81 protein-coding genes, 1 tRNA gene, 2 pseudogenes and 1 riboswitch are annotated in these 103,816 nt (G+C 66.0%); of the genes and pseudogenes, 49 read left to right on the top strand and 35 right to left on the bottom strand.

The annotated features are described in order from the left end of the window. Nucleotides 1–157 precede the first annotated feature (157 nt). The 11 genes from ABXH26_RS17045 (at nucleotide 158) to ABXH26_RS16995 (ending at nucleotide 13,438) form a co-directional block, all read left to right on the top strand. Nucleotides 158–1,294, top strand: coding sequence for an ABC transporter ATP-binding protein (locus tag ABXH26_RS17045; protein WP_353568302.1), 1,137 nt, complete (start codon nucleotides 158–160; stop codon nucleotides 1,292–1,294). Continuing rightward, nucleotides 1,294–2,124, top strand: a complete 831-nt coding sequence (locus ABXH26_RS17040; RefSeq protein ID WP_353568301.1) for an ABC transporter permease — start codon at nucleotides 1,294–1,296, stop codon at nucleotides 2,122–2,124. The genes ABXH26_RS17045 and ABXH26_RS17040 overlap by 1 nt, the downstream gene beginning before the upstream one ends. Continuing rightward, nucleotides 2,121–2,891, top strand: a complete 771-nt coding sequence (locus ABXH26_RS17035) for an ABC transporter permease (protein WP_353568300.1) — start codon at nucleotides 2,121–2,123, stop codon at nucleotides 2,889–2,891. The genes ABXH26_RS17040 and ABXH26_RS17035 overlap by 4 nt, the downstream gene beginning before the upstream one ends. A gap of 38 nt (nucleotides 2,892–2,929) precedes the next feature. After that, nucleotides 2,930–3,982, top strand: a complete 1,053-nt coding sequence (locus tag ABXH26_RS17030) for an ABC transporter substrate-binding protein (RefSeq protein ID WP_353568299.1) — start codon at nucleotides 2,930–2,932, stop codon at nucleotides 3,980–3,982. A 38-nt stretch (nucleotides 3,983–4,020) separates the two neighbouring features. Further along, nucleotides 4,021–4,602 (top strand): REP-associated tyrosine transposase, encoded by a 582-nt coding sequence (locus ABXH26_RS17025; protein ID WP_353568298.1) that lies wholly within the window; start codon nucleotides 4,021–4,023, stop codon nucleotides 4,600–4,602. 115 nt (nucleotides 4,603–4,717) lie between these two features. Then, on the top strand, nucleotides 4,718–7,027 hold the full coding sequence (locus tag ABXH26_RS17020) for a Tex family protein (protein ID WP_353568297.1): 2,310 nt from the start codon (nucleotides 4,718–4,720) through the stop codon (nucleotides 7,025–7,027). 48 nt (nucleotides 7,028–7,075) lie between these two features. Then, nucleotides 7,076–7,957, top strand: a complete 882-nt coding sequence (locus ABXH26_RS17015) for a hypothetical protein (RefSeq protein WP_353568296.1) — start codon at nucleotides 7,076–7,078, stop codon at nucleotides 7,955–7,957. Nucleotides 7,958–8,051: 94 nt separating this feature from the next. Beyond that, nucleotides 8,052–9,242 carry a glycosyltransferase family 4 protein gene (locus tag ABXH26_RS17010; protein ID WP_353568295.1) on the top strand — a complete coding sequence of 397 codons (1,191 nt, stop codon included), beginning with the start codon at nucleotides 8,052–8,054 and terminating at the stop codon, nucleotides 9,240–9,242. Next, nucleotides 9,239–10,402, top strand: a complete 1,164-nt coding sequence (locus ABXH26_RS17005) for a glycosyltransferase family protein (protein ID WP_353568294.1) — start codon at nucleotides 9,239–9,241, stop codon at nucleotides 10,400–10,402. Before ABXH26_RS17010 ends, ABXH26_RS17005 begins: the two co-directional genes overlap by 4 nt. 15 nt (nucleotides 10,403–10,417) lie before the next feature. After that, nucleotides 10,418–11,731: a glycosyltransferase family protein gene (locus ABXH26_RS17000; protein ID WP_353568293.1), complete on the top strand. Its 1,314-nt coding sequence runs from the start codon at nucleotides 10,418–10,420 to the stop codon at nucleotides 11,729–11,731. 45 nt (nucleotides 11,732–11,776) lie between these two features. Further along, nucleotides 11,777–13,438 carry a GH39 family glycosyl hydrolase gene (locus ABXH26_RS16995; RefSeq protein ID WP_353568292.1) on the top strand — a complete coding sequence of 554 codons (1,662 nt, stop codon included), beginning with the start codon at nucleotides 11,777–11,779 and terminating at the stop codon, nucleotides 13,436–13,438. A gap of 67 nt (nucleotides 13,439–13,505) precedes the next feature. Here the strand turns inward: ABXH26_RS16995 and ABXH26_RS16990 are convergent, their stop codons facing one another. The 3 genes from ABXH26_RS16990 to ABXH26_RS16980 all read right to left on the bottom strand — a co-directional run bounded on the left by ABXH26_RS16990 (nucleotide 13,506) and on the right by ABXH26_RS16980 (nucleotide 23,033). Next, nucleotides 13,506–14,261, bottom strand: a complete 756-nt coding sequence (locus tag ABXH26_RS16990) for a hypothetical protein (protein WP_353568291.1) — start codon at nucleotides 14,259–14,261, stop codon at nucleotides 13,506–13,508. Between the two features lie 14 nt (nucleotides 14,262–14,275). Continuing rightward, complete coding sequence (locus tag ABXH26_RS16985; RefSeq protein WP_353568290.1) at nucleotides 14,276–17,851, bottom strand: hypothetical protein; 3,576 nt, start codon at nucleotides 17,849–17,851, stop codon at nucleotides 14,276–14,278. 343 nt (nucleotides 17,852–18,194) lie between these two features. Further along, a complete protein-coding gene (locus ABXH26_RS16980; RefSeq protein ID WP_353568289.1) occupies nucleotides 18,195–23,033 on the bottom strand; it encodes a beta strand repeat-containing protein in 4,839 nt (1,612 codons plus the stop codon). Between the two features lie 352 nt (nucleotides 23,034–23,385). Between ABXH26_RS16980 and ABXH26_RS16975 the strand changes: the two genes are divergently transcribed. Then, nucleotides 23,386–24,618, top strand: coding sequence for an LL-diaminopimelate aminotransferase (locus tag ABXH26_RS16975; protein WP_353568288.1), 1,233 nt, complete (start codon nucleotides 23,386–23,388; stop codon nucleotides 24,616–24,618). Nucleotides 24,619–24,627: 9 nt separating this feature from the next. Here ABXH26_RS16975 and ABXH26_RS16970 read toward each other — a convergent pair whose 3' ends face one another. From ABXH26_RS16970 to recJ, 3 genes are all read right to left on the bottom strand, one after another. Beyond that, nucleotides 24,628–26,175 carry a trypsin-like serine peptidase gene (locus tag ABXH26_RS16970; protein WP_353568287.1) on the bottom strand — a complete coding sequence of 516 codons (1,548 nt, stop codon included), beginning with the start codon at nucleotides 26,173–26,175 and terminating at the stop codon, nucleotides 24,628–24,630. 11 nt (nucleotides 26,176–26,186) lie between these two features. Beyond that, a complete protein-coding gene (locus ABXH26_RS16965; RefSeq protein WP_353568286.1) occupies nucleotides 26,187–27,668 on the bottom strand; it encodes a hypothetical protein in 1,482 nt (493 codons plus the stop codon). Between the two features lie 151 nt (nucleotides 27,669–27,819). After that, on the bottom strand, nucleotides 27,820–29,514 hold the full coding sequence (recJ, locus tag ABXH26_RS16960) for a single-stranded-DNA-specific exonuclease RecJ (RefSeq protein WP_353568285.1): 1,695 nt from the start codon (nucleotides 29,512–29,514) through the stop codon (nucleotides 27,820–27,822). Between the two features lie 123 nt (nucleotides 29,515–29,637). Here recJ and ABXH26_RS16955 point away from each other — a divergent pair, with 123 nt between their 5' ends. The 4 genes from ABXH26_RS16955 to ABXH26_RS16940 all read left to right on the top strand — a co-directional run bounded on the left by ABXH26_RS16955 (nucleotide 29,638) and on the right by ABXH26_RS16940 (nucleotide 33,155). Then, nucleotides 29,638–30,093: a bifunctional nuclease family protein gene (locus ABXH26_RS16955; protein WP_353568284.1), complete on the top strand. Its 456-nt coding sequence runs from the start codon at nucleotides 29,638–29,640 to the stop codon at nucleotides 30,091–30,093. Between the two features lie 164 nt (nucleotides 30,094–30,257). Beyond that, nucleotides 30,258–31,622, top strand: a complete 1,365-nt coding sequence (locus ABXH26_RS16950; RefSeq protein WP_353568283.1) for a purine-cytosine permease family protein — start codon at nucleotides 30,258–30,260, stop codon at nucleotides 31,620–31,622. A 3-nt stretch (nucleotides 31,623–31,625) separates the two neighbouring features. Next, a complete protein-coding gene (locus ABXH26_RS16945; protein ID WP_353568282.1) occupies nucleotides 31,626–31,823 on the top strand; it encodes a hypothetical protein in 198 nt (65 codons plus the stop codon). A gap of 102 nt (nucleotides 31,824–31,925) precedes the next feature. Beyond that, the gene (locus ABXH26_RS16940; protein WP_353568281.1) at nucleotides 31,926–33,155 is read left to right on the top strand and encodes an L-rhamnose isomerase; all 1,230 of its coding nucleotides are present in this window, start codon (nucleotides 31,926–31,928) and stop codon (nucleotides 33,153–33,155) included. 406 nt (nucleotides 33,156–33,561) lie between these two features. Here ABXH26_RS16940 and ABXH26_RS16935 read toward each other — a convergent pair whose 3' ends face one another. From ABXH26_RS16935 to ABXH26_RS16905, 7 genes are all read right to left on the bottom strand, one after another. Beyond that, complete coding sequence (locus tag ABXH26_RS16935) at nucleotides 33,562–36,042, bottom strand: DEAD/DEAH box helicase (protein WP_353568280.1); 2,481 nt, start codon at nucleotides 36,040–36,042, stop codon at nucleotides 33,562–33,564. Beyond that, complete coding sequence (locus ABXH26_RS16930; protein ID WP_353568279.1) at nucleotides 36,039–37,664, bottom strand: site-specific DNA-methyltransferase; 1,626 nt, start codon at nucleotides 37,662–37,664, stop codon at nucleotides 36,039–36,041. The genes ABXH26_RS16935 and ABXH26_RS16930 overlap by 4 nt, the downstream gene beginning before the upstream one ends. Nucleotides 37,665–37,747: 83 nt before the next feature. Then, nucleotides 37,748–37,945 carry a hypothetical protein gene (locus ABXH26_RS16925; RefSeq protein WP_353568278.1) on the bottom strand — a complete coding sequence of 66 codons (198 nt, stop codon included), beginning with the start codon at nucleotides 37,943–37,945 and terminating at the stop codon, nucleotides 37,748–37,750. A gap of 45 nt (nucleotides 37,946–37,990) precedes the next feature. Then, complete coding sequence (locus ABXH26_RS16920; protein WP_353568277.1) at nucleotides 37,991–38,845, bottom strand: prephenate dehydratase domain-containing protein; 855 nt, start codon at nucleotides 38,843–38,845, stop codon at nucleotides 37,991–37,993. A 140-nt stretch (nucleotides 38,846–38,985) separates the two neighbouring features. Next, nucleotides 38,986–39,252 carry a hypothetical protein gene (locus ABXH26_RS16915; protein ID WP_353568276.1) on the bottom strand — a complete coding sequence of 89 codons (267 nt, stop codon included), beginning with the start codon at nucleotides 39,250–39,252 and terminating at the stop codon, nucleotides 38,986–38,988. A gap of 214 nt (nucleotides 39,253–39,466) precedes the next feature. After that, nucleotides 39,467–39,907, bottom strand: a complete 441-nt coding sequence (locus ABXH26_RS20605) for a hypothetical protein (protein WP_434783435.1) — start codon at nucleotides 39,905–39,907, stop codon at nucleotides 39,467–39,469. A 27-nt stretch (nucleotides 39,908–39,934) separates the two neighbouring features. Beyond that, nucleotides 39,935–42,835: a beta strand repeat-containing protein gene (locus ABXH26_RS16905; protein ID WP_353568275.1), complete on the bottom strand. Its 2,901-nt coding sequence runs from the start codon at nucleotides 42,833–42,835 to the stop codon at nucleotides 39,935–39,937. Between the two features lie 209 nt (nucleotides 42,836–43,044). Here ABXH26_RS16905 and ABXH26_RS16900 point away from each other — a divergent pair, with 209 nt between their 5' ends. From ABXH26_RS16900 to ABXH26_RS16890, 3 genes are read left to right on the top strand one after another with little or no spacing between them, the layout of a single operon-like run. Next, entirely contained in the window at nucleotides 43,045–44,115 is a 1,071-nt protein-coding gene (locus ABXH26_RS16900; protein ID WP_353568274.1) for an HD domain-containing protein, read from the top strand. 13 nt (nucleotides 44,116–44,128) lie between these two features. Continuing rightward, entirely contained in the window at nucleotides 44,129–44,701 is a 573-nt protein-coding gene (gene recO, locus ABXH26_RS16895) for a DNA repair protein RecO (protein ID WP_353568273.1), read from the top strand. 25 nt (nucleotides 44,702–44,726) lie between these two features. Continuing rightward, nucleotides 44,727–45,614, top strand: coding sequence for a tetratricopeptide repeat protein (locus tag ABXH26_RS16890; RefSeq protein ID WP_353568272.1), 888 nt, complete (start codon nucleotides 44,727–44,729; stop codon nucleotides 45,612–45,614). Nucleotides 45,615–45,622: 8 nt separating this feature from the next. On the opposite strand, the gene ABXH26_RS16885 is transcribed toward ABXH26_RS16890, so the two are convergent. Both ABXH26_RS16885 and hisF read right to left on the bottom strand, forming a co-directional pair. Then, nucleotides 45,623–46,396, bottom strand: coding sequence for a hypothetical protein (locus tag ABXH26_RS16885; RefSeq protein WP_353568271.1), 774 nt, complete (start codon nucleotides 46,394–46,396; stop codon nucleotides 45,623–45,625). A gap of 4 nt (nucleotides 46,397–46,400) precedes the next feature. Next, nucleotides 46,401–47,168, bottom strand: coding sequence for an imidazole glycerol phosphate synthase subunit HisF (hisF, locus tag ABXH26_RS16880; protein ID WP_353568304.1), 768 nt, complete (start codon nucleotides 47,166–47,168; stop codon nucleotides 46,401–46,403). Between the two features lie 96 nt (nucleotides 47,169–47,264). Here hisF and ABXH26_RS16875 point away from each other — a divergent pair, with 96 nt between their 5' ends. Continuing rightward, complete coding sequence (locus ABXH26_RS16875) at nucleotides 47,265–47,801, top strand: DUF3313 family protein (RefSeq protein ID WP_353568270.1); 537 nt, start codon at nucleotides 47,265–47,267, stop codon at nucleotides 47,799–47,801. Nucleotides 47,802–48,004: 203 nt separating this feature from the next. Here ABXH26_RS16875 and ABXH26_RS16870 read toward each other — a convergent pair whose 3' ends face one another. The 3 genes from ABXH26_RS16870 to ABXH26_RS16860 form a co-directional block, all read right to left on the bottom strand. After that, nucleotides 48,005–48,361: a hypothetical protein gene (locus tag ABXH26_RS16870; protein ID WP_353568269.1), complete on the bottom strand. Its 357-nt coding sequence runs from the start codon at nucleotides 48,359–48,361 to the stop codon at nucleotides 48,005–48,007. Beyond that, a complete protein-coding gene (locus tag ABXH26_RS16865) occupies nucleotides 48,358–48,750 on the bottom strand; it encodes a hypothetical protein (RefSeq protein WP_353568268.1) in 393 nt (130 codons plus the stop codon). Before ABXH26_RS16865 ends, ABXH26_RS16870 begins: the two co-directional genes overlap by 4 nt. A 259-nt stretch (nucleotides 48,751–49,009) precedes the next feature. Continuing rightward, nucleotides 49,010–50,827 (bottom strand): TonB-dependent receptor plug domain-containing protein, encoded by a 1,818-nt coding sequence (locus ABXH26_RS16860; protein ID WP_353568267.1) that lies wholly within the window; start codon nucleotides 50,825–50,827, stop codon nucleotides 49,010–49,012. A gap of 37 nt (nucleotides 50,828–50,864) precedes the next feature. Further along, a riboswitch (cobalamin riboswitch) is annotated at nucleotides 50,865–51,005 on the bottom strand. 59 nt (nucleotides 51,006–51,064) lie between these two features. Here ABXH26_RS16860 and ABXH26_RS16855 point away from each other — a divergent pair. From ABXH26_RS16855 to rimO, 4 genes are all read left to right on the top strand, one after another. Then, nucleotides 51,065–51,844, top strand: a complete 780-nt coding sequence (locus ABXH26_RS16855) for a spermidine synthase (protein ID WP_353568266.1) — start codon at nucleotides 51,065–51,067, stop codon at nucleotides 51,842–51,844. 47 nt (nucleotides 51,845–51,891) lie between these two features. After that, nucleotides 51,892–53,205: a hypothetical protein gene (locus ABXH26_RS16850; RefSeq protein ID WP_353568265.1), complete on the top strand. Its 1,314-nt coding sequence runs from the start codon at nucleotides 51,892–51,894 to the stop codon at nucleotides 53,203–53,205. Nucleotides 53,206–53,280: 75 nt separating this feature from the next. Continuing rightward, nucleotides 53,281–53,955, top strand: a complete 675-nt coding sequence (locus ABXH26_RS16845) for a hypothetical protein (protein ID WP_353568264.1) — start codon at nucleotides 53,281–53,283, stop codon at nucleotides 53,953–53,955. Nucleotides 53,956–53,963: 8 nt separating this feature from the next. Continuing rightward, the gene (rimO, locus tag ABXH26_RS16840) at nucleotides 53,964–55,358 is read left to right on the top strand and encodes a 30S ribosomal protein S12 methylthiotransferase RimO (RefSeq protein ID WP_353568263.1); all 1,395 of its coding nucleotides are present in this window, start codon (nucleotides 53,964–53,966) and stop codon (nucleotides 55,356–55,358) included. A gap of 74 nt (nucleotides 55,359–55,432) precedes the next feature. Here rimO and secA read toward each other — a convergent pair whose 3' ends face one another. Next, on the bottom strand, nucleotides 55,433–57,949 hold the full coding sequence (gene secA / locus ABXH26_RS16835; RefSeq protein WP_353568262.1) for a preprotein translocase subunit SecA: 2,517 nt from the start codon (nucleotides 57,947–57,949) through the stop codon (nucleotides 55,433–55,435). Between the two features lie 224 nt (nucleotides 57,950–58,173). Then, the gene (locus ABXH26_RS16830) at nucleotides 58,174–58,473 is read right to left on the bottom strand and encodes a hypothetical protein (RefSeq protein ID WP_353568261.1); all 300 of its coding nucleotides are present in this window, start codon (nucleotides 58,471–58,473) and stop codon (nucleotides 58,174–58,176) included. Between the two features lie 192 nt (nucleotides 58,474–58,665). Between ABXH26_RS16830 and ABXH26_RS16825 the strand changes: the two genes are divergently transcribed. The 4 genes from ABXH26_RS16825 to ABXH26_RS16810 all read left to right on the top strand — a co-directional run bounded on the left by ABXH26_RS16825 (nucleotide 58,666) and on the right by ABXH26_RS16810 (nucleotide 63,459). Then, complete coding sequence (locus ABXH26_RS16825) at nucleotides 58,666–59,433, top strand: SDR family NAD(P)-dependent oxidoreductase (RefSeq protein ID WP_353568260.1); 768 nt, start codon at nucleotides 58,666–58,668, stop codon at nucleotides 59,431–59,433. A gap of 74 nt (nucleotides 59,434–59,507) precedes the next feature. Then, entirely contained in the window at nucleotides 59,508–60,206 is a 699-nt protein-coding gene (locus tag ABXH26_RS16820; RefSeq protein ID WP_353568259.1) for a phosphatase PAP2 family protein, read from the top strand. Nucleotides 60,207–60,281: 75 nt separating this feature from the next. Next, nucleotides 60,282–61,508 carry a putative DNA modification/repair radical SAM protein gene (locus ABXH26_RS16815; protein WP_353568258.1) on the top strand — a complete coding sequence of 409 codons (1,227 nt, stop codon included), beginning with the start codon at nucleotides 60,282–60,284 and terminating at the stop codon, nucleotides 61,506–61,508. A 511-nt stretch (nucleotides 61,509–62,019) separates the two neighbouring features. Next, nucleotides 62,020–63,459 (top strand): UdgX family uracil-DNA binding protein, encoded by a 1,440-nt coding sequence (locus tag ABXH26_RS16810; RefSeq protein WP_353568257.1) that lies wholly within the window; start codon nucleotides 62,020–62,022, stop codon nucleotides 63,457–63,459. Between the two features lie 324 nt (nucleotides 63,460–63,783). Here ABXH26_RS16810 and ABXH26_RS16805 read toward each other — a convergent pair. Beyond that, nucleotides 63,784–64,407: pseudogene (locus ABXH26_RS16805) on the bottom strand (sulfotransferase domain-containing protein); the annotation flags it as partial. A gap of 246 nt (nucleotides 64,408–64,653) precedes the next feature. Here ABXH26_RS16805 and ABXH26_RS16800 point away from each other — a divergent pair. The 3 genes from ABXH26_RS16800 to ABXH26_RS16790 are packed head-to-tail and all read left to right on the top strand — an operon-like array spanning nucleotide 64,654 to nucleotide 68,001. After that, a complete protein-coding gene (locus ABXH26_RS16800; RefSeq protein ID WP_353568256.1) occupies nucleotides 64,654–65,886 on the top strand; it encodes a hypothetical protein in 1,233 nt (410 codons plus the stop codon). A 53-nt stretch (nucleotides 65,887–65,939) separates the two neighbouring features. After that, complete coding sequence (locus ABXH26_RS16795) at nucleotides 65,940–67,166, top strand: aspartate kinase (RefSeq protein WP_353568255.1); 1,227 nt, start codon at nucleotides 65,940–65,942, stop codon at nucleotides 67,164–67,166. Nucleotides 67,167–67,212: 46 nt separating this feature from the next. Continuing rightward, nucleotides 67,213–68,001: a DUF4328 domain-containing protein gene (locus ABXH26_RS16790; protein ID WP_353568303.1), complete on the top strand. Its 789-nt coding sequence runs from the start codon at nucleotides 67,213–67,215 to the stop codon at nucleotides 67,999–68,001. Nucleotides 68,002–68,079: 78 nt separating this feature from the next. Here the strand turns inward: ABXH26_RS16790 and ABXH26_RS16785 are convergent. Continuing rightward, a pseudogene (locus tag ABXH26_RS16785) lies at nucleotides 68,080–70,464 on the bottom strand (DUF2339 domain-containing protein); the annotation flags it as partial. A 385-nt stretch (nucleotides 70,465–70,849) separates the two neighbouring features. On the opposite strand from ABXH26_RS16785, the gene rnhA reads away from it, so the two are divergent. Continuing rightward, nucleotides 70,850–71,314: a ribonuclease HI gene (gene rnhA / locus ABXH26_RS16780; protein WP_353568254.1), complete on the top strand. Its 465-nt coding sequence runs from the start codon at nucleotides 70,850–70,852 to the stop codon at nucleotides 71,312–71,314. 6 nt (nucleotides 71,315–71,320) lie between these two features. Here rnhA and ABXH26_RS16775 read toward each other — a convergent pair whose 3' ends face one another. Then, a complete protein-coding gene (locus tag ABXH26_RS16775) occupies nucleotides 71,321–72,142 on the bottom strand; it encodes a hypothetical protein (RefSeq protein WP_353568253.1) in 822 nt (273 codons plus the stop codon). A gap of 119 nt (nucleotides 72,143–72,261) precedes the next feature. On the opposite strand from ABXH26_RS16775, the gene ABXH26_RS16770 reads away from it, so the two are divergent. The 3 genes from ABXH26_RS16770 to ABXH26_RS16760 are packed head-to-tail and all read left to right on the top strand — an operon-like array spanning nucleotide 72,262 to nucleotide 74,117. Then, entirely contained in the window at nucleotides 72,262–72,792 is a 531-nt protein-coding gene (locus ABXH26_RS16770; protein ID WP_353568252.1) for a gamma carbonic anhydrase family protein, read from the top strand. 45 nt (nucleotides 72,793–72,837) lie between these two features. Next, nucleotides 72,838–73,677 (top strand): alpha/beta hydrolase, encoded by an 840-nt coding sequence (locus ABXH26_RS16765; RefSeq protein ID WP_353568251.1) that lies wholly within the window; start codon nucleotides 72,838–72,840, stop codon nucleotides 73,675–73,677. 23 nt (nucleotides 73,678–73,700) lie between these two features. Next, entirely contained in the window at nucleotides 73,701–74,117 is a 417-nt protein-coding gene (locus ABXH26_RS16760; RefSeq protein WP_353568250.1) for an HIT family protein, read from the top strand. Here the strand turns inward: ABXH26_RS16760 and ABXH26_RS16755 are convergent, their stop codons facing one another. Both ABXH26_RS16755 and ABXH26_RS16750 read right to left on the bottom strand, forming a co-directional pair. Continuing rightward, nucleotides 74,118–74,471 carry a cupin domain-containing protein gene (locus ABXH26_RS16755; protein ID WP_353568249.1) on the bottom strand — a complete coding sequence of 118 codons (354 nt, stop codon included), beginning with the start codon at nucleotides 74,469–74,471 and terminating at the stop codon, nucleotides 74,118–74,120. A 25-nt stretch (nucleotides 74,472–74,496) separates the two neighbouring features. Beyond that, the gene (locus tag ABXH26_RS16750; RefSeq protein ID WP_353568248.1) at nucleotides 74,497–75,171 is read right to left on the bottom strand and encodes a hypothetical protein; all 675 of its coding nucleotides are present in this window, start codon (nucleotides 75,169–75,171) and stop codon (nucleotides 74,497–74,499) included. A 210-nt stretch (nucleotides 75,172–75,381) separates the two neighbouring features. On the opposite strand from ABXH26_RS16750, the gene ABXH26_RS16745 reads away from it, so the two are divergent. Continuing rightward, nucleotides 75,382–75,819 (top strand): septal ring lytic transglycosylase RlpA family protein, encoded by a 438-nt coding sequence (locus tag ABXH26_RS16745; protein ID WP_353568247.1) that lies wholly within the window; start codon nucleotides 75,382–75,384, stop codon nucleotides 75,817–75,819. A gap of 139 nt (nucleotides 75,820–75,958) precedes the next feature. Then, nucleotides 75,959–76,393 (top strand): hypothetical protein, encoded by a 435-nt coding sequence (locus ABXH26_RS16740; RefSeq protein WP_353568246.1) that lies wholly within the window; start codon nucleotides 75,959–75,961, stop codon nucleotides 76,391–76,393. On the opposite strand, the gene ABXH26_RS16735 is transcribed toward ABXH26_RS16740, so the two are convergent. The 3 genes from ABXH26_RS16735 to ABXH26_RS16725 all read right to left on the bottom strand — a co-directional run bounded on the left by ABXH26_RS16735 (nucleotide 76,381) and on the right by ABXH26_RS16725 (nucleotide 81,368). After that, entirely contained in the window at nucleotides 76,381–77,784 is a 1,404-nt protein-coding gene (locus tag ABXH26_RS16735; RefSeq protein WP_353568245.1) for a TonB-dependent receptor, read from the bottom strand. The two genes, ABXH26_RS16740 and ABXH26_RS16735, sit on opposite strands and share 13 nt — an antisense overlap. Further along, nucleotides 77,781–78,869 carry a hypothetical protein gene (locus ABXH26_RS16730; protein WP_353568244.1) on the bottom strand — a complete coding sequence of 363 codons (1,089 nt, stop codon included), beginning with the start codon at nucleotides 78,867–78,869 and terminating at the stop codon, nucleotides 77,781–77,783. Before ABXH26_RS16730 ends, ABXH26_RS16735 begins: the two co-directional genes overlap by 4 nt. A 90-nt stretch (nucleotides 78,870–78,959) precedes the next feature. Beyond that, nucleotides 78,960–81,368 (bottom strand): transglycosylase domain-containing protein, encoded by a 2,409-nt coding sequence (locus ABXH26_RS16725; protein ID WP_353568243.1) that lies wholly within the window; start codon nucleotides 81,366–81,368, stop codon nucleotides 78,960–78,962. A gap of 145 nt (nucleotides 81,369–81,513) precedes the next feature. On the opposite strand from ABXH26_RS16725, the gene ABXH26_RS16720 reads away from it, so the two are divergent. Together ABXH26_RS16720 and ABXH26_RS16715 are read left to right on the top strand one after the other, a co-directional pair. Beyond that, the gene (locus tag ABXH26_RS16720; protein ID WP_353568242.1) at nucleotides 81,514–82,497 is read left to right on the top strand and encodes a class I SAM-dependent methyltransferase; all 984 of its coding nucleotides are present in this window, start codon (nucleotides 81,514–81,516) and stop codon (nucleotides 82,495–82,497) included. Nucleotides 82,498–82,553: 56 nt separating this feature from the next. Beyond that, the gene (locus ABXH26_RS16715; protein ID WP_353568241.1) at nucleotides 82,554–83,474 is read left to right on the top strand and encodes a DUF2167 domain-containing protein; all 921 of its coding nucleotides are present in this window, start codon (nucleotides 82,554–82,556) and stop codon (nucleotides 83,472–83,474) included. Between the two features lie 9 nt (nucleotides 83,475–83,483). Here ABXH26_RS16715 and ABXH26_RS16710 read toward each other — a convergent pair whose 3' ends face one another. Next, nucleotides 83,484–84,908 carry an L-serine ammonia-lyase gene (locus tag ABXH26_RS16710; RefSeq protein ID WP_353568240.1) on the bottom strand — a complete coding sequence of 475 codons (1,425 nt, stop codon included), beginning with the start codon at nucleotides 84,906–84,908 and terminating at the stop codon, nucleotides 83,484–83,486. A 79-nt stretch (nucleotides 84,909–84,987) separates the two neighbouring features. Then, nucleotides 84,988–85,692 (bottom strand): glycosyltransferase family protein, encoded by a 705-nt coding sequence (locus tag ABXH26_RS16705; RefSeq protein WP_353568239.1) that lies wholly within the window; start codon nucleotides 85,690–85,692, stop codon nucleotides 84,988–84,990. Between the two features lie 92 nt (nucleotides 85,693–85,784). Here ABXH26_RS16705 and ABXH26_RS16700 point away from each other — a divergent pair, with 92 nt between their 5' ends. The 3 genes from ABXH26_RS16700 (at nucleotide 85,785) to ABXH26_RS16690 (ending at nucleotide 89,559) form a co-directional block, all read left to right on the top strand. Beyond that, complete coding sequence (locus ABXH26_RS16700) at nucleotides 85,785–87,263, top strand: flippase activity-associated protein Agl23 (protein ID WP_353568238.1); 1,479 nt, start codon at nucleotides 85,785–85,787, stop codon at nucleotides 87,261–87,263. Between the two features lies 1 nt (nucleotide 87,264). Beyond that, nucleotides 87,265–88,089: an FAD:protein FMN transferase gene (locus tag ABXH26_RS16695; RefSeq protein WP_353568237.1), complete on the top strand. Its 825-nt coding sequence runs from the start codon at nucleotides 87,265–87,267 to the stop codon at nucleotides 88,087–88,089. Nucleotides 88,090–88,206: 117 nt separating this feature from the next. Further along, nucleotides 88,207–89,559 (top strand): Gfo/Idh/MocA family protein, encoded by a 1,353-nt coding sequence (locus tag ABXH26_RS16690; protein WP_353568236.1) that lies wholly within the window; start codon nucleotides 88,207–88,209, stop codon nucleotides 89,557–89,559. A gap of 30 nt (nucleotides 89,560–89,589) precedes the next feature. Here ABXH26_RS16690 and ABXH26_RS16685 read toward each other — a convergent pair. Continuing rightward, nucleotides 89,590–89,664: transfer RNA gene (locus ABXH26_RS16685), tRNA-Cys, on the bottom strand. 309 nt (nucleotides 89,665–89,973) lie between these two features. Between ABXH26_RS16685 and ABXH26_RS16680 the strand changes: the two genes are divergently transcribed. The 4 genes from ABXH26_RS16680 to recA all read left to right on the top strand — a co-directional run bounded on the left by ABXH26_RS16680 (nucleotide 89,974) and on the right by recA (nucleotide 95,093). Then, on the top strand, nucleotides 89,974–91,401 hold the full coding sequence (locus ABXH26_RS16680; RefSeq protein WP_353568235.1) for a methyltransferase domain-containing protein: 1,428 nt from the start codon (nucleotides 89,974–89,976) through the stop codon (nucleotides 91,399–91,401). 66 nt (nucleotides 91,402–91,467) lie between these two features. Beyond that, nucleotides 91,468–92,445 carry a thioredoxin family protein gene (locus tag ABXH26_RS16675; protein WP_353568234.1) on the top strand — a complete coding sequence of 326 codons (978 nt, stop codon included), beginning with the start codon at nucleotides 91,468–91,470 and terminating at the stop codon, nucleotides 92,443–92,445. Between the two features lie 153 nt (nucleotides 92,446–92,598). Beyond that, complete coding sequence (locus tag ABXH26_RS16670; RefSeq protein ID WP_353568233.1) at nucleotides 92,599–93,864, top strand: Gfo/Idh/MocA family protein; 1,266 nt, start codon at nucleotides 92,599–92,601, stop codon at nucleotides 93,862–93,864. Nucleotides 93,865–94,064: 200 nt separating this feature from the next. Beyond that, entirely contained in the window at nucleotides 94,065–95,093 is a 1,029-nt protein-coding gene (gene recA / locus ABXH26_RS16665) for a recombinase RecA (protein ID WP_353568232.1), read from the top strand. A 1,067-nt stretch (nucleotides 95,094–96,160) separates the two neighbouring features. Here the strand turns inward: recA and ABXH26_RS16660 are convergent. Beyond that, nucleotides 96,161–96,778, bottom strand: a complete 618-nt coding sequence (locus ABXH26_RS16660; protein ID WP_353568231.1) for a 50S ribosomal protein L25 — start codon at nucleotides 96,776–96,778, stop codon at nucleotides 96,161–96,163. Between the two features lie 1,589 nt (nucleotides 96,779–98,367). On the opposite strand from ABXH26_RS16660, the gene ABXH26_RS16655 reads away from it, so the two are divergent. Genes ABXH26_RS16655 through ABXH26_RS16645 form a run of 3 tightly spaced genes read left to right on the top strand, consistent with a single transcriptional unit; the run spans nucleotide 98,368 to nucleotide 101,726 of the window. Continuing rightward, nucleotides 98,368–99,309 (top strand): exosortase/archaeosortase family protein, encoded by a 942-nt coding sequence (locus ABXH26_RS16655; protein WP_353568230.1) that lies wholly within the window; start codon nucleotides 98,368–98,370, stop codon nucleotides 99,307–99,309. Continuing rightward, nucleotides 99,306–99,998: a hypothetical protein gene (locus tag ABXH26_RS16650; protein ID WP_353568229.1), complete on the top strand. Its 693-nt coding sequence runs from the start codon at nucleotides 99,306–99,308 to the stop codon at nucleotides 99,996–99,998. The genes ABXH26_RS16655 and ABXH26_RS16650 overlap by 4 nt, the downstream gene beginning before the upstream one ends. A gap of 3 nt (nucleotides 99,999–100,001) precedes the next feature. Then, the gene (locus ABXH26_RS16645; RefSeq protein WP_353568228.1) at nucleotides 100,002–101,726 is read left to right on the top strand and encodes a tetratricopeptide repeat protein; all 1,725 of its coding nucleotides are present in this window, start codon (nucleotides 100,002–100,004) and stop codon (nucleotides 101,724–101,726) included. A gap of 1,057 nt (nucleotides 101,727–102,783) precedes the next feature. On the opposite strand, the gene ABXH26_RS16640 is transcribed toward ABXH26_RS16645, so the two are convergent. From ABXH26_RS16640 to ABXH26_RS16630, 3 genes are all read right to left on the bottom strand, one after another. Continuing rightward, nucleotides 102,784–102,906, bottom strand: coding sequence for a hypothetical protein (locus ABXH26_RS16640; protein WP_353568227.1), 123 nt, complete (start codon nucleotides 102,904–102,906; stop codon nucleotides 102,784–102,786). A gap of 105 nt (nucleotides 102,907–103,011) precedes the next feature. After that, complete coding sequence (locus ABXH26_RS16635) at nucleotides 103,012–103,263, bottom strand: transposase (RefSeq protein WP_353568226.1); 252 nt, start codon at nucleotides 103,261–103,263, stop codon at nucleotides 103,012–103,014. A gap of 28 nt (nucleotides 103,264–103,291) precedes the next feature. Continuing rightward, nucleotides 103,292–103,483: a hypothetical protein gene (locus ABXH26_RS16630; protein ID WP_353568225.1), complete on the bottom strand. Its 192-nt coding sequence runs from the start codon at nucleotides 103,481–103,483 to the stop codon at nucleotides 103,292–103,294. Nucleotides 103,484–103,816: the final 333 nt, after the last annotated feature.

The following is a 103,816-nucleotide window of genomic DNA, read 5'->3' as shown; positions in this document are numbered from 1 at the left end:
CCCCCCCCCCCCCCCCACCTCCCCCCCCCCCCCGCCGCCCGCCGCCCCCCCCCCCCCCCCCCCCCCCCCCCCCCCCCCCCCCCCCCCCCCCCCCTCCGATCCCACTCCCGCATCGACAAAGCCCTCCCCGCATGGCTTTTGCTCCCCTAGCCAAACCATGCCGCCGCTCCTGCGATTCGAAAACGTCACCCGCCGCTTCGGCTCCTTCACCGCCATCCGCGACGTGACCCTCGACATCGAGAAAGGCGAAACCTTCTCCCTGCTCGGCCCGTCGGGCTGCGGAAAAACCACGCTCCTCCGCATGGCCGCCGGCTTCGACCGGCCCGACGAAGGCCGCATCCTGCTCGACGGCCGCGACATCACCCACCTCCCGCCCGACCAGCGCCCGGTCAACACGGTCTTCCAGTCCTACGCCCTCTTCCCCCACCTGAGCATCCGCGACAACATCGCCTTCGGCCCGAAACTCAAGGGCTGGTCCGCCGCCGAGGTCGCCCGCGAGACCGACCGCATGCTCGATCTCGTCGACCTCACCGCCCACGCCGCGAAAAAGCCCGCCCAGCTCTCCGGCGGACAAAAACAGCGCGTCGCCATCGCCCGCGCGCTCGTCAACAAGCCGCAGGTCCTGCTCCTCGACGAACCGCTCGCCGCGCTCGACCTCAAGCTCCGCCAGCGGCTTCTCGTCGAGCTCGACGCCATCCACGACGAGGTCGGCATCACCTTCCTCTACGTCACCCACGACCAGGGCGAGGCGATGTCCATCAGCGACCGCATCGCCGTCATGAACCACGGCGTCATCGAGCAGACCGGCAAGCCCGCCGAGATCTACGAGGCTCCCCGTAGTTCCTTCGTGGCCGCCTTCATCGGCGACACCAATTTCCTCGACGGCACCGTCACCACCGCCGGCGATCGCTTTTCCCGCTGCGCGCTCGAAGACCTCGGCGAGATCGTCATCGACAACGACCGCCCGCTCCGCGAGGGCGAGCAGGTCCACGTTTCCCTGCGGCCGGAGAAGATCGTCGTCGTCCGCGAAAAACCCGCGCTCTCCGGCGAAGAGAACGCCATTTCCGGCAAGGTCGAGGACGTCATCTACTTCGGCTCGCACACCCGCTACTGGGTCCGCTGCGGCGAGTGGCGGATCTGCGCCGAGATGCAGCACCGCCACTACCAGCTCGATGCCTCGCCACCGCAGTGGGGCGACGAAGTCTGGCTCCGCTGGCACGCCAACGACGGCTACCTCCTCGACCGCTACCGCGAAGAAGACAAAGCCCTCCTCACCCTGCCCGACGAAGCGTGATGAAACGATCCGAATGGGCCCCCACGCTCCCCAGCCTCGCCTGGCTGGCGGTGTTCGTGCTGGTCCCCCTGCTGATCATTTTCGTCATCGCCTTCCGCCCCACGCTGCCCGCCGGCGGCGTCGGCGAGGGCTGGTCGCTCGATGCCGTCCGCTCGCTCGCCGACCCCGCCTACCCGAAACTTCTGTGGCGCACGCTGTGGATCAGCGCCGCCACCACCGCCGCCTGCATCGGCATCGGCCTGCCGGTCGCCTTCTGCCTCGCGAAACTCCCGCCCGTCTGGCGCGGCCGGCTGCTGTTGCTCATCGTCGTGCCCTTCTGGACGAACTTCGTCATCCGCGTCTTCGCTTGGCAGCAGCTCCTCCACGCCGAAGGCCCGGTCGCCCGCACGCTCCGTGCGCTCCATTTCCTCGGGGAAAACGACCGCCTGCTCGGCAATGCCACCGCGGTCGTCGTGGTCAGCGTCTATACCTTCCTGCCCTTCGCCATCCTGCCGCTCTTCGCCGCGGCGGAGAAGTTCGACTTCGGCCTGCTCGACGCCGCCCGCGACCTCGGCGCCAGGCCCTTCCGCGCCTTCCGCTCGGTCTTTCTCCCCGGCATCCGCCAGGGCATCGTCACCGCCTTCCTCGTCGTCTTCGTCCCCATGCTCGGTGCCTACGTCGTGCCCGACATGGTCGGCGGCACCGACAGCCAGATGATCGGCAACCGCATCGCCCAGCGGAACTTCAACGACCGCAACCTGCCCGCCGCCGCCGCCCTCTCCGGCGCGCTCACCCTGATGGTGCTCGGCCCGATGCTGATCCGCCGTCGCGGAAAGGAGGCCCAGCCGTGAAACCGAGCCGCCTCCCGCTGATTACGACGATCCTCGTACTGGTCTTCTTCTACCTGCCGATCGCCGCCTTGGTCGTCCGTTCCTTCAACTCGTCCCGCTACACCCCGGAGTGGAAAGGCTTCACCTGGAAATGGTACGAGCGGCTCTTCGAGCGCGACGACCTCCTCGCCGCCCTCGGCAACTCGCTCAAGATCGCCACCGCCGCCTCGTTGCTGTCGATGGTCCTCGGCACCTCCGCCGCCTTCGCGCTGCACCGCCACCGGTCGCGCCTCCAGGATTTCCACAGCCTCATGGTCCGCGTGCCGCTCGTCCTGCCCGACATCCTCATGGGCATGAGCCTGCTGCTGCTCTTCGTCTCCATCGGCATGCCGCTGAGCCTCGTCACCATCACCCTCGCCCACGTCACCTTCTGCCTCAGCTACGTCGCGCTGGTCGTGCTCGCCCGGCTCGAGGACTTCGATTTCAACGTCGTCGAAGCCGCCCGCGACCTCGGTGCGAGCCGCTTGCAGGCTTTCCGCAAAGTCACCCTGCCCATGCTCCTCCCCGGCATCCTCGCCGGTGGGCTGCTGGCCTTCACGCTCTCGATCGACGACTACGTGATCACCTTCTTCGTCAAGGGCCCCGGCTCCGACACGCTGCCGACGCTCGTTTACTCGATGATTAAAAAGAGCCGCGAGCTGCCTGTCATCAACGCCCTTTCCACGCTCATGCTGGCCGTCACCTTCGTCGTCGTCTTCGCCGCCCAGCGGCTGACACGGAAGGCTTGATCTCCGGAGCGCGGAATGATTTCTGCTAGGGCAGAAAAATGAAACGCCGCCATTTCCTCGCCGCCTCCGGAGCCGCCGCCACCTTCCCCTTCCTGCCCTCCTGCTCGAAGTCGGGCGGAGCGTCCGGCGGGAAAACCCTGACCGTGTTCACCTGGGCCGACTACCTGAGCGATGACGCCGCCGCATCCTTCGAGGAAAAACACGACTGCAAGCTGGTCATCGACACCTTCGACTCGAACGAGGCGATGATCGCCAAGCTCGAAGCCGGCGCGACCGGCTACGACGTGCTCGTTCCGTCCTCCTACGCCGTCCGCCAGCTTCAGGAAAAGGACCTGCTTCAACCACTCGACAAGTCGCTGATCCCGAACACCGCCAACATCGACAAGGACTATCTTTCCCGCTCCCTCGATGGAGATATGAACGTCTCCGTCCCCTACATGATGGCTCCGACCGTCTTGGCCTATCTCAAGTCCAAGGTCGGCGACGCCGAGCCCAGCTGGCGCCTCATCGAGCGCCCCGACCTCAAGGGCCGCATCACGCTCCTCGATGACATGCGCGAAGTCCTCGGCGCCGCGCTCAAGACGCTCGGGCATTCGTTCAACTCCACCGAAGAAGCCCAGGTCAACGCCGCCGCCGACCTGGCGATCGAGTGGAAGAAGAACATCGCCAAGTTCGAGAACGAACAGTGGAAGACCGGCATCGCGTCCGGCGAATTCTTCCTGGTCCACGGCTATGCGGGTGAGTTGATCCTCGCGCAGGACGAGAACGAAGACATCGAAGTCATCGTCCCGCAGGAAGGCGCCGCCTTTTCCTGCGACGACCTCTGCATCCCGAAATCCGCCAAGGAAGTCGAGTTGGCGCACGCCTTCATCAACCACCTCAGCGACGCCGCCGTGGCCGCCGAGAACATGGAATGGATCGGCTACCGCGCGCCCAACACGGCGGCGTATGCGAACCTCAGCGAAGACTTCCGCGGCAGCCCGATCCTCTTCCCGCCCGACGAGCTTTTCGCCAAGTGCGAGCCCATCGCCTACCTCGGCGACCAGCTCCCCATCTACACCGCAGCGTGGGATCGGGTGAAGAATGCGTAAAGGATCGGAGCGCTGGCTTTAGCCGGCGCGTTTCCCCCATGACCCATCGCGGCACCTACGATCGCGGCTTCCTCCCCCACCGCGATTACTTCAACTCCCTCCTCGCCCTCACCTTCCGCCTGGACGACTCCCTCCCGCGCCAAGTCATCCAAAAATGGCAGATCGAGCTCGCCTCCGACCCCGAGCGCGCCGACGACGACCTTCATCGCCGCATCGCGCAGTACGAAGACGCCGGCCATGGCAGCTGCCTGCTGGGTGAACCCGAGCATGCCGCCATCGTCCAGGCCACCCTCATCGCCGGCCACCCCGACCGCTACCGCTTGCTCGATTGGTGCATCATGCCGAACCATGTCCACGCGATGATCCGGCTGACCAGCGGGTTCTCGCTGGCCCAGATCCTCCAGCTCTGGAAAGGCGGCTCCGCCCTGCAAATCAACCGCCTCACCGGTCGGACGGGAAGGCTGTGGGGCCGGGAATACTTCGATCGTCTCATCCGGGATGAGCAGCACTACTTCCGCGCCAAACGTTACATCCGCCGGAACCCGGTAAAAGCGGGGCTCTGCCGTGAGCCCGAAGACTGGCCGTTCTCATCCGCGGGCATCGCCTGGGATCCGGACTGAATTTTCGGAGCGCTGGCTTTAGCCGGCGCGTCTGGAAAGGAAACGCGCCGGCTAAAGCCAGCGCTCCCATCCTTGCCACCGCCCGCCGGATCGCTCACCTTCCGCGTCCACACCCATGTCCGACGTCCCGCCCCAAGCCGCCGCCGCCCACATCGCCACGATCGCCGCCGAAACCGGCATCCACGTCAACTCGGTCGCCGCCACCGCCAAGCTCCTCGCGGAAGGTGCCACCGTCCCCTTCATTTCCCGCTACCGCAAGGAAGCCACCGGCGAACTCGACGAGGTCAAGATCCAGACGATCCGCGACCGCATGGTCCAGCTCGCCGAGCTCGACGGCCGCCGCGTTTCCATCCTCAAGTCACTCGAAGAACGCAGCCTGCTCACCGACGAGCTGAAGAAAAAACTCAGCCACGCCGACACCATGGCCAAGCTCGAGGACATCTTCGCCCCCTTCCGCCCGAAGCGCCAAACCCGCGCCACCAAGGCCAAGGAAAAGGGCCTCGAACCCCTCGCCGACTGGCTGCTCGAAAACCAAGCCGCCGACCCCGCCGAGGAAGCCGCGAAGTTCGTCAGTGAGGAGAAGGAGGTCGCCACCGCCGACGAAGCCCTCGCCGGCGCGCGCGACATCATCGCCGAGCGCGTGGCCGACGATGCCGACCTGCGGGGCCGCGTTCGCCGCATTTACGAAAACGACGCCACCGTTTCCTCGCGCGTGATGTATGGAAAGGACGAGGACAAGGACGCCGCGAAATACCGCGACTACTTCGACTGGAGTGAGCCGTTCAAGTCCATCCCGTCCCACCGCATGCTCGCCATCCGCCGTGGCGAAAAGGAGGCCTTTCTCATCATGCGGATCGACGTCCCGCTCGACCGCGTCGCCAGCGAGGCGATCCCCGACTGGGTCAAAACCACCGGCCCCGCCGGCGAGCAGGTCCGCCTCGCGGTGGAAGACGGCTGCAAGCGCCTGCTGATGCCCTCGATGGAAACCGAGATGCGCCTCGCCGCAAAGAAGGCCGCCGATGAAACCGCGATCCGCGTGTTCGCCGACAACCTTCGCGAGCTGCTCCTCGCTTCGCCGCTCGGCCGCAAGCGCACGCTCGCCATCGACCCCGGCTTCCGCACCGGCTGCAAGACCGTCGTGCTCGACGCCCAAGGCGCGCTGCTCCACCACACCGTCCTTCACGCCACCGCCGGCTCGAACAACCAGCTCTACGAGGCCGCCGTCGAGCTCGCCGGCCTCGTTTCCAAATATAAGATCGAAGCCATCGCCATCGGCAACGGCACTGCCAGCCGGGAAACCGAGGCTTTCGTGAAAAAGCTGAAACTCCCCTCGTCGATCCCCGTCATTTCCGTCAACGAATCCGGCGCCTCGATCTACTCCGCTTCGGAAGTCGCCCGCGAGGAGTTCCCGAACGAGGACGTCACCGTTCGCGGCGCGGTCTCGATCGGCCGCCGCCTGATGGACCCGCTCGCCGAGCTGGTGAAGATCGATCCCAAGTCAATCGGCGTCGGCCAGTACCAGCACGATGTCGACCAGCGGGCGCTGAAAACGAGCCTCGACGACACGGTCGAAAGCGCCGTGAACGCCGTCGGCGTCGAGATCAACACCGCGTCCAAACAGCTCCTCGCCTACGTTTCCGGGCTCAATGCCAGCCTCGCCGAAAACATCGTCGCCTACCGTACCGAAAAGGGCGGCATCCGGTCCCGCGCCGAGCTGAAGAACGTCCCGCGCCTCGGCGAAAAGGCCTTCGAGCAGGCTGCCGGCTTCCTGCGCATCCGCGATGGCGAGCATCCGCTCGACGCCTCCGCCGTCCACCCGGAACGCTACGCGCTGGTCGAGAAAATGGCTGCCGACCTCGGCTGCGAAGTCGCCGACCTGCTGACCAGCGATTCGCTGCGGAAGAAGATCGACCTGAAGAAATACGTCGATGCCGAAGTCGGCCTGCCCACCCTCCAGGACATCCTCGCCGAGCTGTCGAAGCCAGGCCGCGACCCGCGCAAGCAGTTCGAGCTGTTCTCGTTTGCCGAAGGCGTCGAGAAGCCGTCCGACCTCTCGCCCGGCATGAAGCTCCCCGGCATCGTCACCAACGTCGCCGCCTTCGGGGCCTTCGTCGACATCGGCGTCCACCAGGACGGCCTGGTCCACGTCAGCCAGCTTTCCGACCAATTCGTCCGCGACCCCGCCGAGGTCGTGAAGGTCGGGCAAAAGGTGAACGTCACCGTGCTGGAGGTCGATATCCCACGAAACCGGATCTCGCTTTCCATGAAATCCGCGCCGGACATGGAGCCCCGCCGCGGCGGTGGCAGCCGCGACTCCAACCGCGGTCCGCGCCCGCAACCGCGCCGCGAGTCCGGCGGCCGATCTCAGCCCGCCGGCGGCAACGATTGGTTCAGCCAGGCGATGAACCAGGCCAAGAAGCGCTGAGGAGGCGGCTTGCTGTCGGGTCGGCTTTGTCCCAAGCTCGCCGCGTTCATGAAGCCCGCCACCACCCTCTCGCTCGTTGTGATCGCCGTGCTGGCGACGGTCGTGATCGAAGAATCGCGCCTGAAGCACTACCGCAGCGAGCTTGCGGACCTGCAGGCGCTCCGCGCGACGCAGCCGGCTCCGGAAAGGGTCGAGGAGGAGCCGGAGGCGGTGGTGGAAAGCTCCGCCGCGTCGGTGGGGCACGAGCTGCCGGCGAACTTCCCGGTGCCGAATTCCGAGGAGATCAAGACGCTGGCCGCCAGCCCGCGGGCCGGTCTTTACCTGGAGCTCGGGCTGACGGTGACCGAGCAGGCCTATGTGGAAAACCTGATCACCGGGCTGCGCAAACAGCAGCAGGAGCTGGCCGCGGCCTGGATCGCCGCCGCGCCCGACCAGCGGGCGGACCTCGAGGCCAAGCTGCGCGAGGCGGAGGTGACCACGGATGAGGCGCTGCGCGGGTTCTTCCGGGAGGAGAAGGAGTTCAAGGTGGTGCAGGACGCGCTGGCCTTGCAGCCGGACGTCGAGCTCTACCGCCAGCTCGAGCCCTATCTCTCGGTCCAGGGCGTGGGCTTCAACAAGACCAAGGAGGACCGCTTCATCGAGGCCCTGCACCAGATCCGCATGACGGTGGGCGGGATCGACTGGAATTCGCCCGACGCGCTGCCGTTCCACGCCACCGGGACCGCGGCCGATCGTTTCCGGCAGGAGTGGAAGCGGATCAATGAGGGGCTGGAGAAGGTGCTGCCGGTGTTTCTCGACCGGCGCGAGCTGGAGGCCGTGGAGGCGGCGCGCAAGGAGCTGTACGAATCCCTGAAGGAGACCATTTCCCCGGCGGACGAGGCGGGGCCGGAGGAGGAAGCGCCCGCTGCCGAGGAGCCGGCGGACCAGTGACCCTACGCGATCCCGTTACGGCGGGGGCGTTGCTTTCGATTCGGGGATCCCTAGCATTTGGATTTTCCCCCCACCCTTCATTGTTTCCCCCGAAATGAGAATCGTAGTCCACGACTACGCGGGTCACCCCTTTGCCCCGTCCCTGAGCCGTGAGCTATCGCGCCGCGGCCACGAAGTCATCCATACCTTCGCCAGCTCGCTGCAAACGCCGCGGGGGGCGCTGCGTCGGCGTAGCGACGATCCCGCCACGGTCGATTTCCGCGAGATCCCGATGGATCCCGACTACCCGCGCTACAAGTATTCCTTCATCCGCCGCCGGCGCATGGAGGTGGAGTATGGCAAGCGCGTCGCCGCCTTTATCCGCGAGTGGAAGCCCGAGGCGGTGCTCTCCGGCAACACGCCGACGGAGACCCAGGGCCCGATCGTCAACGCCACGGTCCGCTGCGGCGGCCGGTTCTGCTACTGGGTGCAGGATTTCTACTCGCTGGCCGTCGAGCGGCTGCTGAAAAAGAAGCTGCCGGTCGTCGGCGGACTGCTCGGGCAATTCTACCGCCACCTCGATCTCAAGCAGTTCCGCGAAAGCCACCGCATCGTCACCATCACCGAGGATTTCAACTCGATCCTCGACCGCGAGTTCGGCGTGGATCCCGAACGCATCGATGTGGTCCCGAACTGGGCCGTCATCGAGGAGCTGCCCGTCACCGGGAAACGCAACGCTTGGTCAGAGCGCCACGGCCTGCATGACAAGTTCGTATTCCTCTACACCGGGACGATCGGCATGAAACACAATCCCGCCATGCTGCTGGAGCTGGCGCGGCGGCACCGCAACGACCCCTCGGTGCGCGTCGTGGTGGTGTCCGAAGGCCTCGGCGCCGAGTGGTTGCAACGCGAGGGCGCCGGTCTGGAGAACCTGCTGATCCTGCCGTACCAGCCCTTCGAGGACCTGCCGCAGGTGCTGGCGAGCGGCGACGTGCTGATGGCGCTGCTGGAAGAAGAGGCCGGCGTCTTTTCCGTGCCCTCGAAAATCCTGGCCTACCACTGTGCCGGGCGGCCACTGCTGATGGCGGTGCCCGCCGCCAACCTCGCCGCGCGGATCACGAAGGAGCACGGCACCGGCCTGACCGTCGCGCCCGGCGACATGGCAAGCTTCCTCGCCACCGCCGATCGCTTGCGGGGTTCGCAGGAACTCCGGGAGGAGCTGGGAAAAAAGGCCCGCGACTACGCCGAGGCGACCTTCAGCATCGGGCCCATCACCGACCACTTCGAACGCATCCTCGCCGAATGACGCGCTGCCTCTGGATCACCCGACAAGAGCCGCGGGCGGCCAATGCCGGCGACATCATCTACTCGCTCGGCCTCCTGCGCGCCTTGGCGGCGACCGGCCGGGTCGAGCTGACGGTGCTGACCCACCGCGACCGCGTCGAGGTCTCGGAAATCGAGTACATCGACTTCGAGCTGCCCTGCTTCATGCCGCCGAAATCCGCGTCCTGCATGATTTCCCCGCTGCCGGCCGATGCCCACCGCATGGGCAATCCGGAGATGCGCCGGCGGCTGCGCGAGCTGATCGCGGCAAAGAACTTCCAGCGGGTGGTCATCGACCAGGCCGCCTGCAGCTGGGCGCTGGACCTGATCCCCGGGGAAATCCCGGTCCTTTACATCGCCCACAACCATGAGACGGCGCTGCGGGCGGAGATCGCCGCCGGCGGCCGTGGCCCGACCGCGCCGCTGTATCGCTACGATGCCTGGAAATACGGTCGCATGGAAACCAAGCTGTGCCGGCGGGCGAAGTGGATCTCCGCCATCACGCCGCGCGATGAAGCCGCCTTCCGGCAAAAGTTTCCGGGCAAGGACTACCTCCAGCTCACGCCGGGATTCGAGGGGCCGGTGCCCGAGGGAGATGCCGCGGAGATCACCGCGGAGACCCCGCGCAAGGTGGTGCTCGGCGGCACCTTCGAATGGCTGGCGAAGCGCCGGAATCTGGAGGCTTTCCTCGGCGATGCCGCCCGGCATTTCCCGGCGGCGGGCATTGATTTCCAGATCGTGGGAAAGGCCGATCCCGACCATTTCGCCGAGCTCGCCAAGCGCTACCCGTGGGCGAAGTTCGACGCCAACGTGCCCTCGATGGACCCCTACCTGCGCGGCGCCCGCATCGGGCTGATCCCGGAGGCGCTCGGAGGCGGATTCAAACTCAAGGCGCTCGATTATATCTTTCGCGGCCTGCCGCTTGCTTCCATCGAAAGCGCGCTCTCCGGGCTGCCGGTCAGCGCGGGCGATGGCGCCATCGCCGCCCACACCACCGCTGGCCTGGCGGAGAAGGTGGCGGCGGTGATCGACGACCTCGACCAGCTCAACCGCCACGCCCGCGTGGCGCTTGACCGATGCCGCGGAGCCTTTCACTGGAGCGACCGCGGCGACGCCCTCGCCGACTGCCTCTGCCCCGCCTGAAACTTTTCTCCTCCGATGATCCGCAAACCCGGTCCCAAAGCCCTCTCCCGCCGCCAAGGCACGGGCGAACGGCCCGGCGTGCGCCGCGGGGACCCCGAACGGGCGCCGCACATCGCGCTGATCGATCCCATCTGGGCGGGCCACCACCCGATGTATTTCGGCCAGTTCGCGGCGGCCTTTCTCGATCTCGGCGCGCGGGTCAGCGGCTTCTGTCCGCAGCCGAAAGCGGGAGCGCGGGAAATCGAGCTCGCCTGGGGCCCGGCGATCGATCGCTGGAGCACGCATCCCATCCCGCCGGCCAAGCGCTCGCTTTTCAACGGCCGCTTCGAGGGCGATCCCTACCACACGCTCGACCGCTGGCAGCAGGCCGCCAAGGCGATCGCCGACGCGGCGGAGGAGTCCGGCCAGCCGATCGACGCCGCCTATTTCCCGTACCTCGACACCTACCTGCGCTTCCTGCCGCTGCCGGAGGTGCCGGCCTCGACCATCGGCATCCCGTGGGGCGGCCTCTACCTGCGCAACCACCACTATCGCGACGACACCAACCCGATGCTCCGCGCCGCCCGCCTGCTGGCCAAGGGCGACGCGCTGATGCGCTCGTCGCTGTGCCGCGGCGTCGGCGTCCTCGACGAGCGCTTCGCCGGAGCGCTGGAGTCGCACATCGGGAATCCGGTCACGCCGTTTCCGGACGTGACCCTGGCCGGGCTGCCGGAGCAGGAGCCCGAGCTGGTACGCTTCATCCGAGAAAAAGCCAAGGGTCGCCCGATCGTCGGACTCATCGGGCTGGAGAAGCGCAAGGGCATGCTGACCATGCTCGATGCCGCGCTGCAGGCGCAGGATGGCGGGCTGCCGACCTACTTCGTGTTCGCCGGGGTCTTCGACCGCAGCGAGTTCGAGGCCGGCGAGCAGAGCCGGATCCAGGAAATCGTCGGCCGCATCCGGTCGGGCGAGATCGATCACATCCACTTCGACCCCGAGGCTCCGCGCATCGCGACCGAGCCGGATTTCAACGCGCTGTTCCGCTCGTTCAGCGTGGCGTGGGCGGCCTACCTCGGTTTCCCCGGCAGCAGCGGCACGCTGGGCAAGGCGGCCGCCTTTGAAATCCCGGTCATCGCCAGCCGCGGCGAGTGCATCGGCCAGCGCGTCGAGCAGTTCCGGCTGGGGGCAACCATCGACGAGGGAAATGCCAGCCAGGCGACCGCCGCGATCCGGGAGCTGTTGGAAACACCGGCGGAGCGGGATTTCGAAGGCTACCGTCGCCTGCACAGCCCGGAGCGGCTGCGGGTGGTGCTCGGCGAGTGGCTGGAGGCCGCCGTGCCGCGCCGCTGACGGAAGTGGTTGTCCCGGCGAGCCCGATGCTCTTGATTGGGCTTCATGAACCGTTTCCTCGCCCTGCTCTCACTGCTGCCGGCGGCCGCCTTCGCGGCGGATCCGTTTCCCGTCTCGGTCCAGATCGACCTGTCGGGAAACGAAGGCCCGATGGAGCCGATCTGGCGGTTTTTCGGCGCGGACGAGCCGAACTACGCGACCATGAAGGACGGCCGCAAGTTGCTCGGGGAACTCGGCGAACTGCGGCCGGACGAGGTGTTTTTCCGGGCCCATAGCCTGATGGTCAGCGGCGATGGCACGCCGGCTCTGAAGTGGGGTTCGACCGGCATGTATGGCGAGGACGGCCGCGGCCGGCCGATCTATGACTGGGAGATCGTCGATGGCATCTTCGATGCCTACCGCGAGAACCACGTGCGGCCCTACGTGCAGATCGGCTTCATGCCGGAGGCGCTGTCGGTGAAGCCCGTGCCCTACCGGCACCACTGGACGCCGGAGGCGGATTACGACGAGATCTACACCGGCTGGGCCTACCCGCCGAAGGATTGGCGGAGGTGGGAGGAGCTGGTGTTCCAATGGGCCAAGCACTGCAAGGAGCGCTACGGCGAGGAGGAGGTCCTGCACTGGTTCTGGGAGACCTGGAACGAGCCGAACATCGGCTATTGGCGGGGCACGAGGGAGGAGTTCTTCCGGCTCCATGACCACGCGGTGAACGCCGTGCGGCGGGCCATCCCGGGAGCCCGCGTCGGAGGTCCGGACGTCGCCGGCGGGCCGGGCGGGGATTTCCTGGAAAGCTTCCTCCGCCACTGCCTCGAAGGCCGGAATGCCGCCACCGGCGAAACGGGAACCCCGCTCGATTTCGTTTCCTTCCACGCCAAGGGCCGGCCGGAAACGGTGGACGGACACGTGCGCATGGGCATCGCCAACCAACTGCGGGACATCGACCGAGCCTTCGAGGTGATCGCGAAGTTTCCTGAAACCCAGCCGCTGCCGATCGTGATCGGCGAGTCCGATCCCGAGGGCTGCGCGGCCTGTCAGGGGGAGAACCTCGCCTACCGCAACGGCACCCTGTATTCCAGCTACACGGCGGCTTCGTTTCCCCGGAAACTCGATCTCGCGCGCAAGCACGGCGTGAATCTCGTGGGCGCACTGACCTGGGCCTTCGAGTTCGAGGACCAGCGTTACTTCGCGGGCTTCCGTTCGTTGGCCACGCGCGGGATCGACAAGCCGGTGCTGAACGTGTTCCGGATGTTCGCGAAGATGCGCGGCCACCAGCTGCCGGCGCACAGCGACCACGAGCGGGAACTCGGGGAAATGGTGGCGCACGGCGTGCGGGGCGCGCCGGATGTCGGGGTCCGCGCGGCCCGCGATGGCCGCACCGCCACGGTGCTGGCCTGGCACTATCACGATGACGACCTCCCCGGTCCCGCCGCGGAAATCCGCATCGAGCTGGCCGGCTGGCCGGGGTCGGCCAAGCCGGTCATCCGGCAGTTCCGGATCGACGAAACCCACTCCAATGCCTTCACGATGTGGCGGGCGATGGGGTCGCCCCAGAAGCCGACCGGGGCTGAAATCCGCGAGTTGATGGAGGCCGGCGGCCTGGCTGAAATGTCGGCACCGGAAGTCCGGACCGACTCCGCGGGCAAAGCGCAGCTGGCTTTTTCCCTGCCGCGCCAGGGGGTGTCCCTGCTGGAAATCGAGGGCCTGTGAGGCGGGCGCGAAAGAGCCTCCGCGGGAGCGATCCCGGGGAGGCTCGAAACGACGCGGGGATGGGACCTCAGCGGACCACCTTGGCCACGTCGGTGAAACCGCGGAGCTGGATCTCCTGAGACACCGGATCGAGGAACAGCACCTGGAACACCCGCTTTTTGCCGGGCGGAGCCCAGCGGGCGGCGGCAATGCGCTTCCAGTCTTTGGCCGCATTGCCAGGTCCGATGCGGCAGAATGCGCGCATGTCGATCAGGTTGTCGGGGCCCGCATCGAGCTCCTTCACCAGATTGGTGGTGCCTTTCTTGAAGCGAAGATCCTTCTCGTCGAGCTGGAACCGCACTTCGGTCGGGCTCATGTTGAGCACCATCAGCGAGCCTTCGGGGAAGGCCTTGCGGGTGTCGTCCACGACGAAGATCCGGTAGGGCAGATCGCCCGCCTTGCCGGTGCCGGGCACGAACAGCAGGATCACCGATCTGGCCCCGTCGGGCAGGGTGGCCTTGGCCACCAGCTTCTCCTGGATCAGGGTGCTGGATGGGTCCGGATCGGTGGTCAGGAGCAGGTTCTGGGTGCCGTCGGGCAGAGTCTCCGCCTGATGGTTGAGAAAGGTTTTCACCTCGAGCTTCACGCTACCGGCATCCTTTTTGGCGGGATTGAAGGCATAGACTTCCGGTGGCGGCTGGGCACCGATCACGAAAGCCAGGCAGCGGACCCGGATTCCGGCTTCCTCCCGTGCTTGCTGGGCGACGGCCGGCAGACCGATCAGGCTGGTCAGAAGGCCGAGAAGCAGGGTTCGGCGGGTTTTGGCGAAGGCGGGTTTTATCATGGATGCAGCATACATTAGATCTCGTCGGGCGAAAGCCAGCGGAACCCGGTCAGGATGAAGCGACGGCCGAACTTCTGGTTCACCTCGCTGGTCAGCTCGTCCGGAAGGATCTCCGCCTGGTCAACCGGATCCACATAATCGGGAACGCGCTGCACCGTGGCCTCGCAGTAAGCCTGCGCGGTGATCCTGTCCGCCGGGTCGCGGGACTCGCCGTAGGCACGGATGCGGAAGGTATCACCCCGCACGGTGGCGACCGGAGCCAAGGCCATCATCAGGTCACCTTGGCTGACGATCGAGGGCGCGCCCTCCGCTGAGAAGCCGAGGCGGGCGGAGGTGTTCTGCTCGCCCTTGGTGGCGTTCGGCAGGAGCTGGGACGAGCCGTTGATCGTATTGGAGTCGAGCCGGTGGAATTCGTCATTGATGGAGGACTCCTCGATCGCCGTCTGGAGCAGACCTTTGACGGTATGGAGCCCGGATGAGCCGCCGATCCGGCGGTTCACGAACTCACCCAGCGTGCAGAACGGCGCCTCATCGGTGCTGCCACGGGCCTGGATCTGCTCGACGATGGACTCGGCGAGGTTTTCGAGCTGGTCATCGGTCAAGGCTCGGAAGCCGGCCCACCGCTTGGCGCCTTCGACATCCACGGAGGTGCCCGATTCCTGATCGTCCGGATCTCCGGCAAGCGGGAACGAGGCCCGCGGGTAGGCGGTCTTGCCATCGGCGGTCAGGTCCGCATCCCCCCATCCGACCACGGCGCGGTCGCGGAGGGAGGTCAGCATCGCCCACCAGGCGTCCTTGGAGTCGGAATTGACGTTGAAGGCACCGGGAACTCCCATGACCGTCGCCATTTTCCTCGCCCGCTCGGCGGGCGGGAGGTTGGCGATTTCCTGGGCCGTCGATTCGGTGTTCGAGGAGGAATTGACGATCGGGACCAGCCGGCGGTTGAGCTGGCGCGGGTTTTCCTCAAGGAAATCGGTCAGCAAGCCCTTGGTCGATTGGTTACCGGTCACATCGTTCTGGATTTCACCGATGGTCGAGAAATAGAAGCGGTCCCATAGCGCATCGTTCAGGAGATAGGAGTGGTCGAGCATGTTCCCGAAGCGGACACCGGACGTCGTGCTGGTGACCGGGTTGCGGACGCTGACGCGGTCGGTGGGAATCAGCGGATGGCTGTAGGAGTTTCCGAACGGGTGGGTGAAGCGTGGCAGGGCGCCGGACGCCACCAGATTGGCGGGAATCAGGTCGCCGAGGCTCGCGGACGGAAGCACCGGCACGTGGAACATCGGCACGTTCGAAACCCCGCCGTTGGCGCGGCTGGTGCCGCCGAGATACCCGCGGTTCTGGGAGTCGATCTCGATCATCGGGAAATCGTAGAAGCTGCTGACCTCCCGCAGGGAGACGTCGTAGGCATCCATCGCATTGCCGATCTCGCGGGTGTCCTGTTCGCCGCCCTCGTTGACGGGGTGCGCGTGCATCCACGGCTTGGTGAAGTCGAAGACGTCCTTGGTGGTCTTCGCGGAGACACTGAAGAGGGCGAAGGGGGTCTTGCCGCCCGGCGTGGAGTCATCCGGGGTCTGCAGCAGATCGCCGACCTGATAAGTGCGGGTGATTTCATTGTTGTTCAACAGTCCGCCCACCTCGCTCTCGACGTTATTGAAACGGAACTTGTAGCTGCGGATGATATCCCGCTCGGGCTGCTCCCTCACGCCCGCCAGAAGATCCATTTGGAAATCCGGAAACTTCGCGTTGGAACCTGTCGCCGGGAATGCGCGCCCCGCCTTGCAGAAGACCGAAACCTCGTGGTCGGTCCGAATCGCAACCCAGCCGTCTCTGAGGTCGCCAGTCTGGTAGATGGTAGCCGGCGGGCGGGCATCGGAATACGAGAGGTGGTCCGTCTGGAGCCCAGCACGCGGGTCCCAACCCGGGATGGTCTCCACTCCATACTTGTTTTTCGTGCGGTTATCGACATTACCAAATTCCGAGTCAGCTCTCCAGTCGAAGAATGAGCGCGGGTCCCCAGCAGCAATTTCATACCCCCAGGTCCATCGTCCCTCTACCCAAGGTGAGAAGACTTTCACCTCGCCCGGCTGCATGACGATTGTCCCGCCGGGCTGCGGATTCGCTCCGCCCCGGCTTTCAGTAAGAAGAAATGTGAACCAACGACGGGCCGAAGGCTCGTGCTCGTTCTTGATTTGGAAGCGGGCTAGACCTTGATAATTGCCGCTTGCAAATTCGTCCCGTAGCCAGTTCTGATTTTTCTTAAATCCAAACAAAACCGGTGGATCCCATAGGCGAATCCGAAGTTGCTCCAAGCGAATGGCAACATCATACGGATTCCATAGAGTGATCACAGGATCATAGACCAAATGAGGAACTCCGTATCGGGTGTTTCCTCTCGGAGATGCTTGAGTATTGTAAAACTGTACCCGATCGGGAAGGTGAGAGTAGTGGGTGACCAAGGAGAACACAATTTGCATTTTCGCCACCACCGGCAACAGGGTTTCGCTGGTGGGTGCCACGTCCAGCCCGATGGACTTGGGGCGAAGTTCAGATCTCAGAAGTGTGACAGAAGGGACACCCCCAGCCGACCCCGAGATCCGCTCCTGCAAAGCGTAGTGGCTCTGTAGGTAGTCCCATGTCGGAGCCCCATCGGCTTCGCTGAAATAAAGGGTTTCACGGCCTAATTCCCTCGCAGGATCGCCCTCGAACAAGGAGGTGAGATCCCATTTCACGCCGCCATCAGCGACGTTGGTGAGGAGGCCGATCGACTGGGTCGTGATCGCCTCCTGGCGGCCGAGGATCTGCGTCTTGTCCGTCCCCGTGCCCAGAGCGAGGGAGGCGGTATCGAGGGTCACCAGCTTCGGATACTCGGATTCCGCAAGCTGTTGCATGCCCGGCAGGAACACCTCGGGCGCGGCGCGCTGGGGAGCCACCCGTTGCGCGATTCGCTCGGAAACCTGGAGGTCCTCATCGTCCTCGCCCTTCAGGGCGATCGCGACCTTTTGGGATTCGTCCATCACGCCCCAAGCGAGGCCGCCCACGGTCTGATCGGTGGTCTGCACCCGCTGCCGGTTCGCCCTCAGCGAATTGGTGGCATCCGGGTCGGTGGAGGTCTGGCCCACGGTTTCGGGGTTGATCAGCCACACCGGGTCGTCGAACTGCTGCGTCGGCGCCTTGATGTCGCGGGCCAGATCTTCGTCAGCGGTCGAGGCCAGCCAACGCACGAAGCCGCCGCGCTTGTCGGTGTAGTCCGGCGAATTGGCGGATTCCGGGTTCCAATGCCAGCTGTCCCACGCCCCGAGCAGGTTCGCCTCGCCGCCCGGGCCGTTGACCGCCGAGGAATTGGCGGACACCCGCTGGTCGGGGCCCATCGCCTTCTGAAGGTTGCCGATCGCGACCGTCAGCGCCATCCGGGCATTCGCCCGCGCCACGGCCATGGCATCACCCCCGCGGCTGGACCGCAGGGTGACCGACGACAGTCCAAGCAGGCCCACGGCCAGCAGGGACAGCAACACCATCAGCGCAATGACGATGATCAGGGCAAATCCGCGGTCGGACCTGCGAGCGGTGGGTTGGGAAAGGGATTTCATGGGTTGAGGAACTTGTAACTACAAATTAAATACAAGTCAAAGGATGATTGGCATTGTAAAGACATGCACGACGTCCCAGTGAAAGCAGCATTTCCCGGGAACCGCGGGTGTTACACAAAAACCGTGTCATTTGTAGGAATCGTTTCCTTAAACGGCAATCGAATTTTTTGGAGGGACCACCTCCGGGCGATCGCCTGGCGTCAGAAAAAGAGGATCCGGGCGCAGCTTAGGGAGCAGAGGATCCTTCCGCTTCCCGGATGGCCGCTCAAAGCGAAGGGTCTGGACGAAATAACCCCGGCTGCCTGAGGCAGCCGGGGTTGGAAGCCGGAAGAATCCGGCGCAATCATTCCCCGGCCACCATCACCCGCAGGAAGCCGCGGGAGGGCAGGCCGTTCGAGCCGCTCAGGCTGAAGGTGCGGTATTCGTAGCCGGCTGGCACGGTCGGGAGCCCGGCGGTGACCGCGCTGGCGGGCACCACGGTCTCCCCGAAGGTGGCGAGATCCTGCGAACCTTGCACCGTGTAAACGACGCCGTCCTGGGTGGCAGTCGGCGAGGGCGACCCCGCAAACGCCGGAGTGCCCGAGCGCACGGCGATCGTCATCAGCAACTCGGCGGTGGCATCCCCATCGGCATCGCTGTCAGCCTTGATCGAGTAGACCTTGGCATTGTCGCTGCCGTCGTTCGGCACGCCCCCGAGGGCGAACTCGACGAGGTTCGACTGGCCGTCGCCATCCGGATCCGCGGTGGATCCGACGATGGCCGGGTCCGTTTCGCTGCCGAAGTAACCGGCGATCCAGTCGCCGAACGGGCTGCCGCCATTCGGATTGACCAGGGTGATCTGCGAATTGGATCCCGTGCCGTAGTCGATCGACCAACCGTTGGGCAGGCCATTGACCGTGAAGGTGCCACTCAGGGCACCCGAGTACTGGGCCACCACGTAACTCCCGGCGGTGCCGGCAGTCAGTTGCGTGATGTCCAGGGTCGCGCCGGACAGAGTGAGGTCACCATTCACCACCAGCGTGTCACCGATCGCGCCGTCGATTTCATAGGCGTAGCTGCCCGCGATGGTCGTGTTGCCCGCGGTCAGTGTGCCGGCCGAGGCTCCCGGAGCCAGGGTTCCGGTGGCTTCCACCATCAGCGGTCCCGCCACCGAGCCAGTGCCACCGAGCGAGCCGGCGGAGACGGTGGTGGTGCCGGTGTAGGTGTTGGCACCGTTCAGCTGGAGGAAACCGCTGCCCACTTTGGTGAGGCCGCCTCCGCCATTGCCTTCTAGCATCGCCACATTGACCGCGACGGTCTGCCCGTTGGAGTCCAAGGTGAGACCGCCGGAATTGACAGTGGTGGTGTCGATGCCGCTGACGAAATCAACATTCGCCCCAGCATTGGCAACGAGCGTTCCACCGCCGAAATTCAGCGCGCTGGTGCCGGCATCGGTTTCAATGATCCGGTTGGTGCGCAGAGTGCCGCCGGCATTGAGATTGAGCGTCCCGGTGCCGCCGCCCGTGGCTACGTTCACCTGCTGGCCGTTGGATTCCACGACACCGCTGCCCGAGATCGTGAGGGTTCCGGTGCCGGCCTCCGCCAGGATGAACCCTGGATAGCCGCCGGGTGTCGGTGGATTCTGGATCAAGGTCCCCCCAGTGACGTTCCACTCCGCCACCGATGGGGCGAGGCGCCCGATCACCAGGTAGCCGTTACAGGTGGTGCTGCCTCCGCTCTGGTTCCAAGTTGCCTTGCCATTTTGGCCGAACCAAACGCGATCGTTGCCACCCATCACTGCCGAGCCGCCCGTTTGGGTGACGAGAGCGGTCGCGTTCTCCGCATTAGCGAAGGTAGCGAGGCCCGCGTTGAGATTGCCTCCGGACAAGTTGAGGAATCCATCGCTCGTGCCACCCTTGCCGACGTAAAAGGTGCCGGTGCTCGTTACCACCCCATTATCCTGGATGTTGAGAGTTCCGGTGGAGTCGTTGACGTCACTGATGTTGAAATCATTGGCGCCCGCCGTGAACGAAGCATTGTCCTTCACCGTCAGGGTAGCGGTGCCGTTCACACCCACGGAAATGTAGTCGGCGGTCTTGGTCACGACGCTGGTGCCACCAACGGTCACTACCGAAGTCGATCCAAGATTCTCGGCCATGAGTATTTTGCCATTCGACGTCCAGTTCGAATCCGTGAGAGTGACCACCTGCGTGCTAGCATTGTCGGCCAGTCCGTTGGCGTAGCCCGAGCTGAAAGCTCCCGTCACGAGAGTGGAATCCACCGCCGTCAGGGTGCTTGTCACGCCCGAGCCATTGCCGCGTCCAATCGCCAAGAAGTCGGTGAGGGACAGCGACGTATCGATGAGCGAGAGATTACCCGCCAATCCCGGCTGAGAGCCGATCCAGACCCCGTTGGTGACCGTGTTTGTCTGGGTTCCGCCGGTTCCATCGAAAATCAGGGAGCCGTTCCGGATGTTAATGCCCGTGCCGGCACCCCCGAAGGTGTTGGCCCCATCGTAGGTGGCCGTCAGCGCGCCGGGTCCGCTTTTAACGAAATTACCGCCGTTCGAAACCAGTTGATTTGTCAGCGTCAGATCGTTGTCGATCCGAAGTCCGCCACCTGCCACGGTCCCTTCGGTCGAAATACCGCGGTCGATAGAGGTCGTGGGCCCCGTGTAATAGAGCGTTCCTCCAGCGAGCACGAGGTTCTCTGGATCCGCGGAGGCGGCACCGATCGGGCTCGCGACGCCGCCGGATGTCAGGACATCCACCGTGGTCGTGCCACCCTGCAGTCGAGTGGGACCCGTATAGGTGTTGGAGATGCCCGAGATCTCAAGAGCCGCAGTGCCCGATTTGGTAATTCCCACTGAACCAGCGATCGCGCCGCCCCCGGAACTGGTGAGCGAATAAGAACGCGTCGAGTTGTTGAACAGAACCTCGGAGGGGGAGACGACAGCCACCAGATCGACATCCGTGGTCCCGACCGCCTTGTCGTCGAACAATGCCGGGCTGGGATCCGTGTAAACCGTCGGCTCACCGGTGGACTGCTCCACCCAGTTTTCCGTGACGAAGTCCCATACGCCATCGTTGGAGCCGGCCGGGACAAAACTGAGTTCCGCAAACGCCAGATCCATGGTCGCGGCATTGCTCAAGGTTACCGTTGTGCCGCTCACCGCGGTGACGGTGGTGCCCTCGGGCAACGAAGCCTCTTCCCCAACCACCGTCTGCCCGACCGCGATGCCCGCGGCGCTATCGACCACCACGGTATTGGAACCGTTGGTCAGGTCGCCGTAGCTGATGATCGGATCAGCATCGTTTCCATTCCATCGGGGCTGGGAAACGCTGGTGATATTGAGGTAGACGGCCGTGAGTCCGCTACCATCATAGTTATCTTTCACTACCAGATCGCCCGCCACACCATTGGGCACGCTGTTGATAACGAAGCTTCCGGTCCCCGAGCGGTTCGCCGGATCATACTGAATCAATAACAGCCGACCTGTCTTGAAATTTTGGCCGCTGATGTTGATGTTTACGTCTCCATTGACTGCCAGATTACCGGTCACGTCGATCATCGGCACGTCCGGGAGCACGTCAGTTGCCCCGAACACGCCGAAGTTGAGATTGAGCGTGGTCGGGCCCGCGGTCGTTCCAAAGGTGGCATTATCCGGAGCCAGTTGATCGCCGAGATACAGGGTGGTCAGGCCCAGTGTGGTGTTATCGGCGAGGGTGAGGTCGCCCGTCCTTTCCAGAAGAAAGGGATTATCTGCCGGTATTGAAAGCGAACCCTCGTTGATCGTGGTAGGCCCCGCGTAAGTGATCAGATTGTTGACGTTGACCAGATTGAGCGAGCCGGCACCGTTCTTCGTCAGACCACCCGTTCCACCGAGTTCGATGTTGGCCGTGCCCAGAGCGAAGCCGTTCGAGTCAAGGATCAGCCCGCCTGCATTAATGGTACCCGAATCGAAGTCGTTGAGGAAATCGGTCCGCTCCCCGTTGGCGACAACGGTGCCACCGTCGAAGATGACGTTGGCCTCACCATCACCCCCATCAATCGCGTTCGCGTAAAGGGTTCCTCCGGAAAGGGTGAGATTGCCGGTTCCGCTTCCTGCATAGCCGACATCCATGTCCCCCGTCCGGATGTACATCGTGCCGCCGCTGATGGTGCAGTTGCCTGTGCCTCCCCCGTTTTCACTGAGGAAAAGCGAGCCGGTGGTCAGGTCGATGGTGCCACCCGACAGATTGATGGTTCCGACGCCGTCGGTGGTGGTCCCGATGGTGGCGTTGCCGTTGCCTGTCTTGGTGAATGTTCCTCCCTCAACATTGAGCGTGCCGGTCGCGCCGTTGCGCCCGATGGCCAGCCAGTTGCCGACATTCAAGGTCCCGGCCTGAAGCGTGTAGGTCCCTTCGCCATTGGCAGCGTTGCCGATCCACATTTCCCGCGAGTTGGTCGTCACGGCACCCCCGCTTTGCGTGAAGACACCGACACCCGCGGATTCGCCGAGGACGAATTCACCATCCATGATGCTGATATTGCCGCCGGTCATGGTGCCAAACCCTTGCGAGTCAGCGTCGCGCGCGATGAAAAGGCTGCCGTAGGAAGTCAGCGATCCACCCGACATGTTGAGCGTGCCATTACCGCCAAGGCGCCCGAAAGCGGTCCAGACACCGTTGTTCGCTGCACCGGCCGAGACGGCACCGTTGTCGAGATTCAGCACGCCGGTTCCGCCATTGATTCCGACAAACAAATCGTTGGTGGATGCCAGATTCCCGCTGGTGTTGACGTTGACCGTGCCGTTGCCGGTGTCGCCCACCAGCAGATTGCCCGCCGCATCGGGACCCTGCACGGCCACTGACAGGCTGCCGCTCCCTTGCGCCAGCCCGGTGAATGTGCCGCCCGAGCCCGAGGTATCCGCCAGATTCAGTGTCCCGTTCGCACCCGCTCCAAGACCGACGAGCATGTTCTGTCCGGTGTTGCTGCCGAGACTTCCCGCCGTAATGTCGAGGCGTCCGGTGGTGCCGGCGACGCCTACCCGAATCTCGTTCGGCTTGGCCGTGATGATCGAGGAAACGGTGGCAATGTTCGGAGACGTGGTGGCGATTTCGGCGAAATCGGCGTTGGGCACGGCTCCGGTGCTCCAGTTGGAGCCAAGATCCCAGTTCGAGCTGGTGTTTCCGGTCCATACCGCCGCCTGAAGGCTCAGCACGGAAGCTCCGGTAATGACGCCTACAGCGTAGCGCGTGGACAAGGCGGAGTGCAGGAGGGACGTACGCGTCACCCCCGATAATGGGTTGATCATGGATTGTCTGGGTTGGTTCTCGGGTTGATAGGGTCTGTCGCCGAAAGACCGGGCACCCGTATTCAAGACGGGGGCGACACGGGTTTTCCGGGTCAGGGCTGAGACCCTAGCACGGTCAGCTACGAAGCAAGTGGAATTAGTCTGTCTTAAAGAGTGAAATTTTATTCAAATGGGCACCTCCGGCGATTCACGCATGCGTCGTCGGTCGGAAACTCCGAGGCTTGCCCGCCGCCGCCGGCTGGCATAGACCGCGGGCCTCATGGCCTCGATCAACGCGAACTTCCTCAAGCTCAAAGCCGGCTACCTTTTCCCCGAAATCGCCCGCCGGGTGAACGCCTTCTCCGAGGCCCATCCGGACAAGGCCGCCAGGATCATCCGCTGCGGCATCGGCGACGTCACCGAGCCGCTGCCCGAGGCCGTCCGCCAGGCCATGCACGATGCCGTGGACGAGCAGGGCGACCGCGCCACCTTCAAGGGCTACGGCCCGGAGCAAGGCTACGCGTTTCTCCGCGAGGCCATCGTCGAGAACCAGTTCGCCGGGCTCGGCATCGCCGCCGACGAGGTCTTCATTTCCGATGGCTCGAAGTGCGACACCGGCAACATCCTCGATATCTTCGGCAGCGGCAACCGCATCGCCATCACCGACCCCGTTTATCCGGTCTACGTCGATACCAACGTGATGGCCGGAAACACCGGCGAGGCCGGCGAGTCCGGTGCCTTCGAGGGCCTCGTCTACCTCCCTTGCACCGCGGAAAACGGCTTCGTGGCCGACCTGCCCGCCGAAAAGGTCGACCTCATCTACCTCTGCTTCCCGAACAACCCCACCGGCACCGTGGCCACCCGCGAGCAGCTCCAGGGCTGGGTCGATTACGCCAAGGCCCACGACGCGATCATCCTCTTCGACGCCGCCTACGAGGCCTTCATCCAGGACCCGCTGATCCCCCACTCCATCTTCGAGATCGAGGGCGCCAGGGACTGCTGCATCGAGTTCCGATCGTTTTCGAAAAACGGCGGCTTCACTGGCGTGCGCTGCGCCTACGTGGTGATCCCGAAGACCGTGACCGGCAGCGCGCCGGACGGCACCCGCGTGCCGCTCCACCAGCTCTGGAGCCGCCGTCACTCCACCAAGTTCAACGGCGCCTCCTACCCGGTCCAGAAGGGCGCCGCGGCCGTCTTTTCCCCGCAGGGAAAGCAACAGGTCGCCGAGCTGATCGAGCACTACATGGGCAATGCCGCGCTGCTCCGCGAGGCCTGCCGGACCGCCGGCCTGACCGTCTTCGGCGGCGAAAACGCGCCCTACGTCTGGGTTGCCTGCCCGGCCGGCGTTTCCTCGTGGGAAATGTTCGACAAGATGCTCGGCGACGCGCAGGTCGTGATCACCCCCGGGGCCGGCTTCGGCGCGGCCGGCGAGGGTTACTTCCGCATCTCCGCCTTCAATTCCCGCGCCAACGTCGAGGAGGTCTGCCGGCGCATCGCCACCATCTTCGGCTGAAACGGCAGCTCACCCGCTGAACGCCACCTGCAGCCGCAGGAAGCCCGCGCCCCCCGCGGGCGGCACGGCCACGCGGACCTTTTCGAAGCCGTCCCGCGGCGGGTCGCAGGGTCCCGTCGTCACCTCCGTGCCCTCGGGCAGCTCCGGGCCCCAGATCAACGCTTCCGAGGCGAACTGCACCTCATACGACAGCCCGCGCTCCAGCCGGTCGAGGCGGCGGGGAAACTCGATCACCAGCCGGCCATCCTCGGTGCCGGTGGAGGTGAAGGCCCGCGATTGGGCCACGGCCGGATCGCCGCCGACCGCGTATTCCAGGAGGTTCCGCAGGTGATCGCCGTCCGGATCCGCATCGAAGGCCGGGTCCGCGAGTCCCGCCGACCACTCCGCGTAGGCCGCGGCAGCGGGCGACATCACCGGCCACGACACCGGCACGCTCTCCGGTTCATGACCGTCGGCTGAAACCCCCACCGTTCCGGCAAGCACCGGCCCGGCCGGCAACGCGCTCCAGCTCGCCTCCAGCGTCACGGTTTCGCCGTCCCCGAGTCCTCCGCGACGGCCCCGCCAGCTGCCAGGCGTCAGGCTTTCCTGCACCCAGCCCGCGGCGGTCAGGCCGGTAAATCCCGCGGCGGTGAACTTCAGCTTCACATTGTGGGCATCGGCCCCGGTTCCGCTCAGCCGCACCTGCACGGTGCCCGGCTGGCCGGCCACCAGCGGCTCCGCCGTATCCGCCGCCACCGTCAGCGCCACCGTTTCCGGGTGGCGACGGATCAGGTGGTAGCCCTCCGGCTCCATCAGGGCGTCGATTTCCCCGTAGTAGGTGGGGAGGAAAGCATCGTAGCTGCGCGAGGCGACCGGCGCCGCCGCCGGAACCTCCTCCAAGCCGCTGTGCACCCCCACCACGCACCACTCGCCGTCCTGCAGGATCAGCGTGGGCGAGCCGGAATCGCCTCCTTGGAAACGCAGGTCGCCCGGCCCGCCCGGCTCGTAGGGGAAATCGAAGTAAATGTAGTCCGTGGTATCGAAGCCCGGGCTGTTGACCAGCATCTCAAAGCCCTCGTAGCGCCCGGGCGCCGCCCATCCGGCCTTGCCCACCACCACCAGGTCGCGCTGGAGAAAGTCCGCGCGGGTGGGAAACACGGCCACCGGATAGGGCTTCACGCCGGTCGAGGGATCCAGCGGCTCGGCGAGGGTCCCGACCGTGATGTCCGTGGCCACGCCGCCGGGCGCCACCACTTCCTGCCCGACCAGCGGGTAGCCCCGCACCACGCCGTCCGAGCCGAGGAATTTCAGCTCCCGGGTCTCATCGAAAGGATAGTGGGCCACCCCGATGAAGTGCACCGGCGAGACCATCGCCAGGTTCCGGTGCCACTCCTGCGGCCCGTCCGGCCAGCCGGTGCCCTGCCGGATGATGTTCGGGTCGGGCTCGAACAAGGGGTTGAGCGTCGCATTCGCATACATCTCCCACAGCCACACGAAATGCCCCGAGGAGGTGTCGCGGATCTCCAGCGCGCACGCCGCGCCGGTCATGCCGAGGGCGGACAGCACCGCCGTTTTCATGGGGGAAACCATCATCCTGCCAGGTTGACTTTTACCCTCGCGTAGCCGCGCTGCTGCCGCGGCACACGGATCTGAACCTGCTCGAAGCCGGGCCAGCTCGAGCCGAACGAATGCACCGAGATCGAGGCGCCCGCCGGCACCATGGCGCTCCAGTTCACGAGGTCGGTCGAATACTCCACCGCGTAGCTCAGCCCGCGCGCGGCGGCATCCGAGCGGCGCGGGAAATCCAGCTGCAGCATGCCGCCGATCATCGCCCCCACCGGCTGCGGATCGCCGCCCGCTGCGGCCGGGTTTCCGCCAAAGGCGTACTCCAGCAGGTTCGACAGCCCGTCGTGGTCCGGATCGGCGTCGAGACCCGGCTCCGGCAGCCATTTCGCCCAAGTCTGGTAGGGGTCGGGGGTCGCCGTGCTCACCTGGACCGCGGCCGTGGCCTGCGCTCCGCCGTCCGCCACCGCCGTCGCGCCGACCGACACCGCCTCAGCCGGCAAAGCCAGCCAGTAGGCGCTCAGCGCAGCCGCTGTGCCCGCTGCCAAGCCTGCCCGACGGCAGCTCCAGGTATCGCCCGGCCCGTGCTCGCAGAGCCAGCCCGGCCCGCCGACCCATGACGCCCCCGTGGCATGGATCTCGACCGAAAGATTGTGCGCCATGCCCGCGCCCGCGACCGTCAGCGTCACGCCGACCTCTCCCGGCGAACCGCTCGCCATGGGGGTCACCGCCTCGACCGACACCTGCAGCGTCACCGCCTCGGCGTAGCGGCGTTTCACGTGGTAGCCCAGCGGCTCCATCAGGGCGTCCATGTCCGTCAGATAGTCCGGCAGAAAGACATCGTCGCTGAAAACCACCCAGCCCTGCGGCTTCCACCACTTCCAGATCGAGCTGTGGACGCCCGTCAGGCACAGCCGGCCACCTTCCATCATCAGCGTGGGCGATCCCGAATCGCCGCCCTCGAAGTGGAGGTCCGTCGCCGCGCCGGCCGCCACGACGTAGTCGAAGTAGATATTCTCGGTATTGCTGAAGGGCAGCGCCTGGCCGGCGAGGGTTTCGAAGCCGGAATATCGGCTGGTGGCGCCCTTCCCCGCCTTGCCGATCACCAGCACGTCGCGGTTCAGGTAGTCCGCCCGCGCGGCGAGATTGGCCACGGGAAAGGGCAGCACGCCGGTCGAGGGATCCACCGGCGTCGCCAGCGTCCCCACCACCAGATCGGTCGGCTGGCCGTGGCGCATCACCGACTCCGTCGCGGCGATCGGATAGGCCCGCACCACGCCGTCCGCTCCGCGGAAACGGATCGCATCCGAACTGACGAAGGGATAGTGGCTCACGCTCAGAAAGTGGAGCGGCGAGACCAGCACGATGTTGCGATGCCATTCGTCACCGCCGTTCGGCCATCCGATCGCCCGCAGCAGCTCCGGTGAGGTCGGAAACGCGGTCACCGGCGTCGGATTCGCCGGCAGCCCCGTCATCCACTCGTGCTGCCCGCCCGACTCACTGCGCACGGCAAGCCCGGGACTCGCGCACGGCCACCAACCGCACGCCAAGGCCACAATCCACGCGGATCTCGAGTGACGGGGGGAAATCACTGGTGCGGTCCCCTAGAGAAAGATCCCCCGCTCGGCGAGGTTTTTTCTCAGGCCCAGCAATTCCGTTTCAAACGCCTCCCGAGGCCCGGATATCCTGGATGATCACCTGCAGCGAGGTCCGGCCGCGGAAATGGTTGCGATCGATCGTGAACGCCACGTCCCACGGCGGGTCGGGCAGGATGCGCTCGCCGCCGCCGAAAAAGATCGCCTCCTGTTCGTGCAGGCCCTGACGCAGCGAAAGCCGCAGGTGGTGGTTCTTCATCCGCACCGGGGCCCCGCTCAGCAGCACCCCGGAGGCCATGAACACGGGCTGCGGGTTGCTGTTTCCGAAGGGCTGCAGCAGTTCGTAATCCCGCAGGAAATCCAGCGACAGCGCGCTCAGCGGAATCTCCGCGTCCAGGTAGAGCCGCGGCAGGCGGTCCTCGTCCTTGGTGCGGGTCAGCACATACTCGGCGAAGGCCGCGCGGAAGGCATCCAACTGGTCCTCGTGGACGGAAATGCCCGCCGCCATGTCGTGGCCGCCCCCGGCCTCCAGCAGCGACCGGCACGCATGGATCGCCTGCACCAGGGACACGCCCTCGATGCTGCGACCGCTGCCTTTGCCCACCCCGTCCTCGCCGATCGCCACCACGAAGGTCGGCTTGTGAAACTGCCGCATCAGCCGCGAGGCGACGATCCCCACCACGCCCGGGTGCCAATCGCGCGAGCCGAGCACGATCACCGGCTCGCTGCGATCGCGCTCCGCCAGCATGGCCAGCGCCTGCGTGCGGATCTGGTTTTCGTAGCTTTGGCGGGAGCGGTTGTAGCCCTCCAGCTTGGCGGCGAACTCGTCGGCGCGCCGCCGGCAATCGGTGAGCAGGATGCCCAGCGCGTCCTCCGGCACGTCCATGCGGCCCGCCGCATTGAGCCGCGGGCCGAGCCGGAAGCCCACGTCCATCGAGGTCGCCCGGCCGTTCATGCCGGAGATTTTCTGCAGCGCCTGGAGGCCCGGATTCAGCGTCCGCGGCAGCAGCCGCAGCCCGTGGCGGACCATCAGCCGGTTCTCGCCGACCATCGGCACGATGTCCGCCACCGTCGCCAGCGTCACCAGCTCGAGCAGCGGCTTGAGGTCGAATTCCGGCAGCCTCCGGGTCTTCATCAGCGCGTGGACCAGCTTGAAGCACACCCCCGCCGCGCACAGGTAGGTCGGCCCGCCGCCGAATTTCGGGTTCACCAGCGCCGCCACGTCCGGACGGCCCCGCGGACCCGGCTCGTGGTGGTCCACCACGATCACGTCCACACCTTTTCCGCGCAGCGCCGCGATCTCGTCCACCGAGACCGTCCCGCAGTCCACCGCGATCAGCAGGTCCGGCTTTTCCCCCTCCGCCATGCAGCGCTCCAGCGCCTGCGCGCTCAGGCCGTAGCCCTCCGAGCTGCGCCGCGGGATGAAATGGCGCGGCTTCAAGCCATAGGCCAGCAGCGCCCGCCGCATCACGGCCACCGAGCTCACGCCATCGACGTCGTAATCGCCGTAAATGAGCACTTTTTCCTGCCCGTCCACCGCCGCCAGGATGCGCTCCACGGCCTGCCTCATCTCGCCGATCTCGAAGGGATCCGCCAGGTTCTGGAGCTTCGGCCGCAGGAAATCCTCCAGCGCGTCGCCGGCCGGCAGCCCGCGTTGTTCGATCAGATGCCGCAGGATCGCCGGAAACGCGCCGCCCGAGCCGTTTCCATTCATCAGGAAAGGCTGGCCGCGGAGGATCCATTGGCGGGTTGTCGGCATCGTGTCGGGCCAACCTGAGCGAGCCGCCCGCAAGACACAAGACACATCCCCCGGCGAGCCCGCCGCCTTTTCCGCGGGAACTCTCGCCTTGAGCCGCCGCCCGCCCGGCGCAAGATGCGGGCGATGGCAGAACTCGTCCGCGTCGAACCGATCGCCCTCATCCCCACGCCCGCCGGCTGCGCGGTGTTTTTGGGCGATGGGCACAAGGCCATCGTGTTCTACATCGACAACGCCATCGGTGCCTCCATCAACACCGCCATGGCCGGCCAGACGCCGCCGCGGCCGCTCACCCACGACCTTTTCCTCACCACCCTCCAAGGCTTCGGCGCGCGCGTCAGCCGCGCCGTCATCGTCGCCATTGAGGAGGACATCTACTACGCCCGCCTCATCCTCGAGGCCGAGAACGAGATCATGGAAAAGAAGATCGTCGAGCTCGATGCCCGCCCGTCGGACTGCATCGCGCTCTGCGTCCGCACCGCCTCGCCGATCTACGTGGTGGCCGAGGTGTGGGCCGAGCTCGAGGACATGAGCCCGGTGCTCGAGGAGCTGCGGCGGAAGAAGGAAGAAGGCGGAGAATGACAGGATTTCCGCCTCGGGCGGGCGGCGATACGTTTCGGTATCATTACCCGAAATAGGGAGTGGAAGTTGCTTCCGCTGCCCCTGCGAATCCGGTTTTCTGGTGGGGTCTAGCAGGATTCGGCCGTGCATTTCCGCGGCCGTCCCGCTCCCAAACCCACCAACCCATGTCCGATCAGGAACACGCCGTCACCGACGAGTTCGAGCGCCAGCCCGTGCCCGAATCCGCCCTCAAGGGCCCCGGAAAATTCTGGGGCATGTATGCCGGGGAACACACCGCCGGCACCGAGTTCATGATCGGTCCGCTGTTCCTTGCGGCCGGTGCCAGCATCCAGGACCTCATCCTCGGCCTGCTGCTCGGCAACCTCCTCGCCACCCTCACCTGGCGCTTCCTCGTCACGCCGATCGCGATGCGCAAGCGCCTCACCCTCTACTACCAGCTCGAGCGCATCGCCGGCGGCGGCGCGGTCAAGCTCTACAACTTCGTCAACGGCGTCCTCTTCTGCTTCCTCGCCGGCGCCATGGTCACCGTCTCGGCCTCCGCCGTCGGCGTGCCTTTCGGCGTCACCTTCGATGTCCCGGAAAATTGGTACCAGCTCGGTTCGCCCGCCTTCACCGCCATCGTCCTCGTCGTCGGCGCGGTCATCGCCGCCATCGCCTGCCGCGGTTATGAAATGGTGGCCCGGGTGGCGAACATCGCCGCCCCCTGGATGATCATCGTCTTCGCCGCTTGCGGCCTCGTTTCCTACGCGCAGATGAAGTCCGGCGCGCCGTTCACTTGGGACGATGCCGTCAGCTTCGTCCAGGCCAAGAAAGGCGTCCAGCAGTTCGGCTTTTGGAAAATCGTCATCTTCGGCTGGCTCTGCAATGGCGCCATGCACTTCGGCATGGCCGACCTTTCGATCTTCCGCTTCGCCCGCGACAAATCCTCCGGCTGGGCCCCCGCCATCGGCATGTTCCTCGGCCACTACGTCGCCTGGATCTGCGCCGCCCTGCTGCTCGCCGCCCAGATCAAGCTCCACCAGGACACCACCGCCAACCCCGGCATGCTCGCCTGGCGCGCCATCGGCTGGACCGGCATCGTCTGCGTGATCATCGCCGGCTGGACCACCGCCAACCCCACCATCTACCGCGCCGGCCTCGCCTTCCAAGGCATGTTCCCGAACTCGAAGCGCGTCACCATGACGCTGCTCGCCGGCGCCATCGCCACCGTCGCCGGCGCCTTCCCCACCCTCTCCGGCAAGCTCCTCGACTTCGTCGGCACCTACGGCACCGTCCTCGGCCCGATGGGTGCCGTGATCTTCGTCGATTTCTGGCTGATGAAAAAATTCCACCTGCGCAGCGAGTACGCCCACGCCACCGGCTCCCGCTTTCACCCCGCGGCCCTCATCGCCTGGCTGCTGCCCGTCATCGCCGGCCTCTACCTCATCTACGCCCAAGGCGTCTTCGCCGCCTACCTCGTGATCCCCTGCTGGCTCGTCTGCGGCCTCCTCTACCTCGGCCTCAGCCTGGCCACCCAAAAGAAAGCCTGACCCATGAAAGCCTTCAAAATCGGCGCCCTCGTCGGCCTCATCCTCACCGCCATCGGTCCGGTCCTCGTCTTCACCGGCACCCTTGATGTCGAAAAGAACAAGACCATCATGCTCATCGGCATGCTCCTCTGGTTCCTCGGCGCCACCCCCTGGCTCGGCTCCAACAAGCTCCAACCCGCCGACAAGGAAGTCGAAATCTAGCCGCGCTGCGCGGCAGATCGTAGATCGAAGATAGTAGATCGCAGATCCCCCGCTGCCCCGGTCCCTTCCATCTGCCATCTACGATCTTCCATCTACGATCTCATGTACACCCTCGCCCGCGAACAATACGCCTCTCTCGGCATCGACACCGAAGCCGCCCTTCAACGTCTGGCAAACATCCCCGTTTCCATCCACTGCTGGCAGGGCGACGACGTCGGTGGCTTCGAGAATCCCGACGGCCAGCTCGGCTCCGGCCTCGCCGTCACCGGCAATTATCCGGGCAAGGCCCGCACCCCCGATGAACTCCGCGCCGACCTCGAGAAAGCCCTTTCCCTGATCCCCGGAAACCACCGCCTCAACCTCCACGCGATCTACCTCGAGACCGACACCAAGGTCGAACGCGACAACATCGAAACGAAGCACTTCCAGGGCTGGATCGACTGGTGCAAGTCGCAGAACCTCGGCCTCGACTTCAACCCCTCCTGCTTCGCCCACCCCAAGGCCGACAGCGGACTCACCCTCTCCTCGCCCGACGCCGGCATCCGCCAGTTCTGGATCGACCACTGCAAGGCCTGCCGCGTCATCGCCAACGACATGGGCGCGCAGCTCGGCGACAAGACCGTCACCAACATTTGGGTCCCCGACGGCTACAAGGACACCCCCGCCGACCGCATGACCCCGCGCCAGCGGCTCAAGGACTCGCTCGACGAGATCCTCGCCTTCGACACCCCGCACAATCTCGACGCCGTCGAATCGAAGCTCTTCGGCATCGGCTCGGAAGCCTTCGTCACCGGCTCCCACGAATTCTACCTCGGCTACGCCCAGCAAAAGCAGATCCTCCTCTGCCTCGACGCTGGCCATTTCCACCCCACCGAGATGATCTCGGAAAAGATCAGCTCCTGCCTCTTGTTCGTCCCCGAGCTGCTGCTCCACGTCTCCCGCGGCGTCCGCTGGGATTCCGATCACGTCGTCACCCTCTCCGACGAACTCTACGCCATCGCCCGCGAAATCGTCGCCAACCAGGTCGAGGATCGCGTCCACATCGGCCTCGACTTCTTCGATGCCTCGATCAACCGCGTCGCCGCCTGGACCATCGGCGTCCGCAACACCCTCCGCGCCCTCCTCGCCGGCCTCCTCGAGCCCACCGACAAGCTCCGCCAGGCCGAACTCGAAGGCGACTACACCACCCGCCTCGCCCTGCAGGAGGAAATGAAGACCTTCCCGATCGGCGCCGTCTGGGACGAGTACTGCAAACGCAGTAACACCCCCGCCGGCCCCGCCTGGCTCGACGAAGTCCGCGCCTACGAAAAGGCCGTCCTTTCCCAACGCTAAGGAGAGCGAGTTTTCAACTCGCCGGGCTCTCCATCCAATCGGACCGCGGGCTTCAGCTCGCCTGTCTTATGCTGAAGCTCGCAGTTCGCTCCCGTTCGCCGGCTCCTGAATCGACTACCATCCGCCGTCGATCCGGACTTGGGGTTAAATCTCATACGTCGGCGCAAAAGCATCACTGATTAGCACCGGAGCATCACTGATTAGCACCGGAGCATCACTGATTAGCACCGGAGCATCACTGATTAGCGCCGGGGCATCATTGATTAGCGCCGGGGCATCATTGATTAGCGCCGGTCCTTCACTGATTAGCGCCGGTCCTTCACTGATTAGCGCCGGACCTTCACTGATTAGAACCGGAGCTTCACTGATTAGCCTCCGACCTTCATGGATTTGCCCTTGCGTCGCCTCAATACGTCGGCATCGACTCGCAGCGGAATACCGCGTCCAGCTCGTTCTTATCCTTCCGCGGATTGTAGCGAACCGTCATGGCCATCCGTTTCTTCGGCTCTATCCAGTCCTTCCAGTGGATCATCAGGGCAGCGCCGTAGTCCTTATGCTCGACCACGGCCTTGATCTGCGAATCCACACTGCCGATCGCATGCTTCGTTTCGACCAAAAGGATTCCGTCCTTCGAAAGGCTGCGCCCTCTCACGCCTACGACGAAATCAGGAAAAAACCTTCCACCATCGGGCCGCACGATCGCCACCGAGTATTTCTTCCGCGGTGGATTCCGGTGCCACCACAGCACCGTGCCCGTGGGGTCGTTGTCCAACAGCTTGGCAAACTCCACCTCCCATGGGTTCAAGTCGCCCGGGAATACCCCGTAGATGTTGCGGTGCGACGCGTTGAGAGCGGTCGCAGACTCGATGAAGCCCGGTAGCGGCTCAGCTTCACGCGTGGTGGAAAAACGGGCGGCACACTCCTTTTCCACGTCGGAGAGCAGGTTCGGATGCCTGACGAGAATCAGTGCCAGCGCTGCCTCCAGCCGGTCCTCGTCGTCAGCCACTTCGCCGAAGCCGTGGTTCACGAACTCCTTGGCCAATCGCTTCAGCAGGTGATCCAGCAGTTCCTTCGCGCTGAGGTACTGCTGGCGTAAGAGCATCGCCTGCGCCTGCCGCTCCGCCTTCTCGATGTCGATCCGCGCCTTGATGATCGACCGCTCTTCCTCGGCAACGACGCCCCGGAAATGTCCACGCTCGACCCGGATGATCTGCACATCGCTCGCCAGCCCCTGAAGCAGCTTCGCGTCGTCGAACTTCACCTGCTGCTGGATGCACTCGAGCAGATCATCGATCTCCAACGGCAGCTCCTGCGTCCGAAAGCGCATCGGAGCCTCCTTCTTTCGCTCATAGCGATGAATTCCCTCCGCAGGATGTTCCTCCCGCCTGGCCCGGTCCTCCTCGCGTGCTGCCTCCGTGACTTGATCCAGCAGATCCAGCATCTCCTGCGAGGTTTCAACCGCCTTGCCCGCGGGAATCCTCTCCGCACCTGCTGGCTTCGGCAGTTGGCCGACAGCCTCCTCGTCCGGCTCGTCGAGCCGCAGATCGGGCTGGTTGTTCGTCACCACCTGCACCTGCGTGCCGCCGGCCACCCGCGTGATCATCGTGAACGGGCTCGTCTGCGTGAGCTGGCTCTTCAGCTTGTTGATCTTCTCCGCTGCGGCCGTGATCCCTGCCTGGCTGTCCGAGTCGGCGAGGAAAAGATAGCCCTCGCGCAGCAACGGCGGCAGCTCCCGGCCTTGCAAACGCCGGTGGACCCGCATGATCCGGCCGACGAGTTGGGTGCCGAAATCCGTGTCCTTGATCGCCCGCATCGACGCCATCACGAAGGCTCGCGGCGCGTCGAAACCGAGCGCTGCCGCCATCTTGAAAATCAGCACCTCGACCTCCTCGTTGTGAGCGATCGAGAGAAAGTTCTCGTCCGGCTCCTTCGCGGTATGCACCGCGATGCTCTCCTCCGCGAAACCGAGCCCCTTCAGCGCCACCTTGGCCTCGTCGACCGCGCCGGCCCCGCTGCCCACCTGCACCAGCATCAGCGGCACGAGGTTCACGCCCATCGACGCCAGCTCCTGCTTGATCCGTGCATGCGTCGTGCAGGCGTCCTGCAAGGCCGCCGCCTCGAAGTCCGCCAGCGCCGCCTGGTCCGGCGGGGAAATGTAGGCAATCGACTTCACCCCCGGCTTGATCAGGCCGGCCACGCCGGGGCCGTTGCACTCCACCGCCTCGATTCGCGCCACCGTCACCCGGTGCAGCTCCATGATCCCCGCCGCCTTGGTGAACTTCTCGGCGTCCGAATCGTCGGGCGTCGCCGTGATCATCAGCGAGTAGTCCGGAGCCAGGAGGTCGCGATAGAGCTCCATCGACTGCGAGGTCGAGCTGATCCCGTGGTGCGCCTCGTCGATCACCACGCCGATGCGGAAACCGTCGGCCCGCAGTTCTTCGAGCATTTCGTCGAAGGACGGGAAGCGCTCGCCGTCCTGGCGCACCTTGCGCGCGTCCGCCGCGCGGGAAACCACGCTCGCCCAGGTCAGGATGAAGGTATCGCCGCTGCGCGTGCCGTTCGTCTGCCGGTCGGAGGCGAGATCGCGGACCCTCAGGCCGGGATGGTGGTCGCGCAAGGACATGCCCGCCTGCCCGACCAGCCCCTTGAACGGCGCGAACCAGAACCACACCACCTTTTCCTCGGTGGCGAACTTCTCGGCCACCGTGCCGGCCATGATCGTCTTGCCCGCGCCGGTCGGCGCCTTCAGCAGCACCGCGCCATTGTAGGAAAACGCGCGCCGCTGGTCGGCCGGACCGATCGCCTCGTCGTAGTAGCCCTTCGCCGCGCGGAACAGATCGAGGATGTTCGCGATGTAAGGCTGCTGGAATGGCTTCGGCGCGATCATTTCTTCAGACCGAAGCGGTCGATGAGGGTTTGCGGGATCGGAAGGATGGTCACGCCCGGGCGGTCGAAATGCGCCGCCACGGCTTCCGGCTGCCAGGTGTAGAGTGTCGCGTCGGAGCGACCGTCGAGTTCCTTGGCCGTCCGTTTCAGCACCGCGTCGGAGAGCGTTGTCAGGTAGGCGACCATCGAGGTTTCCGTCGAGCGCACGAACAGGCGGCCCGAAGCCACAGGCTCGGCCTCCGACCAGCTCGCGAAGTGCATCAGCTGGAGTTGCAGCCAGACCTGGACGTGATCGATGCGGCGGACCACGCGGTTCATCGGGATGCGCTTCGTGCGCAGGTAGGCGAAATTCCCGCCGGTGCCAGGCGTGTCGCCATAGCCGGAAACCACGTTCGCCACCCGCTGGCGGCACACGTCCCGGCAAAGGTTCTTCTCCGCCTCGTCCTCCGTCGCCTCGGTGTTCGAGACGAGGATGAACCGGCGCGGCGTTTCATCCGGGGTCTCGGCGTTGAGCTTCAGCACCGCATGCGCCGTCGTCCCCGAACCGGCGAAAAAATCAACCACCAGGTCGCCGGGATTCGTGGCGATGCGCAAGATGCGATCGATGAGGCGGACGGGTTTGGGGGTGGAGAAGGCGGTTTGGGTGCCGAGTAGAGCGCGGATCTCCTTCGCCGCTTCACCGGTGTGCCCGACTTCATCATGTGGCCACCATGTCCACGGAACGAGCCCGTCAACTTCGCTGAGAAACTGTTTCACCCGGGGCACGCCGTTCCCGTCTTTGCCCCACCAAAACCGTTTGTTTTCCTTCAGCTTGAGATACTCTGGCTCCGTTTTCGCCCAGCAACGCCCGTCAGGCGGCACGTGGACTTTTCCATTTGGAGCAGTGATCTCATACATCTGATTGGGGCGGAATCCCTGGGCGGTAAATGAAATCGATGTCCAACGTCCACGATCGTCGTCGTCAGGGTTTTTGTAGACCTTTGACTGCTTCTCGCCCAACGGAATCAAACCCCGGCGCTTCTTCAGCCCGTCGACGTCCAGCGAATAGACGAACAGGTATTCGTGCGCATCGCCGATGCACTCCCGATTCTCCCGCGAGTAGCGCTTTTGCCAGATGCAGCTGGCGACGAACGCTTCCTCTCCGAACACCTCGTTCATGAGCAGGCCGAGGTGGAAGACCTCGTTGTCGTCGATGGAGACGAAGATGGCGCCGTCGGGGGCGAGGAGGTCCTTGGCGAGGGTGAGGCGCTGGAACATGAACTCCAGCCACATCGAGTGCCGCCAGGCGTGGTCCTTGTCGACGAAGCGGTCGTTGTAGACGAAGTCTCGGTTGCCGGTGTTGTAGGGCGGATCGATGTAGATGCACTTCACCTGCCCGGCGTAGGCGGTGCGCAGCGCGCGCAGGGCGTCGAAGTTGTCGCCCTCGATGATCAGGTTTCCAAACGGCCCCTCGCCGGCATGCAGCTCCGCCACCGGCTCCAGCACCACGAAGTCCTCATTGAGCGCCCGGTCGTGTTCGATCGCATCCCGTTCCCAAACCAGCCCGAACTTCTTCCGGTCCCGCGCCTCCAGCAGCTCGACAAGCTGCTCACGGGTCAGGTCACGGTAGTTTCGTTTCGGCATGCGCTGCCAAGGATCTAGCAGGGCGGCCAAGGGCTGGCAACCATGAGGCAATTCAACAGCCTAGCGCTCGTCGGAACCCTGGCCTACTGACAGCTTTCGCACGCCTCCAGCGAGGCGGGCGATGAGGCCCCAACGGTGTGGGTCTTGAGTGCCTCCAGCACCCCTTGAATGGCATCGGCCTCGGTCGCTCCGATGGCGGAAATGCCAAAAAGGGAGATGGAAGCAATCCACACCTTGCCCATCTGGGCGACTTCGAAGGTGGATTGGCGGCGGTTGCTCATAATCTGAAAATTTCCGTGGCGCGTGTAGCGACCCCACGGAGGTCGTCAATAATTATCATCGAAGAACCCGGCCACGCAAGACGCCAGTGAGTCGTGCTCGGAAAAGGTCCCAATCAAAGTCCGGTGGGCGCTTCCGACGAGCTTTGCGACGTCGTCGGCTCTCCCCTCGACGTGAAATTGGAGAAAACAGGGAAGGTTGGCTGTGAACTCCCCCTTCAAACTTGTGAATTTCAGCGGCATTCCAGCGAGAGCGAAATCGTTCACCGCACTCTGGTAACATTCCTCAGTGGGACAGGTGAGGCAGACCAGCGCCTCGCTCTCGACAGCGACGGGCTCCTGGCGGCTGACCACGAGAAAGAGAGTCACGTTCCCAGGATTCTGAATGCCCGCCCATTTGATTTCTCCACCGTAAAGACTCACGGCCAACTCGTTGCAGATGGCTCCGGTGTGCTGCCGTTCCTCCTTCGCCGCAACGAGAAGGTCTTTGAGCGCTGCCGACGTGCTGGAAGCCGGGACTTTCTCAATGTCTCCCCACTGACCCAGCCAAGTGGTGCATTGAGGGAAAACCTGCTCTTTGGAGACCACCCGCTTGAGGGAGCTGAAGCCTTCAGCCACCACCACGTTGTGAACCACTTGATGGGGATGGCAGCCGTTCACGCAGATCCAGTCTCGTGCATTCGCAATCGCAGCTTGCGCGGGGCGAACATCGACTCCGTTGGAATTGAGAAATGGCAACACCGCCGCATCCGCCTCACCACTCTTCACCATCCCTACAACTTCTTCGAAGCTGTCCGGGGCAGGTATGGGTGTGGCGACCGGAAACCGCGCCATAGCAAATTCATGGCTGAAACTGCCTTCGGGGCCAAGGCAGGCGACCTTGGAAGGTGTGAGAGCGCTCATTTGAACAAAATCGAAAGTTACGACCCCTGCCCGATAATCAAGTCCCAATCTTCAACTCAAATATTGAAGAAGCCCTTATCGCGCGTGACACCAAATCACAGCGGGCACCCAGCCGGGTGCCCGCCGTGGGGTGGCCGGGATCAGGGGGTGGGCTCGACGGCCTGATGGGGTTCGGGAGCGGCCGCCTGGCCGAGGTCGCGGACGAGGCGAGCGGCTTTCCAGGAGTCGGCGAAGCGGGTGCCGGCTTCGGTTTTGCGGAAGCGGAGGACGAGGCGGTCCATTGTGGGGAGCAGCTGGCTGAGTTCCTCGAAGCGCGGGCGCAGGAACTCGGTCAGGGCGCGGCGGCGGGAAATGGCGGGGCGGGTGAGCGATGATGATCTCAAAGCCCACGGATGGCTGGCTTTCATGGGCTCAGGGGGAGAGCGGGCTTCTTGGAAATTCGTCCGGGCCGTTGCCGGTATCGACCCGGCGGGTTAGAAGTTCGAGTCTGCCGTTTTAGGCTTGGATTCTGCCGTTTTGGGCGCTGACTGGTCTTTTAGAGGCATCATTTCAGCCATTGCAGGCATCGAATGCGCGTCGAGAGGCAGCAACTAGGCCTTTACGGGCTTTAACCGATTCGTTTTAGGCATCGCACAGTCTGTTTTGGGCATCGACTAGTCCGTTACGGGCATCGACTAGTCCGTTACGGGCATCGACCAGTCCGTTACGAGCATCGACCAGTCCGTTACGGGCATCGACCAGTCCGTTGCCGGCATCGACTAGTCCGTTACGGGCATCGACCAGTCGGTTGCGGGCATCGATCAGTCCGTTGCGGGCATCGACCAGTCCGTTGCGGGCATCGACCAGTCCGTTGCGGGCTTCGACCGGTCCGTTGCGGGCTTCGACCGGTCCGTTGCGGGCTTCAACCCGCGCGTTGCGGGGTTCGACCGTGTGGGTGCGGGGTCTTCCATCTTCATGACCGAGGGGGTCTTTTTTCGGGGAGGTGGGCCCTGCGCCGCGGAGAGAGGCGCGGGTTATCGCAGGCGGGACGCCTGGGCTCCTTTTCCCAGGGCGCTCCTCCACCTTCCGCCTTCTCAAGGTTCAGCCTTCTTACGGTGCGGCCTCCGAGCCGCCGAAGCGATAGAAGTTCCGAGGGACGGTTTCGATGACCTCGACGCGGAGTTCGACATATCCTCCGACAGGCTCGGAGAGCGTGGCGGGGGCCTGCCACCCGCCGCCGGCCGGTCTTTCGACGACCGGCTCCCAGCTTCCCGTCAGCAGGGACGAACTGGATTCGATGAGTTGCGACACCCCGGCGGCCACCGTTTCCGGGACGGTGATGGACACGGTGGTGGTGGTGCCGCTGCGCGAAAGGCTCATACGGGGGGCGGAGGTCGGATCGTCGGGAAGACTTCCGAGCAGGTACTCGATGAAGTTCTCAAGGCCGTCGCCATCGTCATCGCCCGAAGGCCCTTCCGCCAAAGTATAGGCGGCGGCGAACTCCGCGTAGTTCGCAAATCCGCCGCCGCCGTCGCTGACCGAGAGGATGCCGCTGGCGGCCAGCTGGCTGGTGTCCCAGCTGAGGTCTCCGGAAAGGGCGGGCAGGCTGACCGAGGTGAAGGCGCCCGTCGTCGAGCCCGCGGTCCACAGGATGAAACTCTCGCCGCCGGCCGGCAGGTAGCCGCCGATGAAGCTCACCTGCAACTCGCCTGCGAGCGTGAGTCCGCCGGTGACATCGAAGGCATCATGGCCGCTGCCGCGCGCGGTGCCTCCGATCTCCATTTGCAGCTTCGAGGAGGCGCCGAGAGCGAGGTCGCCGGTGAAGTCGATCAGGCCCGCCGAGGCGCCCGGGGCGAGCGTTCCCGACATCGCGGTGTCGCCGGAAATCGTGCCGCTCCCGCCCAGGCTGCCGCCCTGGATGGCGAGCGGCGTGGTGGAGGAAACGGTCCCGCCTCCCAGGGTCAGGGCGCCGCTGGTCTGGGTGTAGCCGGCCCCGAACGACAAGGTGCCGCCGTTGACGCGGACGACATTCCGATTGGTGAAGGCGACGCCGATGGCGGTGGTGGTGCCGGCTCCGCTCTTGGTGAAAAGACCGGCCGTGTCGTTGGTGATCCCGCCGTTGCTGCCGCCGTGGGAGACGCCGACCACGCCGGAGCCGTCGGTGATTTCGAAGGTGCCGCGGTTGATGAAACTCGAGCCCGGATTGGCGCTGGAGCTGCCCGCGATCGACAGGTTGCCGCCGCCGCTCATCGTTCCGTTTCCGGTATGGATGAGCATCGCTCCGCTGCCACCGCCGCCGGTGCCGAGGGTCTTGAGCCCGCCACCGGTCAGGGAAAGATCGTTGGCATAAGTGGTGGCACCCGAGGCCAGCGTGCCGCCCGACCAGGTCATGGACCGGTTCGCGACCAGCGACGAGCTTCCGCTCCGCGTCCCGCCCGACATCACCAGGTGGTCCGTTTCCGCCGGGGCCTGCGTGTTGAAGGTCACAGTGCCGCCGGTGAGGTTCGTCGTTCCGAAGTGATCGATCAGAAAGCTGCTCTCAGGATCGAAGGTGACGTTCGCTCCGGAAAAGGTCACCTCGCCATCGCCATCGATGCTCGCAAACAGGTCGAGCAAGCGCGTGCCGCCCTCGAACTCCAACTCGCCAGCATCGGTGACGTGATAGTCCCCCGACAGATCGGTGCCGCCCTCGCGGATCTCGAGGGTGCCGCGGGAAATGTTCACCTCGTCGCTGTTATCGAAAAAACACTCGATCCTCGAGGTACCGTTGTCGGCCTTGTTGAAGGTTCCTTCATTGAGGAAACGCCCGTCGACTCCTCCGCCGGTGCCATCCGTGATATCCGATGAGCTCTCGATGACATAAGTGCCTCGGTTGATGAATTGGGAGCCCCGGTTGTTGATCGCCAGGTCACCTCGGCTGTGATCGACGGTTCCTTCACTGGTGAGGATGGTGGTCGTGTTATCTCCGAGGTTGCGGGTCAGGTTGCCGCCCTGCGAGAGGTCGAGGGAGCCGCTCACCGTGAAATCCCCCTCGGTTTCGATCGCGCCGTACTCCCAGATCAGGTCGACCACGTCGACATCGCCATCGCCGAGGATCTGGCCCGAACTGGCATCGAGGTGGAGGGTGGCAAGATTGACGTTGGTTTTGAACTCGACCTCGCGGGTGACCAGCGTGGTGCCGGTCACGTTGTAGTTGGCGCCATCGATCACGGCGTCGAGCCCGGCGAACTCGATCGTGCCATTGCCCGAGATGCTGTCGCCCGAGCCGAACTCCCGTGCGCCATTGAAGGCCAGCGTGCCGCTTCCGGATGCGCTGTAGCTGCCGCCGTCGCTCTCGCCCTGAGAAACCAGCAGCCGTCCGCCCGAGACGTTCACCGCCCCGTGGTTGTCGAAGGTCACGTTCAGCTGGGCGTTCGCCGAGCCGGTCTTGTTGACCGTGCCGTGGTTGGTGAAAGTGCCCGCCCGGTTGCCGGAGGTCGATGAGAAGACCCCGGCGCTGCTGGTGAAATTCCAGGTCCCGTTGTTGATCAGCTCCGAGCCCGGCAGGGACGATCCGAACTCGCCGGCGACCGAAAGGTTTCCGCCGCTCAGGTTGGCCACGTCGTTGTTGATCAGGGTCGCCGCGCCGCCGTTGAATTCGCCCAGCACCTTGGTCCCGCTGCCGCTGAGCGTGATGCCGTCCTCGGCGATCACCGTGATGACGCCGCCGAAGCGGCCGGTTCCCGTCCAGGTCAGCGGTCCGTTGAGGCGCAGCGTGGTGGCGGCCGTGGCGGTGATCAGCGCGTCGTCGAGGTCGAGTTCGTCGATCGTCCGCGAGGAGTTGAGCGTGAGGCTGCCGGAATCGACCACCACATCCGCGCTGCTGCCGCTGGGATCCCCGGTGGGCGACCACTTGCTGTTATCGGTCCAGTTCCCCACGGACCCATCCCAGGTAAAGGTGGCTCCATGGGTCGCATGAATGAGAACGAGATAGGATCCAGCCAGCGCGATGAGAGATCGGGGAGATGACATGAGATTCGGGGGAAAATGACACCTTACCCTTGTCAACCGCATCCGTCGGTCAAGGCTTTCCCTCCCCTCGCCGGCGCCCCATTGCGCGAAATTTCCCGCCTCCTTCCCGAGTCCTTCGAACGCCGGCGTCGGGGGGATGCCCCCCACCGCGCCATGGCGCTGACCATCCGAGGCTCGACTCGCCACCGCGCGCGTGGATGCTCGCGGGCATGGATTTCCCGAATGTCGCGGAGCTGAAGCAACAGGCCGGCGAGTCGCCGCAGCGCTTCACGGTGGATGTCGAGCTCCAGTCGCGCAGCGAGCGGCAGACGAAAACCGGCAAGCCCTACCTGGTGATCACTTTCGCCGATTCCACGGGCAGCTTCGCGCTCAACGCGTGGTCGGACGCGCCGCTGTTCGAGGCCGCGGCGGGCTTCAAGGACGGCACCGCGCTGCGGCTCGACGCCGAGTGGATCCAAAACCAGTACGGCCTGAACGCCGCCAACCTCCACTGGGAGCGCCTCCAGGGCAGCGACCTCGAAAGCTTCTACACCGGCGATCCCGCCACCCGCGCGCGGCAGCAGCTGGCCTGGGAAACGATCACCTCCTTGGTTTCCTCGATCCGGGACCCGCGGCTCAGCGCGCTGTGCGATCACTTCATCGCCGAGTTCGGCGCGCGGTTCCGCCGCACCGCCGCGGCGCGGAAAAACCACCACGCCCGCCGCGGCGGCTTGGTCGAGCACGTGGCTCAGATGATGCGCGCGGCGGACGCGGTCTGCGGCGTGTATGCCGAACTGAACCGCGACCTGATGCTGGCCGGCGTGCTTTTCCACGACAGCGGCAAGCTGTGGGAAAATCCCTACCCGGAAACCGGATTCACCCAGGGCCAGACGATCTACGGCGAGATGCTCGGCCACATCCCGCTGGGCATCGAGCTGGTCAACAAGCTCTGGCACGACGTCCTCGAAAGCCCGGCCGCCAGGGGATGGCTGACCGAGGAGCCGCCGAGCGATACCGTGCGCCTGCACCTGCTCCACCTCGTGGCCGCCCACCACGGCGCCTACGAGTTCGGCTCGCCGACGCTGCCACGCACGCCGGAGGCGATCGCGCTGCACCACATCGACAACCTCGACGCCAAGCTGGAGATGATGAAGGACGCCTACGCGGAGAGCGGGCAGATCGTGCCCGGGATCTATGAAAAGCGCTTCCCGCTGCCGGCCAACCTGGTCGAGCCACTGCCCGCCTACGAATCCGCCCCGACCCCGCCTGCGGCGGAAAAGCCGGCCGGCCAACTGCTCTAGTTTCCCCACCGCGATGGAGCAGTCGGAAGGCATCATCACGCGGCTGACGAAGCTCACCGACACCAGCCTGATCGTCCACTGGTTCACGGCGGAGGACGGGCTGATCAAGACCGTGGCCAAGGGCGCGCGGCGGCCGAAGAGCCCGTTCGCCGGGAGGCTGGACCTGTTTTTCGATGCCCAGCTGCAGTGGGCGCGCTCGCGCGGCGAGCTGCACACGCTGCGCGAGGTCACGCCCGGCCGGCTGCGGGCGGCGATCCGCGGAAATTACCCGTCGACCCTGCTGGCCGCCTATTTCTGCCGGCTGCTCGAGCACGCGGTGGAGCGCGACCATCCGGAGCCGGAGCTGCACGACCTGCTGCGGCGGGCGCTGGACCATGTGGACGAGGCCGGCGCGTCGCAGCGGGCCCTGGATCATTTCGAAAAGGAGCTGGCCCGGCTGCTCGGCCTGTCCTCGCCGCGGCAGGCCGCGGAAACGGTGCTGCGGGAGGCTCTGGGCGGGCTTCCCCCGCAGCGGGAGACCTTTCTAGCGACTTTCGCCCCGGGACGGAGTTTCCCCTTTCCAGACGGGGATTCCCGCCGTAGCTAGTCCCAAGCTCTCTCCTTGTCAGTGCATGGACTCCGCCACCCAAAGCCTTCACAATCTCCTTCGCGAACGGGTCGATCAACTCGTGGCCGACCACAACTACGACGAAGCCATCCACGCCGCCTCCGCCGCGGTCGAGAAGGCCCAACATTCGCTGACCAGCGACCCGGACAGCATCGATGCCTTCGTCGGCGCGCTGGAGCTGCGCGCGGAGCTGTTCCGCTCGCTGCAGCGGATGGACGAGGCGCGCGATGACTACAAGCAGGCGATCGACCAGCTCGACAACCGCGACGACCGCTCCCTGCAGATGGCCCGCCTGCACGCGACCTACGGGGCGCTGCAGGATGAAATGGGCCACCCGGAGCGCGCGGCGGAGCTGTGGAAGAAGGCGCTCGAGCTGTTCGAGGCGGCCGAGCCGCCGGCCCCCCTCGACGTGATCCTGATGGCGAACAACATCGCCTACGTGACCAAGGCGGACGGCAACTTCGACGATGCCGAGACCTATTTCCTGAAGGCCCTCGAGCTCTCGCACCAGACGCTGGGCTCCGACCACGAGGAAACGGCCACCGTTTCCAACAACCTCGGCGCGCTCTACCTTTCCTCGGGCTACTTCGAGCAAGCCCGCGAGATGCACATGATGGCGCTCGAGGCGCGCCGCAAGTCGCTGGGCGACGCCCATCCGGACACGGCGCAGTCCCACAACAATCTGGCCCTGGCCCTGTTGGAGACCGGCGATCGGTCATGGGCCCGCCGGCACTTCGAGAAGGCGATGGCCATCTACGAGGATCTCGGCCGCGCCTACCTGCCGGACCTGGAGGCGGTGTCCAGCAACTACTGCGCGTTCCTGCGTGAGGAGGGCGAGGAAAGCTCGGCCGAGCGGGTGGAAAGCCTGGTTCGGGACATCGCCACCCGCTGAGGAGCCGCTCAACTCCGCGGCAGATCGAATTTTTCCCCGACGATCCACCGGCGCGCCACCTCCGGATCGGAGGTCAGGCAGCCGTAGACGCGGTAGTTCGATTTCCGCAGCACGTTGGCGCGGGTCTCGGTCTCATCGACCACGCACCACGGCTCCGAGCCGGAGGAGTGGACGAAATGAAAGCCGTCCGGCCGGGTGACGAGAAAGCCGACGTGGGTGTCGAGTCCCACGATCCACACGCCGGCGGGCAGCGAGCGGATTTCCTTGGCGAAGTCCTCGTATTTCATGCCGACCCGCAGCGTCATCGCCGGCCGGCGGACGAAGGTGCGGAGGATCGATTGCGAGGGCTGGCGGGCGAGCTGGTAGCGATCGACTTGAAAGCCGGCGTCGCGCAGCACGGTGGCGACGAAGTAGCCGCAGGCGATGGGTGCCTCGCCGGGGCCCTCGGCGGTGCCGTTGAAGTCCCAGGGCGTGCCCAGCCAGCAGGTCATCAGGTCGGGCAGGATGCTGTCGAGAAACACCGAGGCCTCCTTCACGACCTCCCGGCGTGAGGCCTCGTCGCCCGCCGCGCGATAGCGCTTGGCCAGGTCCTTGCGCCAGCGCTCGGCCTCGGCCTTGGCGATCTCGTTGGCGCGGGGGTCGGGTCGATTCCGGCGATTGCCGATCTCGATCGCCGCCAGTCCGCGGCCGAACAGGGCTGAGATTTCCCCGCGAAACCTCCAGCCCGCCAGCGCCGCGCCGGCCAGCAGCGCGATCGACAGGATCCGGAAGGCGCGTTTCATGGGCTCAGTCGACGTGCGGGCGCACCGGGATGCCGCGGGCGGCGAAGTGCTCCTTGGCCTCGCCCACGGTGTGCGTGCCGAAGTGGAAAATGCTCGCCGCCAGCACCGCGTCGGCCTTGCCGCGCTCCAGCACCTCGACCATGTGATCGAGGTTGCCCGCGCCACCGCTGGCGATCACCGGGATGCCGACCGCCTCGGAAACGGCGGCCGTCAGCTCGCAATCGTAGCCGGCCTTGGTGCCGTCGCAGTCCATGCTGGTCAGCAGGATCTCGCCCGCGCCGCGGCGCCAGACTTCCTTCGCCCACTCGACCGCATCCCGCCCCACCGGCGTCCGTCCGCCATGGGTGTAGACGCCCCATTTTCCGGGGCCCTCGCGCTTGGCATCGATCGCCACCACCACGCACTGGCTGCCGAAAGCCTTGGCGCCGGCATCGACCAGCTCGGGCGTTTTCACCGCCGAGGTGTTGATGCCCACCTTGTCCGCGCCGGCCAGCAGCATCTCGCGCATGTTCTCCACCGTGCGGATGCCGCCGCCGACGGTCAACGGGATGAAACAATGCTCGGCCGTGCGGCGGACCACATCGACCATCGTCGCGCGATCGTCCGAGGAGGCCGTGATGTCCAGAAACACCAGCTCGTCGGCCTGCTGCTCATTGTAGGCCATGGCGCACTCGACCGGGTCACCGGCGTCGATCAGGTCCACGAAATTGACGCCCTTGACCACGCGGCCGTCGGTCACGTCCAGGCAGGGAATGATGCGTTTGGCGAGCACCCCGGCAGGGAAACCGCCACCCGCCCGCTTGTCCATCCCGCGAATCGCGCTAGAGGTGAAACGAACTCCCGCTTCCACAGCGCTCCCACTGTTAGCATGAAACGTCGCCTCGTCCTCTCCGCGCTCGCGCTCGCCGCGGGCGGTCTTTTTCCCTCCTGCGCCCCCACCTCCGCCGGCCCCGTAGCCGGCGGGCCGGTCAGCTACGACACGATGATCATCGAGCCGATCGAGGTCATCCTCTCGCCCGCGGCCGATCCCTTGGTCGCCGAGCAACTGGCGGCCGACTACCAGAACGCGCTGCGCACCGTCTTCGCCAAGCGCTACCGCCTCACCGGCACACCCGGCCCGACCACCGTCCACCTGCGGGCCCGGCTGAGCGACGGTTCCGGCGCCGTCCCCCGCACCTTCACCTCGCCGCGGGCCCAGCTTCAGGGGTCGCTCGGACCCGCCACCAGCGCGGTGTCCGCCGTGACCTTCCAAGGAGAAATCCTCTCGCCCCAGGGCCGCCCGCTCGCCCGCTTGGCGGGCTCATCGCTCGGCTCCTCCGGGAAAATCGAGCCCTCAACTCATTGGATGGTGCCCCGCAGCCTGGCCGAGGCCGACGCCTACGAACTCAACTCGAAGCTCGACTGAGCCCGGAACCCGGCGCTCCGAAACAAATTGGGCGCGGCCCGCTGCCGGACCGCGCCGCTGGGGGGGCTTGGGGGAGTCGGGGGAAACTTTTTTTCCACGCCATCAGGCCCGTTGCGCAGCTCTGTTAGGTAAATCGGGCCCCGGATGGCAAATAAAAACTACGAGGTATTACGTGCGAAACGTTTCGCAATTGCACGAAAATTCTACGCGGTGGCCTCGACAAATTTCGCATCGACATCGCGCTCGTGCAGCCAAAGGCCGGCGACAATCAGGCCGACGCCGAGCGTCAGCAGCCCGACCGGCACGTTGACCAGGCTCCAGAATGCCCACTTGGGGATGGTATAGACCGCTTGGGTGCCGGCGATCTGGCTGAAAGCCAGAATGCCGATCCGCCCGAGAATCAGGGCCACCGCGCCCCAGATCATGAGCGGCGCATTGATCGAGTGGTAGCGCTCCGCCAGGCGGATCGCGCCCATCGCCACCAGGCCGAGGCCGACCAAGCCCGCGGCATCAAGGAGAAAGGTCTGGTTCAGAAGGATGTCGAAAATGGCGGCGATCATGGACGGACGATGGTGAGTTGGACCGGCCGGCGGGCCGGCAGGGGGGACTTGGAAACCAGAAACAGTCCGAGGCCGAACAGCAGCCAGCCGAAGTTCATCGAAATCGTCTTCGTCACCTCCCAGGCCATCGTCGCCACCGGGTCGGCCCCCGGCATGTAGGGAAGCATGGCCGGCCGGATCAGCACGCCGGCCTCATACAGCGGCAGCAGCACGGAATAACCGAGAGCAAGCAACATCGCTCCAGCCATCAGGATGCGGGGGGGCCATCCAGTGACTTTTTTCGTCAAACGCCAGGAGATCAGCACGATCGAGATTCCCATCAACATGAGAAACACGGGACGCGCCGCCTCGAGCGAAGCCAGGGGGGAAAACTCCGACACAAAGGGCATGAAACACCCATGCCGTGCTCTAACTGCTTGAGCAACAATGTTTTAGCAAACGATGCCTGACTAACGCGATCGCGGTATATTCAGGCTTACTTAAGCACTGGAGGGTCGGATGCGACGGTTAAGGGAATTGCCTACGCGATCACGGGGGGAAGCCGGGCCATCAAGTCATCCGGACTACGAAAATACGCGAACATCTTTTTCCCGGAAAACGGAAGCGCGGACGGGCCTCCAGGACCGCCCGCGCTGGAAAATCCGGACCTCAGAAGGTGGCGGTGAGGCCGGTGAAGACGCCGAAGCCGGCGCCCTCGATGCGGGTACCGGAGAAGTTGCTCAACTCGTAGCGGCGATCGGCCAGGTTCTCGATCCGGCCGTGCAGCTCCAGCCAGTCGTTGACCTGGAAGCGGGTGAAGCAGCGCAACAGCAGGTACTGCTTCAACGGCAGCCCGCCGTAGGACCGCTCGCCGACGTAGGTGGCACCCACGCCGAGCTGCCAGCGATCGGTCGCCTGCCAGGAAAGCGAGGCGTTGGCGTGGTTCCGCGGCTGATCCTGGAGCGATTCATCAAGCCACGTCCAAGCGAGGCGGTAGGCCCAGCGACCGTCGCACCAATCCCCGGCGACGGCGGTTTCCAACCCGCGGGCCGGCGTGCTGCCCGGCAGGTTCACCGGCGGCGTCGGGAAGGACTGGATGCGGTCCTCGATCGAGTTCTCGAACCAGGTGAGCTCCACCCGGTGGCTGCCGGCGATCTGCTGCTCGACGCCGACATCCCAGCCGATGCCGGTCTGCGGCTTGAGATTGGGGTTTCCCGCACCCCAGGTGGTGCCGTAGAGGTCGAGCAGCGTCGGTGCGCGGTAGGAACGGCCGATGCCGCCGCGCAGCCGGGTGGTGTCGGTGATTTCCCAGGACCCGCCGGTCCGCCAGGTCCACTCGCTGCCGAAGGACTGGTCGTCCTCCAGCCGCACGACGGCGTCGAGCGAGACGGCATCGAGCGGCCGCCACAGCCAGCCGAGATAGCCGCCGGTGCGGTCGTTGGTGACATCGGTGCCCAGCGAGTTGCTGAAGTCCGTGCGCTCGTAGGAAACGCCGGCGAGCAGCCGGTGACCGGCCGCGATGTCGAGGGCGTGGTCGGTTTTCACCACCGTGCGGTCGAGGTCGGTGGCGTAGTTGCCGAAACTACTATCGTTGTCGTAGTTCTCGCGGTAGTGACCGGCCACGATGCTGGCTTCCCAGCCATCGACCGGCCGCAGGTCGGCGCGGAGGGTGCCCAGCTCGGAGTCGAGGTGGTCGATGTTGGTGCCGAAGTTCGGATACTCGAAGCGCGAGTCGACGCCGCGGAAGGTCACGCCGATGGTGGCCCGGTCGCTGAGCGTCCAGCTGGCGCGCAGGCTGGCGCGGGATTGGTCGAAGTCCTGCCCGATGGCGTCGTTGTGCGTCATCTCGTGGGCCAGGCTCGCGAACCAGGAGAAGCCATCCTTTTCCCCGCCGTGCGAAAGCGAGGACGCGAGATGGTCGAACGACCCTCCCTCGAGGAAAAACCGGCCGCGGGGACCGCCCTCGCCGCGCTCGGTTTCCAGCCAGATCACGCCGCCGACGGCCTCGCCGCCGTGGATGGCCGATTGCGCCCCGCGCAGGACCTCGATGCGCCCGAGATCATCGAGCCGTGCGGCCGAGAAGAAATTGCCGAGCGGCGCGGTGGCGTCGCTGAGGCGGATGCCATCGACGATCAACTGCGAGTCGGCCGTGGTGGTCCCGCGGATGAAGACCGAGCCGACCGCGCCGGTCTGGCCGGAAGTGGAGGTGGCGATCACGCCGGGCACCTCGTTGAGGGCGTCTCGGAGATCGAGGATGCCGCGCTGCTCCAGTTCCTGGGGATCGAGCACGGTGACGGCGGAGGAAACCTCCGAGGCTTCCGATTCCGTCCGCAGGGCGGAAACGACCAGCGGGTCGAGCGCGTCGGACGTCTCGTCCTCGGCGGCGTGAAGGGGAAGCGAGACAAGGCAGGCGAAGGCTCCGAAGCGGAGCCCGCCCCGACGGGCGAGGGCGCTCGCGTAGCGCGGCGCCGATGGGATGTGGGTCATTCTGTGGTAGTCCTGGGGCCCGTATTCCGCGGGCCGGTTGGGAAACGACCTTCAGGCTGGCGATCTGACTCCCCCGCCCGGAGGCGGAGTCACAGTGGCGGTACCGTTCCGGATTCGCACCGGATTCCCCATCGATTTCCTGCCCGTACCACGGGCTTCCCGAAGGTTGCCGCCGGCATTTCGCCGAAGGCAGCCGCAGCCTGCCTAACATGATCGCCCACGCAAAGGCAGAAAGACGTGCGCATCGCCACTCATCGTGTCAGCCTCGTCACCATGGGCTATAAACGCATCGCGACGACCACCACCGGCCATCAGTCGCTCGAGATCTGGAGCACCTGCGCGTCGTGCGAATTCCGCGTGGCCGGGGCGGTCCACGCCTGGTGGCACCGCGATCGTTTCCTCACCGGTCTGGCGTGGGACAACCTGGCCGCCGCCGCCCTGCTGCGGCCGGACGGGCCGCCGCGCTCCGTGCTGATGCTCGGCCTGGCCGGCGGCACCACCCCGCGCATCCTCCGCCAGCTGGTGCCGGAGGTGGAAATCACGGCCGTCGACCTCGATCCGGCCATCATCGAGCTCGCCCGCGAGCACATGCGGCTCGACGACACCGGGATGACGATCCACATCGCCGATGCCTACGAGTGGGCCGCCGGTTGCGGCCGGACCTTCGACGTGGTCATCGACGACTGCTACCTGGCCGGCGAGGACGACGTTTTCCGTCCCGAACGCCAGCCCGAGCGACTGATCGAGACCCTGCGGCCGCTCCTCGCGCCCGGCGGGCTGCTGCTGGCCAACCTGGTCACCGGCCCCGGCCACCGCCGCCTGCAGACTCGCATGCGCGCCGCCTTCCGCCGGGCTTTTCCCGAAGTCCGCTCGGTCACCACGCCCGACAGCCTCAATGAAACCTTGGCCGGCGGCGGGAAAGTGGCGACCGGCGCGGTGCTCGATCGCTGGACCGCGGATTTTCCGATGAAAAAAGACCGCGACTTCTGGCGTCGTATCGGAGTTCGACTTCTCTGAGCCCATTGGCACGGCCGGGCTCGACCCGATCCCGCCTGACCGATCCCATGACTCCCAAGCCAATCTTCATTCATCTCGGATGGGCCGTCGCCGCCGGCGCCGCCTTCTTCATCGGCTCGAAAGCCGGCTCGCCCTCGGCCGAGGAAATCGCCGCGGCCCAGGCCGCCGCCGGGGGCAAAGCGACCACCCGCGGCAGTGCCTCCTTCGAGGCCGGCGCGCGCGCTGCCAAGTCCGGCGAGCGCGGCGACGACGCCAGCCGGGAAGGCACGCTCGGTCGGCTGTTCGGCGGCTACACGCTGGATGCGGCCGGCATTTCGGCCGTGGCCGACCAAGCGCTGCGCAGCCCGAACCCGATCACCCGCCGGCTGGCCTTTGCCCACCTGCTGGAAAACATGACCGCCGACAATGCAATGGAGGTCCGCGAGGCACTTGTGACCCTCGGAGCCGGAGGCGACGAGTGGCGGGACTTCAACTACGCCTTCGGGGCGCTGGCCGGGAAGGATGCCTTCGATTTCGCCACGACCAGTCCGGAGACCGATCTCGGAGCCGCGTTTTCCGGCTGGGCCTCGGCCCACCCGAACGACGCCATCGCCATGCTCGACAACCTGCCGCCGGAACTCGCCAACCAACGCGGCCAACTCGAACGCGATCTCATTTCCGGCCTGGCCGACCACGACCTGCAGCTCGCCACCGACACCGCCCTGCGACTCGCCGGCGACGACCCGCGGCAGGCCGGCCGGCTGATGTGGGAGGTGGCCAACGAGGCGATCCGCTCGGGCGGCCCGGAAACGGCTTCGCGCTGGGTCGACTCGCTGCCCGACGGCCCGCAGAAGGGCGCCGCCATGCGCCGCGTGACGGACAGCTACGTGCGCGAGGATCCCACCGCCGCCGCGGCCTGGGTGGAGCAGTTCGCCGGGCAGGATTTCGCCGTTTCGGCCATCGCCGAGGTCGGCGACGAGTGGGCCGAGCGCGCTCCCGCCGAGGCCGTGGACTGGATCGAGAGCCTGCCCGCCGGCAACGCCAAGAACGCCGGCTACGCCGAGGCTTTCGGCAACTGGGAGGACCGCAACCCCGAGGCCGCCACCCAGCACCTCGCCGGCATGAGCCCGGGCCCCGAGCGCGATGCGGCCATCGCCGGGTTTTCCCGCGGCTACGCCTGGAACGACCCGCAGACCGCGATCGCCTGGGCCGCCGACATTTCCGATCCCGGCATGCGCGAGCGCTCGCTGGTCCGCGCCGGCCAGGCCTACCTCCGCCGCGATCCCCAGGAAGCGATCAACTGGCTGCAGGACAGCGGCCTCTCCGCCAACGCCCAGCTGGAGGTCATGCGCGGCGCCGGTGGCGGCCGGTGGCGCCGCTGAGCGCGGAAACGGCCGCCTTTTCCGGCATTTCGGGGCGCGTTGACATCGGCCGGCGCCCTGACCACTCTCCGCCCCATGGACACGCTCAAGATTCTCCTCGGCGCCACGCTCGCGCTCATCCTCGGCGCGCTGATCGCCTGGGTCGGCAAGATGAACACGGGCATGAACGAAGCGTCGAAGGACGACGTCGCCCGCATGCGGCAGACGATCGCCGAGATGGAAAAGGAAATCCAGCGCCTGCACGACGAAAAGGAACTCCGCTCGCTCAAGCAGGCCGCCGAGGAGCCGTCCGGCACCGACCTGGTGACCCGCGAGGAGGCCGAGCAGAGCACCGAGGAACTCGAAGCCCGGCTCAAGCTGCTGGAAGAGGAAAAGGCCGAAGCCGAGCTGAACGCCAAGCGCGCCGATGACGAGGCCCAGTTCCTGACCGGCCGCGAGGCCGAGAGCCGCGACAAGTCCGCCCGCCGCGCCCGCGTGATCAATGACGCCATGCTCATCGCCCGCGTCGCCCAGTGGCAGGAGGATCCGAACTTCGGCGACTTCGCCGTGCTGCAGGTCGTTTCCCCGGAAAACGTCCAGACCGGCTCCGTGCTGGCCATCCGGCGAAATGGCGGCGTGCTCGGCAAGCTCCGCGTCGGCGAGATCACCATCGACGGCGCCATCGCCAACCCCGTCACCCAATTTGGCGAAATCAAGCCCGAGCCCGGCGACGAACTCATTCTTGACGAGGTCGTCCAGCTCGCCAATTGACCCGCGCCATGTCCACCACCGTCGGTCTCATCTCGCTCGGCTGCGCCAAGAACCTCATCGACTCCGAAGTCATGATGGGCCACCTGGCGGAAGCCGGCATGGCCCTCACGCCGGACGCCGAACTGGCCGACGTGCTCATCGTCAACACCTGCTCGTTCATCGACATGGCGAAGCAGGAGTCGATCGATGCCATCTTCGGCGCCGCCAACGCCCGCACCGAGGACCCGGACCGCGCCAAGCAGAAGATCATCGTCGCCGGCTGCCTGTCCCAACGCTTCGCGAAAGAACTGCCCGGCATCATGCCCGAGGTGGACGCCTTCATCGGCCTCGACCAGATCACCAAGGTCGCCCCCATCATCGAAGGCCTCGTTGGGAAAAAGCCCGCTCCGCCGAAGGACGCGGGCGTCGCCACCGACGACGAGCGCGATTTCGTCACGCTCAAGCCGAAGTACGTCCCCGACTACAACACCCCGCGCTGGCGCCTCACGCCCGACCACTCCGCCTACGTCAAGATCGCCGAAGGCTGCAACCACACCTGCACCTTCTGCATCATCCCGAAAATCCGCGGCATGCACCGCTCGCGGACCCAGGAAAGCGTCGTCCGCGAAGTGAAGGACCTCGTCGCCGCCGGCGTGAAGGAAATCAACCTCATCTCCCAGGACACCACCTACTTCGGCATGGACAAGTGGGAGGGCCAGCGGCCGAACCCGAACTCGCCCGTCGATTCGACCCGCGGCGAGTCGCTCGCCACGCTGCTGCGCGAGCTGAATGAAATCGAAGGCGATTTCTGGATCCGCCTGCTCTACACCCACCCCGCCCACTGGTCCGACGAACTCATCCAGACCATCGCCGAGTGCGACAAGGTCGCCAAATACGTCGACATCCCGCTCCAGCACATCTCCGACCGCATGCTCACGGTCATGAAGCGGAAGACCAACGGCGATTACATCCGCGACCTGCTCCGCCGCATGCGCGCCGGCATCCCCGGCCTCGGCATTCGTACGACTTTCATCGTAGGTTTCCCCGGAGAAACCGAAGAAGACTTCGAGGAGCTGCTTGAGTTCATCCGCGAGTTCCGCTTCGAGCGCGCCGGGGTTTTCCAATACTCCAAGGAAGAAGGCACGCCGGCCTACAAGATGACCGGCCAGATCCATCACATGACCCGCAAAAGCCGCTGGTCCCGCGCCATGGCCGAGCTTCAGAAGATCGCCGCCGAACTCAACCAGGAACAAGTCGGCAAGTCCGTCCGCGTCCTCGTCGAGCAACCCGGCGTCGGCCGCACCCAGTGGGACGCCCCGGAAATCGACGGCTCCGTCCACGTCGACGAGTCCGTCCCCGTCGGCGAATTCGCCGAAGTGACCATCCACGACTGGCGCGGCTACGACCTGGTCGCGGCGAGGTGAACGGCTCAAACCACCCGGCTCGCGGGAGAACCGCGGGCCTTCAGGCCCGCCGGGTGGCTTGACCGGGAATCCCATCAGCCCGCCACGCGCACCCTCTCCGCCAACCGCTCGAGGTTTTTCACCGCGGTCACCCGCACGGCTTCCATCAGTCCGGAAAACAGGGCGTAGGCCTCGTTCTTGAACTCCACCAGCGGATCCTTCTGGCCCTGCGCGCGCAGGAAAACGCCCTCGCGCAGGTCGTCCATGTCATCGAGGTGGTTCTGCCAATGCCAGTCGATCGCCCGCAGCACGGCCTCGCGTTCCAGCGGGGCCAGCATTTCCGGCGGCACGCCGGCGACTCGATCCTCATGCTGCGTTTCCCGTAGCTCGTCGCGGATCACCTGCCGGATGTCCTCTGCGTGCAGCACTTCGTTTCGCTGGTCGTAAACGATGCCGCGCTGGAGGTTCATCACGTCGTCGAAATCGAGGACCCGCTTGCGGATCTTGTAGCCGTGCTGCTCGACACGCTGCTGCGCCTCCTCGATCAGCTTGCCGAGCCAGCCGCCGCGCAGCGTGCTGGCCCGCGCGGCGGACTGCTCGATCATCGCCGCCATCTGGTCGGGCGCGGCGTGATGGCGCATCAGGTCGTCCTCGAGCGAGAGGAAAAAACGCGCCCGCCCCGGGTCGCCCTGCCGCGAGCAACGACCGCGCAGCTGGCGGTCGATGCGGCGCGAGGTCGCGCGCTCGGTGCCGATCACGAACAGCCCGCCCAGCTCGGCCACGCCGGGGCCGAGTTTGATGTCGGTGCCGCGGCCGGCCATGTTGGTGGAGACGGTCACCGCGCCGCGCTCGCCGGCCCTCGCGACGATCGCCGCCTCCTCCTCGTGGTTCTTCGCGTTGAGCACCGTGTGCGGAATCTTCGCCCGTTTCAGCAGCCGTGCGAGCGTCTCGGACGACTCGACGGAGGCCGTCCCGACCAGCACCGGCTGGCCGGTTTCCCGCGCGCGGCGGATGCGCTCGACCACCGCCCGGAATTTCTCGTCGCGGGTCCGGTAAACGCTGTCGTTTTCATCGACCCGGAGGTTCGGCCGGTGGGTCGGGATGGGCAGCACGTCGAGCTGATAGATGTCGTGAAACTCCGCGGCCTCCGTTTCGGCGGTGCCGGTCATCCCGGCCAGCTTGTCGTAGAGGCGGAAGTAGTTCTGGATCGTGATCGACGCGCAGGTGCGGTTCTCGCTTTCGATCTTCACGCCCTCCTTCGCCTCGACCGCCTGGTGCAGGCCGTCCGACCACCGCCGGCCCGGCATTTCGCGGCCGGTGCTCTCGTCGATGATCGTCACCTTGCCGTCGCGGACCACGTAATGAACGTCGCGCTCGTGCAGGCACCAGGCCTTCAAAAGCTGCGAAATCGCATGCACCTCGCGCGCCCGCTCGCCGAAGCTCCGTCGCGCGTCCTCGCCGGCCTCCAAGTCCAGCTCCGGCAGCGTGAAGGCGTCGGGGTCCTTGGGCGAGAGGAACACGCGGCCCATTTCCGAGAGGTCGGCGTCGCGGTCCTTTTCGTTGATGGAAAAATACAGCTCCTCCTTGAGGTGGACGAGCGTCTTGCCGAAGCGCCCGCGCTGGTAGGTCGTCTCGACCTTGTCGACCAGCCGTCGCAGCTCCGGCTGCTCCATCATCCGCAGGAACTGGCGGTGACGCGGTTGGCCGAGCTTCAACTTCAGCAACGCGAGCCCGGCCGCCGCCGTGTCGCCGGCCTCGAGCTGCCGTTTCGCCTCGGCGGCGAAGCCGTTGCACAGCTCGGTCTGCTTGCGGACCAGTCGCGCGACCGCGGGCTTGTTGCGGACGAAGGGATCGGACTCGTCGTTTCCCGGCATGGTGATGATCAGCGGCGTGCGCGCCTCGTCGATCAGGATCGAGTCGATCTCGTCGATGATCGCGAAGTAGTGCCCGCGCTGGACCTGCTGTTCGGCGGTGCGGGCGATGCCGTTGTCGCGCAGGTAGTCGAAGCCGAACTCCGAGTTCGTGCCGTAGGTGATGTCGCACTGGTACTGCGCACGGCGTACTTCCGGCGGCTGGTCGTGCTGCAGGCAGCCGACGCTCAGTCCGAGGAAACGGAACAACTCGCCCATCCACTCCGAGTCGCGGCGGGCGAGGTAGTCGTTCACCGTCACCACGTGGACGCCGAGCCCGGTCAGCGCGTTGAGAAAAACGGGCAGCGTGGCGACCAGCGTCTTGCCCTCGCCGGTCTGCATTTCCGCGATCAGACCGCGGTGGATGGCGATCCCGCCGATGAGCTGGACGTCGAAATGCACCATCTCCCAGGTCATCGATTGTCCGCCGACGTCGATCTGGCGCCCCGACATCCGGCGGGCTGCGTTTTTCACCACCGCGTAGGCCTCGGGCAGGATCTGCTCGAGATAGCGCGCGCGGGTGGCGTCATCGGTGATGCCGGACAGGTGCTCGCGCCAGCCGGCGGTCAGCTCGTGAAGCTTCGACTCGGGCGCGGTCTGGAGCTTTTCCTCGCAACGGTTGATTTTCGAAACGACAGGCCGGATCCGAGCCAGCTCGCGCTCGTTTTTTCCGGCGAAGACGGGAAGGAGTTTCGCGATCATGGCTGCCGAAAGGTGAGAGTTTGAGGAGAAGTCCGGCCACGGAGTGGTGGCACGGAGGTGGAATCAATAGGAGAAATCATGATAAGTCGGAATGATGGTGGACCTCCGGCATCACAAGCAGCCGGAGAAAGATGAATGGGAAACCCGACGGCGAAGCTGCCGGGGAAACGCTCTTCAGGAGGCGACGCAAGGCTTCCGAAAACGGGCGGAAGCCGGTTCCCACTTCATTCCAGGGGTGGCGCGCGGCTCCCCAGTTCGCTGGTCCGCACGCGGATTGCCGGGATCTCCGACTGATCGATCCAGGCGAGCCGGACCCATGACAGCTCAACCCGGTGATACCCGGTGGTGGGCAGATCGCGAACGACCAAGGGCCGCGTCGGAAGATGGCCTTGGACGCCGCCGCCGTCCCCGGACTGGGTCAACCCGGCTTCGTTCGGGCACCCGGAGGTGCCGGTTTCCGGCCGACCCTGGGCGATCGCCGTCCAGCCCACGCACACCAGCAGCACCACGATCCAGGGGACCATGGCAACGCGTGCCTGCGGGGATTCGGAAGGCCTCATCGGAAGGAGTCGGGCGACCGGCTGGAAATTAACCCTCCGGGATCGACGCTAGGGTCGTGGCAAAGGGGCGATTGTCAAACCCAGCCGTGACCCTCATTTTCCACGCGAAACTCCCGTCCTTGGCGTCGCCCAGCACAGGAGCTACCGATGGCCTTCATGGAACTGACGCATCCCTTCCGCCTCGACGGCCAGGTCGCCTGGGTCACCGGCTCCAGCCGCGGCCTCGGAAAAACCATCGCCCGCCACCTCGCCGCGGCCGGTGCCCGCACGGTGGTGAACAGCTTCAGCTCCCGCGAACGGGGGCAGGCGGTCGTCGATAGCATCCAGGCCGCCGGTGCCGAGGCGATGCTGGTCCATGGCGACGCCTGCGACGAGCAGGCGATCGACCGCATGGCCGGGGAAATCGAGGACTGCTTCGGTCCGGTCGGGATCCTGGTGGTCAACGCCACGCCCTTCCAGCCGATGAAGGCGCTGGAGGACTACGAGTGGTCCGAGCACCAGTCCATGCTCGAGGCCTTCGTGAAGAGCCCCTTTCTCCTCGCCAAACGACTGCTGCCCGCCATGAAGGCGCGCCGCGAGGGACGGATCATCAACCTCACCAGCGAGGTCTTCCACCAGGGCATGCCGGGGTTTTCCGCCTACGTCGCGGCCAAGGGCGGCCAGATCGGCTGGAGCCGCGCGATGGCCAGCGAGCTCGCCCCGCACGGAATTACGGTAAACACCGTAGCTCCGAGCTGGATCCCGGTCGAGCGGCACGAGGACGTTCCGCCGGAAGTCCGCGAGCCCTACCTCCGCTCGATCCCGCTCGGCCGCTGGGGCACGCCGGAGGACATTGCCCACGCCGTCACGTTTTTCGCCTCGCGCGGGGCCTCGTTCCTCACCGGGCAGACCTTGGTCGTGAACGGTGGTCGCACGCTGTGGTGAACCCGCGGAGGGGCGGCTCGCTGAAAGGCCGGCCGTTGGGGCGACGTTTCCTTTCCGTCTACGCTCCGCCACCCATGACCTTCCTGCGCCTGTCCGCCCTGCTGCTGTTCTCCGCCTTTTCCCTGTGCGCCCACGCCGACCCGCTGGTGGTGGATTTCCTGAAAGTCCTGCCCCCGCCGCCGGCCGATGACTCGCCCGCCGGCATGGCCGACCTCGACACGGTCCTCGGCGTCCAGCTCGGCCGCACCGAAGCGCAGGTCAAGGAGGCCCACCGCGTCGAGCGCCAGTCGCCGACCTCCTTCGCCCGCCCGGTTTTCGGCGAGTGGTTTCATTCGCGGGACTTTCCGAAGACGCTGGAGGCCATCCACCGCATCGAGCGCCGCGCCGGCCCGGTCTGTGATGCCGCCAAGGCTCACTGGGACCGCGCCCGGCCTTACGAGCGGGATGCCGGCGTCGAGCCCGTGGTCAGCCATCCCGGCAACGCCTCCTATCCCAGCGGTCACTCTTTCGGTGCCGCCATGTGGGGCTTCATCTTCAGCAAGGCGTTTCCCGACAAAGCCGAGGCCTTCCAGCGCGAGGTCCACAAGGCCATGTGGGGCCGGGTGCTCGGCGGCGCGCACTATCCCTCCGACACCGAAGCCGGCCTGCTGCTCGCCCAGGCCGTCGGCCGGGAGCTCGCCAAGGACTCCGAGTTCGACCAGGCGATCCGGCAGATCCGCCGCGAGGTGGGGCCTCATTTGAAAAAGCAGGCACGCAAGCCCGCGCATCCCTGAGCCTCAACAGAGGATTCACGCGCAGCAAATCGGCTGGAGTTTCGCCGCCCGCTCCGTAGTGTTCAAGCGGACACCATGGAGCTTCAGGAAAAACTCGCCATCCTTGCCGACGCGGCCAAATACGACGCCTCCTGCGCCAGCTCCGGGGCGCAGCGGCGCGACTCGTCGAAGGGCAAGGGCGTCGGCTCCGCCGGAGGGGCCGGCATTTGCCACAGCTACGCGCCCGACGGACGCTGCATCTCGCTGCTCAAGCTGCTGCTGACCAACCGCTGCCTCTACGACTGCCACTACTGCATCAATCGTAGGTCGAGCAACGTCCGCCGCGCCGCCTTCACCGCCGACGAGGTCGTCCGCCTCACGCTCGACTTCTACAAGCGCAACTACATCGAGGGCCTGTTTCTCAGCTCCGGCATCACCCGCAGCGCCGACCACACCATGGAGCAGCTCGTCGAGGTCGCCCGCACGCTGCGCGAAATCCACGACTTCCGGGGTTACATCCACCTCAAGACCATCCCCGAGGCCTCGCCCGAATTGGTCGAAAAGGCCGCCCGTTACGCCGACCGCATCAGCATCAACCTCGAGCTCCCCGTCCAGACCTCGCTCGACCGCCTTGCACCGGAGAAAAACCTCGCCCGCACCAAGCAGGCGATGGGTCGCATCCGCCTCAGGCTCGACGATGCCGCCGACCGGCGGAAAAACGGCGACCGCAAGCTCCGCCACGCCACCGGCCAGAGCACCCAGGTCATCGTCGGCGCCGACGCCTCGACCGATGCCGATTTCCTCGCCCGTTCAGAGGAGCTTTATCAATCCTACCGCCTGCGCCGCGTTTACTACTCCGCCTTCAGTCCCATCCCCGAGCCCTCCGCGATCCTCCCCGCCAAGCCCGCGCCGCTGGTTCGCGAGCACCGGCTCTACCAAGCCGACTGGCTGATGCGTCACTACGGCTTCCATCGTAGCGAGATCCTTGCGCCGGAAACGCCCAACCTCGACCTCGCCATCGACCCCAAGCTCGCCTGGGCCCTGCGCAACCGCGCGCTTTTCCCGCTCGACCTCCGCACCGCCACCCGCGAGCAGCTCCTGCGTGTCCCCGGCCTCGGCCCGCGCAATGTCGATCGCATCCTCGCCCTGCGCCGTCACGCCCCCATCCGGCTCGCCGACCTCGCCCGGCTCCGCGTTTCCCTGGCGAAAGTCCGGCCTTTCCTCATCACCACCGACCACCGCCCGCCCTCGGTCGAGCTCGACAGCGACCGCCTCCTCGCCCGCTTCGCGCCAAAACCCGAGCAGCTCGAACTGTTTTGCTAACGAGACGGCAGACAGGAAGACGACAGACCACAGAGCCCCAGCAAGGAGCGCCGATTATGAAATCGGCACGCCTCACCCCGCGACGCGGCTCTCCTTCGATAGAAAGCCTCAAAACTTCGAACCCCTCCACCACCCCTCCGGGGCGGAATATCATTGGCCGTCTTTTCCGGTGGCTCGCGCCACCGGCTAATCTCCGGTGCCCCTCCGGGGCTGAACGCCTTTTCCGACTCCTCACCCGCCCCCTACTCCTCACCCTCCCCCTACTCCTCACCCTCCCCCCTACTCCGCACCCTCCCTACTCCGCACCCTCCCTACTCCGCACCCTCCCCTACTCCACACCCTCCCCCTACTCCACACCCTCACCCTACTCCACACCCTCACCCTTCTCCGCACCCTTCTCCTCACCCTCACCCTTCTCCTCACCCTCACCCTTCTCCTCACCCTCACCCTTCTCCTCACCCGCCCACCGGCTCCGCACCCACTTTTTCCTTTCTCCTTCTACCTCACGCAGATGCGCTCCATCGACCCCGGCAACTCCTTCACCACTTGGCGCGACGCCGCCCGCGCCTTGCTGGCCGAGGGCATCCCGCCGGGCGAGATCCTCTGGGAAAAGGACGCCAACCTTTTCGCCCTCCACGAACCGGAACCCATCTACGCCACCCGCCGTAGTTCCGAGCTGAAAGTCCCCGCCGACTTCATCGACTTGGCGAAACTGACCGCCTGCCACGCCGACCCCACCCGCTGGGCACTGCTTTACCGCATTCTCTGGCGCATCACCCACGGCGAGCCGAAACTGATCGCCGTCACCACCGATCCCGACATCGCCCGCGCCCAGGCGATGGCCGAGAACGTCCGCCGCGAAATCCACAAGATGCACGCCTTCGTCCGCTTCCGGAAAGTCGGCGAAAACGAAAGCGGCCGCGAGCGCTTCGCCGCCTGGTTCGAGCCCGACCACTACATCGTCGAGGCCGGCACCCCCTTCTTCCGCAAGCGTTTTGCGACCATGGACTGGGCGATCTTCACGCCGAAAGGCTGCGCCCACTGGAACGGCGACAAGCTCCTCTTCACCGAGGGCGTTGATCGCGATCCTTTCGAAAACACCGACCAGCTCGAAGACGCCTGGCGCACTTACTACAGCTGCATTTTCAACCCCGCCCGCCTCAAGACCAAGGCGATGCAGGCCGAGATGCCGAAGCGCTACTGGAAAAACCTGCCCGAGGCCGGCTTGATCGACTCGCTCATCCGCGACAGCCGCCATCGGCTCGACCGCATGGTCGAGACCGCCCCGCAGCCGGTCCGCCAAATCAAGGGCATCCGCTACCTCGACGAGCTACGGCAGGCATCGGAGATGCCCGCCGCGCCCGCCACCACGACGGAGGAGGTCGCCCGCCACCTCGCCGCCTGCCGCCAGTGCCCGCTGTGGGAGCGCGCCACCTGCGCCGTGCCCGGCGAGGGTCCGGCGGACGCGCGGATCATGATCGTCGGCGAGCAGCCCGGCGACCGCGAGGACCTCGAAGGCCGTCCCTTCGTCGGCCCCGCCGGCCAACTGCTCGACCGCGCCATGGCGGAGGCCGGCATCGACCGCGCCCAAGCCTACCTGACCAACGCGGTGAAGCATTTCAAGTGGACCCCTCGGGGAAAAACGCGGCTCCACCAGAAACCCGACTCCGCCGAGGTCGAGGCCTGCAAGCCGTGGCTGCTGGCCGAGCTGTCGTCCGTTTCCCCGGAAATCCTGATCCTGCTCGGTGCCACCGCCGCCCGCTCACTGCTCGGGCCGGGCATCAAGATCACCCGCGACCGCGGCCTGCTCGACGCCCCGCAGCTCGCCCGCCGCGTGGTCCTCACCGTCCACCCCTCCTACCTCCTGCGGCTGCCGGAGGCCGATGTCGGCGCCGAGCGCCAGCGCTTCATCGCTGACCTGCGGCTGGCGGGCACCCCCTCGCCAAGCTGAGTGCCACCTGGGCGCTTGCCGCCATGCGTCGGATCCTTCACCGGCGAGCTGGCGCAGCCGCGCCTCCTCGTCGGCAAATTCCTCCTTCAGCCGGCTGGCCAGCGGTTCGGGGATCGTGCGGTCGGAGAGCGGATGAAAGAAGCTGGAAACGAATTCCTTGTAGGCGTGACCGACCTCCTTGCGGAATACGCGGGCGACCTTTTCGCCGCCCGGCAGGCGGGCCATCATGCGGCCGAACCAGAGGTCGATCAGGTGCGTTCCCGGAAGAATCGAAGAGTCGTTCCTCCGTCCGGCGGCGGGGATCTCGGCGGGGTCGAGCCCGAGGAAGTCCAGCAGCCGCGAGACGAAGACCTCCGGATCCTGCTGGAAGTCGGGCTGCCAGCCGATGAACACGCGCTCGCGACCGAAGACCTCCAGCCAGTGCTCGATGTAGTTGGAAAAACGGGCCAGCTTGCGGTAGTTCATGCACCCGGCAAAGGCCGCACGGCGGGGCAGCGAGCGGCCGACATCGCGCCGCTCACCGAGCGACAGGGCTTTTTCGAAATCGCTGCAGTTCTCGTAGCCATAGCGCAGCAGGTCGTGGTGCCAGGAGCGCATCCACTCGGCCGGCGGGCGGACCATGATGATGATCCTGGCCTCTCCGCCGGTGAAGTTCCGGATCCGCAGCGGGGCCTCATGGGAAAAAAGGTAGGTGGCCGTGGCCTCGCCGCAGCGCTGGTCCCCGGCGGCGTCGGCGAACAAGGACAGGTAGTCGCTTTCCCCCACGATCCGCAACCACTCGACCATCCGCAGGTCGCCAGCGAAGTGGCCGGGCTCCTTGCACAGCCAATAGCGGGCGGGATCCTCGGAGAGCGGAAAATACAGGCCCGGATGCTGGCGGAGGCAGTGATAGAGCGCGGTCGTGCCACACTTCGGCGCACCCACGATGAAAATCGACGGACGAGGCATGGAAGGCGGAGGAGGTTGGGGGGGCCCGCGGGGAGATTCCCAAATCGGATCGTGCCGGCTTGGGTCGGGGCCTGGGGAGGGCCCGCCGAGGGAGAAACCCTGATGGACCCGGCAGGTTTCGGCAAGAATGGGGAGCTTCCGCGAAAAGGGGGGGCGGTTCGGGCGGCGGGGCATTCGTGGGCCAGCCACGGATTGCCAGAAGGGATTGCGCTTGGCAGCGCCGCGGTGGGACGGAACGTGGAGGCCGTGATCCGATGGCCTGCCTCCCTCCCCCTCCGCTGGCTCTCGCTGGCGGGGCTGGTCGTCCTCACCCTCGCTCTTTACCACCTGCGCTTCGTGCCGATCGCGCACCGGGTGAATGGAGATGGTGGGTTCTCCCGGCAACTCGACGGCTGGGAGGTGCTGGGGCCGCCGCCTGACCGGTCCGGCTCCGGCAAGAACCGGGTGATCCGATATTTCCGCACCGGACCCCGGCGCCCCAACTCGGCCGTGGTCTGCTGGCTTGGCCCGGTGAATGATCTGCGCTTCCTCCGCGTCCGCAGCGAGGTGCGGTGGGCGGAGGTCGTGCCCGGCGGCGCCTACTGGGCGAAGCCCCGGCTTGCCCTGGTCACCCGCTCAGCCGATGGAAAGCTCGGCTACCCACGGGACCACGCCTCCTTCCTCGCCACGGGGACGAAGCCATGGCACGTCGAGGAATCGGTGTATGAACTCGTGCCGGAACTGCCGGAGGTCGGGCTGGCCTTCCAGATGCTGGCCCGGCGAGGATCTTTCGAAATTCGCTCGATCGAAATCACCGCCCTCCGCCAGCGCTCATGGGTGCCGGCGGCGACCGCCCTGTTACTCGCCGGTTGGTTTACCTGGGTGCTGACCTGGCTGCACGGCGCGAGGCATCCCGCGAGCCTCGCCCGCCGCTCGGCGACCGCCGTGCTGCTCGTCGCCGCCGCCTGGTACCTGATCCTTCCCGGGGCACGGATGCAGTTCAGGCCCCTCATCGGCACCTTCGTCACCGGTGCCACGCCCGCCCTGCCAGACCCTCCCCCCGTCGCGGCGCAGCCCGCCTCCCGCGGAAAACCGACCCCGCCGTCTCGACCCACCGATCAACCTTCGGCGACCCCGCCTCCCGCCCTTGAGCCCGGACCGGCCGCGAGCCCGCCAGCCGAGATCCGCCGGGTTCCCCGTGTCACGCGTTTCCTGCGCATGGCCGATCTGAAGTTCCGCTTCGTCCATCTGCTCGCCTTCCTCGGCTTGTCGCTCGCCGCCTTCATCACGGCGGCGGGCCTGCGCCCCCTGCCGCTCCTCGCCGCCCTCGCCCTCCTGTCCGAGGTGGTCAGCGACTGGCACGACCGCGCCGCCGATCTCGGCGACCTCCTCGATCTCGCCTGGGACCTGCTCGGCATCCTCCTGGCGATGCTGGTTTTCCGGGCGGTGAAACGCGGACTCGCACGCTGGCGGAGCCCCCCTCCGCTGGCCGGGCGCTGATCCATCCCGTTCTTGCCAAGTCAGCGCCCCTTCCCTTCACTCCGCGCCCGGCCATGGCCCTCATCGTCCAAAAATACGGCGGCACTTCCGTCGGCACCATCGACCGCATCCGCAACGTCGCCGCCCGTATCAAGCGCACCCGCGACGAGGGCAACCAGGTCGTGGCGGTGGTCTCCGCCATGTCCGGCGTGACCGACAAGCTCATCGGCATGGCCAAGGAGTTCGGGGAAAACCCCGCCGAGCGGGAAATGGACGTGCTGCTGGCCACCGGCGAGCAGCAGTCGATCGCGCTGGTCTCGATGGCCCTCCACGAAGCCGGCGTCGAGGCCGTCTCCGTGACCGGTCGCCAGGCCGGCATCCTCACTTCCGGCTCGCACACCCGCGGCCGCATTGAGGACATCAAGCCCGACTTCATGCGCCGCTCGCTCGACGAGGGCAAGGCGCTCGTCGTTGCCGGCTTCCAGGGCACCACCCCCGATGGCATGATCCACACCCTCGGCCGGGGCGGCTCCGACCTCACCGCCATCGCCGTCGCCGCCGCGGTGAAGGCCGATATTTGCCAGATCCTCACCGACGTCGACGGCGTCTACACCTGCGACCCCCGCATCGTGCCGAACGCCCGCAAGCTGCCCGAGATTTCCTACGACGAAATGCTCGAACTCGCCTCGTCCGGGGCGAAGGTGATGCAGTCCCGCTCCGTCGAGTTCGCCAAGAAATACGGAGTCGTCTTCGAAGTCCGTTCCTCCCTCAATGACAACCCGGGCACGCTGGTGCTCGAAGAACATCCCGCCATGGAAAACGTCGTCATCCGCGGAGTCTCGATCGAGCGCTCCCAAGCCCGAGTCACCATCATCGGCATCCCCGACGAGCCCGGCATGTCCGGAAAAATCCTCGCCGCCCTGGGTGACGCCGAGATCAATCTCGACATGATCGTCTCGAACATCGCCCACGACGGCATGGCGCGCCACTCGTTCACCATGCACTCGAACGACCTCGGCCGCGCCCAGGCCGCGCTCAAGCCGGTGCTGGCCGAGATCAGCCCGCTGGCCAAGGTCGAGACCGAGGCCGGCATCGCCAAGCTCTCCTGCGTCGGCATCGGCATGCGCTCGCACTCGGGCGTCGCCGCTACCATGTTCCGCTCGCTCGGCGAGGCCGGCATCAACATCGGCATGATCTCCACTTCGGAAATCAAGATCGCCGTCACGGTCGACGAGACCCGCATCGAGGACGCCGCCCGCGCCGTCCACGACGCCTTCCAGCTCGACAAGGCACCGGCTTGAGCTGGACCGCGTGGCTCCGGCCGCGCGCGATCCGACCCGCTTCGCCATGGACCACCACGACCCGTTCCTGCCGCCGGCCTCCTCGCTCGATATTGCCGGCCAGGTCGCCGATTTGCCCGCCGGCCCCTACGGTCCCTTCCGGGAAAACAGAGCGCTCGCCAAGGCGGTGATGGCCATGGTGTTCCTGTTCAGCTTCCTCGTCCCGCTGCTGACCGGGGCCCTCAACATCGCGATCTACGCCGGTCATCCCTTCGCCACGAGCCCTCCGGCCCTAGCCTATCTCGACCTGCTCGCCTTCGTGGCTTTCCCGGTCGTGGCCACCTACTTCGTCTTTGGGATCTGGATCATCCGCTCGGCCAAGAATGCCCATCTTTTCACCATGATCCGCCGCAAGGCCGCGGTCGGCACCCCGGACAACCCGCCGATGATGCGCGACACCCCCGGCTGGTCCGTCGGCTGGTATTTCGTCCCCATCGCCTCGCTCTGGAAGCCCTACCAGGCCATGAAGGACATCTTCACCGCCTCCGCCACCCGCCCGGCGCCCGATTACCTTCTTCCCACCTGGTGGACACTCTGGATCCTCGCCCTTTTCACCGGCAATGCCGTCAACGCCGCCAACTCCAGCGATTCCTTCACCACCGCCGCCACGATCACCGTCATCTCCACCGCGATCAATCTCGGCATCGCCCTGATCGCGATCCAGCTCGTCCGCACGCTGACCCGCATGCAGGCGGACGCCGCAGCCGATCTCACCACGGTCTGGCAGGCCATCCCGCCTGCTCCCGTCCCCGGCCCGGTTGCGGAAATGAAGGCGATGTCCGAGCCGCAATACTGACCGTTCGCTCAAGCTCCACCGCTCACCCCCCCCCTCGTCCTGCACCAGCTTCTTCAGTAGGTCGGCGAAGCGGTTGTAGAAAAACCCGAGCACTACCAAGGCAACGCCGAGGGCTAGGAAGGCGACGACCCGGGTGAAGGTGCCGAATTCCCACACGTCGTGGATGAACAGCTTCGCCAGCGAGATCAGCAGCAGCGCGAAGCCGCCGACCCGGACCGCCGCATTGCCGCGCCACAGGCCCGCCGTCACCCAGCCGAAGCCGAGCGCGGTCCACAACAGCGTCACCGCCGTCCAGCCGTGCCGGTCCGCCAGCCAATCGCTCGCCCACACGGTCGACACCCCCACCGCCAGCCAGTCGAGCCCCACCGCGCGCTTCCGTTTCAGGAACACCGCCACCACCAGCGCCGCCGCCACGCCCCAGCCCGGCGGAATCCTCGGACCGGCTTCGCCGCCCATCTCGATCGTCAGGCCTCCGAGGCAGATCACGGCCCACACCCACAGCTCGATCGGTCTCCGCACCTGCCGCAACCGACGGAAAACCCACCACCCGCCGAGAGTCGAAAGCGCGATCGCATCGATCCAGCCGTGGTTGAGCAGACCCTGCCACGCGAAAAGCCAGCCCAGGCAGCCGACACTCCGGCTGACCGCCGCATGCAGGGCGGTGCCCGGCGACGTCCACTTTCCGCCGTATCCGGCGAAAGCCCAGACCGCCCACGCCGCCAGCGGCACCAAAAACACCAGCCAGTCGGGGTGTCTCGATTCGAAGTAAGCCGTGTCGCCCAGCCAGACCACCAGCGCCAGCGTGCCCGCCGCGCGCAGCCGCGGACAACGCAGTCCATGCCATGCCGCCAGCGGCAGCACCACCGCCAGCGCTCCCTCCATCCAGAACCGCACCGACGCTTCCGGCTGAAGCGCGATCGCTGCCAGCGCCACGACCATCGCCGTCACGCCGTGCGTCCAGGCCACCGTCGAGGCCATCAAGCCGACCGGCTCGCGCGTGTCCTCGGTCGCCGGTTTTCCCAGCCTCTCCCACAGCACGCCCGCCACCAACGACAGCCCCGCGGTCAGCCACAGCGAGCCCTCCGTTTCCCCGAAAGACAGGACCGCCACCGCCACCGCGCCGCACCACGCGAGCACGATCATCAGCAACTCGCCCGACCGCTCACGCCGCGCAGGCGAGAGCACCAGCGGCGACAAACCGAGCGCGACCGCCGCCGCGACCGCCGCCTGCCATCCCTGCGGCAGCCGCCACCACCAAGTCAGGCCCACGCCGGCGGCACCCAGCGCCACCAGCGCCGCTCCAGTGCGCGAAAACGCTTTCAGCCAATCCTCCGGCCGGGCCCGACGCAGCAACGCCGCCGCGCCCGCTAGCACCACCGCCATCGACGCCAGACACCACAGCGGCGTCGATTCCAGCTCGATCGCCCAACCGAAGGCCCCGACCATCGCCAGCACGGAAAACGCCAGCTCCGGCCACTTGCGGAAGCGCCAGAACGCCCCGGCCATCACCAGCGCCTCGATCGCCAACCCGAGCCCGAGCTGATAGCCGTCCAGCTTCATCACCAGTGCTGCGGTCAGCGCCACCAACCCCTGCACCAGATAGGTCTCCGTCCCGCGCGAGCGACCGCGCATCCAACCCCCGATCGCCAACCACGCCACGCCCCAGCCCGCCGGCACCAGCCACAGCTCCCCTTTTCCCAGCTCGATCCAAGTCAGCAGGAAAAGCCCGAAACCCGCCGCGTTGTTGAGGCCCGTCCACCAGCCCCGGCCATACTCGCTGAAGCCCGGCAGGCCGCCACGGGCCAGGGTGGGACTCGCGAACACCGCCCACAGCAGAGCTGGAAAAGCCAACGAAGCCGCCTCCACCCCGCCGCCCGCCGCCCCGGCCAGGTGCCAGAAAAAATACGCGCCGTAGGTGCCGACCATGGCCGCCACGCCTGGGCCCCGCCATTGTTTCCACGCCGCCAGCCCGACCCCCGCCGCGGCCAGCAGCAGATTCGAGCCCGCCGACAGCCAGTTCATCGGCTGCAAGACCGTCGAATAGGCCGCCAACAACAGGCCCATCACCGCCGTCACCCGCGCGTTGCGCTTCACCGAGACCCCCACGATGGCCGCCGCCGCGCCGAGCAGCACCCCGGTGCTCAGCAGGGCGGAGTCGATCACCCGCAGCCGCGGCACGTGATGCGCGGCGTAGGCGCACCAGTAGAAAAACGCCATCCCGCCCGCCAGCAGCACCTCGCCGAAGGCGCGCGTCTTTTCGCGCAGCGTGCACCACCAACCGGCGCCACCGATCGCCAAGGCCGATGCCACCAAGGCCGCCAGCCGCAGGCCCGCCGAGAGGTCGCGGATCCAATTACGGTAAGCATAGTTGCCCAGCAGCACCAAGCCGGTCACCAACAGCACCACCCCGATCCGCACCAGCCACACCCGCCCGAAATCCAACTCGAGGTTGCGCCCGGGCATCGGCGGCAGAACAGGCTCGGGGAGCTCCGGGACCGGCAATTCCTCCTGGGGCACGGGCGGCGGCTCCACAGCGGCGGGGATTTCCCCCGGCGTGGCGGGACGCGCGGCCTCCATCGGCGGCTGTTTCCGCTCCAGCTCGTGGATCTCCCTGCGCAGCGCCGCCACTTGCTCGGCCTGCAACGCCGCCAGCTCATCCAGCTTGGCCCTCAGCCGCGCGATCTCCGGGTTCTCGTCATCCATCAGCCACCATTCTGCGCGTTCCCCCTGCCTCTGCCAACGCGCCAGGTCATCAAAAATCCACACCGGTGCATCGACTCCATCAATGCGCGCCATTACCCGAACTCCGCCCTTCCCCGCGCCGCGTCCGGCCCCTACACCGCGGCCCGTGAAAACGGTCACCATCCACACCGACGGCGCTTGCAAGGGCAATCCCGGACCCGGCGGCTATGGCGTGGTCATGGTTTCCGGCAAACACCGGCTCGAGCTTTCGGGCGGATTCCAGCGCACGACGAACAACCGCATGGAGCTGCTCGCCGCGATCGTGGCGCTGGAAAAACTCAACACCCCCTGCGCCGTGACGCTGCTGTCCGATTCGCGCTACCTCATTGATGCCATGACCAAGGGCTGGCTGCGTGGCTGGAAGGCGCGCGGATGGGTCACCGCCTCGAAGCAGCCGGTGAAAAACCCCGACCTGTGGCAGCGCCTCGAAGCAGCCGCGGCGCCGCACGAGATCACCTGGAAGTGGCTTCGCGGCCACGCCGGGCACCGGGAAAACGAGCGCTGCGACGTGCTCGCCGTGGCCGCCAGCGTGGGTCCGGACCGCGCGGTGGACGCCGGGTTTCCCGAATGATCCGCCTCAGCAGAGCCGGATCATGTCCTTCACGAACTGGCCCCACAGGAAAAACAGCCCGCGGGTCGAATACTCGTAGTAGCGGTCGTCGAAACTCGGACGCAGGATCCCGGCGCTGACGTTGAAGTTCAGCTGGCCCTTCATTTCTTCCTCGATCGAGGCCTCCATCTCGTCCGGGTCCGGGACGCGCAGCGTATCGAGGTCGAGCCGCAGGCGGGTCAGGAACTGCCGGTGGTCGGCGAGGATCTGGCCGAAGGCGTTGCGCTCGCAGGGGACGTGGTTCCAGCTCATGCCCTGCGGCGTCTTGAGGGTCGGCGAGAACGGAAAGTTGGTCGTCCGCAGGATGCTCCCGTCGGCCCCGCGGGAGGTGATGGAGAGATACGAAAAGGCGACCTCGCTCTGCTCGCACAGATGGATGGTCGCCTCGGCCCGCTCCTCGGGGTGCCAGTAGAGCTGGAGATACTGCCGCATGCCGCCCCATTCCCACGAGCAATCGGCGACGTGCTCGAACCCTTCCTCCTCCATATCGATCGCCGCCTCGGGAGCGTGGGGAAAGAAGGCCGGGTCCGGATGGCGGCGGTGGCTGAGCTGGTTGTGGGCCGGCAGGCGCAGGCGGCGGATCCGTGTAAGCAGCTCGATCCATGGCAGCAGAAACCACGGCACCACGCCGAAGACCCCCGCCCACCAGCGCTCGGTGATGAACCACACCAGCACGTACGAGGCTGCGAGGAACATCAGCGCGCCGAGCTTGCGCACCACGCCGGTGCGCGACGACCGCAGACCGATCGCCAACACCACCAAGCCAACCACAACAAGCGTTTCTCGCATGAATCCTCACCGCGGCAGATGGCCGCGTCCTGCAAGCAAGACGCGCCGTGCGGATCCGTCAAGGGATGGAAACCCGGCTTTCCACTAGGGGCCTCCTGCGTTTCACTAGGCCCCGAGCCATGGCCATCGAAACCTACGAATCCCACGCGCCGGAAATCCACCCGAGCGCCTTCATCGCCGCCAGCGCCGATGTGATCGGCCGCGTGACCCTCCACGACCAATCCAGCGTCTGGTACCAGGCCACCCTCCGCGGCGACATCAACGAGATCGTGATCGGCCCGCGTTCGAACATCCAGGACAACGCCGTGGTGCATCTGGCCGACGACTACGGCTGCTACGTCGGCGAGCGGGTGACCGTCGGCCACTCGGCCATCATCCACGCCTGCACGATCAAGGACGAAGTCCTCGTCGGCATGGGTGCCATCGTGCTCGATGGCGCGGTGATCGGCGAGCGGTCGATCATCGGGGCCGGCGCGCTGGTCACCGGCGGGGTGGAAATCCCGCCCGGCTCGCTGGTCCTCGGCAGCCCCGGCAAGGTCGTCCGCACCCTGTCGCTGGAGGAGCAGAAAAAGGTCGGCTACTGGGCGGACAAGTACGTCATCCAGTCGCGCAAGTTCCTCGCCCGCGGCGCCGCGCCGCACGGGCTCTGAAGTTCCCGACCGAAACCCGCCGCCGGTGCGCGGGTTGGTCTTTTCATGAAACGCCTGCTGCTCCTGATCGCCCTGATCCTCCCCGCCGCCGCGGGCGAGGTGCTCCGCGACATTCCCTACGTCCGGGGCGGCACCGGGCAGCAGAAGCTCGACATCTACCTGCCGGACCACGCCGCGGAGGGACGGCATCCGGTGGTGATCGCCATCCACGGCGGCGGCTGGAAGCTCGGCAACCGCTCGATGCCGCGCTTCGTCCAGCCGAAAACCCGCTGGCTCAATCGAGAAGGCTTCATCGTGGTCTCGATCGGCTACCGCCTCACGCCGGAGGTCCGGCATCCCGCGCACATCCAGGACGTCTGCGCGGCCATCGCCTGGGTGCAGAAAAACATCGCCCGCCATCATGGCGATCCCGACCAGCTCTACCTCCTCGGCCACTCGGCGGGCGCCCACCTCGCCGCGCTGGCGGGGACCGATTTCGACCGCCTGCAAAAGGCCGGTGCCGACCCGGCGGCGATCCGCGGCGTGATCCTCCTGGATGGCGCGGGCTACGACATCCCCGGCGAGCTGGCGGGCGAGATGTCCTTCCCCGCGCTGCGGCAAATGTATCTCGATGCCTTCACCGCGGATCCGAAGGTGCAGCGCGACGCCTCGCCGATCCATCACGCCGACCACCGCTGCCCGCCGTTTCTCCTGCTCCACGTCACCACCCGCGCCGACTCCACGCTCCAATCGCAGCGGCTGGCCGCGGCGCTCGAAAAGCATGGCGGCTTCGCCAAGGTCGTGGCGGTCCCCGGCAAGACGCACGGCACCATCAGCCGCGACCTCGGCAAGCGCGGCGATCCGGTGACCCGGGCGGTGGCCGCCTTCCTCGGGCTCGACCCGTGAACCGGGCGGCTCCAAGCTCCGGCATGGAGGATTTTTCCCTGCATCCCCGGCTCGCCGCCGGCAGCCATCCGCTCGGCCGTCTCGATCGATGCCGCGTCCTGCTCAAGGACCACGCGCGGTTTCCCTGGATCCTGATCGTGCCCGAGGTCCCGACGGAAATCGAGGACCTGCACCAGCTCGACCCCGCCCAATACCTGGAAGTCATGGCCCTGGTGCGGTCGGTCAGCGAGTGGATGGTCGGCTATTTCCAGCCGACCAAGCTCAACTTCGCGTGCATCGGCAACCAGGTCCGCCAGATGCACCTCCACCTCGTCGCGCGGCGCGAGGACGACCCGGCGTGGCCGGGCACGGTGTGGGCCTACGGCGAAAAACAGCCCTACGAGCCGCAGGCGATCGAAAAGATCATCACCGCCTTCCGGACCCGGTTTTCGGTGGCCTGATCACTCGAAAAACGTGTCCTCGTGCCGGTAGGGCGGGGCGCAGCAGCACAGGAAGCGCAGCGTCTCGGCGGCGCGGATCTGGTGCCACGCGCCGGCCGGGATCAGGATCCCATCGCCGGGGACCACCTCGCGGCGCTCGCCATCGATCTCCATCTCGCCGCGGCCCTCGAGGATGAAGTAGAACTCCTCGCTGTCGCGGTGCCAGTGGCGCTCGGTCGCCCCGCCGGCCGGGACGGTGGCCTCGGCCAGGCTCTGCTTTTCCACCGGCGCGTTGGCGGCATCGAGGATGCTGCGGATGGTCGAGCCGTCCTTGGTCGTGAACGGCGGCTGGTCGGCGAGCTTGCGGATTTCCATGGCCCCGATGCCAGCGGCGCGCGGCTCACTCGCCAAGGAAAACGTAGTCCTCCGCCACCCGGTTCAGCGACCGGCGGGCTTGCGGGAGGCAGTCGGAAAGATCGCTCAACATCCGGCGCGGCAGGTCGCGGGGCGCGCTCGGGCTGCCGGCCACGTCGTGAAACACCTTGCGGGCGAAGGATTCATAGAACTCGACCCGCGGCGCGCCGCAGCGCTCGGCGCGGCGCTCGAGGAAGCCGGGGAACAACCCGGTGAGCACCAGGAACTGGTTGCCCGCCGCCAGCTGGAGGTGAAAGCGCACCCGCCCGTGGGCGTTTTCCATGATCGAGACGAAGTCCGCCGCGTGGACCAAGCCGCTGGGAATGCTGCGCAGCACGTCGTCCGGATCGGCACCCACCCGCTCGGCCAGCACGCCGGCCACGTAGTCGGCGATGCCCGCGTCCTCGATGCCGGCCTCCAGGAAGGCGTGACGGACCAGCACGTAGAAATAAAAGGGCGGCGAGACCCGCACGGCTCCCGGCCCTTCCAGCAGGCCGAGCAGCACTTCCTTGAGGTCCAGCATCTCGCGCAGCGCCTCCGGGTCCTCCCACAACGTCCACAGATGGCGGCGACCCTCGCCCGGGGCGAGATGCTCCGTCAAAAACTCGAAATCCGCTCCGGTGAAGCGGTCCCGACTGGAGGGGAACCACGAACCCAGCATGCGAAGCGGATTAGCAAAAAAAGGACCATCAAGGCCAATAAAAATAGTTCAGCGAGCTTAATAAACCTGCCGGTTTCGTTGGTGAGGTGGTGGATTCGGCCTCACCGGGCCCGAAGGTGATTTGTCTTGCCCCCTGATTCACAGGGGTCTATGGCGACGCCGCCGTTTCCCCCGCAGGGAGGAAACCGTCAGGCAAACAGAACCACCACGATGAAGCACCAATCGCTCACCACGATGCTGGCATTCGTCGGAGCACTGATCCTGAGCTCCTGCGCCACCCAAGCCGGTCAATCCACCCGGACGTCCCCACCCCGCACCGACTGGGCCGTCAGCTCGGTCCAGAGCGGCAAGGCCTCCTGGTATGGCATCCGTTGCAACGGCGGCACCAAGACTGCCAGCGGCGAGAGGCTGAACAACAACGCCTCCACCGCCGCCCACAAGACGCTGCCCATGGGCACCAAGGTTCGCGTCACGAACCTGTCCAACGGCAAGTCGGAAGTCGTCCGCATCACCGATCGCGGGCCCTACGTCCACGGCCGCATCATTGATGTGACCGAAGGCGTGGCCAAGCGCCTCGGCTTTTTTGGCCGCGGCATCACCTCGGTGAAGGTCGAGGTCCTCAAGAAGTCGGCGCTCGCCGGCAACTGACGACCGTTCCGTCCCCCTTCCCCAGTGCGGGCTCTTCCCTCGGCGGAAGGGCCCGCGCTTTTTTTCGCAAGCTTGCGGGCGGACGGTCTATAGCATTGTGGCGATGCGGCGGATGGGCCTTAGATCCTCGAAGCACTCCATGCCGCACTCCGACCTCCACCGGGGATACCGCTCCCTGCCCTACAAGCGCCCGTTTTTCCTCTCGATGCTCTTCTACGCGCTGTGGCTGCTGTCGCTGATCGCCACCGTGACCCTGGCGGTGCTGTTCGTCCGCACCCAGGACCGCGATCTGGGGATCCCTTTGGTCGCCTGCATGCTGGGCTCGGCGCTGCTGTGGGCGATCGCCTACCCGGTCCGCCGGTCGGCGAAATGCCCGCTGTGCAAGGGCACCCCGCTGCTGGACAACCGGGCCGCCAAGCACGCCCGGGCGCGACGCTTTTTCCCGCTGAACTACGGCACCAGCGCGCTGCTGAGCCTGTTCCTGACCCACCGCTACCGCTGCATGTTCTGCGGCAACCCTTTCGATCTCCTCAAAAAGCCGGCCAACATGTTCGGCCGCAATCAGGAGCCCTGAGCGCCCGCCTGGTGCATCTTGGCCGAGCGTTGGGCGACTTCCGGCACGTAGTCGCGCCACTTCGGATCGCCCTCGCGGATCATCCGCATCACGTCGCGGCCGGTGAACTGGAGCAGGTCGAGATCGCGGTAAGGCACGCTGCGGATCATGCGGTTCTCCAGGAAATGGCGGTAGAGGTGGTGGGACTCCGCCGGCGCGCGGAATGAGTCGGCCGTGACCACCTCGCCGGTTTTGCGGTTCTGCCAGGGATAGACGTAGAGCGAGACCTGGTTGCGGAACAGGCGGCCGAACGACTCCAGCAGGCCGCCGGGGAGGTTTTCGGACCACTTGGTTTTGAACAGCTCGTTGAGCAGCCCGATGCTCAGCACCATGCCCACCGGCTGGGTCGTGTAGCGGCTGAGGTAGCCGGAGATCCGGTGGAACTCGGCATGGCGGCTGATCAGCACGGATTTCCCCAGCGACTGGAGGGCATCCACGCGGTCGATGAAGTCCACGTGGTCGACCGCCCCGCCGCGCAGCAGGTTGGTCATGGAAATCTCGCACAGCTCCAGGGTGCGCTCACGGTCCTCCTCTGCCAGCGAGGCCACGAATCCGTTGCGCGCCTGCTCGAGCATCTCGAGGTGGACCCGCGTGACGGGATCAAAGCTGCCGCGAAGCAGCAGGATGGGCCGCTTGTAGAGTGCGTCGGCCGCTTGCTCGACCTCGCCGGACGAGGGGAAGAAGATGGCCTCGGTGAGCCCGCTTTCGACGAGCTGCAGGGCGCACAGGCGGTTGTCGAAGAAGTCGTAGCCGTGGCCCTCGAACTTCAGCATGTCCACCTCGACCCGCCCCGGGGCCAGGTTTTCCGTCAGGGACATGGCGAACTGGCGGAGGCTCTGGCGGTGGTGGAAGACGGCGTGGATGAAGTTCACGCCGACCACGCCGAGGGCCTCCATCTGGTCGACGTTGGAATCGTCGAGCAACCGCACGTGGAGGTAGACGTCGGACGGCGGGTCCTGTGGCTTGAGCTGGAAACGCAGGCCGAGCCAGCCGTGGCACTCGCCGCGGTCGCGGTAGCCGCGGGCGCGGACGGTATTGCAGAAGGAAAAGAAGGTGGTGGATTCACCGCGCGCGGGACCCAGGCGCTCCTCGAGGATGCCGAACTCGTGCTCCAGCATCTGCCTCAGCCGCTGGCGGGAGACATAGCGCGGGCTCTTGCCATAGATGGCATCGCTCATCGTCATGTCGTAGGCCGAAATCGTCTTGGCCACGGTGCCGGCGGTGCCCGAGACGCGGAAAAACCAGTTCGCCGTCTCCTGGCCCGCGCCGATTTCGGCGAAGGTGCCGTAGATGTTGGCGTCCAGGTTCAGCTGGAGCGCCTTGTCGTAGGTGTTCTGTGTCTCGCGGGTCATGAATCGGTCTCGGGCGCCACCCAGGATTCGGAGATGACCCTTTCAATGATCACCTGGCGGTCGGACTGGGAGTTGGCGGGGAAACGCACCTCCACCGTGGTCGCATTGCGCTCGGCGGGCAGCGAGGCCAGCGTCCGCGCCGCCGGGCTGCCGGCGGCCGCGTAGCCGTAGATGTAGGCCTCGCCATCCGGCGTCTCGAGGCGGAAGCACCGCCACAGATCCTCATCCGAAAAACTAAAGTTGTAGTAGGCCGCCGGAAACGAACGCACCCGCATCTGGACCGGCCGGGCGGGCTTTTTCGTGGCGAGGTCCTCCATGGAAAACGGTGACCAGCCGACCGTGCTTTCCCAATCGACCTTCCAGCCCGCATCCTCCTTGGCCAGCCACACGCAGTAGGTGCTGAAGTCCTTGTCCTGGATGGCGACCCCCACGCGGTCGCCCGCGGCGGCGAAGGGGATGTTCCAGAAGATCTGGCGCAGGGCACCGGGCCGGGTCTCGCCCGCCTGCGGCCGTTCGAGCCGGGGCTTGGTGAGATCCGGGTGGAGCATCCACGCCAGCCGCTCGTCGCCCTCCGGCTGGTCGAACGCGCCGTGAATGGCGGGCTCAAGTTCCTCGATGGCCACCTTCGGCATCCCGGATGCCTCCGCTTCGGCGGCCTCGCCGGCCGGCTCCGGGGCCACCTCGGTGGTGGGCGGCCGGAAGGCCTGCGATTTTTCCACGCCCCGGCCGCCGCGGCTCCACATCAGGCCGACCAGCAGCGCCATCACCATGGTGGTCGCACCGGCGATGACCAGGCGCTTGACCAGCGTGTCGGTCGGGCCGCGCTTGGAAAAAGTCTCGTCGAACTCGTCGGCGCGCCGGCCGGAGTGGTGGACGCGCTGCGGGTCCGCGATCGCCATTCTCCCGTGCTCGGCCCCGATCACCAGCGGGGGCACGACGTCCTCCGGAGCCGGCAGCTTGAGCATCCGGTGGCAGCCCGGGCACACCACTCCCTGCCCTTCATGGTCGCCGGGCACCCGGAACACCTGCCGGCACTCGGGACAAACGAAGGCGTTCCAGCGACGCGTGGTTGAAGACCCCTGCACGGGCTGACCATGCCCTTGTTTCCGGGATTTACGCAAGGGGGCGGCGTCGATTTTCTCGGGCAATTCCCCTCCACCGGCCGCCCGCCGGCGTCACTCCGGCGCGATCTCGAGCCGCCGCGGGCGCGGCAGCCGCAGCTGGTCGAGCCCGTCGTTGAGATCGAGGGAATCGAGCACGTTGGTCCGCTCGCGGCGGACGCGGAACTTCGGCCCCTCGTCCTCGGTGATCTGGATGCTGTGATACGGGTCGTCGCCCAGCAGCACCGGCTCCTTGGGGCGGACCGGCGAGGTGTCGATCACCGGCAGCACCGTGATGTCCAGCGTGGGATCCTCGGGCGCCGAGCCGGAGTGCTTCGAGCAGTAGGGAATCTTCTCCGTCCCGCGGCGGAAATATTCGGCCACGCCGGCGGGGCGCGAGCGCATCGAGCCGGTGACCGGATCCTGGAAGGTCTCGTAGCAGTAGGGCGTGACGCGCTCGCCGGAGACCCGGCAGATCTCCATTTCCACCACGCTCTCCGGCTGCGGAATGCTGCGTCCGCCGAAGTGCTTGCTGGCTTGATTCATCGCCTCCACCCACACCGGCATCGCGAGGTCGCGGCCGAAGGCCCCCTCGTAGATCGGGTCGCCGGAGTTGAGGAAGCCGACCCAGACGCCGCAGGTCACGCGACCATTGTAGCCGAGCGTCCAGGCATCGGAGAAGTCGTGGGTGGTGCCGGTCTTGCAGGCGCCGTTGAAGGGCGATTCCACCAGCGAGTCGAGCACCCCCTTGGCGCTGCCGTTGGACATCCCGCCCTGGAGGATGCTGTGGACCTGGAACGCCGTCGCCGAGCTCACCGCCGGGGTGCCGTCCTGGTCCTGGATCGGCCGCTCGTAGCGGATCGAGCCGTGCGAATCGCGCACGCTTTCCACGTACCACATGCGTTCCGGCCCGGTGCGCCCGTCGCGGGCGAAGGCGGTATAAGCCTTCACCGCCTCCTTCAGCGAGGCCGGCTCCCAGCCCACCGCCAGCCGCGGCAGCAGCTCGGCGTTGTCAAAGGGCAGGCCGAAATCGATGGCGGTCTGCCGCACCTTCTCCAGCCCCACCTGGTTGGCCAGCCGCACCGTCGCCGCCACTTTCGAACTTTCGAGCGCCCGCCTCAGCGTGATCGAGGCGTGCTCGTAGCTCGGGTTCGGCACCTCCATGCCCCACTCGCCCAGAATGCCCTCCCGGCCGCCGACCATCACCGTCCGGTTGTCCATTTCCTCGTCCTCCACCCCGGACGCGGGCGTCAACCCACTCTCCAGCGCGGCTGAGTAGACCATGGGAAAAAATGCCGTGCCCAGCGGCCGCCGGCCCAGCTCGATCACATCGAAGGGCACCGTGGCGTAGTCGCGGCCGCCGACGTGCGCGATCACGCCGCCGTTGCGCTGGTCGACCATCAACACGCCGCCCTGCAGCCATTGTTTCGGGTCACCGGTGCCCCGCCGGGGGTGGGTGAAGCCCGGGTGGTTCTCCGCCTTCACCAGCATGGCCTCCAGTTTCCGCTCCGCGGACTGCTGCACGGCGGTATCGATCGAAGTCTGGATCGTGTAGCCGCCCTCGGCCAGCGCCTCGTCGCCCAGCAAGGTGCGGATCTCGCTGGCGATCCTTTCGTAGAGGTGGCTGGTGCCGCGCTGCAGCGGCTTGGGGTTGAGCTTGATCTTGTCCGCCCGCATGCGCGCTGCTTCGGACGGGGTGATCATGTCGAGGTTCATCATCCGCTCGATCACCATGTTCCGCGACACGCGGCAGGCCTCGATGTTGTTCAGCGGGGAAAGCCCGGTCGGGTTCTTGATCAGGCCCACGATGGTGGCGCACTCGCCGTCGGTCAGGTTTTCCGGCTCCTTGCCGAAATAGCCCAGCGAGGCCGAGCGGATCCCGTAGAAGCCGCTGCCGAAGTAGATCCGGTTCAGGTAGAACTCGAGGATCTCGCGCTTGCTGTAGACCGTCTCGATCCGCTGCGCCAGGAAGGCCTCGACCAGCTTGCGCTCGATCCCGCTCTCGCCCCGCTTCTTGCGTTCCGCCTCCAGGTCGTAGGCGCCCCGCGCGAGCTGCTGGGTGATGGTCGAGGCACCCGAGACCGCCTCGCCGACCCGCAACCAGTCGATGCCCGCCCGCAGGATGCCCATGTAGTCGACGCCCTTGTGGTCGAAGTAGCGCTTGTCCTCGCCCGCGCGCAGCGCCGAAATGAAGCGGTCCGGCACCTTGTCGATGCGGATCACGCTGCGGTTCTGGACGAAGACCCGGCCCAGCTCGCCGCCGTTGCGGCCGACGATCACGCTCGGCACCTCCACCTTGTCCACCAGGCTCAGGTCGTAGCCCGACGCCCGCTCGCGGTAGGGCTCGAGCATCCGGTCCACCACCAGCACCCCGATCAGCGCGGCCATCACGAGAATCAACAGCGTGAGCACCCAGAAGCCTTTCCGCTTGAAGAAGAGGGGCCGCTTCCGCTTGTTCCGGTCGGCTTTCGTGGCTTTGGACATGGCAAAAAAAGGAGAAAGTCCCGGTGGGGACGGCGCGGGACGGAATCCGGCATATCGGGAACCGGACGGGGTGGCAATCCCCGGCTTGGTAGCGGAACTCCGCCGGGAAATCGTGCAATCCGGGGCCATAAACTTCGCCCGCTTCATGGACCTCGCCCTCTATCACCCGGAGGGCGGCTACTATGCCACACCCGGCCGGCGGGTCGGCCGCCACGGCGATTTCTACACCAGCGTCTCCGCCGGCCCGCTTTTCGGGAAAATCCTGGCCCTCCACCTGGCGCCGGTGCTTTCCGGAATGGACGGCCCGCTGCGGATCCTCGAACTCGGCGCGCACGATGGCAGCCTCGCCCGCGACGTGCTCGAAGCTCTTGCCACCGACGCCCCACAGCTGATCGACCGGCTGGAATACGCCATCATCGAGCCGCTCGAGGCCCTCGCCCTCCGTCAGCGGGAAAGGCTGGCCGGTCTGCCGGCGCGCATCGTCGCCGATCCCTCCCAGCTCGAACCCCGCGCCGGCGTGCTGGTCGCCAATGAACTCATCGACGCGCTGAGCTGCCACCTCGTCGAGTCCACCGGCGACGGTTGGCAGGAAATCGGCGTGGGTCTCGCCAGCGACCGTTTCACCTGGAAACCCCTCGGAAACGCCGACCCGGAGCTGGTCCGTCACCTGCCGGCGCGTCCCGCCGGCTACCGCACCGAGGTCCGCCCCTTCCTCGCCGAATTCCTCCGCCCCCTGCGGCCGCTCGTTTCGCCCGGCCGCCTGCTGTTCTTCGACTACGGCTTCGAGCGCGCCGAATACCTCGATCCCGCCCGCGCCGAAGGCACCCTGCGCACCTACTGCGAACACCGTAGCGGCGACGACCCGCTCGACGCGCCCGGCACCCGCGACATCACCGCGCACGTCGAGTTCACCTCGCTGCGGGAGGCGCTCGAGTCGCTCGGCGGCGAGGTCGTCCGCTTCGAAAACCAGTCGCGTTTCCTCACCGCCGCCGCCCGGCCATGGCTGCTCGGGCTGGAAGGCCGCACCGATGCCGCCACCGCCAAGCTGCTGCGGAACTTCCAGACCCTCACCCACCCCGGCCACCTCGGCTCGCGTTTCCATGTCATGGAGGCGCGCTTCGGTCCTTAACTTTTGCGGACATGTCTCGCCTTGCGGTTTCTAACCGAATCGGCTCTAACGATGCCATGACTCTCAGGCCTTTCCTCCTTTTTCCCGTCCTCGGCTTCGCCGCCCTCGCCCAGGAGCCCGAACACGAGATGACGCTCGCGGAACGCCAGCAGGCCTACAGCGCCTATGTCCACGAGCTGCTCGGCGAGGATCCCTACCAGACCGGCGATGTCGAGTTGCCGGGCGGCCTGGCGGCCCTTCACCTGCCCGCCGGCTACCGTTTCCTGCCCGAGGAGGGGGCGAAAAAGGTGGTCGTGGACCTGTGGGGCAATCCTCCCGAAAGCGTCGAGGACACCCTCGGCCTGATCGTCCCCGCGGAGGAGGAGCTCGACCAGTTCGACTCGTGGGCGGTGGTCGTCGAGTTCGAGGAGGAAGGATATGTCTCCGATCATGATGCGGATGAGATCGACTACGACGAACTCCTCAGCCAGATGAAGGAAGGCGCCAGCGCCGCGAATGCCGAGAGGACGGCCGCCGGCTACCCCGCCGTCGACATCGTCGGCTGGGCCATCCCGCCCCACTACGACAAGTCCCACAAGGTCCTCCACTGGGCGAAGGACGTGCATTTCAGCGACGCCGAGGATGACACGCTCAACTACGACGTCCGCGTCCTCGGCCGGCGCGGCATCCTCAACCTGCAGGCGGTGGCTTCCATGAGCAATCTGGCGGAAATCCAGGACGTCTCACCGCTGCTGACCGGGATGGTCGAGTTCCTGCCGGGCCATCGTTATGCCGATTATGACCCGAAGACCGACAAGAAGTCGGAGCTCTCGCTCGCCGGCATGATCGTCGGCGGGGCCGTGGCCGCCAAGCTCGCCGCCAAGGCCGGCATCCTCGCCAAGCTCGGCATCGTCCTGGCCAAGGGCTGGAAGGCAATCGCCATCGGTGCCGTGGCCCTCGGCGGCATGTTCAAGAAGTTGGTCCGCCGGCAAGCCTGAGCCGAGGTTTCAGCACTCCACCACGTTGACCGCCAGGCCGCCGCGCGAGGTTTCCTTATACTTGGATTTCATGTCGCGGCCGGTCTGCCACATGGTGCGGATCACCTTGTCGAGCGAGACCTTGTGGGCGCCGTCGCCGGCCATGGCCAGGCGGGCGGCGTTGATCGCCTTCACCGCCCCCATGGCGTTGCGCTCGATGCAGGGGATCTGGACCAGCCCGCCGATCGGATCGCAGGTCAGGCCGAGGTTGTGCTCCATGCCGATCTCGGCCGCGTTCTCGACTTGGCTCGGCGTGCCGCCCAAAAACTCGACCAGGCCCGCGGCGGCCATCGAGCAGGCCACGCCGACCTCGCCCTGGCAGCCCGCTTCAGCGCCGGAAATGGAGGCATTCCGCTTGTAGAGCAGCCCCACCGCCCCGGCCGCCAGCAGGAAGCGGTGGACGCCATCCGCATGCGGCGAGTGGCGGAAGCGCACGGCATAGTGCAGCACCGCCGGGATGATGCCCGCCGCGCCGTTGGTCGGGGCCGTGACCACCCGCCCGCCGCCGGCGTTTTCCTCGTTCACGGCCAGCGCGTAGAGGTTCACCCAGTCGAGCACCGATAGCGCATCGCTCAGCGCCGCCTCGGGCCGTGAGCGCAGTTTTTCATGGATCGCCTTGGCGCGGCGCCCGACCTGCAAGCCGCCCGGCAGGATGCCCTCCACCTCGCAGCCGCGCTGCACGCACTGCTGCATGGCCTCCCAGATGGCATCGAGCCGGGCCCGCGTTTCCGCCTCCGGGCGGTGGGCCGCCTCGTTGAGCTGCATCACCTCGCTGACCCGCAGGCCGTGGGTTTCACAGATGGCCATCAGGCCCTCGGCGGAAATGAACGGATGCGGCACCTCGGCCCCTTCCGCCCCCGGCGCGCGGAGCGTTTCCTCATCGGCGATGAAGCCACCGCCCAGCGAATAGACCACGCGGTCGGCCAGCACCTTCCCCTGCGCATCGGTGGCGGTGAAATGCATGCCGTTGGCGTGCAGCGGCAGGGGGCGGGTGCGGCGGAAGTCGAGGTCGCGCTTCCAGTGAAACGGGATTTCCCGGCCCCACGGCAGCTTCAGCACCTGCGAGGTCGCGACCTCGCCCAGGCAGGCGTCGATGATCGGCAAGTCCACCGTTTCCGGATCGTGGCCGAGGAAACCGAGCACGATCGCGCGGTCGGTGCCGTGGCCCTTGCCGGTGGCCGCCAGCGATCCGTAGAGCGTGCAGGTCAGGTGACCCACCTCGTCGTGGCAGCCACCGGCTTCGAGCCGTTTCACGAATTCGAGCGCCGCGCGCATCGGGCCGACGGTGTGGGACGACGACGGACCGATGCCGATGGTGAACAGATCGAGCGCCGAGATCATGGCGGAGTCCGCGGTGGTGCTGGGTTCGGCGGGCAAGGGTGCGGTCCGTGGCATGTGGCCGCGCGTGGAGCGGTCGGCATACCAAGTTCCGCCGGAGTCCCCGCAAAATCACAGGAAAGCGTTCTCTTCCGTTTCACAGCTCGAGAATCCGTCGCTGGATCCGCCGCAGCGCCTGCAACATCCGCCACGATTCGCCCGGTTTCAGCCGGCTGTGCTCCTTTTCCTCCCAGCTCACCGGCATTTCCTCCCACGAAAAGCCGGCCACCTGCATCTCGACCAGCAGCTCCACATCGAAGGCGAACCCGTCCTCGTGCAGCCGCCCGGCGACCTTCCGGAACGCCTCGCCCTGGATCACCTTGGCGCCGCATTGGGTATCGAACGTTTCGAGGTCGAGCATCAGCCGCACCGCCAGCAGGAACCCTCGGTGGCGCAAGGCCCGCCAGGCGCTCTCATGGATGCTCGTCGAGTCCGTCCGCACCCGCACGCCGATCACCGAGTTGCGCGCCTTTTCCGCCTCGGCGAAAAGCCGCAGCATGTCCGGCCCGGTGACGCTGCCATCCGCATCCACAAAGCCCAGCCACCGCGCCCGCGGGTAGCCCGACCACGCCTCGCGCACCACCGCGCCCTTGCCGCGGTGGGCCGCTGCGGCGTGCAGGTGGATGTGGGGAAAGATCCGCCGCGCCTCATCGCGGACCTTTTCCAGCCGCGCGATCTCTTCCGCGCCCGAGCCGTCGTCGGCGATCACCCAGGTCACCGGCCGGTCCGCCGCGGCCAGCGCCTGCGCCAGCTCCGGGGCGTAGTGCGAGAGCCGCCGCGAGTCCTTCCACACCGGCGTCACCAGAACGGAAGTTGCCTCATTCCCCGCATCCGACATCCTCCCTCCAACGTCCGCAACGACCGCGGGCTTTCATTCGTAGGCCCTGCCATCCCATGACCCGCCTCGCCGCCTGTTGGATCCTCGTGCTCGCCCTCGCCGGCGCGCTGCGTTTCCACGACCTCGGCCAGCGCCCGCTGCATGCCGACGAAGCCACCGGCGCGCGCATCACCGGTCGCGCGTTGGAGGGCCAGGGCTACCGCTTCGATCCCACCCACTACCACGGCCCGGTCCTGCACCGGCTCGGCCAGCTCGCATCACTCGCCGCCGGTCACCGCCGCTGGGCGGACATGGAGATCACCCCCCTGCGCGCCGTCACCGCCGGCGCCGGCCTGCTGACGGTCGCCCTGCCGCTGTTCGGCGTCCGCCGCTACGGCCAGCCCGCCATGCTGTTCGCCGCGCTGCTGTTGGCGACCTCGCCGATGCTTGTCTACTACAGCCGGATGTTCATCCATGAAACCCTGCTCGCCCTCTTCGGCCTGCTGGTTTTCGCGCAGCTCTCGCTGCGGCGGCACCTCTGGCTCATCGGCCTCTGGGCCGGCCTCATGTGGGCCACCAAGGAGACCTTCGTCATCAGCCTCGCCGCCTGGGCAGCGGCCGCCTTCGCCTGCTGGCTGCTGCTCGGAAAAAACCGCCCGCACCCGCGCGAGCTGCTGCGCCGGCACGGTCGCGATGCCGCCCTCGGGCTGGCCGTTTTCCTGCTCGTCTCGATCGGCTTCTACACCGATGGCTTCCGCCACGGGCGCGGCGCCTGGGACGCCGTGCACACCTATTTCGTCTACCATCCCACCGAGGGCCACGAGAAACCCTTCGCCTGGTATCTCCAACTCCTAGGGTTATCGGAGACGCGCGGCGGCTTGTGGTGGTGGACCGGCGCGCCGTTGCTGCTGGCGATCCTGACCGCCGTGCGCAGCCTCTCGCCGCGCTCGCCGAACCCCGCGACCGTCCGTTTCCTGGCCATCGCCACGCTGCTGCACCTGCTCGCCTACTCGGTGATCTCCTACAAGACGCCGTGGCTAATGGTGCTGCCGCTCGCCCACATCCTGCTGCTCGCCGGCCTCAGCGTCGCGTTTTTCCCGAAACGACCGGCCCTGCGCGTGGCCGCGGGGCTGGGACTGGCGGGGGTCATCGCCTGGCAGCTCGTCCAGACCGTGCGCTCGAGCTTCCAGTTTCCCACCGAGGCGCGGAACCGCTTCGCCTACGTGCCCACCAGCCCGGACATCGCCGGCCTCACGCCGTGGCTGGAACAGCTCGATGCCGCCCAGCCGGACCTGCCGCTCCAGCCGATCCTGGTGGTGGGATCCGATTACTGGCCGCTGCCCTGGTATCTGCGCCGCTACGAACAGGTCGGCTTTTACCCGGAGCCGCCCGCGGAGATCGACCGCATGCCGCTCGTGTTCGCCACCGGCGACCTCACCGAGCAGCTCATCGCCACCCACGTCCCGGTCCCCCGCGGCCTGCGCGATGGCCTCCCGATCACCGTCTGGGTCCGCTCCGATTTCTGGGATGCCTCCGTTCAAAAAAGCCACGACTAGCATGCGACACTTCCCCCACGAGGCCATGAACACCACCTTCCACCTGCGCTTTCCGGGGGAAGCCTTCGGGGCGGCGGACATGGCGATCGAGTGCTACGAGGCGCTCGATCGGCTGGAGGGAAAACTCAGCCGCTTCCGCGAGGACAGCGACATCGGGCGGATCAACGTGATGGCCGCCGGCGAGACGCTCCACATCGCCGAGGAAACCCATGCCTGCCTGCTTCAGGCGTTCGACCTCCACGCCGCGACCGGCGGCTTGTTCGACATCTCGATCGGCCGCGCAATCCGCCACCGCAAGGACGCCGAAACCGGCCCCGTGCCCGCCATTTCCGGGCAGCTCGTCATCCACCCGGACCAGGCGGCGGTGACCTGCCTGGAGCCCGGCCGCGAGCTCGATCTCGGCGGCATCGGCAAGGGCTTCGCGCTCGACCACCTCGCCGGCATCCTCGCCCAGTGGGACGCGCCCGCCTGCCTCCTTTCCGCCGGCGCCAGCACTCACCTCGCCTACGGCGAAAAGGCCTGGCCGCTCGAACTGACCGGCGATGCCGACGTGTTGCCGATCGAGCTCCGGCAGGCGGCGCTCAGCGCCTCCGGCACCGGCATCCAGGGCAGCCACATCATCCACCCCGATCCCGACGCGCCGTTGGCCACCGGCCGGCAGTGGGTCATCGCCACCACCGCCGCCGCCTCCGACGCTTGGTCCACCGCACTGATCCTCGCCCCGCCGGAGGCCGTCCCCGAGCTGCTCGCCGGCTTCCCGGGCGTCACCGGCTGGATCGAGGAGATAGAGGGCACGCCCGAGCCACGTTTTGTGGGGAAATGCTGAAACGCTGAAACGCTGAAACGCTGAAACGCTGAAATGCTGAAAGCCCGAAGGGCGGACCCATCCACCATCCACCATCTACCATCTACCATCCACCATCCACCATCCACCTCCCCGCCCATGAAGACTCGTCGCCAGTTTCTCACCTCCACCGCCGCGCTCACCACCGGTGCCTGGATCGCCCCGCGGTTCGCCATCGGCCAGGAAGGCCGCGCCGCCAATGACAAGATCAACCTCGCCTTCATCGGCTGCGGCGGTCGCGGCTGGGACAACCTCAACGGCCTGACCGGTGAGAACGTGGTCGCCTTGTGCGACATCGATGACGAGCGCGCCGCCGGCGCCTTCAACAAGTATCCCGACGCCAAGCGCTTCAAGGACTACCGCCAGATGCTCGACAAGATGGGCAACGACATCGACGCGGTGGTCGTCAGCACCCCGGACCACTCGCACTTTCCCGCCACCATGGCCGCGATGGAGCTGGGGAAACACGTTTTCACCGAGAAACCGCTGGCCCACAACATCTGGCAGTGCCGGACCCTGAAAAAAGCCGCCCAGCACTACGGCGTGATCTCGCAGATGGGCAATCAGGGCCACGCCACCGAGGGCATCCGCTTCATCCGCGAGTGGTACGAGGCCGGCGCGCTCGGCAAGGTCACCGAGGTCCTCGCCTGGTTCACCGGCCCGGATTTCAACGGGCCGTTCTTTAAAAAGCCCGACTCGATGCCACCGAAGGCGGTGCCCGTGCCGGACCACATCGACTGGGACCTGTGGCGCGGCCCGCACGTCGGCGAGATCGGCTACAACCCCGTCCTCCACCCGCTCACCTGGCGCGGCTTCTTCGATTTCGGCTGCGCCGAGCTCGGCGACTGGGCCTGCCACACGCTCGACGCCCCCTTCTGGGCGCTGCACCTCGGCATGCCGACGGTGATCGAGGCCGAAAAGCGCGAAGGCGGCTCCGAGAGATTCACGCCGGATGCCTCGCTGATCCGCTTCGAGTTTCCCGCCCGCGGCGACGAGCCACCGGTCACGCTCAAGTGGCACGACGGCCACCTGCAGCCCGACCTCCGCCCGGAGTGGGGCCTCGACGACCTCGGCGCCGACGGCATGATCATGGTCGGCGACAAGGCCAGCCTGCTGACCGGCGGCCGCCCCGACAGCCCGCGGCTCATCCCGCAGGACCTGTGGATGGAGTTCCGGAAAAACATCCCGGAAAAGAAGATCCCGCGCGTCGGCAAGGGCGGTCACTACAAGGAGTGGACCGATGCCATCCGCGGCGACGGACCCGTGCCCGGCTCGAACTTCAACTACGCGGCCGAGCTCACGGAGATGGCCCTGCTCGGCGTGCTCGCCATGCGCTTCGGCGGTCGCATCGAATACGACCCGGCGGCGATGAAGGTGACCAACCGCCCCGATCTCAACGCCTACCTCAAGGAACCCGCCCGCGACGGCTGGAAATACGGCGAAAACCTCTGAGTCGGTTTTTTCCCGCCGGCAGAAAAAGGATGGAGGCGGAGGTGGGAATCGAACCCACGAATGGAGGTTTTGCAAACCTCTGCCTTACCACTTGGCTACTCCGCCATCGACGCTGCAAGCGCGGGCCGCGGTTGTTACGCGTCGTGGCGCCTCATGTCAATGCCCGGCTTGCCCGACCCAAGCCAGGCCAGGGCCCCACCCTTCTGGATGGCCGCAGAAGGTAGGGTCAGGCGCCCCCGCCCGACCGGAACGGTCCCCAAAAGCCGACCCTCCCCCCCCCCCGCAACGGCCGACCGAGGGCGGTCGGCCCTACCCGCCTCGGATCCTTCGTCGGCAAACCGATGGGAAACCCGGGTGCCACGGGCCGGAATCTTCGGGGTTGGCGGGCCGCGTGGGGCTGTTCAGGTTCCGCCCATGCCCGACGCCGTCCGCGAGCTCTATTCCCAGCGCCGCTACCCCGCGCTCTCCCACCCGGAAACCCACCCCGGCACGCTCGCCGCGACCGCCCGTTGCTGCGGCGTGATCACCCCGCCGCTGGTCGATTCCTGCCGGCTGCTCGAGATCGGCTGTGCGTCCGGCCACAACCTGCTGCCGCTCGCCGAGCGCTTCCCGGACAGCACCTTCCACGGCATCGATTTCTCGGACTCCGCCATCCGCGCCGCCGAGCAGGCCGCCCGCGCGGTGGGGTTGGAAAACATCACCTTCGAGCACGCCGACCTGACCGACTGGCAACCGCCCGAGGAGCCCTTCGATTTCGTGATCGCCCACGGGATGCTGTCGTGGATCCCGGACGGGGCGAAGGCCGCGCTGCTCGACCTGATCCCGCGCTGCCTCGCGGAGTCCGGCCTGGCCAGCCTCAGCTACAACACCCTGCCGGGCTGGGCCTTGCGCCACGAAGCCGCCGCCATGCTGCCCGCCCTCGGCGCGCTCGATCCGGACCACCAGGGCCTCGACGCGCTGCTCGGCACGCTCGAATCGACCGCCGCCCTCGGCGGCTCGCCCTACTCGCAGCACCTGGCGGAGATTTATCGCGACATGCGCCGCAAAGGCCCGGCCATCCTGCCCTTCGATGACCTCGCGCCGCAGTGCGATGCCTTCCATTTCGGCCGGGTGCTCGGCTGGGCCGGGGAAAGGAAGCTCCGCTACCTCGGCGAGACTTCGCTGGCCGACAACCTGCCGCCGAACCTGCCGGCGGAGGCGCTGGCCCGGCTCAAGCCGCTCGAAAAGGACCCGGTGCTGCTCCAGCAGGCGCTCGACCTGCTGTCCGGCCGCGCCCACCGCACCAGCCTGTTCTGCCCGGCGGAAACGTCGATCGACACCACCACGACCAGCTCGGTGACGCTCCACTTCGAGGTCCGGCTGCTCGTTTCCAAGCTGCCGCCGGAGGCCGTGCACGGGGAAATCATCGGCCTGCTCCACGCCGCGCTGACCGCCGCCGCGCCGGATACCCGCCCGCTGACCGGGCTGATGGAGGAATGCGCCGCCCGCCTCGGCCCGCGCTGGGACCCGGCCACCGGCTCGCAGGCGATCGCCGGCTGGATCTGGCAGGCCGCGCGGCTGGGCTGGGTCGAGCTGCGGACCGATGCCATCGCGATCCCCAGCACGCCGGCCAAGCCGAAGCTCTCGCCGCTCAACCTCCACTTCGCCCGCCAGCGGACGGGCGTGGTCGATGCCTTCCACCGCACCTGCCATTTCCCGGAAAACCACCGGAGCATGGTGGCCGCGCTCGATGGCACCCGCACGCTCGACGAGCTGGCGGCGCTGGCGCGCCACGAGGCGCCGGACCTGGATTTCCACCCGTGGATCCGGCACCTGGCGGGGCGTGGCTTGTTCGTTTCCTAGCGAAGATTTCACGCAGGATCTCAGGAAAACGCTCGACATTGGCGAACGTGGTCCGAGCGTGCCGCCATGATGCAAGCCATCCGTTTCCTGAAAGCCGCGGCTTTCGCCGCCACCATCACCAGCGCCTTCGCCGTTCCGGAAGGCTGGACCGAGGACTTCGACGCCGCCAAGGCCGAGGCCGCCAAAGACAACGAGTCCCTGCTGATGGACTTCACCGGCTCCGATTGGTGCGGCTGGTGCAAGAAGCTCGACGCCGAGGTCTTCTCCAAGGACGCCTTCAAGGAGGGCGTGGAGGACAAGTTCGTGCTCGTCTCGCTCGATTTCCCGCAGGACAAGTCGAACCTCTCCGAGGAGACCCAGGCGCAGAACGACAAGCTCCAGGAAAAGTATGGCATCCAGGGATTTCCGACCATCGTCCTGGCCGACGAGCAGGGCCGGCCCTTCGCCACCACCGGCTACCAGGAGGGTGGCGCTGAAAGCTACGTGAAGCACCTCGACGAGCTGCTCGAAAACCGCAAGACCCGCGACGAAGCGTTCAAGAAGGCCGAGGACCTCAAGGGCGAGGAGAAGGCCCAGGCCCTGGTCGATGCGCTGACCGCCATGCAGCTCGATGACGCCATGGTCGCCGAGTTTTACAGCGGCGTCATCGACGACATCAAAGCCGCCGACCCGGACGACAAGACCGGTTTCGCCGCCAAGATGGAGGCCAAGAAGCAATACAGCGACTTCGAGATGAAGCTCAATGAGTTCGCCCGCTCCGGCGACCACGAGGGCGCGCTCAACTACGTCGACGAGACGCTCAAGGCCGACAAGTTCAGCGGCGAGCAGAAGCAACAGATCCTCACCATCAAGGGCATGATCCTCGCCCAGCTCGGCCGCTTCGATGACGCCCTGCCGGTGCTCGATGACGCCAAGGCGGTGGCGCCCGATTCCGAAGTCGGCTCGCGCATCGACATGATCAAAGAGCGCATCGGCCAGATGACCAAACAGGCCAAGGACGAACCTGCCGACGCCGACGATTCCGACGAGGAAGCCGCCGAATAAAACGGCCGGCGTTTCACCGAATCTCCAGCGCCTCCGGGAGCCTCCCGGAGGCGCTTTTTCGTGGCCGCGCGACAGGCATTTGAAATGTCGGACCCTCCCCGGACGTTCCAGTCCGCTGCCAGTCGACTGGCACCCACCATTCATCCAAAGCCCATGCATCCGCTTCCCAACCGCCGCCATTTCCTCAAGCAAGGCAGCCTCGCCGGCGCCGCGCTCGCCACCGCCCCGCACCTCTTCGCCCAGGTCGCCGGCGACTCGCCCGAAATCAAGGTCGCCCTGATCGGCTGCGGCGGCCGCGGAAACGGCGCGCTCAATGACTTCCTCGAAGCCTGCAAGATCCTCAAGTTGAAGCCCACCGTGGTCGCCGCGGCCGACGCCTTCCCCGAGCGCGCCAAGGGCACCGCCGACCGGCACGGCGTCCCGGCCGAGCAGACCTTTTCCGGCTACGATGCCTACCACAAGGCGCTCAAGGCCGACTGCAACTTCGTCATCCTCGCCACTCCGCCCGCCTTCCGCCCGGTCCACTTCGCCGCCGCCGTGGAGGCCGGCAAGAACGTCTTCATGGAAAAGCCGGTCGCCGTCGATGCCCCCGGCTGCCGCTCGGTCATCGAGACCGGCAAACTCGCCGCCGGCAAGGGTCTCGGCGTCGTCGCCGGCACCCAGCGCCGCCACCAGAAAGGCTACCTCGAAAACAAGGCCCGCCTCGAAGCCGGCGCCATCGGCGACCTCCGCGGCGGCATCATCCAGTGGAACGGCGAGATCCCCTGGATCGCCGACCGCCAGCAAGGCTGGTCGGACACCGAATACCTCACCCGCAACTGGCTGAACTTCAGCGAAATGTCCGGCGATCACATCGTCGAGCAGCACGTCCACCAGATCGACGTCGCCTGCTGGTTCCTCGGCCGCATGCCCGTCTCCGCCCTCGGCTTCGGCGGCCGCGCCCGCCGCCGCACCGGCAACCAGTTCGACTTCTTCAGCATCGACCTCGACTTCGGCGACGACATCCACATCAACAGCCAGTGCCGCCAGGTCGCCGGCTGCTACAACCGCGTCGGCGAGATGTTCACCGGCACCACCGGCTCCTGCTACGGCGGCGGAAAAATGGATGGCAAGGAGGTCTCCATCCCCGAGATCAAGGTCGATACCGACAACTCGATGGTCCAGGAACACGTCGATCTCCTGCGCGGCGTGCTCGAGGAAAAGCCGCTCAACGACGCCGAGCGCATCGCCCAGGTCACCGCCGTCGCCATCATGGGCCGCCTTTCCGCCTACTCCGGCCAGCTCGTCCGCTGGGTCGACCTCATGGAAAACAAGAAATCGCCCTTCTACGACCTCGCCCTGCAGCCATCGCCACTCGATTTCGAAAAGGGAGCCATCCAGCTCCCCGCCGAAGAGCCCCCGGTTCCCGGCAAAGCCTGATGGATCGAACGGCAACCGCTTCCCCCATCATTGCACCCGTTCCGGCTCCGGCTGGGGCGGGTTTTTCTTTTCCAGGAGATGCGGCCCGCTCCCGTCCGCCGTCCTGAAAAGACACGCCTCGCCGGAAAACTCTCATTTTTGTTCACACGAACATCTTTTCCCATTGACCGGACACCGCTCGCCTGCCAGAGAATCGCGCCATGGCCAAGACTGCTGACGACTCCTCGAAACTCGCCGATGCCCGCAAGCGCAACCTCGACCTGGCGATTTCCCAGATCCAGAAGGAGTTCGGCGAATCCGCCATCATGCGCATGGGCGATGAAAACCGCGTCGATGTCGACGTCATCCCCACCGGCAACCTGGTCATCGACCGCGCCCTTGGCGTCGGCGGCTTCCCCCGCGGCCGGATCGTGGAAATCTTCGGCCCGGAATCGTCGGGCAAAACCACCCTGACGCTCACCGCCATCGCCCAGGCCCAGAAAAAAGGCGGCCTGGCGGCCTTCATCGATGTCGAGCACGCGCTCGATCCGCAATACGCCCGCAAGCTGGGCGTCAACCTTGACGACCTGCTCGTTTCCCAGCCCTCCTCCGGCGAAGAGGCCCTGCAAATCTGCGAGGCCCTGGTCCGCTCGAACGCGATCGACGTGATCGTGCTCGACTCCGTCGCCGCCCTGGTCACCAAACAGGAGCTCGACGGCGAGATCGGCGACTCCACCGTCGGTGCCCAGGCCCGCCTCATGAGCGCGGCCATGCGCAAGCTCACGAGCCTCATTTCCAAGGCCCGCACCGTCTGCATCTTCACCAACCAGATCCGGGAAAAGATCGGCGTCATGTTTGGCAACCCGGAGACCACCCCCGGCGGCCGCGCGCTCAAGTTCTTCTCCTCGGTCCGCATCGACATCCGCCGCATCGGCCAGATCAAGGCCACCGACGGCACCGTCCAAGGCAACCGCACCAAGATCAAGGTGGTGAAGAACAAGGTCGCACCGCCCTTCACCGACTGCGAGTTCGACATCATGTATGCCGAGGGCATTTCCTCGACCGGCTCGCTGCTCGACCTGGCGTTGGAGTTCGATCTCGTCCAGAAGCGCGGCTCCTGGTTCGCCTACAACGGCGAGCAGCTCGCCCAAGGCCGGGACGCCGCCAAGCAGGCCCTCAAGGACAACGAGGAACTCTACAACGAACTCACGGAAAAAGTCCGCGCCAAGCTCGACGAAGCCAAAAAGTAGGGAGAGCGGGCAACCTGCCCGCCCGAGCTCCGGCGATCGACTTCTGGAACCACGAAAACGTCCAGCGAGTTGCAGGGAGTCCTTGGTCCTTGGTCCTTGGTCCTTGGTCCTTGGTCTGAAAGGCAAAGGCACTTGAGAGGTGACGTCTCGAACCAAGTTCGACCACGGACCACGGACCACGGACCAAGGACAACATCGCAGGTAGGGTCGAGCGCCCTCGCTCGACCGGCCCATGGCCTCGCGCATGCTGAGCCCATCCCCGCGCGAAGCCCTCCGCCTTGCAAGCCGCACCGAGCCAAACACCGGCGACATCTTTGACGTGTCCCCGCGCCCGGTCGAGCGAGGGCGCTCGACCCTACCTTTCCGTGTCTTCCGCGTATTCCGTGGTTAAATTTCGTCCTTTTCGACCCTTTCGTTGTTCCAATCCCCCCGGTAGCCGGTAGCCGGTAGCCGGTAGCCGGTAGCCGGTAGCCGGTAGCCGGTAGCCGGTAGCCGGTAGCCGGTAGCCGGTAGCCGGTAGCAGGTAGCAGGTAGCAGGTAGCAGGTAGCAGGTAGCAGGTAGCAGGTAGCAGGTAGCAGGGGGTCCTTGGTCCTTGGTCCTTGGTCCTTGGTCCTTGGTCCTTGGTCCTTGGTCCTTGGTCCGAAAGGCAAAGGCACTTGAGAGGTGACGTCTCGAACCAAGTTCGACAACGGACCACGGACCACGGACAACATCGCCAGGTAGGGTCGAGCGCCCTCGCTCGACCGGCCCATGGCCTCGCGCATGCTGAGCCCATCCCCGCGCGAAGCCCTCCGCCTGCAAGCCGCATCGAGCCAAACACCGGCGACATCTTTGACGTGTCCCCGCGCCCGGACGAGCGAGGGCGCTCGTCCCTACCGTTTCCGTGTCTTCCGTGTATTCCGTGGTTAAATTTCGTCCTTTTCGACCCTTTCGTTGTTCCCATCACCACGCGAGCAGGTAGCAGGTAGCACAGCGGCCTGGCCGCGAGCACCAACGAAAAAACCCGCCTGCCACCAAGGACAGGACGGGTCTTGAAAAGGGGTCGTTTTGAAACCGCCGGTTCCGCTTACTCGGCAGCGGCCGCCACCGGAGCGGCGGATTCCTCGGCGGCGCTCTCGTCAGCCACCTTGGGCTTGCCGATGTGCGCGATCACCACATCGTCCGCGTAGGCCGGGCTGACGCCGTCGGGGAACTTCACGTCGCCGATGTGGAGCGACTCACCTTCGCCCAGCTTCGAAACGTCGAACTCGAGCAGCTCGGGCAGGTGGGTGGCGGCGCAGTGGATGTCCAGGGTGTGGAGCATCTGCTCCAGCACGCCGCCGGCCTTCACGCCGGTGGCTTCACCCGTCAAGTGCACCGGCACGTGGGCGGTGATCTGGGTCTTTTCATCCACCGCCAGGAAATCGGCGTGCAGCGGCTCGCCGCTCATCGGCTCGTGCTGAATGCTTTGCAGGAACGCCAGGCGCGACTTGTCGCCGGCGACCTCGAGGTTGATGAGGATGTTCTCCGATTCGCTTTCGCGCAGCAGTTCACCGAAGGCCTTGGCATCGACCTTGAGGTTGGTCGGCTCGGTGCCCTTGCCGTAGATGACGGAGGGCAGCCAGCCTTCGCGGCGCATCTGCTTGAGGAGACCGGAACCGGTGCGCGCGCGCAGCTCGGCTTTGAGGGAGTGCTTCTTGGCCATGACAGAAATGAGGAATTGAGGATACGAAGTGCCCCCGGTTTCCAACCGGCGGGGCGCGCGAAATAGCCCTCCGGCCCGGAAATGTCAAAAAAAAGCTGTGGGGACCGCCGCGCGGTCGTCCTGGTGCTTGGTGCTTGGTGCTTGGTGCTTGGTCCGTGGTCCGAATGCGGCGGGAGCGATAGCGACCCTCTACCCCATGCGAAGCCAAAGTGGCATGGCGTGAGCGCAGCGACGGCAAGTCCGTGGTCCGTGGTCCGTGGTCCGTGGTCCGTGGTCCGTGGTCCGTGGTCCGTGGTCCGTGGTCCGTGGTCCGTCGTCCGTCGTCCGTGGTCCGTGGTCCGTGGTCCGTCGTCCGTCGTCCGTCGTCCGTCGTCCGTCGTCCGTCGTCCGAAGGCAAAAACTGAAACGCTGAAAACTGAAAACTGAAATGCTGAATGCGGCTTTGCCGCTGTGCTCACTGCTCCCTGCTCCCTGCGTGAAGGGAACAACGAAAGGGTCGAAAAGGACGAAATCTGAAGAGGTTTAAATCACGGAAGGCACGGAAAGGTAGGGTTGAGCGCCCTCGCTCGACCGGCCCGTGGCCCGCGTGCGCTCAGCCCCAGGTTCTCGCGCGATGCTCTTTGCGGATGCGACTTGCGTTGCGCGAACGACGATGCGCGAACCCCGGCCTCTCATGAGCGAGCCGTTTGCCCGGACGAGCGGGGGCGCTCGTCCCTACCGATTCTTGGCTTTCACGTGGTCCTCGGTCGGGCTGTTGGCCGTGGTCCGTGGTCCTTGGTCCGTTGTCGTAGAGGCGCTTGGAGTCGGGCACGGCGCCCTTCAAGCGCTAGCTCGTTGGCGATGCCAATCCTCCGCTCGTGGAAAGCGCGTGGCGCAATCCTCTACGAGCTGACCACGGACAGGCCGCAGGCCCAAATGCCTTTCGTCTTCGACCACGGACATTGGACCAAGGACCACGGACAGGCCGCAGGCCCAAATGCCTTTCCTCTTCGACCACGGACATTGGACCAAGGACCACGGACAGGCCGCAGCCCAAGTGCCTCTCCTTTTCGCACGAAGCACCAAGAACCACGCACGAGGCACCGGCCATCCAAGTGCCTCTCCTCTTCGGACCAAGGACGTTGGACCACGGACCAAGGACTCCGGTGTTGGGATCCCGAGCCGTGGGTTGGCGGGTGGTTCGGGGACGCTGGAGCAAGGCCAGCTCGGAGGGGCGGCGGCCACAGGCACGCCGCTCCTTTCGACCACGGACCAAGGACAACGGACGTTGATCCCGAGCCGTGGGTTAACAGGTGGTTCGGGGACGCTGGACGAGGCGGGCTCGGCACGTCGGCGGCCACAGGCACGCCGCTCCTTTCGACAATGGACCAAGGACGTTGGACCACGGACGAGGCACCAAGCACCAAGCACCAAGCACCAAGCACCAAGCACCAAGCACCAAGCACCAAGCACCAAGTTGCCCTCGCTGCGCTCTCGTTGGCCTGCTTTTCGCTTTTGACCACCCGCGTTCCACCTCCCACACTCCGGAAAGGCCCGAGCGTCCGCGCATTCCCCCCACGATGCCGGCGGCCTTCCCCCGCAATGGTCCCATGTCAGGCACCACCCCCATTTCGTCGTTGAAGGATCCTCCGACCTCGTCGCGGGTGATGACCCGTGAGCCCTTGGCTTGGGCGATCCTGCTTTCGGCGCTGTGGTTGCAGCTCTTCGCCGCCTGCAGCTACGCCTGGCGCTTCGGGGAATACTACGATTACGGCTGGTATGTTCCGCCCTTGGTCGGACTTTTCGTCTGGCGGCTCCGCCACCGGCTCTGCCAGCGTCCCCGCGGGCCCCGGGCCTCCCTGGGATGGGTGGTGCCCGGTTTGATCGTCCTGATGGCCGCGCTGACCCTCCTCCGGATCCTCGAATGGGTGGATCCGCTTTGGACCTTGCCCCTGTGGAGCCAGGCACTCCTGGTCTCCGGGATATCACTGGGGGCGCTCCACCGTTTTGGAGGCTCGGCCGTTCTGCTGCGCTTCGTTCCGATCCTGGTGTTCGCCCTCACCGCCCTGCCCTTGCCGAAACGACTGGAGACGCAGACCGTGGCCTCCCTCACCCGGTCGGTCATCGCCAGCAGCCAGCAATTGCTGGAATGGACCGGCCACCAGGTCCAAACGCTCGGTGACCGGCTGGTGGTGAACCACGAGTTGATCCATGTCACCGACGGCTGCAGCGGCATCCGCTCGGCCCAGAGTTTCCTGATGGCAGCCCTGTTCTTCGGCGAGTGGATGCAGCTCCGCTGGACCGGCCGACTGCTCATGATCGCCTTCGGTATCGCCACGGCTTGGACCTTCAACGTCGCCCGCGCCACCTCACTGGCCTGGATCCGGGTGCATCAGGGAGAATCGGCCTTCGACCAAGCCCACGACTCCGCCGGCCTGTTGGCCTTCGCAGGTGGATCACTGGTGCTGCTCGTCTGCGCGAAATGGCTGGATCGCCCCTTCGGGACGCCGTCAACCATCCGTCGCCAGCTGGCGGAAGGAGGGGTGATATGAAACTGCTCCTTGTCGGTCTTGTTGGCCTCCTACCGGTGGTCCTTTCCGAAATGACGGCCTTCTTCTGGATGCATCCCCCACCGGAAAGCCATGCCGGCCCGGTGCTGGAAATCACCTTCCCCGGCGCAGCCTGGAACGTGCATCCCGACGATTTCGACAAGGCCAACCACCAGCTCCGCAGCACCTCGGGCTGGATCGCTGACAGCGGGCAGACGCCACCCGAGCTTTCCCTGTCGTTTTTCCGCTGGGACCACGCTTCGACCGGCAGCACGCTCGAAGCCTTCCGTCACATGCCGGAACAGTGCATGCCCAGTATCGGGATGGTGCTGGAGAAGCATTTCAACTCCCGCACCCTCAACACCCCGGAAGGCACTCTGGTCTTTGATGCCTCTCGTTTCCGACCGAAGGGCGGCGGCTCCTCCGTTCATATCTATAAATGTGTCTGGGTCCACGGCTATCAGGAGGCGGACATGCGCGGTGGCGTGTTCGAGGGTCACAACGTCAAGGAACTCCGAAGTCTGCGGCAATCGGCCGCCCAACAACGCTTCCGCCCGGCCTTCACCCGCGTCATCATGGGCAGCGTCACCGGCATGCCGACCGAGGACCTCGCCTGGCAGCGTTTTTCCTCCTTCCTCAATCCCCTCATCGACTGGCGCCGGTCGGCCGACCTTACGAATCCCCCATCCTGATTCATGTCCCTCCACCTGCGAGACCGCTGGGTCAATACCCACCCCCTCCTCCGCATCCTGCTGGTCCTCGGCCTGCTGTCCGCGCTGGCCCTCCCCTTTGCCCGGCCGGCCACCGCCGCTTTCAAGCACTGGAATGCCCACCGACAACTCGACAAGGCCGAGACCGCGCTCACCGAGCAGCGTTATTCCGATGCCCGCCTGCTCGCCATTCTTGCCCTACAGAATGATCCCGAGGTTCCCCACGCCGCTTCCGTCCTGCTCACCAGCGCCCGCAAGTTGAACGACCCGATCGCCATGCAGGCGGCCTTCAGCGTCTTGGCTCATCCGGACTCCACGGAAAGCGAAAAGCTTCAAGCTTGGAACACACTCAGCGAAATCGCCCCCACCACGCTGGTGACCTCGGTCCTTCTGAATGATTTCGGCGACCGGAAAGCCGATCCCGCCTGGCTCCTCCCCGTCCTGGAGCGTTTGCTGCGCGATCGCATGCCGGGCGAAGTGCTTGGCTTCGTGGGCAACGAACTGGACTCCATCAAGGATCCGGCTCTCCTCGCGGTCTGCCTGAGAGCCAAGCTGGCCCTCGGTCCACCGACGTCCGACGAGGTCAACCAGGATCTCCTCCACTACCTCCGACGGCAGCCATCCCACGCCCACGAGGTCCTGCCTCTGCTCGACGACATTCCTTTCGAAAGCCTCGACCCGGCGCTCGACGTCGCCTTCCGCTCGACCGTGGGAAATCCTACCGCCCTGGTGGCCGCCGACCAACTCCGGTTCGCCACTGCGAACATGTCCGTCGCGTTCCAAACCGAGCAGGACACCCGGGTCGCCTCCCTGATCCGGCGCTTCGGAAACAGCGAGCCCGACGCGCTAGCCCGTTGGCTTCTCCATCTCGGCCGCCTGGAAGAAGCCGGAAGGGTCATCGACTCGCTTCCTGCCGACTCCCTCGAGGCATTCGAACTTCGGCGACTGGAGCTCGAGCAGCAGAACCGTGCTGAAGACCTGCTCCAGCTCTTGGAAAACCCACCGGACGACGCGGATCTCTCCTTGGTCCTGGCCGACCGGGCATGGGTGCTCAAACGACTCCAGCGCCCCGACGAGGCGGAAAAGGTCGCCAAGGAAGCTTTGGATGCCACCGGTCGTCAGCCTCGAGCCGATGCGGAGGTCCGCCTCGCCCTTCACGCCGAATCCCGTCAGCTCGGCATTCTTGCGATGGATGCCTGGGTCGCCGCCATCCGCCAGGAGGTCGCTCCCCTGCCGCCTTCATCCCGGCTCATGACCTACCTCGACCCCCTTTCCCGAGCCGGCCGTGAAGACGATGCCTTCGCCCTCCTCGAACGCTACCGCGGCCTCGAACCCGGCAATCCGGTCGTCGAATTTTTCTACCAGTACCTCGCCTGTCTCCGAGGTGTCAGCGGCCCGGAGGACCTCCGGAAAGCCGCCGAAGGCGTTCCTGCCGGAATGAAGGATACCCTCGCGGTCCAGTGCTCCCTGGCACTCGCCGATCTCTTGCAGGGCGACTCGGACTCCGCACTCTCTCACACCGATAGCTATCAGGGGGATTGGATCCAAGCTCCGGCAGCATTCCGCGCCGTCCGAGGGCTCAGTCTTCTCCCGTCACATCCACAGCAAGGTGATAAGATCCTCATGAGCCTACCTTGGGAAAGCCTTCTCTCCTCCGAGCGAAAAGTGCTGCAAAGCCTCCAGAAGCAATTGGCGAAAACGTCACCATAAAAGTTGCGCAACCTATTCGCTGGCCCGCAAGCTGCTCTCTCTTGTGCGCGGCCATTTACGCCACGCTAACATCAGAAGTCATTCTCCATGAAAACTGAAACAAGTTACAAAGTTCACCAAATCAAAAGAATTGGGGCTGGAGCAATTTCAGCTGGTCTGATCTGTGGAACGTCATTCTCCGCAACCCTCTTGGAATGGAATACCTATGGAAATACCGGCACTGAAACAGAAGAGACAAGTGTGAGCAATACCACAGGCTTGCTGTCTTCCACGATGACCATCGGCCCAGGGGTGACCTTGACCTCGAGTTCGGATCGCTTCGGGGGCAGAAGTTTCTACGATTCCACTACTGATTCAAACCCAACGACTCTTAACGAGGCGATCGCAGATGGTGAATACATCCAATTTACTGTTACACCGCAATCAGGTTACTCGTATTCTGTAACTGATTTCTCGTTCATTTGGGACCGATCAGGCACGGGACCCGACTCTGTCGCACTTCGGTCCTCCGGTGATAATTATGCGTCTACACTTGCATCTGCTAGCAGTTTAGCGTCTGGCAACACCACAGTCTTCACGAATTTATCATTCAATCTGACTAGTCTGACCTCCGCAACCACCTTCCGACTCTACGCATACGGAGCAACTTCCTCAGCTGGCAACGCTGGTTTTGACACGTCGTCTAACTCACCAAATATCAAGCTCTTAGGATCCGTAAGCGCCATCCCCGAGCCCACAGGCATTACGTCGGGAGCTTTATTGGCGGCGGGCCTCTTTTATCGTGCACGTCCGAGGGGCATAAAGCGTTAGGGCTGAATGGAGGTCTACAAAATTGGCGCTCCGTCAGATTATCTTGAGTGATTGGGCGCGCATTTTGAGAAAGGGGTGCTTGAAATTGGTCATGCCACAGGCTCGATAGATGCGGCCTGCGATCTTGTTATTGAAGGCTTCGATGCAACCGGAGGTGAGGCAATGTTAAGCGGTGACCTTCTTGATGTCGCGCATGACCCCTTTGGCGAAGCGGATCAGTGGCGCGATCCCGAAGGCCAGCACTGTATCACCGCCGTATTCGCCCGCGGGCGTCCCGGAGGCTCGGCGAGCGGGCGTAGATCTCACGGAAGTCCTCCTTGAGGAGGTAGGCGGTCGAGAGCTTCTTGTTGAGCCGGGTGATGTCAAGCAACCGATCGTGGCCGGACTCGTCGAAGCTCCTCGTCGTTCATCATCAAGCAGGTAGCGCGAGCCCTTGATGACCTTCTTGCCCTCGCCTTTCGCGCTGCGCCACTCGCTACGGCGCACCTCGTCGATGGCGGAGTTGAGTTTCGCCATGATGATGGAAACCGTCGTGAACGATCTCAGCCTTAGGCAATTGTTCGGCAAGCACGGAGCGGTAGGCCCCGTTGCTGTCGATGCACACCGCGTGGATCGAGTTCTTCTGCTCCTTGGTGAGCGTGGCGGGGAAGCTCTCCAGGCTCTCATTCTTCTTGCCCCCAGCCATGCGGAGCAGCTCGCCGGTTCGGCCGTTGAGCACGAACGTCACATAGCCGTGCCCTTTTCGGACGGACTTCTCATCGACCAGCGAGCACCTCAAGCCCGTCGAGGTCGGGCTCGAGAAGGTCGGCCTCCAGGACATCGGTCTCGTAGCGGCGCACGGTGGATTCGCCGATCTCGAACATCGCCGCGCAGGGCAGCGAGTCTCCCGCGACGGTCACGACGCATCCGGCGAATTCATACAAAGTTATGAGGTTGAGCGATTTCACACTCCCAGCCCACAGCCATTCCCGGGTGCGTCATCTCTCTTTTCCTCAGCTAATCTGGCGGAGATCCACAAAGTTGTGGAGTTCTTACTTTTGTAAATCAACTCGCTGGCGGTAGAGGTAGCACCCTTGGAATTTAGACCCTCAATGGTCCGCAGTTAGGGGTTCGGGTTACCCTGAGCCCCCGGCAAAGAGGAAGTGTCCCATGAATCGTTAGAATGAGGTGGTGGCTGGTTGGCCTCACGCACAGCGTGAAGGCGTCGAAACCAAAACCAACCAACCACCATGAATCACGAAAGACTGAAGGAGGCGTTCCTGCAAGGCGGAGAGCGCGAG

This window comes from Haloferula sargassicola (assembly GCF_040362925.1).
GTDB lineage: Bacteria > Verrucomicrobiota > Verrucomicrobiia > Verrucomicrobiales > Akkermansiaceae > Haloferula > Haloferula sargassicola.
The sequence above is the reverse complement of the archived record's forward strand: the minus strand, read 5'-3'. Positions and strand labels throughout refer to the sequence as shown.

Excerpts from the sequence above, each read along its gene's own strand:
- ABXH26_RS16830 (WP_353568261.1), bottom strand. The coding sequence starts at position 58,473 with ATGGTCCCCTGGATCGTGGTGCTGCTGGTGTGCGTGGGCTGGACGGCG.
- ABXH26_RS16905 (WP_353568275.1), bottom strand. The coding sequence starts at position 42,835 with ATGTCATCTCCCCGATCTCTCATCGCGCTGGCTGGATCCTATCTCGTT.
- rimO (WP_353568263.1), top strand. The coding sequence starts at position 53,964 with ATGTCCACCACCGTCGGTCTCATCTCGCTCGGCTGCGCCAAGAACCTC.
- ABXH26_RS16970 (WP_353568287.1), bottom strand. The coding sequence starts at position 26,175 with ATGAAAACGGCGGTGCTGTCCGCCCTCGGCATGACCGGCGCGGCGTGC.
- ABXH26_RS16820 (WP_353568259.1), top strand. The coding sequence starts at position 59,508 with ATGACCTTCCTGCGCCTGTCCGCCCTGCTGCTGTTCTCCGCCTTTTCC.
- ABXH26_RS16845 (WP_353568264.1), top strand. The coding sequence starts at position 53,281 with ATGGACACGCTCAAGATTCTCCTCGGCGCCACGCTCGCGCTCATCCTC.
- ABXH26_RS16700 (WP_353568238.1), top strand. The coding sequence starts at position 85,785 with ATGACCCGCCTCGCCGCCTGTTGGATCCTCGTGCTCGCCCTCGCCGGC.
- ABXH26_RS16760 (WP_353568250.1), top strand. The coding sequence starts at position 73,701 with ATGGAGGATTTTTCCCTGCATCCCCGGCTCGCCGCCGGCAGCCATCCG.
- ABXH26_RS17000 (WP_353568293.1), top strand. The coding sequence starts at position 10,418 with ATGATCCGCAAACCCGGTCCCAAAGCCCTCTCCCGCCGCCAAGGCACG.
- ABXH26_RS16860 (WP_353568267.1), bottom strand. The coding sequence starts at position 50,827 with ATGACCCACATCCCATCGGCGCCGCGCTACGCGAGCGCCCTCGCCCGT.
- ABXH26_RS16940 (WP_353568281.1), top strand. The coding sequence starts at position 31,926 with ATGTACACCCTCGCCCGCGAACAATACGCCTCTCTCGGCATCGACACC.
- recJ (WP_353568285.1), bottom strand. The coding sequence starts at position 29,514 with ATGCCGACAACCCGCCAATGGATCCTCCGCGGCCAGCCTTTCCTGATG.
- ABXH26_RS16950 (WP_353568283.1), top strand. The coding sequence starts at position 30,258 with ATGTCCGATCAGGAACACGCCGTCACCGACGAGTTCGAGCGCCAGCCC.
- ABXH26_RS16680 (WP_353568235.1), top strand. The coding sequence starts at position 89,974 with ATGCCCGACGCCGTCCGCGAGCTCTATTCCCAGCGCCGCTACCCCGCG.
- ABXH26_RS17045 (WP_353568302.1), top strand. The coding sequence starts at position 158 with ATGCCGCCGCTCCTGCGATTCGAAAACGTCACCCGCCGCTTCGGCTCC.
- ABXH26_RS16920 (WP_353568277.1), bottom strand. The coding sequence starts at position 38,845 with ATGAGCGCTCTCACACCTTCCAAGGTCGCCTGCCTTGGCCCCGAAGGC.
- ABXH26_RS16810 (WP_353568257.1), top strand. The coding sequence starts at position 62,020 with ATGCGCTCCATCGACCCCGGCAACTCCTTCACCACTTGGCGCGACGCC.
- ABXH26_RS16995 (WP_353568292.1), top strand. The coding sequence starts at position 11,777 with ATGAACCGTTTCCTCGCCCTGCTCTCACTGCTGCCGGCGGCCGCCTTC.
- ABXH26_RS16650 (WP_353568229.1), top strand. The coding sequence starts at position 99,306 with ATGAAACTGCTCCTTGTCGGTCTTGTTGGCCTCCTACCGGTGGTCCTT.
- ABXH26_RS16795 (WP_353568255.1), top strand. The coding sequence starts at position 65,940 with ATGGCCCTCATCGTCCAAAAATACGGCGGCACTTCCGTCGGCACCATC.
- ABXH26_RS16770 (WP_353568252.1), top strand. The coding sequence starts at position 72,262 with ATGGCCATCGAAACCTACGAATCCCACGCGCCGGAAATCCACCCGAGC.
- ABXH26_RS16690 (WP_353568236.1), top strand. The coding sequence starts at position 88,207 with ATGAAGACTCGTCGCCAGTTTCTCACCTCCACCGCCGCGCTCACCACC.
- ABXH26_RS16870 (WP_353568269.1), bottom strand. The coding sequence starts at position 48,361 with ATGATCGCCGCCATTTTCGACATCCTTCTGAACCAGACCTTTCTCCTT.
- ABXH26_RS16755 (WP_353568249.1), bottom strand. The coding sequence starts at position 74,471 with ATGGAAATCCGCAAGCTCGCCGACCAGCCGCCGTTCACGACCAAGGAC.
- ABXH26_RS16645 (WP_353568228.1), top strand. The coding sequence starts at position 100,002 with ATGTCCCTCCACCTGCGAGACCGCTGGGTCAATACCCACCCCCTCCTC.
- ABXH26_RS16740 (WP_353568246.1), top strand. The coding sequence starts at position 75,959 with ATGCCGCACTCCGACCTCCACCGGGGATACCGCTCCCTGCCCTACAAG.
- ABXH26_RS16725 (WP_353568243.1), bottom strand. The coding sequence starts at position 81,368 with ATGTCCAAAGCCACGAAAGCCGACCGGAACAAGCGGAAGCGGCCCCTC.
- ABXH26_RS16930 (WP_353568279.1), bottom strand. The coding sequence starts at position 37,664 with ATGCCGAAACGAAACTACCGTGACCTGACCCGTGAGCAGCTTGTCGAG.
- ABXH26_RS17005 (WP_353568294.1), top strand. The coding sequence starts at position 9,239 with ATGACGCGCTGCCTCTGGATCACCCGACAAGAGCCGCGGGCGGCCAAT.
- ABXH26_RS16975 (WP_353568288.1), top strand. The coding sequence starts at position 23,386 with ATGGCCTCGATCAACGCGAACTTCCTCAAGCTCAAAGCCGGCTACCTT.
- ABXH26_RS16710 (WP_353568240.1), bottom strand. The coding sequence starts at position 84,908 with ATGCCACGGACCGCACCCTTGCCCGCCGAACCCAGCACCACCGCGGAC.
- ABXH26_RS16715 (WP_353568241.1), top strand. The coding sequence starts at position 82,554 with ATGACTCTCAGGCCTTTCCTCCTTTTTCCCGTCCTCGGCTTCGCCGCC.
- ABXH26_RS17030 (WP_353568299.1), top strand. The coding sequence starts at position 2,930 with ATGAAACGCCGCCATTTCCTCGCCGCCTCCGGAGCCGCCGCCACCTTC.
- ABXH26_RS16695 (WP_353568237.1), top strand. The coding sequence starts at position 87,265 with ATGCGACACTTCCCCCACGAGGCCATGAACACCACCTTCCACCTGCGC.
- ABXH26_RS16925 (WP_353568278.1), bottom strand. The coding sequence starts at position 37,945 with ATGAGCAACCGCCGCCAATCCACCTTCGAAGTCGCCCAGATGGGCAAG.
- ABXH26_RS16865 (WP_353568268.1), bottom strand. The coding sequence starts at position 48,750 with ATGCCCTTTGTGTCGGAGTTTTCCCCCCTGGCTTCGCTCGAGGCGGCG.
- ABXH26_RS16915 (WP_353568276.1), bottom strand. The coding sequence starts at position 39,252 with ATGAAAGCCAGCCATCCGTGGGCTTTGAGATCATCATCGCTCACCCGC.
- ABXH26_RS16900 (WP_353568274.1), top strand. The coding sequence starts at position 43,045 with ATGGATTTCCCGAATGTCGCGGAGCTGAAGCAACAGGCCGGCGAGTCG.
- ABXH26_RS16955 (WP_353568284.1), top strand. The coding sequence starts at position 29,638 with ATGGCAGAACTCGTCCGCGTCGAACCGATCGCCCTCATCCCCACGCCC.
- ABXH26_RS16660 (WP_353568231.1), bottom strand. The coding sequence starts at position 96,778 with ATGGCCAAGAAGCACTCCCTCAAAGCCGAGCTGCGCGCGCGCACCGGT.
- ABXH26_RS17040 (WP_353568301.1), top strand. The coding sequence starts at position 1,294 with ATGAAACGATCCGAATGGGCCCCCACGCTCCCCAGCCTCGCCTGGCTG.
- ABXH26_RS17020 (WP_353568297.1), top strand. The coding sequence starts at position 4,718 with ATGTCCGACGTCCCGCCCCAAGCCGCCGCCGCCCACATCGCCACGATC.
- ABXH26_RS16885 (WP_353568271.1), bottom strand. The coding sequence starts at position 46,396 with ATGAAACGCGCCTTCCGGATCCTGTCGATCGCGCTGCTGGCCGGCGCG.
- recO (WP_353568273.1), top strand. The coding sequence starts at position 44,129 with ATGGAGCAGTCGGAAGGCATCATCACGCGGCTGACGAAGCTCACCGAC.
- ABXH26_RS16720 (WP_353568242.1), top strand. The coding sequence starts at position 81,514 with ATGGACCTCGCCCTCTATCACCCGGAGGGCGGCTACTATGCCACACCC.
- ABXH26_RS16735 (WP_353568245.1), bottom strand. The coding sequence starts at position 77,784 with ATGACCCGCGAGACACAGAACACCTACGACAAGGCGCTCCAGCTGAAC.
- ABXH26_RS16745 (WP_353568247.1), top strand. The coding sequence starts at position 75,382 with ATGAAGCACCAATCGCTCACCACGATGCTGGCATTCGTCGGAGCACTG.
- ABXH26_RS16850 (WP_353568265.1), top strand. The coding sequence starts at position 51,892 with ATGACTCCCAAGCCAATCTTCATTCATCTCGGATGGGCCGTCGCCGCC.
- recA (WP_353568232.1), top strand. The coding sequence starts at position 94,065 with ATGGCCAAGACTGCTGACGACTCCTCGAAACTCGCCGATGCCCGCAAG.
- ABXH26_RS16655 (WP_353568230.1), top strand. The coding sequence starts at position 98,368 with ATGTCAGGCACCACCCCCATTTCGTCGTTGAAGGATCCTCCGACCTCG.
- ABXH26_RS16765 (WP_353568251.1), top strand. The coding sequence starts at position 72,838 with ATGAAACGCCTGCTGCTCCTGATCGCCCTGATCCTCCCCGCCGCCGCG.
- ABXH26_RS17010 (WP_353568295.1), top strand. The coding sequence starts at position 8,052 with ATGAGAATCGTAGTCCACGACTACGCGGGTCACCCCTTTGCCCCGTCC.
- ABXH26_RS17025 (WP_353568298.1), top strand. The coding sequence starts at position 4,021 with ATGACCCATCGCGGCACCTACGATCGCGGCTTCCTCCCCCACCGCGAT.
- ABXH26_RS16675 (WP_353568234.1), top strand. The coding sequence starts at position 91,468 with ATGATGCAAGCCATCCGTTTCCTGAAAGCCGCGGCTTTCGCCGCCACC.
- ABXH26_RS17015 (WP_353568296.1), top strand. The coding sequence starts at position 7,076 with ATGAAGCCCGCCACCACCCTCTCGCTCGTTGTGATCGCCGTGCTGGCG.
- ABXH26_RS16750 (WP_353568248.1), bottom strand. The coding sequence starts at position 75,171 with ATGCTGGGTTCGTGGTTCCCCTCCAGTCGGGACCGCTTCACCGGAGCG.
- ABXH26_RS16775 (WP_353568253.1), bottom strand. The coding sequence starts at position 72,142 with ATGCGAGAAACGCTTGTTGTGGTTGGCTTGGTGGTGTTGGCGATCGGT.
- secA (WP_353568262.1), bottom strand. The coding sequence starts at position 57,949 with ATGATCGCGAAACTCCTTCCCGTCTTCGCCGGAAAAAACGAGCGCGAG.
- ABXH26_RS16815 (WP_353568258.1), top strand. The coding sequence starts at position 60,282 with ATGGAGCTTCAGGAAAAACTCGCCATCCTTGCCGACGCGGCCAAATAC.
- ABXH26_RS16790 (WP_353568303.1), top strand. The coding sequence starts at position 67,213 with ATGGACCACCACGACCCGTTCCTGCCGCCGGCCTCCTCGCTCGATATT.
- ABXH26_RS16935 (WP_353568280.1), bottom strand. The coding sequence starts at position 36,042 with ATGATCGCGCCGAAGCCATTCCAGCAGCCTTACATCGCGAACATCCTC.
- ABXH26_RS16985 (WP_353568290.1), bottom strand. The coding sequence starts at position 17,851 with ATGAAATCCCTTTCCCAACCCACCGCTCGCAGGTCCGACCGCGGATTT.
- ABXH26_RS16990 (WP_353568291.1), bottom strand. The coding sequence starts at position 14,261 with ATGATAAAACCCGCCTTCGCCAAAACCCGCCGAACCCTGCTTCTCGGC.
- ABXH26_RS16670 (WP_353568233.1), top strand. The coding sequence starts at position 92,599 with ATGCATCCGCTTCCCAACCGCCGCCATTTCCTCAAGCAAGGCAGCCTC.
- ABXH26_RS16825 (WP_353568260.1), top strand. The coding sequence starts at position 58,666 with ATGGAACTGACGCATCCCTTCCGCCTCGACGGCCAGGTCGCCTGGGTC.
- ABXH26_RS16945 (WP_353568282.1), top strand. The coding sequence starts at position 31,626 with ATGAAAGCCTTCAAAATCGGCGCCCTCGTCGGCCTCATCCTCACCGCC.
- ABXH26_RS16875 (WP_353568270.1), top strand. The coding sequence starts at position 47,265 with ATGAAACGTCGCCTCGTCCTCTCCGCGCTCGCGCTCGCCGCGGGCGGT.
- ABXH26_RS16890 (WP_353568272.1), top strand. The coding sequence starts at position 44,727 with ATGGACTCCGCCACCCAAAGCCTTCACAATCTCCTTCGCGAACGGGTC.